This is a genomic window from Odoribacter sp. (genome assembly GCF_985060555.1).
In genome coordinates, this window is sequence record NZ_CFKYFN010000002.1 from 1 (window position 1) to 102,143 (window position 102,143).

Here is a 102,143-nt window from a genome sequence, read left to right on the forward strand (position 1 = left end):
ACCAAACTCTCCAAATGAAGAAGCATTATTATAAAAGAAATCATATTTATCTTTGCCTTGATTTACATAAAGGATATATCCGCAAACCCAAGGACCACAAGCACCACCTCTTCTATAAAAATGCTTTCTGTCATCATACTTATCAATCCATTTTAAACTTTTATCGGTACGACTAAAGATTCTTCTAAATAATCGTCCAAAAAGTTTACTTTCATTATTAAGTTCTTCATCGCTTGTCTCTAAGAGTTCTTGCTCATAAGCACTATATACCGTACAAGGTTGATCTTTTCCTTATCGTTCAATTCTTTAGCAAAAGAGAGAGCCTCCACGAAAGAGAGGTTTCTTCATAAAAAAGGAGCCATACTCTTTAGAATACGACTCCTTCGATATCATGCATTTGGCTACTCTTTGTTCCTTATGGTTTCATTGTGCATTAATATGTATATACAATATAATTGACCGAATGTACGCTTAGACAAACGCAAATCATCTGCGTTCTCAGTATCTAATGTATGTAAGCCTTGGTTATCTTCTATTATATGCTCCATGAAGCGTCGTTTTGCAATTTCCCACTTAAGGAATAGACCATCGTCCAGAGAGGGGGGCAACCCCAACTTCTTTTCAATGTCAAAAAAGTCAATATCAACATAGATACTATCGTTTTCTCTTATACGTTCTTGAAAACTGTGATTGTCCATAGCTATTGCTCTCTTCCTATTGTCTATTGACATATGAGGATAATGCAGAGTTATGCTATCGCCTTTTTGTAAGGAGTATAAATCGAAGTCATACCTGTCATCTAACCAATAGAACTCCACTTCATTCTTACGTAAGTTGTATCCGACGATTACAGATGTTGCAATGTATTCCTTCTCGTATTTCTTTTGTATCTCCGTCGATAAACCAACATTTACAATGTCTATCACCTTGCAAACGACTGAGGAGTCGTTCTCAAGCAACACCTGAGATTTTGCTCTCGGAGTTACAAAACACAAAAACAGCAAGAAGAGCACTATGCTTGCTCTATTCTCCTTCGACTGGTGTTTCATCCTCTAAAACTTGTAATCCTGCCTTCTGAAACCACTTCTGAATTTGGTCTAAGAATCATATAAGCTTTCATCGTCATATCTCTTGTCACAAATCCCCATTTTATTCGCCCAGTAACAGTTATGTCACATCTGTTACTGTAAAAATAAAATGTAGAGGTCGAGTTAGGAGTCCAAGTACATGATGGATTAGAGTGAACTTTTGTACTAACTACATCCAACTCTTTTCTATTATACCAGACAATCATCTCCGTTGTTGATGTCGCGACGTGGGAACTGTGTTGCCCTCGAAGTACATATGTGAGCTTTACCCCACTCGCCCGTGTTGAAGAACTGGACTGTTGTGAAACTTAAGATAGATCTGTCAAATTAATTGTTTCCCCTCCTGTCTTCACAAATTCAAAGAATTCCTTGGTCTTTTCGTAATCTTCCGACAGAAGAAATTTATCAACCTCTTCTTGAGAAACTCCCTCAATCTGCGTCCAACCATATTGAGCACAAAGTTGTTTCATCTTTTGCAAGTGCTCTATCTTGCTTGATGGCATGTCCATTTCATTGCTACAAGAACTGATGGCAAATAGTGCGAACATACATACTGTCATGCATGCGAGATAAATGTAATTTCGTTTCATAATAACAAGTTTTTTAACGTCAATGCTTTTAGACTGAGAAGCTGAGTGATTATATGCTTACCTCCTTTCCTTAAAATCACAGATTGCTTCGATAATAAGTGTACGCTATGTTTCTTTTCTCTGTAGTAGACTGACGTGTTATTCTTTTCATCTGCAAAGTTAGTTAGTAACAGACAAAGCCTGCAATACCTAAATGTTGGTATTTTTTACATCCAATATAATAACACTTCAGTGGCTTAACTTTCCCGATTACTGCCTCCAGCGATATCCAACAGTTCGGAAGTAATCCCTTGTTGTCTCAATTTATTATACTCCAGCTGCAACTTACCTAATAATTTCACGGCATTATCATTAGCCATCTGCATCGCCAGAATACGGGCAGCCTGTTCGGAAGTTTTATTTTCCATCAACAGATCGTACATCAAAGCATGCATCATCAGGGGATACAACATGGTTAATATTTGTTCACATCCGGGTTCATAAATATACCAGGTACCGAGCCGATCTGTGGTTTCTATTTTTTCTTCCGGTTCTACAATAACCGGCAAAAAAGAACGTAACCGCACGATTTGTACGCCCATACTTTTATAATGTGCATAAACAACTCCTACCTGGTCGTATTTTCCTTTCAAAAAATCTTCCATCAGTTCATCGGCCAATTCCCGGGTAGCCGCCATATAGTCTTTCTTTTCAAAAGCTTCGGGATGTCGGGCCAGGCGAATGCCCTTTATCCGTTTCACCTCAGCCAGTATTTTTTTTCCGACCGGAAAAACGGTAATTTCCCGGATACCCCGTTTCTGATAAGCCTGTACTTCCTCCACCAATTTTTTATATAAATTGATATTGAAAGCTCCGCACAATCCATCGTCGGAAGCAAAAATAACAATAGCCACCTTCTTTACCTGGCGCTTCACTGTCAATGGCGACTGAAACTCACAACCGGATTTTTCAATATGGGCATATATTTCCCATAACTTCCGGCGATAAGGCTCGGCCTGAAGTAACTTGTTCTCGGCCTTTCTCAACCGGGCAGAAGAAATCATCTTCATTGCTCCGGTAATTTTCTGAGAGGAATGGACAGAATTGATCCTTCCTTTCAGTTCACGCATCGTTGCCATTCTTCTCTTTTTTACTTATCTACAAATTCTTCGGTTTGTTCGGTTTGTTTCACGGGTGCAGCAAATTTATCGGCTACTTCCTTAGCCACTTCCTCCAACAAAGCAGCGACGACTTCGTCCAGACGTCCCACCTTCAATTCATCCAACACTTCTTTCCGGTAACGTACCCGAAGAATATCGAGAAAATATTTCTCAAAATCGCCGACATGTTTTAAAGGTACCCGTTGTAACAAACCCTGGGTTCCGCAATAAATAATAGCAATCTCTTCTTCTACAGGCATCGGGGCATATTGAGGTTGCACCAATAGACGGGCATTTTTTTGTCCTTTATCGATCACCATCTGAGTGACCGGATCCAAATCTCCTCCGAATTTGGAGAACGACTCGAGTTCCCGGTATTGAGCCTGATCGATTTTTAAGGTTCCGGCAATCTTTTTCATCGCTTTCACCTGAGCATTTCCTCCTACCCGCGATACTGAAACGCCTACATTGATTGCCGGCCGGACTCCTTCGTTAAACAGAGAAGTTTCGAGGAATATCTGGCCATCCGTGATAGAGATGACATTCGTCGGAATATATGCCGACACATCGCCGGCCTGAGTCTCGATAATCGGTAAAGCGGTCAGTGATCCTCCGCCTTTGATCACCGGTTTCAACGGTTCGGGCAAGTCGTTCATCGCCGAAGCCACCTCATCGTTGGATATAATCTTGGCTGCCCGCTCAAGCAAACGGGAGTGCAAATAAAAGATATCCCCCGGATAAGCCTCTCTACCCGAAGGTCTGCGCAAAATCAAAGAAATTTCCCGATAAGCAACAGCCTGCTTCGACAAATCATCGTATACGACCAGCGCATGCCTCCCGCTATCCCGGAAATATTCTCCGATCGTCGCTCCGGCAAAAGGTGCATAATAACGCATGGCAGCCGAATCGGACGCATTGGCAGCCAATACTACCGTGTAGTCCATCGCTCCGTGAGTTTTCAATACGTTGACCAAGGCTGCCACAGAAGAAGCTTTCTGACCGACAGCGACATAAATACAATAAACCGGTTTACCCTGCCGGTAATTTTCACGTTGATTCAATATGGTATCGATAGCGATAGCCGTTTTTCCGGTTTGCCGGTCACCGATAATCAGTTCCCGTTGTCCCCTACCGATAGGTACCATCGAATCCACCGCTTTAATCCCTGTCTGCAAAGGTTCTTTAACAGGCTGCCGATAAATTACCCCGGGAGCCTTTCTTTCCAAAGGCAGCTCCAACAGATCGCCGGTAATCGGCCCTGCCCCGTCGATGGGTTCTCCCAGTGTATCGATTACCCGTCCCAACAATCCTTCTCCCACATGAATAGAAGCAATATGCCCGGTGCGTTTAGCCGTAAAATTCTCTTTCACACGATCTCCCAAATTCAAAAGCACGACTCCCACCTGATCTTCTTCGAGGTTCATGGCAACTCCCCTTACCCCATTTTCAAATTCGATCAGTTCGCCGGAAGTTACATTATCCAGCCCGAATACATTGGCTACGCCATCTCCCACCTCCAATACGGTTCCAATTTCTTCAAATTCAGCTTTCAAATCAACGTTATCCAGTTGTTGCTGAAGAATATCTGATGTTTCACTTGGTTTTATCATAATCTAATCATTTATACTTATCCTCTCCTATTTCAATTGCTTTGCGATTTTTTTCAACTCTCCGCCTACTGAATAATCGAGCTGCATGGAATTTACCCGGAGTACAAAGCCCCCGATAATAGCCGGATCTACCTTTTCGACAAATTCGATCTGTCTGGAAGTCCGGTCCGTCACCAGTTTTTTTATCCGGTCCAGCGTCTCCTGCTTCAAAGCAACCGCCGTGATAATCTTTATTCGTCCGATCTGGTACACCTTCCGGTATAACTTCTGGTACATCAGACAAATAGAGCGGATATACATCTCGCGGTGATTTTTTATCAGCAAACGGATTCCCCGCAGATACAACGTTCCGGGTTCGATCCCGATAGCGATCGTCAACAATTGTTCTTTATCCCGGGGAGACAATATCGGATTCAGTAATGCCTTATGTAAATCGGGATGGGAAATATAATTTTGTTCGAAGGTCTTCATTTTTTGATATACCTCTTCCGCAGCATTATATTTCTGTGCTACTTTCAGCATAGCCAAAGCGTATCTCCGTGCTATTAAACCTTCATCCATATCATTACAGTTTCTGAGCTGATTCCAGCTCATCCAACATTCGATCCACCAATTCTACCTGAGCAGTATCTTTCGACAAATCTTTTCTCAATACTTTCTCCGCGATCTCGAGTGACAAACGGCTCACCTGTCGCCTCATTTGTTTTTCGGCCTCCCGTTTAGCCTGTTCCATAGAAGCTTTTGCCTCTTCCATCATCTTCCGGACTTCATCGGCAGCTTCTTTTTTTGCGTTCTCGATCATCTCCCGTTTCATCCGTTCGGTTTCCTGTAAAGCAGCCAATTGTTTTCTATGGGCTTCGGCCAGCATCTCTTCCACTTTTGTTTCCACTTCGTCCAGCCGTTGTTTTGCCTCGCGGGTAAATTTCACCCCACTATCGATAAAATCCGCTCTTTGTTCTATACTTCGGATAATCACGGGCCAGGCATATTTAGCCAGGATAGCCAGAATGATCAGAAAGACCACCAGCATCCAGAATACCAACCCGATCTCCGGTTTAAAGAGTCCCATAAACGATTATATAAACAAAGCCAACAAACATACAATGATAGCAAACAAAGCGACACCTTCAATCAAAGCAGCGATCACGATCATATTCGTACGAATATTCCCGGTCTGCTCGGGTTGGCGGGCAATAGCGTCCATGGCATTCGCCCCGATCTTCCCAATACCTATACCTGCACCGATAGCAGCTAACCCTGCGCCGATGGCAGCACCGACTTTTGCCAGACTCATTCCGGCAGCGACCTGTAATAAAATCATACTTAACATAGCTTTTCAATTTTAAAATTATTCTATTTTATATTATTTTACTTTTTTTATTTTTCATGCCGAGCCCCGGTTTCCGCAGGTCTTGCCAAAGAAATAAAAATGGCAGACAACAACATAAATACATAAGCCTGTATGAAGCAAATCAACAAATCGATAAATCCCATAAATACAGCAAACACAACGGCAATCACGGTCGAAGTCCCCATAATCACAGGTCCCATCGCTGCAAAAATGAAAATCAGGGAAATCAGAACCAAAGTAATCAAATGTCCACCGAGCATATTGGCAAACAACCGGATCATCAAGGCAATCGGTTTGGTAAACACACCGAAAATCTCGATGACAGGCATCATCGGAACCGGACATTTCAACCAGGTCGGCACTTCGGGCCAAAAAATATCTTTCCAATATCCCTTACGTCCTGAAAAGTTGACTACGACAAAAGTACACACAGCCAACACTAAAGTGACAGACATATTTCCGGCCAGATTGGCACCTCCCGGAAAAATAACAATCAAGCCCATCAAATTCATCAAGAGAATAAAGAAAAATAAGGTCAGCAAATACGGTCCGAAACGCCGGGCATCTTTCCCTAAAATCGGTACAATCAACTCCTCATACAACATACCGACTCCAAATTCCATCATTCCTTTTACACGCCGCGGCGCTTCATACGGTTTCTTCTTATACCACCGGACCAATGGAAAGACGAGCCAACAAAGCAGTAAAGCACATATAAATAAGGCCAGTACATTTTTAGTGACCGAAAAATCCCAGGGCCGGTAAATATGGCCGGAAGCATTCCGGGCAATCACTTTTCCCTCGTATTCTCCCTCACCGGCAATATAAAAACCTTCATATTCCTGTCCGCCGGCTAATTTCGCAGAACTGAACACATGCCATGCTCCTTCTTCATCCCTGACAATCACGGGTAACGGGATATGCAAATTCCAGACATTCCATCCGTATTCATCTCCCAGATGTTCGAATATCGACTTTTGGGGATTGAATGATTCTGCTGCTGTTTCGTCTGCCTTTACCCATTGACCGGCCAGCAGGAATAGACTCAGTCCTAACAGATACCTGATTAATTTCATATTTTACTTCGTTTCAGAAATTACAAGTGTTACCGGCTAATTAATACAAACGACAATCCGATTATCCAATACTTCGACAACTCCCGAATCGATCGTCAGTTGCTTTTCTCCTCCTCCTGTATCATAAACCACATTTCCATGCGTGAGTGTGGAAATCAGGGGGGCATGTTGTTCCAAGATAGTAAAAGTTCCCAGGGAACCGGGTAAAGTCACCCGTTGTACATTCCCTTTAAACAACACTTTTTCTGCAGATATTATTTCCAGTCTCATAGTTATACAAATTACAAATTTCCAACCTAACAAGTCTCCAGTTCTTCGCTTTCTTCCCGCCTATAACCTGCCCATAACCTTTAGCCTTTTAGCTTTTTACCTTTTACTTTGCCGCCTCTTTCATCATCTTCTTTCCTTTTTCGATCACATCCTCGATGGTTCCGGCATTCATAAAGGCCTGCTCGGGATATTCGTCCATTTCTCCGCTGAGAATCATTTTAAAACCCCGGATCGTTTCTTCGAGGGGGACCATAACTCCCTGCAATCCGGTAAATTGTTCTGCCACATGAAACGGTTGTGAAAGATAACGCTGAGCACGCCGGGCACGGTTTACCACCAATTTATCACTATCCGAAAGTTCATCCACACCGAGAATTGCAATAATATCCTGCAATTCCTGATAATGCTGCAGCAATTCGATGACCTGCTGGGCCGTATTATAATGTTCCTCCCCGACAATATTCGGATCGAGGATACGGGAAGAAGATTCCAGCGGATCTACTGCAGGATAAATACCCAGCTCGGTAATCTTCCGGCTCAGTACGGTTGTCGCATCCAGGAAATTGAAAGTCGTTGCCGGTGCGGGATCCGTCAAGTCGTCGGCAGGCACATAAATAGCCTGTACCGAAGTGATAGAACCATATTTAGTAGAAGCGATCCGCTCCTGTAACTTTCCCATCTCAGAAGCCAGTGTCGGCTGATATCCAACAGCCGAAGGCATACGTCCCAACAAAGCCGACACTTCCGAACCCGCCTGAGTAAACCGGAAAATATTATCGATAAAAAACAGGATTTCCTTTCCTCCTTCGTTAGAATCCCGGAAAGACTCGGCTACTGTCAGTCCCGACAAGGCCACCCGTAAACGTGCTCCGGGGGGCTCGTTCATCTGTCCGAACACCAGGGTAGCTTGTGACTGACTCACCTGTTCCATATCCACGCTTTTCACGTCCCATTTCCCTTCATTCATCTCTTCCTGAAAACGTTCACCGTATTTCACTACTCCCGATTCGATCATTTCCCTCAGCAAATCGTTTCCTTCACGAGTCCGTTCACCGACTCCGGCAAACACGGAATATCCATTATGCCCTTTGGCAATGTTATTGATCAATTCCATGATCAGCACCGTTTTCCCGACTCCGGCCCCACCGAACAAACCGATTTTTCCTCCTTTGGAATAGGGAGCCAATAAATCGATCACTTTGATACCGGTCAGCAAAAGCTCCTGAGTCGTCGTTAAATCTTCGAATCTCGGCGGTTCCCGATGAATAGACAACGTACCGGTATAATCCAGTTTTCCCAATTTATCGATGGCATCTCCGGTGACATTCAATAACCGTCCCTTGATTTGTTTTCCCACCGGCATCGTCAGTGTACGTCCCAAATCCCAGGCTTTCATGCCCCTGCGCAACCCATCGGTCGTATCCATCGCAACACAACGGACAGTATCTTCTCCGATATGCTGTTCAACCTCGATAATCAATTTTTCGCCATTATCCCGTTCTATCCGTAAGGCTTCATAAATAGGAGGCAAATCCTCTCCGTCCTTTTCAAAAATGACATCCACAACAGGTCCGATCACCTGTGTTACATATCCAAACTTCTCTGCCATAATATTGATTTTCATTAATTATTTAACAATTTCCGAATCAGCCTTACCTCCCCTGTTTATCCACTTGCGTGCATATCCCTTTTTGTCACCGATTCTCAGAACGAACTACACATACTTCACCTTCCCCTGATTTGTGTAGAACCAGGTTTTTCCTCTTTTAACGAGAATGCTAAATGATAAGTTTCCCTAAAAAGTACAAAAGAAAACTCTTGTCGTGCCAGACAGATAACATCCTCATCCATTCGGAGGCATACCACATCTGCAAACGCATAGGCACATGAATTTTCTGGACACCGTGCAGAATTTTATAAGATAAAATATTCCAGCTTTGATCACTCCCGGCCGATAAATCGATTTGAGTAGCCGGATTCAAAACCTTCAGATACAGAAAATACGGAATGTAGTTGGTTTTTAAATCTGAAGACGGAACTTCTACCAGGACAGACTCATTCACAATCCCTTCTTCGACAGTATAGTCTGTCAAGCTTTCTTCCCTGTCGATTGCCGACCCCTTTGTCCACAAAAGAAGAAACAATACCCCATATATCAGTAGAAACTTCATCGCTTTCAAAAATAAACTATTTTTTCATCACTAACAACTAATAACAAAAATAATGCCACAAAAAAAACGGAATGTCCCTTCTTAGTTGCCCAACTTCCATTATCTTTGTATTGGAATTAACTTGGACACAGAATGTTAAAACAGTCCCAGAGATTAAACCATTAATTATTTATAAAAATCGTATCTTTGAAGCGAAATTTGAGTGATATAAATTATGAGATTTGACGAAGTAAATTTAGACGAGAACGTACTGCAGGGAATAGAAGCTATGAACTTTCAGGAGATGACTCCAGTGCAAGAACAGACCATTCCGGTCATATTAGAGGGGAAAGATATCATCGGATGCGCTCAGACCGGAACCGGTAAAACGGCAGCTTACACCTTACCTCTACTCAGCCGTTTAGTCGCAGAGGGTAACCCCGACAATCATATCCGCGCAGTCATCATGGTACCTACCCGGGAATTGGCCCAACAGATCGACATGCAATTCGAAGGTTTTTCTTATTTTCTCCCCATTTCGACGACCGTAGTCTACGGCGGAGGAGACGGAGCCGGCTGGGACCAGCAAAAGAAGGGTTTATTAATGGGAGCGGATGTGGTGATCGCCACTCCGGGACGTTTATTATCACACATCGCCAATAGCGGTATCGATCTTTCACAGGTCAGCTACTTCATTCTGGACGAAGCCGACCGGATGCTGGACATGGGTTTTTTCGACGATATCATGCAAATAGTCAAACAGATGCCGACAAAACGTCAAACAATTCTGTTTTCAGCAACTTTACCACCGAAAATCCGGCAGTTAGCCAAACAGATACTGAAAGATCCGGCAGAGATCAATATCGCCATTTCCAAACCGAACGAAGCGATTATCCAATCGGCTTATATCTGTTATGAGACGCAGAAAATGGCTATCATCCAGGAGCTATTCAGTAAACCCAACCGCAAAAAAACCATTATCTTCTCTTCTTCCAAACAAAAGGTAAAAGATCTGGCCTATTCTTTAAAGCGCATGAAACTCAATGTTGCAGCCATGCATTCCGATCTGGAACAGGAACAACGGGAAGCGGTGATGCTCGACTTTAAAAACGGAAAGACCGACATTTTAGTCGCAACCGATATTGTTGCCCGGGGCATCGATATCGACGACATCGGTCTGGTCATCAACTACGACGTTCCCCACGATCCGGAAGATTATATCCATCGCATCGGCCGTACAGCCCGGGCGAATGCAGATGGTGTAGCCATTACTTTTGTCTGCGAACCGGAACAGGGTAAATTTCATAAAATCGAAGAATTTATAGAAAAAGACATCTATAAAATTCCGTTACCACCGACTGTAGGTCCTGGCCCTGTCTATAACCCACAGGCATTCGAGCGCCGTCCGAGAGGAAAATTCAAAAACAATCGCCCGGGAAGGAAACGTCCTTATACCCGGAAGAAGAATTTCAATAAACCGGAAAATTAAAGAGAAAAGGAACGCTGATTGGCGCAACTTCGGTTCCGAAAACAAAATATAAATGGTGAACTTCAGCTCCGCCAATCAGTATCAGACAAGCCTCCCGATCATTCCGAATTCATGCCCGAACCTGGAGAAAAATTCCTCTGTCAACGGGCTCCGATAAAGGTAACTTTCATTTTAATCGGATCGGTCCCGGGAGTCAAAGGTGCGGACACATCGATCAGCAAATTGGCTTTTTTATCTTTTACCGTCCCGCTCACTGTTATATCGGCCTGAAGAACGCCATTCATAATCGGCACCTGAGATGCGCTACCGTTCACTTCTCCTTTATCGTTCACAGCAACATTTTTTATCTCCAGATCCCCCACAGGGACCGTGCCGAATTTAAAATCTTTCAGCTCGAGATTTATCCTATCTTTTCCTGCATCGACAATGGTAATCTTTTGTCCGGTCAGTGGTTCACCGATCGGAGTCCCTGCCTCATCCGTCACCGTAATCGTTCCCGTATAGGTTCCTGCCACCGCTTCTTTCTTATCATCGTCGTCATCACTACAAGCTGTCATCCCTAAAAAGAATACAGCCATCATCAAAAAACAGAGTTTCTTTTTCATCATTTTCTTACCGTTTAATCCTAATTATTATCTAATCTTAATCATACGGTCAATAATAAAAAAGGTTGTTTCTCGTCTAAACCGAACCTTGAAAGTTAAACAAAAAACTTTTAGGATTGAGTTATTATAAAGTACACCTATGAGAAAAAGTTCCAACTAGTGATAAACGTGAAGATCGATATGCCGATAGATTGATTATTAATTAAAAATCAAATTGCATTTAAAGGAAAAGAGCCCGGTACAATACCGGGCTTTATATCAAAATAAATAATTTTTTCTGAACAACTTTTGGGGTGTACTTCAAAACCCCCGTTCTCTTATTCCAGATTTACACAAATCGGGAAAATATTCCTATTCAGCATTAATAATTTCAATGTCATCCACAATCAACTCACTTCCGGGAGCTCCTGCAAATTCTGCACCATTTTTACTGGAAGAGCAAATGATTGAAAATTTATACTTTTTAGCCGGATCATAGGCTTTCAGATAATTCAGACTAACTTCAAAGGGAGTAAAAGCCGATTTTTCAGCACCATCTGTAAACATACCAATTGCCACAATATTAGTTGTAGCCGGATCGTATAGAGTCACACCGTCCAACCACTCAGTGGTATAGTCGTTCACTTCATATAATACCGCCGTAATGGCACAACTATCTGTCATTTCAGGAACCGGAACTCCCGTAACGACAGTAGACCAGCCGGAACCGGACACTTCGGTTTTATAATAGGTTTCCCCGGCTTTGTATTTATAGTATCCTTTTACAGTTTGTGGTTGGTTATAATAAGGTACCCCAAAATGAGTACTCTTCAATGTATTACCCATATCGACCACAAACTCACCCAAAAACAAAGAGGCTGCTGTTACCTTGGGCACAACGGTTAACATATACATACCCTTACTGTCATTTGAAACAAGTCTTGCTCCCTTACCACTACGTCCATCTGCCTCCCCAACTCCGACAGCATCCATCGGACAAGCCGACAAGAGTCCTTTCAAAAGCACCAAAGCTGAATTGCTAGTCGCCCATCCGGCAGGATCGTAATAATCCAAATCACTAGGAACTATATTTCCTTCATCATCCGTTGCTTCGGCACTATGGAAAACCCAGGATTCAAAATCATAGTAGGACATGGTCTGAACGATTGAAACGGTATATACTTGCTGCGTACCATCTTCTGCAATAACGGTATAAGTTACTTTACCTGAAAAATCCTGAGCCACACCACTAGCTGGCATAACAGTAGCCTTTTCTGAAACAGCTATTGTAGGAATCAAAGTTTTCAATGTCTCCGTTCCGGTCGTGTCAGCTACCATAAAAGTAATATCAGTACCATTAATCTGCGGTTGTATAATCACAGCAGAATTACCCCCCATTCCTTCGGCAAACGTAAAGGCAGTAATGTCAGCTGCAGTACTTTCCCCTCCGGTCAGTCGATTACCTGCGAAAGTAACCTTAACTGTTTGATTCAAGGGAGCAGGAACAGCTACTTCTATATTTAGAATCATTTTGTCATTCTTTACTTCACCGACAACTTTCACATTACATTTTCCTAAGTTTTTATCGGTTAAATCCAGTTCTTGTTCTCCGGTAAAAGAATACGAATCCCCGTTTTCAATAACCACAGCTTCGTCAATTGCAATGGTACCAAAATCCAAGCCAATAACACTCAGATTCTTCAACTCCATCTTTATGGTTTCATCATTTACCTTATAAAGGTATACCTTCTGAGGAAAATTCTTTGCAATTTCTACACCGTCAGATGTACCGTCACTATACATCATAATATCCAAGGTTCCCTTGTAAGACCCTGCAATCTTTTCCTCTATCGGAAGCGAATTATCGTCATCCTTGCAAGCAACAAAACCTAGCGAAAACAACGCTACAAACAAAAATAAAATCAGTTTTTTCATAATCAATTTTTCATTTTTTTTTAATATTCCGAAGCTAACGACTAATAAATACGGACGTTTTAATCGTCGTTTATTTTTCCCTTTTTTTACATGAGTATAGTTAATAGCAAAAATCGTGCAAAATTAATAAAATATGTGTGTTAAATAATAAAATTAACATTTCAAATACGTAAATGGTTAATATTCAAATTACATCAATTTCAGAGATAGAATTACAAATTATTTGATTTTATCACTAGCTTTCGTATCAGTGTATCTAGTCACTTTTTTCTTTCAGTTCATCTTTTACAAATTTAAACGTCCGTTTATCTTCTTCTCTAATTATCAGAAAATAATATTAATAAAAACAGATGATGAAAAAGAATTTAGTATTTCTCTTAATGGCGTTTTTAACGCTGAATTTTGTAGCTTGTAGCGACGATGACGATGACGACAACGACCCCGTCACAATCGAAGGGCGAGGATTCAACATCGATCAGACTTTCAATGTAACAAACAAAGACAATACAGCAGAAGTTATAGTAAATATTGCAACAGAGAAAGGAATCGAAAATCTGATCGTTAAAATAGAATCGCCGGTATTGACAGAAGATGTTCTAAATGCAGTAAACCTACCGAAAGAATTCGATTTGGCCAATCCGGCTTCCGAGGAACTAGCCCAAACCTTGATCGGATTTGGTTTGCTATCGAAAGATAAAAAAATAAAAGGCAGTACTGAAACTACTTTCGATGTCTCTCAGTTCATGCCGTTATTAGGAGGATTCGAAAATCCGGGACCTCATAAATTCATATTAACTGTTAAAGACAGCGCCGGGAACAACTTATCGAAGACTTTAACCGTTTATTTTCCTAATCTGAAGAAATAAACACAAACAGTAAATTAAATTGTATGAAAAAATTATTTTTATTCACCCTGATTTGTTCGTTGGGGTTTTTCACAGCTTGCAGTGACGACGATGATAACGACACTCCGACCCCGACTCCTCCAGAGGTCAATCTGGCTAAAGAAATCGAAGGGCTATACAATGCTGACTTATTTTTAACTTATGAATCTGCCCAAGATACCTCCGATCAAACCATTAACTTTTTCCCACAAGGTAAAGATTATGTCAAATTAAAAACCAGTAATATCAATTACAAGATTGGCAAAAATATGATCGGTTCTATTGAAATCGATTCTATTCCTGTAGCCAATAGTTTCAGCAAAGCAGCAGATCATAATATCTACTTTAAAATTACCAATAAAAAGGTTACTTTAAGTAAGTTAGGAGAAATGACCGCCAATGGAAACGGAAGTATCGGAGGAGGAGCCATCCAGTTCCAGTTGAAACTCCAAAATACCGATCTGACCGTCGACCTGAATTTCAAAGGCCGGCAAACGATGAACGATCAGCCGGAAATCCTGAAGATGATCTTCGATAACGATATGGTCTTGTCCCAGCCGGAAATCAAATACGAAAATTATAAATATGAAATCGTATTTTACGTCAAACCGGATGCCGACCTTTCAAAACTACAATTGACTCCTATTATCGAACTCTCTAAAGGCGCTATCGTGAAACCTGTTTCGGGAGAAGTAGTCGATTTTTCGAAAGCCATCGATCAAGGAGACGATACGGAATTTGTCTATTTCAATGTCGTATCGGAAAATTATCAGAAAACCCGTCAATATCGGGCAAGATTTAAAATAGGTCAATCCGTTCCCAAAGCAACGTTTGAAAATTGGGTTTCCGAAGGCAATGATTTTTATAAACCGGAAGGCCAATGGGCCACTTCAAATAAAGGGATATCTTTAATCAAGATATTCCCCGGATTATACGATGGCGGAGCGATTGTTGCCCCGGTAACAGAAGGCCAAAGCGGGAAAGCAGCCAAGATCTCGACTGCCTATACAACAGGTAAAGAAAGTATACTTGGTTTTCCCCCTATTCCGGTAATTACTTCCGGTTCTTTATTCTTAGGTGACTTTGAGGTCGATACCAAAAATACGTTGAATAGTACCCAATTCGGTATTCCTTATTTTCAGAAACCGATCAGGGTTAAAGGATATTATAAATACAAACCCGGAGAAAAGTACTATTATTGTAAAGACCCGAAAAATAATTCCAACAAAGCCGAATTAGACCCGGAAAAAACCGACCAAGGCGCTTTGAGTGCTGTTTTATACGAAGTAGATAATTACACAGAATTCCTCAATGGTGAAACCATTTTCAATTCAGATAAAATAGTCGCTATTGCTCAGCTGATCACCGGCCAGCAAGATAGTTTCAAGGAATTTGATTTAACCCTGGACTACAAACAGCAGTATAATCCTGCCAAAAAATATCGTTTTGCGGTTATTTTCTCCTCGAGTAAAGATGGAGACAAGTTCTGCGGAGCAGGAGGAAGCGAGTTGATCGTCGACGAAGTTGAAATTATCAACGAATAATTTAATGATATTATCCCCAAAAGTTTATTGTAAAACTTTTGGGGATTCGTATTTCTTTCAGTCAAGCCCCCCGGTATTAAAAAATAGAATTATTAATATCCGTCGTAAACCGCTCCAAAGTTTCCATACCGATAAGTGAATTTCCATGCCGGTTCAATTCGGGACTCCACACCGTAATGGCTAAATTACCCGGAATATAGGCAGCCACTCCTCCCCCGACTCCACTTTTCCCAGGTAGTCCTGCCCGAAAAGCAAAATCTCCCGATTCGTCGTAGAAACCACAAGTCAACATTAAGGCCCCCAGACGTTTGGATTGACTGACCGTCAGAATTTTTTCCTGATTAAAAGGATTCACTCCATGGTTTGCTAAAAATAAAAAAGCTCTGGTCAGCTCCTTGCAATTCATAGCAATGGCGCATTGATGACAATATACATCCACCACATCTTCCACATCATTTTCCATATTGCCGAAGCTTTTCATCAGATAGCCCAAAGCCATGTTCCGGTCCGCATGTTCACGTTCCGAGCGGGCAATGTGTTTATCATAGTAGATATCGTCATTGCCACATATACCTCTGACAAATTGGAGAATAGCATCTTTAGGCTGTTCATAAAGACTCATCAGACGATCGGTGACCACCAGAGCCCCGGCATTGATAAAAGGATTACGCGGAATACCATGTTCATATTCCAACTGTACAAGCGAATTAAAAGGGTTCCCCGAAGGCTCACGTCCGACGAACTTCCAGATACGATCACCCAAATGACGGGTTACCATGGCTAATGCGAATACTTTAGAGATACTCTGAATAGAAAAACGAATATCCGCATCTCCTACCTGAAAAGAATGTCCGTCCAATGTCTCGATAGCTATTCCATATCGTTTCGGCTCTACTTCCGCTAAAGCCGGTATATAATCCGCCACCTTTCCTTTTCCCCAATAGGCTTTCAATTCCTGGTGTATTTTTTCAATGACAATCCCGTAATCCATAAGTATTTTTTTTAGGCGCACAAAGATACACCAAAAACATTTAAAACGTTTTCATAAGTAAAAAAATGATTCTTCATATAAAAAATTGTCCTGAAAGTTTCTACCTCGAACTTTCAGGACAATTCTTTGCTTATCGAGCCTATTCGGATAGGACTAAACCAAGGTAGTACTTTCTTTTTGAGGAGCTTCTTCTTTCAGAAATTCACCGGCCTCATTGAAATAAACGGTCAATGTGGAATCTCCTTTTTCTATAATCAGTTTATAACTGTTATCAGAACCTTTTGCTGCCTCTTTGGTCGTATAACCTTCGTATTTTGCCGTTACTGCAGCAGCCACTTTTTCAGGTACTTCAGCTACCTCTATCTTCGTATAAGTCACTTTTTCCTGAGCCAATAGCATCGGAGCTTCTTCTTTCACCACGGTATCCTTTTTCACCACAGTATCCTGTACATTTACAGGAGCGATCACCAGACTTTCAGCAGATGCCGGAATAGCAAATACACATACAACCAATGCTACAAATGCGCTTTTTACTAAATTTTTCATAACATTCAAATTTAATTGTTAATAATTATGTTGTCGAACTCTTATTTCTAACCGCGTTCGTAAAACAATATGAAAAACTTATGCCGAAAATTTCGCAGCAAAAGGGAGCGTAAAACAAATCATTATTAATCAATTACTTAAAAATCATAAAACAGAATAGTTATACTCTATTTACATTTATTATATGGAAAATCCCCCTATTCGTTCTACAGATTTGGGTAAAATCTCCACACCCAAAAACAATTGTCACCGGGATACCGACAAAAAAGCGGTCACCTTTCCGGATAACCACTTTTTCCTGTAGATTTAATAAAATCTAATCTATTGTTTTGGGCAGTTATATACATATTTACACTTATAAACGTACAGTCAGGGTAACATATATAAACACTTCTATTTATATTCTAAAACATCCCAAATAGGTGACAAAAAACAGAAGAAAATTTACCAAACAGGGTGAAGACAGGCAATACAAACGTTACATCTCCTATTCATAGCCTATTCACTCCTTATTCCCGACGTTGTTGTATAGGAGGTGAATCGGAGATGAATAAGGGTTAATCCCTATCCTGAGAGGTTCCAGACCTGCAAATCACCTGCAATAGGTGGCATGAATAGTGGCCGCCCCGACAAGCCGAATAGTCAGAAAAGACAGCAAAAAACAAGAAATAGAATTTTTGAAATCTTCAAAATAGCGTTTTCCGGCCTCCCTCATGGTTTTAAGTGCCGCTTTATTCACCGCCCCGAAAAGACAGGCTTCCAAAGAAGCCGATGATAACTACGGAATAAAATGCCCGTCGCTTCTTCGTCGCCTTTCGCCAATAAACGGATAATATTTTTTTTCCTGTTCTTCTGCCATCGGTCCGTTTATTCTACCTCCAACCGTCTGTCTTTCGGATATTTCACCTTATAGCGCAGGATAAGATCGCGCTGTTCGCCGGGTTGCAAGATCAGCGGCCAGGTAACGATACCGGTATCGCCGTCCACTTTGCCACCGCTCACCTCTTCGGCAGTCACGGTAATACTGCTGTTGGCGGAGACGGGCAACTGATCGTAAAGAGTCAGATCAACCGCCTGCGGACGATTATTCCGAACGGATATTTTCCAACCTATCGTCTGTGTCTGCATAGCTCCCATCAGTTTCCGCGAGGTATATTCATGCTCTTTCGTGCGCTGTACGGCAATCTGCCGGTCGCGTCCGAGAGAAAACGAAAGCGTATCCCCGGCCGTATTCACATCGAGCACCGATTTGCCGATGAACGTGCCTTCGAAATAGATGTTAGCTTCTCCCTCCAACAGGTTAAGCTTACTCCAATCGGTAACCTGTGCCATCAGAAAGGCATCTTTATCGATTTTCGGAGTACACCGGTAGACATAAGAGACCGGCAGTTCATAGCGGCCTATCTCTGCCACAATAGGCTTATTGTCCGATAAAACCGTATAGGGCATCTTAATCCCGAACTCATAACCTGTCGGTTGCCGGGTTTGTTCTACTTCAATCGGTATGCTCCCCGCCTCTTCTTCGGCAACTACCTCTTCCACAGGCGCGGTAGACATAAGAGCCAAAGTGTTTTTCCGGGCTTTCCGGGGAGAGCCATGACCGGCAACCACCACTTCCTCCAAACTTTGCGTATCGGGATCCAAGACAACATGCAACGTATTGCTACGCACATCAACCGTCCGCGAAGTATAGCCGATATACGCAAATTCCAACCGGTGTTGTCCCTCGGGCATCGTCAACGAATAACGGCCGTCGACATCCGTAGCGCAACCGATAGTAGTACCCGGAATTTTAACCGTAGCTCCGATCAAGGGTTCATGGGTAGTGGCATCCGAAACAATACCCGATACGTTATTTCCATTCATTTCATCGCGATAGACCGGTGCCGCCCATCCATAATTCAGCCGATAAGGCAACAGCCGGGGAGCCACATTCCCCGTTGAGGGACTGGAGGAAGAGAGCGACAAAGCGACATTTTTCCATGCTTCGCCCGTATGTTGAAAGATATTCGCTTTATAAGTAATGGAAAGTGGTTCGGTCAGACTCTCCGAACGAATGTCGTAGGAAGGAAACCAACCGGCATTTTTAACATAATAGCTCAAGGTAAAGGTTACGGTACAGGCAGCCGGAGCATGAATACCCACCAGGATTTCCCCGGTACGTTTCAAGTCCTTCCCTTTCACCTGGGCCAATTCCCGGGACACCTGCCGATGCCGCCCGGACAGTTCTTCCAGCTGCCCGCCAATAGTCAATTCTTCGGCAGTGAGCGCTTTCATCCGTTCGGTGAAATAAGCGGTCGCTTCCCGGACAGTCGCCATAGTCAACGCATTGCTTTTACCACCTATCGTACAATTGTTTTTCAATACCTCCTGCCCCGCCTTCACGACAGCAAGAGCCGCTTTCCGTTCTTCCTGTTGTTTTTCTATTTTTTTCAAAGTCTGCTGCAACTGCTCCTGCTTACGCCCTACCGCCACACTGTCCAGGAAATTATATTGCAGATTCACATTCGTGATCGTCAGTTTTCCCTTCGCACTCACCTGCATACTCCGGGCATCGAGATAAGGTGAAAGACCGGTAAACAGTAAAGCCGAATTGCCAGCCGGGATGTCCACCCGTTTAGTACGGGTTACCTGTGCTCCGTCGATAAACAGCATGACTTTCTCTGCCACCGTTTCCACTTTGCGCTGCGCCGTCGACACCGTGGTCACTATACACAGACAAAGAACCAGCCCTACATAATTCCTGAACTTTTCCATAATCCCAATTAAAATAAGGTATCTATAATTCCTCTGACCTTTGTTTCAGTATACAAATATAGTGAAAGGTGAGAGCAAAAACAACAAACTGGTTTGATTGATTTTACCGAACCGAAAACAACAGGAGCCATGATAATACAAAACGGCCGCCGGAACCCCGGCAGCCGTTTCTTTATCATCGGATAATATTTTTACTTCCTGGCCAGTTGAAGCAAAATTTCCATGACCTGGATAGCGCTCTTCGATACTTTCGTACCGGGTCCGAATACGGCAATTGCACCAGCATCGAACAGGAATTGATAATCCTGGTGAGGAATTACACCACCCACATATACGAGGATATCTTCCCGGCCTAATTTTTTCAATTCGGCGATAACGGCTGGTACCAGCGTTTTGTGTCCGGCAGCCAGAGAAGAAACACCAACGACATGCACATCGTTTTCAACAGCTTGTTTAGCCGTTTCTTCCGGTGTCTGGAACAAAGGTCCCATATCGACATCGAAGCCCATATCGGCATAACCGGTGGCAACCACTTTGGCTCCCCGGTCGTGACCGTCCTGGCCCATTTTAGCGATCATGATACGTGGACGACGTCCGGTCAGTTCGGCAAACTCATCGGTCATTGCCTTTGCTTTCTCGAAGTCGGCATCTTCGCCGGCAACACTTGAATATACTCCACTCACGGTTCTGATAACAGCTTTATAACGTCCGACAACTTTTTCACATGCATAGGAGATTTCTCCCAGAGAAGCGCGTTTCTTAGCAGCATCTACAGCCAATTCCAGCAAATTACCTTCGCCGGTTTCGACACATTTGGTGATAGCGTCCAGAGCAGCGTCTACTTCAGCCTGATTACGTTCGGCTTTCAGTTTTTTCAGACGGGCGATCTGAGCTTCACGTACGCTGGTATTATCGATCTCGAGGATATCGATCGGATCTTCTTTTTCCAGACGATATTTATTTACACCCACGATAGTCTGTTCGCCACTATCGATACGAGCCTGTGTACGGGCAGCAGCTTCTTCGATACGGAGTTTCGGAATACCCGATTCGATAGCAGCAGCCATACCACCCAGTTTTTCAATTTCCTGGATATGTGCCCAGGCTTTGTGTACCAATTCGTTGGTCAGGTTTTCTACATAGTAAGAACCGGCCCATGGGTCGACTGCCTTACAAATGGTAGATTCTTCCTGGATATAAATCTGAGTATTACGGGCAATACGGGCGGAAAAGTCGGTCGGCAATGCAATAGCCTCATCCAATGCATTGGTATGCAATGACTGTGTATGTCCCAGAGCAGCTCCCATAGCCTCGATACAGGTACGTCCTACGTTATTGAACGGATCCTGTTCGGTCAGTGACCAACCGGAAGTCTGGGAGTGTGTACGCAAAGCTAGGGATTTCGGATTTTTCGGATTGAATTGTTTAACAATCTTAGCCCACAACAGACGACCGGCACGCATTTTAGCAATTTCCATAAAATGGTTGGTACCGATAGCCCAGAAGAAGGACAGACGCGGAGCGAAAGCATCGATATCCATTCCGGCGTTTACTCCGGCACGCAGATATTCCAAACCGTCGGCCAGGGTATATGCCAACTCGATATCGGCGGTAGCACCTGCTTCCTGCATGTGATAACCGGAAATAGAGATAGAGTTGAACTTCGGCATATTCTTGGACGTATATTCGAAGATATCGGCGATGATCTTCATCGAGAATTTCGGCGGGTAAATATAGGTATTACGCACCATAAATTCTTTCAGGATATCGTTCTGAATGGTTCCGGACAGCTGCTCCAGGGTAGCTCCTTGTTCCAATCCGGCAACAATATAGAAAGCCAGCACCGGAAGCACGGCCCCGTTCATGGTCATAGATACGGACATCTTATCCAAAGGAATCTGGTCGAACAGAATCTTCATGTCCAGGATAGAATCGACAGCCACACCGGCTTTCCCGACATCACCGATCACACGCGGGTGGTCGGAGTCGTATCCACGGTGAGTAGCCAGGTCGAACGCTACAGACAAACCTTTCTGTCCGGCAGCCAGATTGCGGCGATAGAAAGCATTCGATTCTTCAGCGGTAGAGAATCCGGCATACTGACGGATCGTCCAGGGACGCAAAGGATACATGGCAGAATACGGTCCACGCAAATAAGGAGGAATACCGGCAACATAATCCAAATGTTCCATACCTTTCAAATCATCGGCAGTATATACCGGTTTCACCGGAATCAACTCAGGGGTCGTCCAGTTTTTAGCGATGTGGTTGGCTTTTTCCCATTCAGCGGCGCTCATGGAAGCCTTTTCAGACGCTTTAATATTTATATCTTTAAAATTCGGTTTCATGTTTCAATAGTTAAAAAGTTACAGAGTTACCCGTTACTTTATTTAATACCTAATTTTACCTGGTAGCCTTTCAGTTCTTCCAGTACATTGTTCTTCACGTGGATATAGTTCATCAATCCTTTGGCTTCCAGTTCCGGACGGCTTTCAGGATTACCGGCAACCACAACAATAGCCTTGTCTTTCAGTTTTTCGAAAGCTTCGGGTGCAAATCCGGCATATTCATCGTCGGAGCTACACAGCACAACGATAGCGGCTTTATTGTCCAGACACGCCTGAACCCCTTCATCGACCGTCTTGAAGCCATTGTTATCTTTTACTTCAAATCCGGCACAAGCGAAGAAGTTACATGCAAACTGAGCCCGTGCTTTACGCATAGCCAGATTACCCATCGGAAACATATAGACAACCGGACGACCGTTTTTAGCCGAGAAAGCATCGGTTTTCAGGCGCATCGCCTCGAATGCAGCCGGTCCGCGGTAAGGTTTCAGGGTTTCGATTTCAGCGCCTTCGGCAGTTTCGTCTTCGGGTTCGAAGATGCAGGCACACAGCTGACGATCGATCTTTTCGTTGAAGTTAGGGAACTGGTTAACACCCACAAAGTTTTCTTTACGCTGAGCGATAGCCAGGTCACGAGCCTGGGCGGTAGCTTTCACAGCAGCCTGAACAAATCCTTTCTTCAATGCTTCGATATACCCTCCCTGCTCCTGAGTTTCCAGGAATAATTTCCAGGCAGCTTCAGCAATATTCTGGGTCAGTTCCTCGATATAATATGAACCGCCGGCAACATCGACGATCTTGGCAAAGTGCGACTCTTCTTTCAGCAACAACTGCTGGTTGCGGGCAACACGTTCCGCCACGTCGGAGGGATGACATTCGAAGGTATCGTCGAACGGATGAACGGTGAACGAATCGACACCGCCCAATACGGCCGACATCGTTTCGGTCTGAGTACGCAGCATATTTACGTTCGGATCGTATACGGTTTTATTCCACTCAGAAGTTTCTGCATGGATATTCATCTTACATTTGCAATCGCAAGACGGATTGTAGGCTTTCACGATGTGAGCCCACAAGTAACGGGCAGCCCGCAATTTAGCGATCTCCATGAAATACTTGGAACCGGTAGCGAAGTGGAAACGGATTTTCGGAGCCACTTCATCGATCTTCATTCCTGCATCCGTCAGTTTGTCCAGATATTCAACACCGGCAGCCAGTGAGAATCCCAACTCCTGAACGATAGAAGATCCTGAGTTATTGAAAACATATCCACCTACTTCAATGGTCTTGAAGTTTTTGTAGGCAGCCATTTTTTCAAGATTTACTTTTACGTTTTCGAAAGGTTTGTCGCAACAGTTCTTTCCTTTCCGGGTGAGAGCGGTCAACGGATCGACATTGATTCCCCCCTGTATTTTTTCAGGTGCAATACCTCTTTCTTCCACAACAGCCTTAAATGCATCCAGGATACTTCCTTTTTTACATCCGGCGACAAAGTTGATTTCCACACATTCCAGGCAGATGTCTTTCAGGAGGACTTCCATATCTGCTTTGGTAAATTCCTGGCATCCATTCAGTACAAAACCCAGTGAGTTGACACCGCGATTCAATACATCCAATGCTTTTTTATTTGCTTCAGCCAGATCTTCCACAACGATATCCTGACGTACATACCAATCGTTGTTATCTTTTTTGTTACCTCTCACAAACGGGAATTCGCCGGGTAGACAATCCAGATTTTTCAGATCCTGCATATTCTCCAACCGGTACATCGGCTGAACATTAAAACCCTCATTGGTTCTCCATACAAGCTTTTTATTGAAATCGGCCCCTTTCAGGTCGACAGTGACTTTGTCGATCCACTCTTGCATTGTGTTCGGCGCAAACTCACTGAAAAGCTTACAATTTTCTTTTTCTGCCATAATTTATATATTTAACTGTAACTGTTTGTTTGAAAAAACGAACAAATTTAACCCTTTCAAAGGATTAAAAAAATTATTTAGTGCCTTTTTTCCGTATTTAGAACGTTTGTACCCCCGTCACTTTTATCCTTCCTCATTCAGGCGCCGATAAATACGTACGGTTCCGGCTTCTTCCGGATTACCGTTATCCCATATCTTTATCCGCAATTCATTTTGATCTACCGATTGCCATTCCCCGATCCCCAATTCATTTTGCCGGGTATCCAACTCTTCGCAAATCAGCTTATCGCCTTCTTTTTTCATCCGGAAACGTGTAACTCCACACCACAACTCATTTCCAAGCGTATCTTTCACGGAATAAAAACACAGGTTATAAATTCCGGCAGTCACCTCCATCTCATAATACAGCTGATTCGCTTCGTATCTCCACCGACCAACGAAAGGAGCCGCCACCCCGGGGAAATCACTGCAGATAGAAAACCATTATCCAACTGGCTTTGGATAATGGTTTTATTGAAAATCCAGAAAGTAAACTAAAACCGTCCGGTCTAACCGGATGCTCTATGCTGTAGAAGAACGACGGTAGCTTTCGGGGGAACTACCCGAAACACGACTGAAATATTTGGAAAAAAGTGATTGTTCATTAAACCCTAATTCGTAGGCTATTTCCTTAATGGCCATTGGTGAATTACGCAACAGAATCTGTGCTTCGAGCACAATGTATTCCTCTATCCACCGTGCGGCACTGCGTCCGCTCACCAGTCGGATTACAGTAGTAAGATGGCGGGGTGTCAGTGAAAGTTCGCCGGCATAAAATGATACGCGCCGTTGCTTACGGTAATGGGTGTGTAGCAAATCGAGGAAATCATAAAAGATCTTCTCACTGTGCGACGCGGGAGTGGCAGTGTCTTCCAGCCGCCGACAGATATTACGTACTTGACAGAACATACCCAGGATGAGCGGATAAAGAGTATCTGCGGAATCTCTCAAACCAGGAGCATCGGCGCAAAGACATAGGAGCTCGTAGAAGCGAGTCAACCGCCCGTGCTCATCATCATTGACGGCAATGAAAGCATCACGTATCGCAATCTTTCCCAAGGTACGTTCTGCTAAAACAAGCTGCCTCCAAAAAGATTTGGAAAGCAACAGCCCCACACATCGGAAGCCGGGGCTACGACTTACAATACGACAGGCACAGGGGGCGATGAAACACAACAGGTGTTCACGGTTGAAGCGATAGGACTGTAAGTTGATATCCAATTGCATTTCTCCATCCAGACACAAAAAAAGACAGGGTATGTCTATCTTTACCGGATTATCGTGTGTGCCGAAAAGGTCATTTTCGCGCCAAATCACGAAAGGAGTCACCTCTTTACCCAACTGCAAACGTTGAAGTAATTTATCGAATGTAAATATAGGCTGAATCATACAAATAAACATGCAAATAGGGTCAATAAACTATTTAATCCTCAATAATCGTACGAATATACAAATGAAATACAGAAAAGCACATTTACAAGCGTGAAAAATCTCCGTTACTTTGTATCGAAATCAAATCAGATGACAATGAACAAAAAGTTATTGACTATGGCGCTCTCACTGACGGTTATTCCGTCAGTTCTTTTGGCGCAGAAATCGGCTACGGAACACACTATCCGTGCCAACGAAGCTGTAAAGACGGAACTGAATTTCAACGACCGTCAGGATTATGAAGATGCCAACCGGGGCTTTATCGCAAGTATCGATGGAAACGCTGTACTGGACAAAGAAGGCAAAGTTTCTTATTCTGTGGAAGAATGGGATTTTCTGAAGAGCAATACTCCTCAGACAGCCAACCCGAGTCTGTGGAGACAGTCGCAACTCAACCGCATAAACGGACTGTTTGAAGTGATACCCGACAAACTTTACCAGGTGAGAGGATTCGACATAGCCAACATGACTTTCATCCGTTCTGACAATGGTTGGATTATCATTGACGTGACGACTACAGATGCCGCTGCCAAGGCGGGCTATGACCTCATTAAGAAGCATGTGGCAGACCTACCTGTACAAGGCGTAATTTTCACCCACCCTCATGGCGACCATTACGGAGGTATCGCTGCGGTGAAGGAGGCTTCATCTAAAAAGGATTTCGACATCATCGCTCCCAAAGGCTTCATGGCCTCGGCACAAAACGAAAACGTGCTGGCCGGAGTGGCTATGACCCGCCGTGCCACTTATATGTATGGTTTGCAATTGCAACCGGGTGAAAAAGGTACATTGGGTTGTGGTCTGGGACAGCGTATGTCAACGGGTAGCAAAGGTATCGCCCGCCCTACCATTGAAATAGCAAACACCGGAGAGAAACATACCATTGACGGCGTGGAGATGGAGTTTGTCTATGTACTTGACACAGAAGCTCCCGTGGAAATCATGATTTGGCTTCCGCAATTGAAAGCCTTCTGTACGGCAGAAGATATGACGCACAACATGCATAATCTGCAAACGTTGCGTGGTGCGAAAGTGCGCAACGGACTGCTGTGGAGTAAGGCGGTGGATACGGCTATCGAACGTTACGGAGACCAGGTGGAGGTGTCATTCTCCACCCATCACTGGCCCACTTGGGGCAATGAACGCATCGTGAACTACTGGGAAGCTCAACGTGATATGTATCGCTATCTGCACGACCAGACCCTGCATTTGGCTAACCGTGGGCTGACTCCTGATGAAATTGCCGAAGAGATGAAACTCCCCGCTTCGCTGGCATCGCAGTTCAACTGCCGTGGCTACTACGGTACGCTGAGCCACAACGTCAAGGCGCAGTATGACCTTTACTTCGGCTGGTTCGATGGCAATCCGGCACATCTTAACCCGCTGCCCCCTTCGGAATTGGGTGCCAAGTATGTAGAAGCTATAGGTGGTGCAGATAAAGTGCTCGAAGTGGCCAAGGCCTCGTATGCCAAAGGTGAATACCGCTGGGTAGCTACGCTACTGGATAATCTCGTTTTTGCCGAACCCGAAAACAAAGAAGCACGCCAGTTGTTGGCCGACACATATTCCCAATTAGGCTATCAGGCGGAAAGCGGTCCGTGGCGTAACTTCTACTTGACTGGGGCTCAAGATTTATTCAAGAAGAATGTGCCTTACACATCAAAACTCATCAATGACGGTGTATTGTCCCAGATGGATATGGGCACTTTGCTCGACTACTGCGCAATCCAGTTGAACGGGGAGAAAGCTGGCGGAAAGGAAGCTGTTATCAACATTAACTTCACAGATACGAAAGAGAAGGTGATGCTGATGCTCAATAATGGGGTGTTGAATCACCGCCTTGGCAGCCAGGATAAAAAAGCTGACCTGACCATGGAGATTGCGAAAATGGATTTCGTCAAACTGTTCTTCGGCAGAACGGATTTACAAACTTTGCATAAGACGAACAAGGTGAAAACTACCGGAGACACCAAAGCTATAGATATTATCCGTAGTGCCTGCGAACCGGCAGATCCTAACTTCAACATTGTGTTGCCGTAAACAGGAACAATATATTGATTTTTAACATGGCGGGTACATAGATGTGTATCCGCCTTTTTCGTATCATCGCATGTGACTAAGTTTGCATCAGCAGACATAGCAAATTTGTTCTCCTGTCTCCTCCCTCAAAATGATCAAAAGCCACTAATAGAAGGATCTGGTACAAAACTATGTACTTCTTTCGATTTCAAACACTTTGCATTATTTTCTCCAAAGCCATCTGTATGTGAGCGAGTTTTCGTATATTTGTTCTCTAATTGATGATTATAACTGAAGATAAAGTTCCTGCCGTCGATTGAATTTATTATTGGGTCGGTGAGAATGGGGAATACGATTTTATTTATACTAAGCTAAACGAACAAATTCGTTTGTTTTTCGTTTTGCTATCGAACTGTGTTTTATTATGGTCGAGATAAAAAAAGGGCATCTGTTGAAAGCTGTACTCTTCGATATGGACGGCGTATTATTCGATTCGATGAAGAATCATACGTTAGCTTGGTATAGAGCTTTGTCTTCCCGGGAGATCCCTTGTGAAAGAGATGAATTTTATCAATATGAGGGAGCTACAGCCGAATGGACAATTAATTTGATTTTTGAACGGACCTATCACCGGCAAGCGACTAAGCAGGAGATTGAAGAACTATATACCTTAAAAAGTAAATATTTTAATGAGCTGCCCGAGGCCGGGCCTATGCCAGGTGCCAAAGAGGTTTTGAAGATTGTCCGGGAGCACGGTTTATTGCCCGTTGTCGTTACCGGTTCCGGTCAACAATCGTTGTTGAAACGGTTGACCGAAGAATATGCCGGTTTTGTCGATGCTTCGACTTTGGTGACCGCTTTCGATGTCGAGCATGGTAAACCCCATCCGGAACCTTACCTGAAAGGCCTGCAAAAAGCACATGCTATGCCCGACGAAGCTTTCATTATAGAAAATGCCCCTTTGGGGGTAAAAGCCGGTGTAGCGGCTGGAGTTTTCACTATCGCCGTAAATACAGGGCCTATTCCTGAAAAACAATTGCAAGAGGCCGGAGCTGACTTGATCTATCCGGATATGTCGGCTTTACAAAAGTATTTGCCGCAACTATTGGCCGGACATCATAACCGGGCCTGAATTTTCCGGATTGCTAATCTATCGTATATCCAGAGAAATAGGTTTGAACAAAACCCATTGCCAATATAACCACCCATATCCCGGAAGGATTGCATTTCTCCCAGAATAAATGAGTTAATTCTTGACCCGATAGCTGGAATTGCCGGGCTACTTCTTCAAAATAAGCATTGTTCGAAAGCTGATCCGATAGTTGTAAGCCCTTCTCTGCTACTAGTTTCCGCGCCATAACTACTTTATCCGACATTTGCTGATAGACGCCTCCGGAAATAATACCGGCAAACACCTTTCCTAGAAACACTGGTATAAAAGAAGGTGTTTATATACATGTTTACCTTAAACGCAGATATATTTTTTCTTTCTATTCCGATTTCGGGTTTTATACCGTCAGACCGGGTCGTCTGGAACGGTCCGCTAAGGCTTTCCTTCTCTGACCGGCGGAACTCCTCACTCCGTTCGTCAGTGATAGAAAAAGCCAGTGTAAAGGCATGGGGACTGAACGTTACTTACGGCTTCAAGAAACCAAAGAAAAATCGGGCTTTGTCCATGCCTTTTCAAAGTTATAAATTATCGAATTATTAATTAATGTACAAATGTACGACTGAATAATTCTACTATAAATCGGGACATTGCTGCAAAATGGATTGCATAATGACAGCTGCAGCCTCGGCATCGGCCAGGGCATGGTGATGATTTTTCAGATCATATCCGCAAAAGGAGGAAACGGTATGCAACTGATAATTTTCCAGTCCTTTAAATAATTTCCGGGAAAGGCGGTAGGTACAGTAAAAGGAGTAACCGGGATAATCCATTTCGTAAAGCCGAAAGACAGCTTTCAGGCATCCCTCGTCGAACATGCTATTGTGAGCCACCAAAGGTATCCCTTCAATCATCGGAGCAATTTCCCGCCATACCGTAGGAAAAGCCAGAGCTTCCTCGGTATCCTCCCGACTCAAACCGTGAATAGCTGTATTACGCCGGGAATAAAAATTCGGTGCAGGATGAATCAGACTGTAAAACCGGTCTTCGATCACCCCCCGGTTCATCACGACGATCCCCACCGAACAAACACTGGTCTGCTGCCAATTGGCTGTCTCGAAATCTATTGCAGCAAATTTCTCCATTTTTACTTCAGCATTTATTTAGACAAAAATACATCATTAAAGCTTAAGATTTTCAAAACCCAGGCAACTGCATGACTACTGTGGGTATCAGTAACAGAAAACCCAGGACGACAAACAACAGGAGGATTTTGGCAAACCATTTTACCCACACCTCATAGGGAATGCGGGCGATTCCCAAAGCACCGATCAATACGGCGGAGGTGGGCGTGATCATATTGGTAAAGCCATCACCGAACTGGAAAGCCATCACTGTAGCCTGCCGGGAAATACCGATGACATCCGAGAAGGGAGCCATAATCGGCATCGTCAAAGCAGCTTTGGCCGATCCCGAAGGGATAATGATATTGATCAGCGTCTGAATTACATACATCGCACCAACCGAAGCCACTCTTCCGGCCTCGTTCATCAGGGAAGCCAAGGCATGTAATATAGGATCGATAATACGCCCGTCCTGCAAAATCTGGATGATACCTCCGGCCAGTCCGACCACAATAGCCGCCGATAAGATATCTTTGGCTCCTTCGAGAAACAATTTGATGATGCTGTCGGTATCTTTGCCCGCAGCATACCCCGTCAACACTCCCATCGCCAGAAAAATCGCCGAAATTTCGGGCAGATACCAACCATGCCCCATCACTCCGATCACCAGAAAAATGACCGTAAAAGCCAGGATAGAAAGGATAAAAAAATGGAAAGATTTCCGTAGCCCCAACCATCCGAACAAAGCGAACAAAACCGTACCGACCGGTACAGCATAAAAAGTGACCGAAGCATTCCCCAAACTAAAAGTAGTAACCGGATAAACGACAGCAAAAATAATCAGAGACACGAGAATCAATCCATACACGATATAAGAAGCCACCGGGATCGTATAAGCAACCTCTTCGCCACTTTCGGTACGGCGATTCCGCCAATATTCGTCGGCCCGATACATCGGGGAAAGGGTCGGATTGCGTTTCACCCGGGCCGCATAGATCAACACACAGGCAACTAAAATCACGGTGAGCAAAAACCAGCAAAACAAGCGGTATTCAAAACCGGAAAACAAAGGTAAACCGGAAAGTCCCTGAGCGATACCGATGGTAAACGGATTCAGGATCGCTCCGGCAAATCCCACGTGGGCCGCAACATAGACCATACACAATCCGGTAATCGAATCATACCCCATCGAAATAGCCAAAGGTACAATGATAATCACAAAAGCCAGCGTTTCTTCGCTCATACCGAAAACAGCCCCGAACATACTGAACAAGAAGATAATCATAGCGATCACCAGATTGTTCACCCCGATCCGCTTCATAAAACGATGCCGTTCCAATCCCTGCGTAAAACGCAAAAAAGAAAAAATCCCGACATCGATCGCCCGGCTATTGTTCATAATCTGAAAAGCCCCGCCGATAATCAGTAAAAAGGCTATGATTCCGGCCTGCTTCTCAAATCCTTGCAACAAAGCGGAAAATACCTGCCAGGTCTGTGGAACCGATTCCACCGCATGATAAGAATTATCGACAATCACCGACCGGGTCGTTCCGTTGACCTCGACGGTATGGCGACTATACTCTCCCGCCGGAATAATCCAGGACAAGACGGCACAAAGCAGAATAATCGAAAAAATAATCGTATAAGTATGAGGAATCTTTTTCAGCATAGCACATTAAATAATTAAACTTTTACGACACGCATACGGTGAGGGAACAAAGGTATATATATTTTTTTATTGATCTATGTTTTATTCTACACATCGCGGGAAAAATCGGTTAGACGATTAACAATCCGGGGAACAGTTTTTGTCGTACAACAAATTATTGCGAAATTTGCAATTCCAGAGACATCCTGGGCATAGGCACTTTCGTCCGACAAAAAACGAGTTAGAAATGTATACAGCAATCAGAAAAATCATTGAAGCAGCCTGGGAGAACCGGGAATTATTGAAGAAAGAAGAGACCCGGTCGGCTATCGATCAGGTAATCGGGTTACTGGACAAAGGGAAATTGCGCACGGCTACTCCAACCGACGAAGGTTGGCAAGTGAACGAATGGGTAAAAAAAGCGGTTATCTTATATTTTCCAACCCAACCCATGTCGACCATGACCACGGGACCATTCGAGTATCACGATAAGATCCGGCTCAAACAAGATTATGCAGAATTAGGAGTACGGGTAGTTCCTCCGGCTGCCGCCCGCTATGGAGCCTATGTCGCCCCGGGAGTGGTGATGATGCCTTCCTATGTCAATATCGGTGCTTATGTCGATTCGGGAACGATGGTAGACACCTGGGCGACTGTCGGTTCGTGTGCCCAGATCGGGAAAAATGTACATCTCAGCGGAGGAGTCGGAATCGGAGGAGTATTGGAACCGGTACAAGCTGCACCGGTCATTATCGAGGACAACTGCTTCATCGGTTCGCGTTGTATTATTGTGGAAGGTGCCCATCTGGAAGAAGAAGTCGTGCTGGGTGCGAATACGGTAATCACCGCCTCGACCAGGATCATCGACGTCACGGGAAATGAACCGATAGAATACCAGGGTTATGTGCCGGCCCGGTCCGTCGTGATCCCCGGTTCCCGAAAAAAACAATTTCCTGCCGGCGAATACGAAGTGCCTTGTGCGCTGATCATCGGAAAAAGAAAAGCATCTACCGACCTGAAAACCTCGTTGAACAGTGCATTACGGGAATTCGACGTGCCGGTATAAGAGATATAAAACAGATTCAGATTATTAAGATTAGAAATATATGGAGAAAATTAAAGCAGCCGTTATCGGATACGGCAATATCGGGAGATATGTAATAGAAGCTCTTCAAGTTGCTCCCGATTTCGAGATCGTGGGTGTTGTGCGCCGGAATGCCGCCGATGTACCGGCAGAATTGGACAAATACAAAGTAGTAAGCCATCTGCAGGATTTGGAAGGGGTTCAGGTAGCTATTTTATGTAACCCGACCCGCAGCGTGGAACACTATGCAACCGAAGCCCTCCGGCTAGGTATCAATACGGTAGACAGTTTCGACATACACACTCAAACCGTCGATTTACACCGCACTTTGGGAGAAGTGGCCCGCAAACACCATGCAGTGTCCATTATGTCGGCCGGCTGGGACCCGGGGACGGATTCCGTAATACGCGCATTATTGGAAGCCTGTGCACCCAAGGGGTTGACTTATACCAACTTCGGTCCGGGCATGAGTATGGGACATACAGTAGCCGTTAAAGCAATCGAAGGAGTAAAGGCCGCCCTGTCTATGACTATCCCCACGGGAACCGGGATTCATCGCAGAATGGTATATATCGAACTTCAGGAAGGATATCCCTTCGGTGAAGTTGCACAAAAGATCAAAAACGATCCCTATTTCGCCCATGACGAAACCCACGTGATGCAGGTGGAAAACGTAGACACATTGCTCGACATGGGGCACGGCGTGAACCTCACCCGGAAAGGGGTATCCGGTAAAACGCAAAACCAGTTGTTTGAATTCAACATGCACATCAACAACCCGGCCCTGACGGCACAAATCATGGTATCGGCCGCCCGTGCCACCATACGCCAGCAACCGGGCTGCTACTCTCTCATCGAAATTCCAATGATCGATATGCTTTACGGCGACCGGGAAGAACTTATCAGGCATCTAGTATAAAAAGATGCCTGATACCTTTCCCCGGAATATTTGGCAATGAATCGGAATCTAAATCCGCAAAGACAATCAAGGCAGATGCTCGAGTCTGCTTTTCAGCAGGTCACCCGATGAAGGACGGGCTGTTTTATAATCCAGCAATGTCCCGTCTTTTCCATAGAGCAGGAAATGGGGAATGCCTTTGACATTCATCATATCGGCGAAAGCCTCGTCGCGGACGAGCCATTGATTTCCGTGCATATGGAGCTGTTCCATTTGCTTTTCCCAGTTTTCGCGTTTGGTATCCAAAGAAATGCTGACAAATACAATGTCCCGACGGTTCAAATCCTTTTCCAATTTCTGGAGGTGGGGGACTTCCGCCACACAGGGAGCGCACCACGATGCCCAAAGATCAATGTAGATATATTTGCCGGCAAATTCAGTGAGACGATGCTCCTGACCGTTCTTATCTTCAAATACAGCGTCGGGCAAGGGAGCACCGGGAGAGGCATAACGTTTGTCGCGAAATTTCCGGATAAGTTGTTCCTTATCGGGTCGGTCACTGCAAAGTTTGTCGAGGCGTGCCAGATGCTCCCCGGAATAAGGATGCCGGCGGATATAGTCTTCGATGATTCTCCGGGTGATGTTTTCCCGGATGGAAGAAATGCGGAACCGCTCTTGCAGGAGACGGATTTGGTCTTCGGGTTCCGGGGCGTTTTGTTGCAAGTATTCGCTGATATAGAGGTCACTGCCGTATAACAGTTTCCAATAAGGCACATCCAGGGCCTGGGAGATGACAGGCAAAGCGGAGGCGAGCGCTGCAGGTATGCTGTCGCGGAACAATCCGTGGGCAAGATTCAGACATTCGATGTTTGCCCAGGCGGAAAGGTAACCGGCAGTCGTTGAATCGAGCCGCTCCCGTTCGGTAATACGTTGGACTTCGCATGGAAACCGGGCGAGGCGGGAAGCGAGTTCCGTTCCGGCAGGCGGATTGCTCCAAAGGGTTCGGCTTTGGTTGAGCGACCATTCCCGGAAGGCCTGCAATGCCCGGTTGTCCGGATCTGTAGCACCGATGGACGTCTGGCCGCCGGTAAGATGGAAATCAAGGTCTACGGAGGCATTGGCTTGCAGGGCGACAGGAGTCACGAATTGCCAGCGCTCTTCCCCGGTGACAGCTACGCCGAAGAGATTACAAAAAACCACCTCCCGAAAAGGAATAGTTGTGGAAAAATACCCGGCACTATCCACCTTAACATAGAGTAGTGTGTCCTCCATCTGAATACCGAGCATATCGACAACGGTATTGCTGTCCATATAGAGAGTGCCGCAAAGAGTATACTCCTGTTTGTTCCGACAAGCAAAACAAAGCAGGATGAAGAGATAAATGAATGTCTTTTTCATGGATATTGTTTCAAAAAGAGGAGAACGCGCCGAAAGACTTTTCCTCTCAAGGCACATTCTCCAGTTCGCAATAAGAAAATAATTACCGGGGTTTATAAACTACTTTCAAGGGCTTGTATGCCACGTTCAAATAGGGAGAATCTCCTTCGTTTTTACCGGTGTTGCAATTCAACAGATAAAACGAACCGTTCAAACCACTTGCCTGAGGTTGATAGACGCCAACATAAAGCTGCTGGTTATCCGGACTGACGGCAAGACTGGTAATTTCAGCCCCTTCCAAGTCATCCAACGTGCGCCAAGGTTCGGTCGGGAACGAAGTGGCGGTATTGTAATACCAACGATAGATTTTATTGCCGGAAGCATAAAACAAACATTGGTAGGTCGTGTTGGAAACATAAGGGCTTTCCGAAGTGAGTGCCGGAGTACCGTTAATGACCACTTGATTATCGGATAGTCCGAAACTTTGTTGGGTGTAATCGCTATTCCATATTGTCCAGGTATATGCAATAGAGGTTTTCATAAAGACACCGTCTTTGCAAGTAATCATGGTAAAATAATTTCCATCCCGCTCATAAAGCGCTATCGGAGAATGACCTCTGAAATCCAATCCTTGGTCGGCAGCCGAATATTCATAGTAATAATTGTAGAAATCGACAATAGTCTCTTTTTCCATATCCCAAAAGATAATCGCATCCTGATAACCTAACCCTTTTGCCAAAACCACATTTTTATCGTAGGTAGACGCCATTTGCCGGCCATAATTTACAATCAATCCTTCCAATGTGGCCATTTTATATATTTTACGGCTTTCCGATATAACAGGCGACGCCGCACCCGTTCCATCCACGACAAGCAATCGCTCCGGAATGAAATCCGGATTGCCGTCGGTAATGATATTCTCCACGTTCAGCATTTTACTGTTCAAGGCATATACGGAAGGCTTATCCTTAAAACTGATAAAAAGTTGTTTGTCCCGTTGTCTGAAGTCGGTGGGCTGGCGTGGAAATTCCACGCCCGGATTATTCACCGCCAAGCAATTGGTCGTGAAAAAACGCTTTTTCCCTTCGGCAATTTCCCTGTCGCTCAATTCCCGCATAATGGAAAGCAAAGGTTCACCTTCGGAGTTGTCACTCAGGATAGCGATACCTTTTTCGTAGGCGGAATTGATGTTCAGGGTAAATTCGTAAAAACTGCTGCCGTGCTCGTTGCTGATTTTCAACCGTGCCGGGAACGCCCCCAATTCATTACCCGTAAAACGAAGTGCGGAGGAGTCGGAATAAAATTTGTAATTCACCTCCCATTCATACGTAAGGGGCAATTGCCGTTCGCTTTGGCTGACCAACCCTTCAGTAGGAATAAGCAATTCCTCGTTTTGGTCGATGTTGTAGACTTTCTGCATTTTCAGCGTATCGATACTGATTTCTGAAATGCGCACCGTATCCACAGTCGTTTCATCTTCGAAACAGCCGGCAAACAACGGCAAGCAAAGGATAAAGAACAGATATTTCAATGTTTTCATGATATTTTTCTTTTTCGGTTATTATACATTGGGCTTCGGAAAGGTGGTCACACCCAATTCCGGATGTGCCTGAAAGTATTCATACATAGGGCCGCATACGTATTTCTGAAGAGCATAGTTAAAATCCCAGTCCCAACCTCCGAAATCCTGTTCTCCCCAACCGGTATTGTATTTTTGATCCAAATTCTCTCCGTATCTTTCCACCAGCGCTCTATAGGTTGCCGGCAACGTCTCTTCCAACCGGTGGAAAAAATCCATGAAAGTGACATACACCACCGGATTCCAGGGCCCCATATTACTTTCCGACCAGCCAAAACTTCCGTTCCACGTCGTCCAGTTCGGTTTGCTGACAACATTATTGAAAGTGATGATGGCTTCGCAACTGATTTCTTTCTCGGTTTGTGCCGTGGGATTGAAATAATCGTTCGGCAACAGGCGGAACGCTACCGTCCATTCGGTGTCTCCGAGGGCAGAGCGTTTGAGGGTAACAGGCACTACGGCATTAACGGAATCTTTCTCCAGGGTGAGTTGTTCCGGCACCGTATAATGCAAAGGCGATTCGGCATTGGTGCGTTTATCTACTACCTCGATTTTAAAGTTACGGGCCACCTCTTTCACAGATGCCCCGATAATGCGTACCGGAAGCTCAACCACATGCTCTGTGGTACTCAACGGAGTCACACCGAAAGAGTAGTTAACGGAGTCCTGGGTGAAATAGATGTCGATAACCGAGTCATCGAAAGTCGGATAATCCGTTTCATGGCAAGAGGCTATACACAAGCCGATGAATAGAAATAATATCGTATGTTTCATGGTTTTCTGTTTTATTGTTTAACATCATAGACTTCGTTTCGATAGTTGAATTCCTCCTCGGGGACAGGTACCGTATAGATACTATTGGCGGCCGGGAGAATCTCGCCCGTGATAGCCTGAATGTCGAGGTTAAGACGCTTCATATTGAAAAAAGTCTGTCCTTCACCGACAAATTCCTTGTAGCGTTCTTGTGTGATTTTTTCTATGGTCAGCGATTCGGCGGGTATGCGGTCATCCAATGCCACAAGCCCGCGGCTTTCCAATACGGCATTAAAATAATCGGCGGCTTTCGGATCATTTTTGCGCAAGAGACATTCGGCAGCGATGTAATACATCTCCGGCAACCGGATCAGGTTAACACCCGGAATCTGTCCAGCCGGACGATTATTGCCGGTACTCAGTTGATAAGGGTCTGTCAGTTTGACAAACCGGAGGTTATTGCTGATGGTCTGGAACCAGGCCGCCCAACGATAATCGTTTTCTCCGCCTCCCTGCTGATACACGGTGGCGATACCGTTCCACGGGTTGAGACTTTTGAAAGAAACAGCGTCATACAAATCTTCTTTCGTACGGGTGTAAAAACTCTCTTTGGCATACAACCCGAAAATGGTTTCTTTTTGCGAAAGAGCACCGATAACATCCCCTGCGATTTCAGTTTTTTCCACTAATTCCAAACCGCCTTCACGGATGACTTTATCGGCATAATAGAAAGCACTGTCGATATTCCCCTGAGTGAGGTATACACGGGCCAGCGTGGCACGCGCTGCCTGAAGATTAAAGTGGATGGACTGGTCCAGAAAGAAACCGTCTTCCGGGGAAGCCGCCTCATAAAGTTTTTCGTTGTCCAACAATTTCTCAGCCGCACGCAGGTCTGCAATAATGCGCTCGTACACTTTTGTTTTGGGCAGTATATCCGACGGTTTCAGAGAGAATGCCGTATTATAAACGATACCGCGGGTCTTGGCGTCGGTTGCCTGGTCGGCATAGAGACGCAGAAGGTCGAAATGCATATAGGCACGAAGTCCTAAGGCCTCCCCTTTATAGATGTCGTAAAATTCAAGGGTCTCGGGAGATTGGTTTTCCAGATTAACCAAAATATTGTTGGCATACGAGATATTCTGATACATGGTGCTCCAAATATCGGAAAACACCTTGGTAACTTCCGGATTCTCCTTGTATTTGAAGGCAGACAGGTCCGTAATGTCACTGTTGCCCGGACAATTGAAATACTGTGCCAGCACATCCATGACATAATAAGTCATATAAGCGCCATAAGCTTTGTCATTGCGCATGGAAGCATAAACCCCGTAAAGGGCGTTTTCAAAACCTTTGCGTTCAGAGAGGAGGTCTTTGCCGACTATCTCTCCTTTGGGGTGTACATCGAGAAAATTGTCGCACGAGGTAGCCAACACCATGAGGCCAAGCCCGCAAATCATATTTTTTATATTGAGTTTCATGATTCTGAAATTAGAAAGTGGTACTTAAGGTAAATTCAAATCCGTTGCCGTAGAGATAATCGAGCCCCCGTTCGACTTTCACGTTCGAAAAGCGCAGGATATCCGACAGATTAACGCCCAAGCGCAGATTTCGGAGCATCATCTTCTGACAGATACGTTGCGGAAATTCGTATCCAAGATTCACGGAAGTGATGGTGAGCACGTTTTCTTTTTCCACAAAACGGTCGGTCTGCTGTGGAACGCTGTGTTCGGTGATATTGCGATACAGGGCAATATCGCCGACCTCCTTCCAACGGCTGTCAAATGCACGGCGATCCACATTAGTCCGCCCTGTAGTCCCTTCCACACGGCTGGCCCGGGTCACATTATAAAGATAACCGCCGCATTTGAAAGAGCCCATAATATAAAGACTGAAACCTTTATAGAAAACATTGGTATAGACATTGCCGTAAAAACGGGGGTCGGTATCGCCGACAACCACTTTATCGTCCGCCGAGTAGGTGAAAGTGCGGGTACCGTCCAATTTGATGAACACCTCGCGTCCGGTAGCCGGGTCGATACCTGCCGACCGCACGACTTTCAGGGCGGAAGTCGATTCGCCCTCTTCATACTGTGCCAGCGGAGCAGGAGTCTGACGGGTTGGAGCCACGTCATTGTTCAGTTCATTCTGACGTTTCAAGGCATTACTGATTTTCAGGATACGGTTTTTATTGGTGGAACCGTTCATCCCCAATTGCCACCATACGTCATTCCGCTGAATGATAAACCCGTCGACAGAAAATTCGAAGCCTTTGTTTTCCATCTCCCCGATGTTTTGTTTACCACTGACCACCCCGGTAGACGGAGCGATACTGGCATCCAGCACTAAGTCTTTCGTCCTTTTGAGATAAAAATCGAGGGTGGCGTTCAACCTGCGATCGAAAAGGCTGATATCTGCACCGATATTGTAGGAAAATTCCCGCTCCCATTTCAAATCATCGTTACCGATGGTTTGCGGAATGGCGCCGATACCATGCAAATATTCCAAGGTGTTTTCGTATTTGTACATGGTGATAGACTGGAAAGGCTCGAAATTGACTTTACCCGTATACCCCACGCTACCACGTATTTTCAACAAATTCAACTTCTCGAATTTCAGGAAATTTTCATTGTGCAGGTTCCAACCGAGCCCCCCAGACCAAAATTGCCCATACCGTTGGTTGCTTCCAAATTTAGAGGAACCGGAAAGACGGTATACAAAATCGGCATAGTAGCGATTGTTATACATATAGTTAGCATTGGCAAAGAAGCCGACTTCCGTACTGAGGTCCTGATTCCCGGAAGGTTTGTTCTTGCTGTCTGTCGGATACCCGGTGGCATGACCTATGAAGTTCAAAGCATCGTCATAGAATCCAGCGGCTTTCAGAGAGGAGTTCTCACTTCTGTTCTTGCGGATTTCCGCTCCGATAATCATACTGATTAAACTGTTGTTTTCCGTCAGCTTATTGAAAGCGCCGTTGATATTCCCCGCCCAGTCCACCGAGCGGCTGTTGCTGATTTCCAAGCGTCCTTTTTTGGTGATATCCGTCTCATCTTTGAATGCTTTGGAATCGGGCGATATGTATTTTTCTCCGTTGCCTTCAGAAACGGCGATATTGAAGTTACCGGTAATGCGGAACAAATCATTGATATCCCAGCGTATGTCTGTTGTATTGGTAATGCTTTTGTTGCTATTCAATGTGAAATTACCCAATTTGGCGTCTATCATCGGATTCCAGTTGTCCCACGAGAGGTTTCTGTTGGGATTGCCGTATTCATCGTATATCCGGTCATAAGGATTTTGGTCGATCCAGTTGCGGAAGCTGCCATAGGGGGTATCTTTCGTGTCCGTTTCGTTGTAGTTGGTACGATTGGAGAAAGTCAGTTGGTTGGGCAAGTGGTATTCCAATTTGAACCCGAGAGCATACCGGCGGCGATAGTCGTCTTTCATGACTCCTTGCGTATTGTTGAAACGTCCGGACAGTTCGTAACGGATGTTGGACGCTCCTCCGTAGATGCGCAAGGAATGGTCATGGGAGAATGCCGTGCGGGCAGGCTGTGAAAGCCAGTCGCTGTCTACTCCACGGGCTACTTCTTTGTATCGTTCGTTGTATAGCTGATCGAGACGATATTGTTCTTTATCCATATCCACACTGCCCCAACGGTCCTGTTCTGGGGTATAAAGTCCGGAAAGTTTTTCATATTCCAGTTTTTCCCGGGCATTCAAGAGATCGTAATCTTTCAGGTAAGGGAATTGGACGTTACCGGTAAGGTTGTAATTGACCCGGATATTTCCCTCTGCCAGTTTTTTACGCTCGATGACGATGACACCATTGGCGGCGCGGCTTCCGTATAAAGCAGTTGCGGAGGCATCTTTAAGTACGGTGATGTTCTCGATTTCGTTCATGTCGAGGTCATATAATTCTTCCATACTGATTTCCACCCCGTCCAGCATAATGGTGGGTTGGTTCACAACACGCGTGCCGGAAGAGAAAGAACTCATACCACGTAATAAAAGTTCAGGCACGCGATTGGGATTAGAACCGAGATCACTACGCTCCACTAAGTTCAATCCCGGAGTCAGAGCGCTGATAGCTGCAATGATATTGGTATTTGAAACCGATTTCAATTGGTCGTTGGTGATGGTTTTTACTGCACCGGTGTAACTGTTTTTGGATTTGGTGAAATAGCCGTTCACCACAACTTCGTCCATCTCAGCGACTTCCTCTTCCAGGCGTACGGTCATCTCTTTATCGGTCTGGACGGGAAGCGTGACGGACTTATAACCGACGAAAGTGAAGGTCAGTTCCCGAATATCTTCCGGCAAATTCACAGTGAACAACCCATCGGCATCGGTAGCAGCACCCGTTACGGCACCGCCTCCGTCCATGGCAACAACAGTAACCCCCGGCATAGGTTGTCCGGTTTTGGCGTCGATAACATGCCCCCGTACTTTCACTACTTGCGGCACCTGAGGTGCGGCTGCAAGTGCTTTGATAATGATGGTGTTGTTTTGAATTTCATAGTCCAGCGCGTTCCCTTGCAGACAAGCCCGCATAACTTCGTGAATATCGTCACTATCAATACGAAGACTTACCATACGATTGTTTTTCACCAGCTCATTACTGTAAAGAATGTTGAAACCGCTTTGCTGTTGTATCAGCTTTAATACTTCGGTCAACTGTTTGTCCTTCAGGTTCAGCGACACTTTCGTCTGCTGTGCCTTACTCGGGATAGCCGAAGTGTTCAACACCAAGGCCAAGCTAAAGAATAACAATAGCTTCATGGTTAATCGGATTTTTTTCATAATTCAAAATGTTTAGTATTAATTCGCACACTATTTTTTAGACACTATCACCGTGTCATCGCTAATAGTAAAGGAAATATCGTAGGCTTTCTCTATCATGCGGAGAAGGGTAGAGATCTGGTCGAAACGTCCTACATTTCCGGTAAAGCGATAGCCGGCAACCTGAGGATCCCGGAAGAATATTTTCACATCATACCAACGTCCGAGTTGTTTTAATATTTCTTCCAATGTCTCGTTTTCAAAGACAAAACGCCCGTGTATCCATCCTAAAGAAACTTGCGGGTCGACCGTATGAATCCGCATCCGGCCATCGTGGGTAGTATAAATACATTGTTCATCGGGACGCAACAGCGCAGTATGCGCCGATTCACGCTCCTTTATTTGTACAGAACCGGAAACAAGAGTAGTGAATATAGCCTGATCATCGGTGTATGCTTTGATATTGAATTTAGTGCCTAATACCTGGACTTCCATTCCCCCGGTCATTACGATAAAAGGTTTCAGAGAATCGAAAGCTACTTCAAAATAGGCTTCTCCTTCTAAATGAACAACTCTCTTTTCGCCCGCAAAGACCAACGGAAAATGCAACTTTGTGTTGGAATTCAGATAAACGCGACTTCCGTCTTCAAGAACGAGCTTGTATTCCCCACCCCTCGGCACGACAAGGGTCTGATACTCTTCCGTGGCAACCGAAGCCGGTTGACCGGATTTGATGGTCAGGGTGTTGTCTTTGTTATCCAATCTGACGTCAGAATCTTGTTGTGGAGAGAAGTTCCGTTCATCTTCCAGATTTACCGTTTCTCCGGATGCAAAAACCAAAAATGCCCTGGCTGAACCCGGAAGCGGTTCCGTCTGCCAAACCATGGGGATAGAAACAGAAGGAGACTGTTTCCAATACAGGTAAACGGCAGTGCTGATCATAGCTAATAACAAAACAGCAGCAGCATAACGGATTATGTTCCGGAAATAAGATCTCTTTCTTAAATACAGCCGTTTTTCCAGGCATTCCCAAGTCCGCTCCGGATGTAACTGTCCATACAGATTTTTCTTGTCATCCAAATTTCTTCGGGATAACGAAAGATACAACACGCGATTTGCCTCTATTGTTAACCAACGGTCCAACTCCTCTTGCTCGGCTTCCGTCAATTGCCCTTTCAGGCTTTTTATTATCAGTTGTGAGATGTAAAATGGGTATTTCGAATATTTCATTTTCTTTCCGCTTTTTATGTAATACAACTAAGCGGATATGGTGGGTGAAAAAATGAAAAAAAATTGTTTAGAAAACTTCATTTCTGAAGCAAAAAGAGCAGGCAGGTGATTTCGTAAATGTAGTCTTTGAGCGTTCTGTAGGCTATTTTTTTCTGAGTTTTTACGGTATTGACAGAAATATTCAGTTCTTTGGCAATCTCATCATTGTTTTTGCCTTGTATGGCAAGAATGAAAATTCGTTTACATTTGGGCGGAAGATTTTCCTGGGTTTTAAGCAATATCCGCTCCACTTCTTCCTCTATAATGAAATATTCGAATAAAGTTTTGTCTTCTAAATCGTGCAAACTCTGCTCGTAACGTAACCTGATTTTTTGATGTTTTATATAATTCAAGACAGTATTGCGGGTCACGGAATAAAGGAAAGATTTAATGTGTATAACTGATTCCATTTCTTCCCGATGATTCCAAAGTGCACAAAAGGCTTCCTGCACAATATCTTCTGAAGCATCCAGATTATTTAAAAACCGGTTGGTAAAAAGGCACAACGAATGATACAGACCATCGAAAACGGTCTTGAAAATCAAGCTATCTCCTTGCCTGAAACGTTCCATATCCAATGTCACACCTTCCACCGAACAACTTTTTAAGAAAAACAGTGTAAATATATATTTTCCTCCGGATACCCACCAACTATTCCACAACTAAACTGAAAAATAATCCCTTCATAGCCGAAAAACAAACGAAAAACTTCGTATTTTCGCCCTTTGAAATCTATATTATATGAACGATAAACTCAAAGAGGAAATCCGGAAAACGCTGGGAATCCTGAAAAACGGAGGTGTAATTCTTTATCCGACCGATACGATCTGGGGATTGGGTTGTGACGCCACTAATCCGGAAGCTGTCAAACGGATTTATGACATCAAAAAACGGGCCGACAACAAATCGATGCTTGTATTGTTGGACGATGCAGGGAAAATAGCTTCCTATGCCGACGTCCCGGATATAGCCCTCGATTTGATCGAAGTGGCCGACAAACCGACAACTATCATCTATCCGGGTGCTAAACGTCTGGCACCCAATCTGATCGCAGAAGACGGTACGATCGGTATCCGGATTACGCGGGAAGAATTTACCCGATCTTTAATTTTCCGTTATAATAAACCCATCGTTTCGACTTCGGCCAATATCAGCGGCGAACCCTCCCCTCATTTTTTCGGGGAAATCAGTGAGGAGATCAAAAATGCAGTAGACTATATCGTAGATTATCGCCGCAACGATCATAAACCGGCAGCTCCCTCGAGTATTATCAAACTGGGAATGGGCGGGGAGATTCAAATTATCCGGAAATAATCTTTAGCTCTTGACTTTAAACATTCGACTTTAATTATGGCTTTGATTTTAAATATAGATACCTCTACTTCTGTCTGCTCGGTAGCCTTAGCCCGGGACGGAAAAATGATTGCCTTGAAAGAAAATAACGAGGGATTGAACCACTCGGTTTTATTAGGCACTTACATCGACGAAATCCTAAAAGACAATCACATGGATGCCCATTGTCTGGATGCCGTTGCGATCAGTATGGGCCCGGGATCGTATACCGGATTACGCATCGGAGTATCTATGGCGAAAGGAGTATGTTTCGGAGCAGGTAAACCTCTGATCGCCGTACCGACCTTACAAGCACTGGCCTTATCGGTATCGGAACGGATACGGGAAGAAGCGCTGTATTGCCCGATGATCGACGCCCGCCGGATGGAAGTCTATACCGCTTTTTTCGACCGTAACAACCAACAGGTCATCGATACCAAAGCAGAAATCGTCGACGAAAATTCGTTTGCCGATTTATTGGCCGGACATAAAATTTATTTTTTCGGAAATGGCAGCGACAAAGTCAGGATGCTCCTTACCGCTCCTAATGCTCATTTTATGGGGCAAGTAGAAACCTCTGCCCGGCACATGATCCCCCTTGCAGAGGAGCTGTTCGGCCGGCAAGAATTTGTCGATGTCGCCTACTTCGAACCGTTTTATCTCAAAGATTTTATTGCCACGACTCCGAAGAAAAAAGTGATTTGATCCAATTTTCGCCGGCATATCGGGTTTTGAATTTTTCGATTATATTTTTTATAAAAATATAGGAAATCATCTGTTAAAAGTTAACTTTGCAAATTCGATTTACGATATACCGTAAATTGCAATTTTAATTTTCAAAAAACAGAATGATGAAAACAAAACTTTTTACCCTGGTATTTGCAGTCCTTGTTTTAGGGGCTTGTAAAAAAGAGATTAAGCTGGATGTTAAACAAATCCATCTGACCGACACGACCGGACAATGGGACATCAAAATCGACCGTCCTGCCTTCTCGACTACAGATGCTGAAACTGAAAAAAGCTGTGTCAAATTCAACGACGAGGTCAACGGGCTGATCAACGGTATTCATGCAGCCTTTATCGAACAAGCTAAAGAGAACATTGCCTGTTTAAATTCTGCAGGTTTCAAGCAAGCAGCTCCCTACGAACTGATCATTGAAGATTCGGTGTTCCTGGCAGACCAAAATTACATCAGTGTCCGGGTATTATCGTACGAAATGCTGGGAGGAGCCCATGGGATGACCGATTTTTATGCTATAAATTACGATGTGAAGACACAGAAATTCTTAACCAATAAAGATATCCTCAACCTGGACAAAGCAGCAGATATCAATGCCCTTTTAAAGGCTAATCTGAAAGATCCGGACAAATGCTTCACTTTCGAAGCTCCGACAGTGGATAATGTCACCTGCATCAACCTTACCCTCCACACGGTCGATTTTACTTATGCCCAATATATCCTCGGTCCTTACTCTTGTGGCCACACCATCATTTCCATTCCCAAAGAAAAGATGAAGGATATGCTGGTGATCAAATAATGGTCCGACCGGTTGAAACGGATAAAACGGTAATAACAATAATAACCGTTTTATCCGTTATTATCTAAAGTCGATTATCTTCTTCCAGCACCTTAATGTCAGTTTTTCGCCGATAACAATTTTTTCAACAATAATTCTGTTCTGGGATCGGACGGACGCCAGCAGTTGTGTGCCATCATCTTACCGTCAGGGCCGATCAACATGAAACGGGGGATTCCGGTTACGCCATATTTCCGGATGAACGAACTCTTAAATCCCTCCGGAGCAATCAAAGTTACTCCCTGAATCCGATGTTCTGCCAGGTATAGTTTCCACTTCTCTTTCTCCGTCCACCGATCCATGGAGAGAGAAACAAAAACGATCTTTTCACCCCTGTATTGTTGCTCCAATTTCTGCATATAGGGCATCTCTTGTTTACAGGGTCCACACCAGGTCGCCCAGATATCCAGATATATATACTTTCCCCGGAAAGTTTCCGAACTCACTTTTACCCCGTCCTGGTCCTCGAAAATAAAGGCACATCCTTCACCATTCAAGGTGTCGTTCTTTATTTGTTCGCCGGCTTTGCTGCAAATTTCCTGAAAGAGGATTTTTCCTTTCCTGCTTTTTATCCAGGGAGCACAACACTCCAATGTCTCCGACAGACAGAGCAATTCCCGGTTATCTACCCGCCTGCTCAACTCCCTCAATAGATACTCCTCACCAATAGAACGGTTGGGAATACATTTCGCTTTTTTCAGTAAATAGTCCGAAAGAGTAAACCGAAAACGTCCTTCTTCCTCCTGTGCCAACAGATAATTATAAATCCACACCCGCCCTTCAGAAGTTTTAAAAAAAGCCGTATCCCGGAAGGGCATCCTTCCGATAGCCCGCAATAACGTACGGGGACGCTGCCAATGCTCATAACGCATTACATTATAAGTCGCCACAATGGCTTCCCAATACATTCGGCGAAGCCGACTTTTCCATTCCCGGATAAAATCAGGTTCCTCTCCTCCCCATTGTTCCACATCCCGGATACCTTGCCGGAAAATTTCCTTCAACTTACCGATATTAGCCGGCAATCCGAATTTTCCACTATTATCCGACATGTTGAAAATAGAATACACTTTTCCATCGTTGAGGAAATAACTACACATCATCGTCTCGAACATCATCTGAGGTCGAGGGTGTTCGGGGACTTCATAGAATATATTTTCGTAGGTCCGGTTTATCCCGGCCCTGGAAATATCTATTCCCAGTAAATCCCGATCGGTCAGGGCAAATAAAGTTTTTTGTGCGGTATACTTATTCTGTTCTTCATCAAACACCTGATGACTGGCGATAAAAGACAACTTCTGTGCTTTCCCTTTCAGATTTTGCCCATTCACAGCAAAAAGAATATTACTCAGTTTTCCCTGTTCGCTATACAAATCGATATCGGTCTGTTGTCCATCGTCCTTCAAGACATACCCCCCCCGGGAATAAGGAGTACCTACGATCAATTCAGCCTCCTGGTAAACAGTATATCCGCTATTCATATTCGTAACTGCCAATACCAGCGTATAATTCTGATTGGGTTCCCAATTTACGAGAGTATCCAATACCTTATCCAGAGTGAGTGTATCCCCTAACCTTCTCTGAGCAGAAATCGTCCACAGATACTCGAAACGGGCGTCCGGATCGGTAGAACAGACTTCAGGGCGAACAACCAGCCGATCGTTCATAAAATAACGCAAGTACTCCTTTTCTACTCCGGAAACCGTAATCTGTTCTCCGACTGTATAACTATAATTGCCCTTATCTTCAAAACAAGACATCAACAGCAACCCCACGATTGCCAATAAAATATATTTTTTCATAGTGTTACTTTTTATTCCGGGAATCCCGTAATTTCACGATTATCATCATCCAATAAAATATTTCCTTGCCGGTTGTATTCCAAAAGGTATTCATTCAATTTGTCCCTCCAATACATATCCGATCCCGGCTCGTCATTTAAAGCAGTAAGAAACTCGTCATCCCATTTTTTACCGGTCTGTTCAATCATCCACATGTGTTTATTGATGCTATAAGGTCCCAGAACAACACTTTCCAGATATCCTCCCCATCCGGCAGGTTTTAGTAAATCTTTTGAAAAAACCACCGTCCGGTGCAATTCAGTTTTCACCCCGGTCTTAAAGAAGTCATTTTCTACAATTTCCAATCGTAAATAATAAGTAGTCCGTTCAGCCAGTTTATTCCGGAAAATGACTACCGGTACTCTGGCTTTAACGCTGCCAGCCTCAACCGAATAATTCATCTCGTCAAAAACTTATACTGTTCGCCGGCCACAGCATTATTTTGCCCTTCGATCTGTCCTTGTACCACTTTAAAACTACGCGGGTCGGAAGAAGTATATCCTGTCGTGATCACTTCAAACCAGACTGTGTCTTCCGTCACCTGTTCCGGCTGAAAATAAAACGAATAACGTTGCAGTGTATCTTTTGTTTCCGAGAATTGTATATAAGCTTCACCGGAATACATTTTATAATCGTTCGAATTACATGCAGCCCAACATCCTGCCAGTAATCCCGATATCAGAAACCTTTTCATTTTTTTCATCTTCATTGCTTACTTTTTATTTTTCACTCAATTCCGTTTCAGGTAAAGGCAAAACATAATTTACCTCCAAGTCAGAAGGAGCCCAAAGCCATTGATTTTTAGGCAAATTCAGACGTTTATGCAGAAAAAAAGTAACGCCTTCCCCATAAAATTCTTTCCGGTATTCTGCAATAATAGCCGCTTTCCGCAGCGCAGCATCCGAAGGTAAATCTGCAGTAACCAGATTCCGGGCAGACAAAAACTCCTTCCACAAACGCTGCGCCTCGGTTTCCGGTCCCGCCTCTATGGCTATTAAATACATTTCACTCAATCGCAAAAGCGGAATAACCTTATCCTCTTCTTTCTCCGAAGTAGCCTCCGTCACCTGGTATTTATTGCATACATAATAACTCGCTTTATTCGCCATCACCAACAAATTCCAAAGATTCATTTCCCGGATATCCGAACCGGTATTTCCATACAATTCTTTCTTTACCGTTGTTTCCTTGGTTCCTTTATAGAGGCCATCTCCACTGAACAATTCGGTATATTTATCTTGTAAATCAAACCGATAAAGTGAAAACACCTGTTCACAAGGTAGGGTAAAACGGCCTTCACTAAAATCACCGGCTGTCCCCAAACGGAATCTTGGATTCCCGTCTTCATCCTTAGCCGTAATCACCGCCTGTGCAGCTTCATAAGCCTTCTGAGTATCGCCGAACCACAGATAAGCGCGGGCTTGAAGGGCTTTTACCGCATAATAGTTCATCCGGATCGTCCGGTATTTAAAATAATCTTCCTCAATTTCGGATTGTTTCTCCAAATGTTGTTTCAATAACCCTTCCGCATTTTCCAAATCGGCTATTAACCGGGCTTTATAGCCGTCGAAATTCACATGCCGGTGTAATTCTTTAGTCACTGTTTCCACATAGGGAAGTATCGGAACTGAAGTCGCCTCTGCCGGTACCGGTCCGAAAAGCCGTAGAATATCCAGATGGCACATCGCGCGTAAAGCCAGGCATTCTCCCTTTACGGCTTCATACGCTCCCGGATCAAAGATCGCTTGCCGAAGATCGACATACTCCAAAATGGCATTTACAGCCAAGATCACCTTATATTGTTGTTCGTACAAGGCATCGATCATCGTCACTGCCTGAGCGTCGGAATAACGGTGGAGGGTCAATGCTTCCTCACCGCTACCCTTTTCAGGATCCCAAAAATCAACCAGATATTCGATCTTACTCATCGTAAGATATTCACCATAACTTTTATCGCTCATCATTTCGATATAAGCACCGGTCAGGGCATCCCGGAAGCCATTCTGAGTTTCAAACAGCTGCTCTGTCGGCTTTTCTGTCCGAGGAGATACAGACAACCAATCGCTACATCCGGATACAATCAGGAGTAGTACCCATCCTATCGCATATATAATCTTATTTTTCATCATATCTCATTTTAAAAAGTTGCACTCAATGAAAAGGAAAATTGCCGTGAAAAAGGATAAGCTGTTCCCCTTTCCCTCTTTACCGACGAAATATAAAAAAGATCGGAGGTACTGACATTCAGTGTCAGATTCTCCATACCCACTATTTTTTTCAAACGGGGGGAATCGAAAAGATATTGTAAGGTCACACTCTGGCAGTTAAACACCCGCTCATTTTCGACAAAACGGGAAGTTTTAGAAGTTTTATCTTTGAGGTGCAAACCTTTAAAAGCGGCAATATCTCCGGCTTTCTGCCAACGTCCCTTATATACCCGGGCATCTACATTCTCCCGGAAATCGGTATTTTCAACTTTCTCGATCAAGGTCGAATTATAAAGCTGGCCGCCGAAACGATAGCCGAAAGAAAGATTCGCAGAGAATCCCTTATAGCGGAACATCGTACTCAGATTTCCCTGATATTTCGGTTCAGCTACTCCGCAAGCAGTCAGATCCCTGGAATCCCAGGTAAAGGTCGGTTCACCGAAACGATCCAGATACAACTCCCTACCGGTACTCGGATCAATACCCAAGGAGCGTACCACCCAAATCGTATTAGTAGAATATCCTGTTTTATACAACATATTGGGATTAGCCCCCTGATCGGCTTCCAAATCCTTTTGTGCATCCTGCAACGCTTCGGAAACTTCCAATATTTTATTTTCGTTGTGTATCAAACCACCGGTCACCGACCAGCTCAGTTCCCGGTCTGAATTACGGACCACAAACACCGTCGCTTTCAGTTCGTAACCCCGGTTCCGCATTTTACCGATATTTTCGATATAAGAAGTAAATCCGTTCGCCATCGGGATATCTACCGAGGATACCAAATCTTTCGTCGTCTCTATATAAAAATCGCCTGCCAAAGAAATACGGTTGTCTATTAATTTCATTTCGCCACCTACATTATAATTCATCTTTTGCTGCCATTGCAAATCTTCATTTCCCAGTCCTATCATCGTCGCCCCCATCCAATTATAATAGCGTCGGTCAGTGATATAGCGATAGGTCGACAAAGCCTGGTAGGAATCAAAATTCTGAGAACCGGTAATTCCGACCGAAGCCCTTAATTTCAAAAAATTCACAATCGGATTTCCCTGTAAGAACTTCTCCTGATGCAGGTTCCAACCGATACCCGTCGACCAGAAAGGAGCGAAACGCCGGGAAGTACCGAATTGCGAAGCCCCGTCAGTACGCCCCGAAAGATCGATATAATACCGGTTATCGTAGGTATAATTCACACTAGCCGTCATACCGATTGCCCGGGTCAGGCTTTCAGAACCAGCTGGTTTTACTCCCGAGGCATATTGCAAACCCATCGGCAAAAAATCGAAATCTTCATTATTGAAACCCTCTACCAGAATATCGTATCCTGTGATCTTATTTTGACGAATATTATAATCCAATCCGGCATACAACATATGTCGTTCTTTAAAAGTAACCGAATAACTCAGATTCAAACCAGCATCGTAAGAAAATTCCTTACCCGGAATATAGCGGTAGCTTCCTTTCCGGAATACATCGGCAGAAGAATAATCGGCAAAATCAGTATGATCGGCAGGTTTAAAAACATTCCGCTCCGTATGTTTCTGTTCTATGCCTATTCGGCCCCGTAACAACAGATCCGGAATGATCTGCCATTCGATAGAAAAATTATTGACAACATCGGTATATTCACTTCGGTCGTAGGTATTCAGCAAAGCATTATACAACGGATTCTGATGCTGGCGGATATAACTTTTGATCAGTTTACCCGAGTCATCGTATATCCGGTAGTAGGGATTCATTTTTACATAATCGTTAAAACTACCATAAGGCGATTCTTCGCTTTTATTAAACCCCAACATCAGGCTATTGGTAAATTTCAGGGTTTTATAATAATAGCTCAGATTCAAAGTGCCGTTCAACGTACGGCGGGACGATTTTTTCATTACCCCCTGGACATCATTATACTGGATCGAAGCAGCATAACGAAAGGTTTTGTCTCCTCCCTCCAAACGCAAGTTATGCCGATGACCGACACCTACCCGTAAAGGCTGGGACAGCCAATCCGTATTTACCCCGGAATTGATATCATTCAGAATTTTATTATAGGTCGCCAAATCTGTCAGGTTCGTCTCGCTCCACAAACCGGCTTTTTTCTCTATCTCTAATTTCTGACAGGCATTTAACACATCATAAGAATTCAGGTCGGGCACTTCCAGATTTAAATCTCCCCGATAGGTAACGCGCAATTTTCCCATCGCCGGAGCTTTTGTCGTAATGACAATCACCCCATTGGCTCCCCTCGACCCATAAATCGCTGTAGCCGAAGCATCTTTGAGCAATGTGATCGCCTCAACCTCGTTTTCATTGATATCCAACAACTTTTCCAGGCTCGTCTCAAACCCATCCAATACCACCAACGGCGTATTCATACTCACCCTTGTTTCGTCTTTCAACTGGTCAACGTTCGGTAAACTCGAATTCCCACGGATCTGTATTTCCGGTAACCGATTGGGATTAGAACCGAATTCATTGTTTTCGACAATATTAAACGAAGGGTCGATATTCCGTAAGGAAGTCAACAAGTTACGATTACCGAACTGCTTAAGTTCTTCTCCCGTCACTACGGTTGCCGCACCGGTATAACTCGACTTCGCTTTCCGAAAAATACCGGTAACGACCACTTCGTCCATTTCCACCTTTTCTTCTTCGAGTTTCACCCGTAAGAATTCCTGATTCCCGAGGACGACCTCCAAAGGTTTCATACCCACAAAAGAAAACTGTAAAACTGCTTCTCCCTCAGGAAGACTGAGCTGAAAGGCACCTTCGGTATCGGTTACTCCGCCCAAAGTCGTCCCTTTGATCCGGACAGTCACTCCCGGCAAGATGTTTCCCTGTACATCCGTCACCACACCTTTTATCTCCCGAATAGCCGACTGAAGCGGTGAAGCCGTTTTTTCCCGGTCTTTAATAACCACCACATCGTCCATTACCGTAAAAGTAAGGGGGGTGTGTTTCAACAACCGGTCCAAAATCGTTTTAAAATCTTCTTGTTTAGCTTGTAACGATAAACCGGTAATCTTTTCGATTTTATCCTGACTATAAAAAAATTGTAATCCGGTCTGTTTTTCCAATTCTTTAATCACCTGTTCCAAAGAGGTTTCTTTCACATTCAGAGTGACCCGGTGTGTCTGGGCTTGTACCCCAAAAAACAGGAAGACATTCAGTAGAAATACCAACAAAAATTTTTTTCGTCGTTCCCAGGAAAGCCCCGGTTTGTAATACCATTTTTTTTTTCATAACTTTGATTTGTTTAATTATCCAATAATTTTTCAGTGTGATACGGCAATTGCTGCTACAATTGTCGTATCGTTTTATTTCGGATTTACAGTAATAGTTCTGTCTTTCACAATAAAGGTAACATCCCCGCCGGTTTCTATAAATTGCAGGAATTCTTCTACCCGTTCATATTTTTTCAGTTGACCTGAAAAGCGTAATTTTTTTAAAGCTTCTCCATTGAAAAAAACTTCCACATCATAGTTACGTCCGACCGTCTTCATCATTTCTTCCAGGGATTCTTTGTTAAAGAAGTAAATGCCGTCCTTCCAGCTTATAAATTCTTTAGGATTCACTTGCAATAATTCCGGTTTCTCCCCCCGACGTCCGGCCCTGACCTGTTCTCCGGGTTTCATAACTATTTCCCCCTGTTTCAAATTCTTGCCGGTATAGCTGACAGCTCCTTTCACCAAGGTAGTCACAACCCGTTCTTCATCTTCATAATCCCGGATATTGAACTCTGTACCCAAGACCCGGATCTCCCCGGATGAACCGGAAACAATGAAAGGATGTGCTGTATCTCTTTCAACAGCGAAATAAGCCTCTCCCGATAAAAACACCCGCCGTTGCGAACCGTTGAAACGAACCGGATATTTCAGCTTCGAACCGGCATTCAGCCAAACCCGGGTACCGTCGCCCAAGACCAGCGAATACTCACCTCCACGCGGGACGGTCAATTCATTGTACAGGACTTGTGGTTTTGCTGTCTGTGATTGGGAAGAATAAACCAATTGTCCGTCGTGGTACTGAATCCGGGTACCGTCTTTTTCAGCTATAGGAGCCACTTCTTCTCCCAAATTTATTTTTTCTCCATTGGCCAGGGTCACCACCGCTTTCGGTTTTACAATTCCGATCTCTTCCGACAAGGGTATCGAAGCGGGTTGCCACCAAACGAATAGTCCGACCCCTCCACCGACCAACAACGGAATCAGCAACGAGGCCACCCATCTCCAGCGAAGGCGGCCGATAGACCGTTTTCCGGCCGTCATGCTCCAAAATCGCCGGTAAGCTTTATCCGTCTCAAAAATATCCGGTTCTTCCAATGCATTCTTTATCCACTCCCGGTCCTCAAATTCCCGGGCATACTTGTCCAACCCTGTCGTTTCTTTCATATGCCTGTATTCCTCGAGCTCCGAATCTTTCATCCGCCCCAACCAATATTCGAATATCAGATCGACAACCCTACCGATATCATATCCACGACGCTTCATGCTTTTTCAGATTTTTGTTATTTTTATATATTAAATCCGAAAAAGAAAAAAAGTATAACAGAAAAATGATTTTTTTTTGAAAAAATAGCTTGTACTCCCCACGCTGCTCTCTTTCGGCTATTGTTCAGAGAGCCATGCCTCGATTTTTTCTGCCGAGGCATCCTTGAGTATTACCCGTTTCCCGCTATCGAGCAGGTAGAGGGTGGGCATTGCCTTGAGATCATATACCTGTTCACGGGTAAGCCGTTTTCCCTCGTCATAACCATCGATCCAACGGGCGGGAAAGATCGCTTTTTCCCAGGCCGGCGTTTTACCCTCCACACACACGGATAGCAGGCATAACCGTCCGGCCTTCATAAATTCATTCATAACCGGTAAGGAGAGAAGCGCCTCCTTCACACGTTGACAGTCCGTGCAATCGGGATCATTGAAATAAAGCACAACATAATCGGCTTTTATACCCGAAAGCCGGTTCATGGCACCGTCGCGGGTCCGGTAGGTAAAATCGGCAGCCACATCACCCGGACGATTTTTCAGGGCCATTTCCAAGAGGTAACGGGGACGTTCTTTATCCCAATCATCCAAGCCGGGATTCCCGAGCAGTGAACGCAGTACCAGGATATGCAGCTCCTCGTTGTACATAGGCGAGTTGGGTTCGTAAAGATACTTGTCCGCCAAGGATATGAAATGGTACAACATCTCTTTTTTCACCATAGCACGCCGGAAAAGCGTGTCGACGGCAACCTGTACTTTTGCCGTGTAGGGAAGAATACTGATAAAATCGACAAATGCCTGTTCCGTGATTTCAGGCCGGGAAATTAAGGTGGTGTCAGCAAAATTGAAATAATCCCAGTAATGCACGGCCAGATAAGCAGCCCGTTCTGCGGGATCCGTCAGAAGAACAGGTACCTCGGGTAACCGAAACTCCTCCGTCGTTCGTTGCGCCTGAGCGAAGGACATAAGCCCGATACAGAAGATACACGCCCAAAGGGTTAGATTCAGAATTTTCATGTCGCTTGGTATTATGATTTATGAAAAACTCCGGACGCTTCCACGTTCGGAGTTTCCGATTGTATCATTCAAAATATCAGTTACCGGTAGCCGCTTGAAGTTCAATATCCGGCTTTGCGAACAGCTCAGCCAAATTATCGTAGATTTTGTGATAAACGTTTCCGGCAGTATCCTCGTAATGCAACTCGATTTTGTCGGAATACCAGTTGAACTCGTACTCCCTACGCAGGCGCAATTCATATCGGCCGTCAGCCGTAACGGTAACCGAACCGATACGACTGTTGTTGCCGACACGCTCGAAAGAGACGAACGCACCGACAGGCACATCCTTTACACCGTCAGCGGCTGCATAACGGAGCGTTCCCGTAATCGACCGGTTGGTTACCCGGAAAGTCTTACTATAATACACTACTTGTTTCTCGTTGGAGGAAATCGTGATGTCGCCCGCACTTACAATGCTATTTGTGATAAACGGCAAGGTTTTACGCTCTCCGTTTTGGTTTACTGAAATAGTCGTTGTATTGTCTATGTTTTCGATTGCATTTGTACCATAGTTACGTTCGGCCTCCCTGTCAGCCTCCACTGTATAAATGAAACGTCCCGGAACCGCAGGATCGGCCTTTAGTTTCGTTCCATTCAATTTGTTTGCCGCCAAGCGGTTTTCATCAATCTTCAGCATGGGCGCATCGATATAAATTTCGAACTCATTGCCGAACGGATCTACCGAGTTTCCGTCCGATCCGCAAAAACTGGTCACGTCAATGGCAATATCCACCTCCTGTTCGGGTTGATAAGTCCATACCAAAGGGGTTACCACTTCAGGAATATCTGCCGCTGAAGCGGACCTATCCGGTTCGTCATCTTTCCCTTTCCAATCCTCACCGGCATATTTTACACGTGCCCCGAAACGGAACGGATTGTAATTGGCCAGCTCAAACGTAACGCTTCGGTATGAATTACCGGCATATATACCCATATCACCGGCATCTGCCGCCAGTACCGCCTCATTACCGGGTTGGTTCGAGGCAATCCTGACCACTTCCGCGCTTTTTGCCCGGTTCGTGTACATATAAATCGAATATTTGCCGGTTTCCGTCGGACTGCCGGGCTTTATCGGTTTGAACATCAACATACGACCGCCTGCCGGATTGTTCTTTCTCCACCACGTATCTGCCTCGTCAGTATAGAAATTACAGTCAAACGACACAATATCGGCTTCCGACGGATCTTTATAATCCGACAAATACTGTGAATATAGCAAGAACTCATCTTTCTCTCCGGCATTGAACGGTGTTCCTCTTTGGTCATCTTCCACTTCATCGCCTTGTTTCTGCATGAGTTGCAGATCAAACTGCACCTTAGCATTGACCTTCTGCGGCACCAGGCGGTATAACACATACTCGTCATCTGCATATCCATCCGGATTTTGGGTAGGATCGGCGCTATACGCTTTCAGTCCCGTTACCGTGATGGACTTACGGGTGTCAGAGAACGTAAATTCCCGAGTCATGGTTTCGAAGTGTTCGGCCTCAATATAGAGCGTCCCTTTATATCCGGCAGCCTGTGACAGGATATTCTCGAAATAAACCCGTTGCACACCGGCCTGTTCGACCGTATATAGAAATTTATAGTCCGGTTCCGTTTTGATGTCTCCACTACTGTACCACTCCTTGTCGCCATTACGGACCACGGGCAATGCCATACCTGCCTCGTAACGTATATCCAATTCGTTGGCCGATAGGTACACTTTCATCGGGAACAGCTCGTCAGGACATGTTTCGGGAATGGTAAACATCACCGTTACGTGCGAACGGTCTTCGGTTGGATTATTCTCGTTTATTTTTCCGTACACCTGCGTGCCTACCCATGAAGGAGTGAACGCCTGTCTCTTCACTGTGATCACTTTAATTTTGCGTTGCAGACGTCCTTTCTTTACAAGCAATGTACCTTCCAGCTTCTCGTTATTTCCCAAAGGAAGCAGAGAGATGACGATACTGCCCTTACCAATCCCGTCTTCAATCTCAAAACTATTGTCTATATTTTGTCTAGCCACGAGGTTATCTATCCACGAGACATCTGCCTTATCGTCTTTTGTTATCGTCGTTCCGTTTTTACCTTTAACAGTATAAGAAAGTGTGTAGTTTCCGGTTCCGCCCGTAGCGTCTCCATCTATCACATAGCCGGTCTTTTCAACCGTGAGAATGTAATTCTGATCCTCTACCTCGTTCACCTCGTCGGAAATGGAGATCCAGACGTTGTTCGTGGCCGCTGCTGTCAATGCAGCGGCGAAGTTTTCCTGTCCAAAAGAAAGGGCTCCCTTGATATTCAACTTGTAATGATGGTTACGGCGTATGAGAATCTGATCGCCTTTTTCGTCAATCAGCATCACCCGATAATATTTTTCCGTGGACTCACCCGGAACATGTCCGCGAATGATGATACTGACAGGATCATCTGCGCTGTTTTCACTTTCGAAGATATACTGTTTCGTGGCCGTGGTCACATCCGTGATGTCGCTCATCCTGGCATCATTCTGCGGAAGTGTGACAAACGGATCGTCTTCGCCCGGCCACTCGAAATCGAATCCCTTTTCCGGGTGATAGGGAGCTACCGTACCAAAGGCATTCGTGTTATAGGCTACAAAACCCGTCACCTCTATCCACCCGTTGATCGGATTGTCGATGGAAACCTGCGCATGGTTGCGGATCATCTTTATCGTATTTCCCTTGTCGGCCATTTGAGCATCGATCTTACTATCGTTATCCGGATCGCAGGTAAAACGTGCCCAATAGATCATACGCCCCGACGAGCCCTCCAGCAGAGCCATAACCTCGGCCTCCGATTTGTTACGAAATTTATCCTCCTTGAATTCCGACATATTCTGATTGGCGAGAAAATGTACGGTTCGGGTATTTTCAGGCACTTCGGCCTCGAAATTTCCTGTTAAGCCGGCTCCATTCCCGGTAGGGGTAACTTTGGCCTCGACGGTCGTGGTAAAAAGACCGTAACTGTCGAAACAGAACAGTGTCATGTCCTGTACACCACCTCCGTCGGGATCGACCGAACGGGTTACCACCTCCTGCATAGCCGGAATATCGGCACTGAACCGAAGGGCCACGTAACCTTCATGTGCCGTGGGCATCGAGTCCGGCAGGTCATCTTGCCGGCAAGAGACCAGTAGCACAGCCAAAGTTATTGCCGTATGTATTACTCTTTTTATCATAGTCTTATCCTTTATCTGTTCTTCGTACTAATTACCGGTCTATTTGCCATTGTAAACGTCGCGGACACAACGAACACCGGTTCCATTCATATTGTTTTTAGAATTGGATACCCTGCCGCTTGCACTATAATAATATGCAGCATTTAACAGATAATCTATAGCATCTGCATCTGCATTTTCTGTTCCTTGAAAATCCATGATAATCTTCAATTCGGCCTCGGTTGGCAAACGCCAATCGTCATACACCGTTCCATCCTCTGCAACCTCCACATAATTAGCACAATGCTCCCGTGCAACCCTCAAACTATTGTCGCTGTCATCCAATGTCAAATTTCCAGCCCCCAACATAAAGCCACCTAATGAAGATGCAATCATAAAAGATGGGGAGACCAGTTGAGCATTATCTTTTCCGGGATCTGTAACCATCAGTCCGGGATTACTTTCGTCTTCAATCAATCGAGGACGTCCCACTGTATATTTATTCGATGTTGCTGTTAATCGAATATGGTACAAACGTCCATTGTATTCTCCTGTGCTGCTTGTCTCTCTCTGCTCCCTACTATTCCAATAATAGTGCAGAATGGTTGATTTTCCGTTCGTTACACTGGAAACAAACTTAGATCGGAAAAAACCGCTGGATGTATTAGTTTCACCCCACCAACCACTTCTTTCTGATGCTTCGTAATCATATTGTCCGTTCCAGCTGGATATATTTCCCGTGGCAAGGCTGATTCCGTATATACGGTCTCCCATATACTCATACGTGGTAGGCCGGGCGTTATTTGTTTTAAAATCGTCACGATAAGAATACCAACTCTGTATGTTTATGATGTACTCCAACGGGTACTGGATAATTTCGACCTCACGTTCTACCTGATCATCATTAAAGACTTTCACTTTGATATAGCGGATCGTGTTGTTGGTCGGTACCGGGCTATGAATGCCGATATTTCCTGTTACATCAGGCTCGGGGGTTATGGTGATTTGCCTGAGAGTCTGAGCATCTACAGAACGTTGCACTCCGAACTTGTCGTAATAATAAGCGCTTACAACTTCAGCATGTACTTCCGATGACGATGCAAATCGCAGTGTAGTATTGTCATCCGCCATATTATGCATCTCTATCTCGTTTTCATTCAGCGTCAGGTAGACCGGACGATCATCCTCACCGCCAACCAGAATCGTTTGTTCATTCCAGTCCTGCACGGAATAAGTCATATCAGTCAATTCAACCGGTTTTGACGGGTCGTTGGCTCCGGGAGCATTCACACTGACTACCACCTCGTAGCAGGTATTACGTTCCAGTGCTTTCTTTTCGCTGACAGGGATCTGGTACCAGTTGCTCTCACGAAGCTGTGCATCGTCTCCATCCCCCTCATACTTCATGGGAATATTCACAACCAGACGTACTTCCTTTTCAAGCGCACTTTCGTTTATCCACGTATGAGCATAGGTATAGGCGGTCACGGTAATTAAATCCGCAGTCCAGTTGAAATAGCTGCCGGAGGACTTATCGGTATCTGTCAGATCAGCCGTACCGTTTACATCCGCTATTACCGATGTTGTATAAGGCATGTTGCGCAAATAATATCCTGCATTATGGGCTTCCTTACTGTCATCGAACGTTACTCTGTCACCCTTCTGTATCCTGACGACAATCTTGGCTGCCGCACGGCGTAAGGTAACCTGCAGTTCCGTATTGTCCGTAGCCGTTCCGTAGTTTAGAGTTACCGTTTCGGGGGCATTGGGTTCATCGGTTCCAGCATAAGCCACACCGTCCATCAGAAAAGTCCGCGGGGCACCGCTCACCTGCGATAATCCTGTCATGTGGATATTCCGGTCGCTCTGCGTCATGGCCTTGAGTCTATTCAGATCGAAATCTTTGGCATCGAATATTTCCGCCAGAGCTGTGCTGTTGGCAATCAGGTATACCCAATACTTTGTGTCTTTATTGAAACTGCTCCTCTTAGCTGTTAAGGTGATCTTACCGTTACCGGTTTCACTGCCCTCCACCCGCTCGTGCCATTTCCAATCTCCGTTCTCTTCGAAAATCACAACGTCGATATGGTTGACGGCCATTTCCACTCCGGGTTCATTGCCGGCACGGCTCACAGGCAATGTCTCCGACGATAGATTAAGAATGATGCTATTACCGTTCTTTTCCATGCTTCTGCCCGAAATATCGTCGTCTTTTTCACAGGCGGTAAGAAACAGTACCGCCATGCCACAAACAATAATATGATATACTAGCTGTTTCATCGCTCGTTAGTTATTTATGGGTACTTCGATCTGTTTTATCACAATTGCCTCGGGAATGTTACTCCCCTGCCATTTCAAGGAAGCGCTCTGCCCGTTAATTAATAACAATGAACTACCTGTCTGATCCCACGCCGGCGTGTAAGAGATAGCCAGACTTACCGTTTTGTCCACATTTGTGGACTTCAATGCCTTGATCTTGATTTGGTAGGGGTCAGAGGAAGCCACATAATTTCCCGGATCGACAAGCACTCCTTTTTGATAAACCGTTATCTCAAAATCTCCAGCTGTGGCATCAAGCAATGTGGGAACCCATATCTGTTTATCAGGCCCGAATATCGAGAATGTGAAAGAGTAACTGCCCTCCTCAGAAGTAGCATCGTTATTGTACCAAATAGTCGGTTGGCTGTATTGTCCATCTTCCGGTACCGAGCTTCCGTCAGCAGGTGTTATCGGATTGTCGTAACTCGGATAATCAAAAGTGATATTGTAATTCTCCTTATTCCAGTCGGCCACCTTATATTCGACGGTTATCTTACCATCGTTGTGCATCAGGCAACAGACCGTATAATATTTATTCCTTTCGATAGGAGGCATATATACAAAACCGCTTCGGGCGTTTCCATCGAATTCATAGTCTACCCGAAGAACATTACCGTCGTTATCCCCCTTAACGTCCCATGAGGTACTACCCCAAGGGTTTTCGAAAAGATAGAAAGATTCGTTCAGAACAGGTGTATAGTTCGCCGGGTTTTCCTTATCGGTTTGCGAGGCATTCTCAGCTAAAGTTTTCGTTACCTCTTCTTCGACAACTTCGAGGCTGATATCACCTGTAATACCTGTTATCGCTTTCAGTGTTTCATCAGTTTGCGGCATCAGGTAATTGCGTGTCCTTGTTCCGGATGCCAGTACGGTCAATCCGGTAACACGCAGACTGCTATTCTCTCCGACAGGCTTGGCTGCGAATACGCCGAGCTTACCTATCGGGCGTTTCAGTTCAAACGTAAGGTCCTGCCGAAGCAACGTGTGCCCTGCATGTCCGGGATCGGCCGGGGTCTTATCCGACAACTGCGTCAAGTCGATTGTTTCCGTCTGTTTGCAAAACATCGGCAAACCTTTCGACGTATTCAGCTTCGTGAATGTAAAATGGTTCAACTGGGTTTCCGTTGTGTTTTCCGTCAATAAGACAGAAGAACCCGGTGTTTCCATGGCCGCTTCGTTGGCCACGACATAGAAGTCCACCTTCTGTGTCATGGTGGAATACATGGTCAGGTGCATCAGGAACGAGGGATTGTTCACGTCCAGTCCGTCTTTCGTGTAGAAGTGTCCGGCCGGTTGTCCATCAACAAAAGCGTATACGCGCAACGAGTGCAGAACAGTCTCGTTGTTTGTGGGAATACCGTCGGTCTCCTCTACGGCCCGGGTGCCTATGTTCAGTTGCACCAACGCATCACCCTTTTCAGAGGGGACTGTATATTTTTCTTTGATACAGCCGGAGAGCAGAGAAGCACAACAGCCGAATAAGAACACCGCATAAAGTATCTTTCTCATGTTTCACATATTTTAAGGGTCTTAAAATTCAGGTTTCACTTGCTCAACATACCATTCGGGAACGGTGACCTTTATCGCGCCCGCCTTGAATTCGATCCGGATCGGAATCAGCACCTCTTGTTTAGAACAATCGATCATAGGGTTAGCAGCCAAAAAATCAGCCAGGTTGATCTCCGCCAGCAACTCTTCCCCGGAAGCCTGACGCAGACAGACGTTCACGTCCCTGTGATTCATGTGCCGCATTATGTTGGCACGAGCCGTCAGCAATTTTTTGCCGGACTCATATGTAGTTTCAAGCAAATAATCCGTAGCCTCTCCGCATGCCCGGTTCTCGAAATCGGTACAAGGCGAGACACCACATATCTCAAGTACAGGCAATGAACCTGCACGTTTTCCCACAGCGGGAATCCCAACCACTTCTACGAACAAATCGTAGTGGGAGCTGGCAAATTCTATCGTTTTGGTCTGATCATCCTCTTCCCTGCCGGTAAAAGGCAGCACGGTATAGGACGTTGAAGCGTGATAAAGAGAGTCGTTGCCGGAAACCTGTTTACCGGCAAAATAATCCCCGTCAGCAAATACTATTTTGTTAAAGTCACAAGTGGTGAGGCCCTCCACTCTCGTGTGATGGGTGTTTCCCACGCAGACGATCCTGTAATCCCCGGCTTTGAGCGGGGGAAGCAAAGCCGTACGGCTTGCTAACTCATCGTCGGATAAAGTATGCGAATTGACGCATTTATTCTCTGCATCGAAAACATACATTTCCACCCGGCAGATCTTGTCGGGGAATATCTCCGTCGTACCATCTCCCTTATAGCTGAGTGTCAATCTGTTGATGCTAAAACAGTCATCTATGTCTTCATCGATACAAGAAGTTAACGCACCTCCTAACAACGCCAGACAGAAAACAATACTCGTCAATTTCATAAATCTTATTTTTATTTCATCAAGGAGAAAAAAGAGGGGGAAGACGGGATACACCCGCCATTCCGCACCCTTTAATAATTATTAGAATTCAGGAGAAACAGGAACGACAGTCCAGTCTGCCACATCCACATTTAACTCCACGCAACGCTCAGGTTCGTCGAAATCACCATCCGTGAACGAGTAGAGCACCCGGTAGATCTTTCCTGATGTAAAGGCAGAAGCATTGGTAAACTGTCCGCGTAAATAGAGAGGCACCTCTGAATTACTGTTCACACCGCGCAGGGCGAGCAACAACTCAGGATTCTTAGCAGCATCCGTCACGTGTGCTAAACCGTAAGTGATGATTCCGGCGGCATCTTCTCCATCTTCAGCAGGATCGGTAATATCCGTACCATCTACGAATTTTTTCCCGCCGACAGCCAATTCTAAATTCAATTCATCGGCCCACGGTGCGGAACGATCTTCGATCCAACCCCATACTTCCGTATGATCGATAGTTTCAAATACTTTAGTATCCTCCACAGGAAGTTTAGACACGAAATCAGACTGTGTATAGTAATTGTTCAATGCTATTTTCTGTAACTTGACAGAGGTATACTTGGGAACATCTCCCTCTTGGGTATACTGGAATCCATAGATTTCGAAACGCGATACACGTGGCTCCAGGGTTACGTTCGCCGTGTAAACATTGTCATGAATTTCGCTCCCGTCAAGTTTTTTTTCTTCAAGCTCATCTTCACCATAAAGAGGATAGGTCGGGTGACCGCTTCCATTGTCATTCGGTATATGATCAACACGGGCTGCAATTGTAGAGTACTCCACGTCACCGATATTCCCCACGACAACGACTTTCGAGGTGGCAGCGGGCAGAAAATGATAGGTAATATCTTTTCCGTTCTCACCTATTTCAGCCCACTCAGAATCTGTTTTACTGAAATAGACCTGTTGATCCTGATTCTCATACTGAGGAACGGTTTGCAGGTTGCCGGCAGCATCCACAAAGAACACCTTGAAATTTTCCAACGCAACCTGGGAACCACCTTTCATTGCATCACCCGTAGCACGTGACTTCACAGTCTTTTGGATATTAGGCAGTTTGATCGTCACACTTTTGGGCATAGTATCCGTTTTCACACCATCTTCATGCTCGTCCTTACTGCAAGAAACAAGTCCCATTGTAGCCACTAAGGCCATCAATACTAAATTTTTCACTTTCATAAATACAAAAATTAATGGTTTTATTGAAAATTATAATTGTTCTATTACTCCTTGCACTTGTGTCAGGTTATGCCGGGCCTCTTCCACCCCTGCTTCGGCGGCACGACGGAAAGCGTCTTCCGCTTTATAAGGCTCTCCGGCCCCGGCATAGGCAACTCCCAGGGTGTTGAGAAGCGTGGAATCGCTGAAGGTAACCTTCGAATATTCTAACAATTGCACAGCCTTGTCATACTCCTTCTTTGCCATAGCCTCTAATGCCAGGTCGTTCAAGACGGCCGGTGCATCGGGGAAGTAACGGGCAGCCACCTGCATAACTTTCCCGTATCCGGGTGATCCCTTCTCATAAGAAGCGGCCACTTTATACATCTCCGTCAAGCTCAGCAAATCGGGACGTTCGTCCACCATGCGCCGGGCCTCGTCGAGATTGAAGTTGCGAACATTGTATTCTATTTTATATTCATTACGCCGTAAAAGAGGATATATCTCGTTGAGCAGGCGATGATAGATGTCGGCAGGTACTAATTCCTGCAACTGTTTTTCACAGACATCACGGTCTCCTGTACATTCATCGATAATGCGCACGACCTCTCCACGTTTCAGAAGCCCTGGAAACTTGTCCAGCACGAGACGGAAACCTTCCCAATCCTCACCTTTCCAATCGACGTGTATCATGGCAGGGTCGAACTTGTCATGGCGGCAAATATAGTCGGCCAACGCTTTGGCACGATTCTCCGACAGTTTGAGGTTGTGAGCCACAGTACCCTCCGGAGAAGCGTAACCGGTAATAAAAATACCCGTGATGGAAACATCCTCGTTATCCTCGACTAGCTGAATCGAATGGGACACGGTATCCAATTCAGAACGATTATCCTTATATCCGGGAAGGATCCTGTAACTATCCTGACGAAACTGGAGACGCGCCGTACGGGTTTCAGCCCGGACTTTCACCGGTTCCGGTTCGGGCACAATCGTACAAATTCTGTAATCAGGGATGAAAGCGGGAAGAATATTCCCGGGCAGGACCTGTTCCGCTTTACCTTCCGAACAGTTTACACACCCATACACCTGCTCACGCAGTTCGATCCGCCCATCGAGCATCCAGTGTTCGTAAGGGACTGTCGCCAGATACTCGTACCCCTGATCTTTACCGTTACGGCGACGGATGACAACCTGTGCATTCTCGTCGTGATAAGGGGGAATATCTACACTTTCCAGACGCTGAGCCCGAAGATACATTTTGTTGCGGGCTTTACCGTCTATGACGATCGGTGGGAAAGCCGCTTCACGGTTTCCATCCTTGGATAGCAATATGGGAGTCAAGGCTATCGTATGCTGTGTCTTGATTTTAAGTTCACTCAAATCAACCAGCATGGTCAGTTGTACTTCTCTGCCTTTCTTGACAACTCCCCGGTTCTGTATCCCGATTTCGGCAAGGTAACTGATCTCGTTTTCAGCATGTATCACCTCCGGACAACATGCCAGTAACGCTAAGAATATGATATATAAATGTTTCATCTTTTTCCGGTATTACTTAATAATGTAGATAAGAGATATTCCCGCTTTCGTCGGGCCGAAATAATGCTTCTTCTGGTTACCCTTGAAACGACCGCAAGTCTTGCACTCGTACTTGTCGTACTTCGTGTAAATGTATCCGGCACCGATATTCGCTTCCAGATTCCAGCGTTTACCTAAAATCCACGTATAACCATAAGAAATACCGATCCCGGTGGCCCACCCCTCATAACGATGCTCTTGGGTAGACTTATTTTGGAAGGGAATCCGCACACCGCTGATATTGTATTCTGCAAACCCGGTATGAATACCGAAAAAATGTCCGTTGAAACGTTCGCACAACCAGTACCGGAATTCCGGCATCACCATCCAATGCTTGATCTTCTTATTATCGTCTTTATTAAGGGTCCACGGATTATACCCCCCCACCAGATCGAGGGTTGTACGCTTGCCCAGCCCGAATTCAAACCCGATGTTGGGTGTTGAAGTGGCCCAATAAAGAAGATTGGTTTTAACCGCAATATCCTGCGCGCAGACAAGGTTTCCACACCACCACACGACAAGAAAAATTCCGAGGATTAATCTTTTCATATTTTCATTTTATCGTTATACCATTCGTTACCGGCCAAGCCGGTATGTATATTCACTCCACTTTATTTTCTTTAATATCGGTAAAACACAAAATGTAATGTTGCCCCTGGCTGTATGTGTGTGTATGTATGTGTATGTATTTCTCTGTTTAAATACAGAAGAATAGAAAAGGTAATTCAGGGGCAAACATTACATATTTTATCTGATATTTATACAATAGGACCAATAAAAAGGAACATTTTTATTGGTTGAAATTCGAAAAAAAGGAGGTCTTTATGATGAAGAGTTGACTTACTGAATATCAAATAATTGAACTAAAAATAAAAAAGCCGATCTTATAAATAAGATGGCTTTATGTATCAAAAAAAATAAGGTTCGTTTTCTATAGATAAAACTATAACTTTCTTTTCATTAATATTATAATTACATTACAAATATAAATACTTTTTGGAATATGCAAAAATATAAATACAATTAATTTCATAATAGGTTCGTAAATCTGTTATAAATTACTATGTTTTAATATATTATTTCATATAAAAAATATATGTTGTAATTGTAATTTTATCAGAAATTGATTTTAGTCTTTTTCATTATTTCGGTTGTAAAAACTTTTGAATTCGTATCTCATAACGGTTGAAAAATACGTTGACCACTGACTGGCAGAAGTGACCGGGTCCCCACACACGAATACCGGAGACGGACAAGTACTAAAAAATTCTACTCTTCCCGGCGCTAATCAGCCGATAGACCACATAAACCGATAGGATTTATCCCCCCTGAAGCAGAACCCTCCGGCAATAAAATCTCTACCCTTCGTTCCTTTGAATTTTCCTGTATTTTTTATCGGAAAAAGAAAATAAACAACAAAGAAGTATATTGTCCCAATTGCTCCCGAAGAAATTTATAAGCCCTGTATTTTTGTTGTTTGACCGTATGTATCGTTATATTCAGGTCACAGGCAATCTCTTCTCCACTCTTCCCTTCAAGGCTCATCAGCATAATTTTTTTTCTTTCTTCGGGCAAGCGGTCGATCAATTCCCTCAATTTCCGGAATAACTCTTCCCGCACCACACTATAAAAATTTTCTTCCGACATTTCCCCTTCTTCTTCAAACCAGTGTTTTAGCCTTTCTTCTTCCACATTACGGTCACGCAAATATTTTAAAGCATTATTCCACACTGCACGGTATAAATAAACCGTCAAAGCTTTCCCATTCTCAAAGCGAACCGAACTATTCCACAAATTCACCAGGGTATTCTGAACAATATCGGGAACAACTTGTTCATCTGCCAAAATCCGGGAACTATAATGACAAAGGGGAGCATAAAACGACTTGAAAAGTACTTTCCAGGCCTTTTCATCTTTTTGGTTTATTCCTTGAATCAATTCTTTCGTTTCTGGCAACATGATCCCAAGCTTTCGACAGCCGAAAATAGAAAATATATTTAAGAACAAAAAATAAGAAAGAAAAAACGCTGACCGGCAAAATTTCAATTCCGCCAATCAGCATACTGTTAATCGTAAAAAGTCAAAAGTCGGCCCCCCATCGGTCATCGATAGGAGAACAAGCCTTCATTGCTTTCATCTTCGGCATTCGCGGCTATCCAGACTTTAAAATCACCGGGTTCCGGTCCGTATTCCATTTTTAAATTATACATAGAAATTGTTTCGGGGGTAATCAGAAACTCAACGTTCCGGGTCTCCCCGGCCTTTAATGCCAACTTCTGATAAGTAGAATAGACATAAAATTCATACCTAAAAATCCATTCCCGCCGATTCAGTAAATCGATACCGAAACTGATACGGAAACTCAAATCTTCGATTACCTCCCAAGTGAGATGTGCATTTCCCGTCACCCGGTCATCCCGGATATTCTTATTCAGGTAAGCGATCGTAGCCAACGGATTCCCGGTAGAAGAATTCTGAGAATCCGAGAAATCTCCTTCTTTATCGTAAGATTTAATAGTAAAGCTCAAACGGTAAGCCTGTCCGACTACCACCGGGGTTGCCATTACTTTTTTATCTAAAAGCAGCTGACATATTATGTCCGATCGTTATTTTTTCTCAGAGGTGATATTCATTATGCGCCCGCAACGTGAGCCGACGATATCCATTCTGTTTGATCACTTCTTTTTACTGGAAGAAACCGACACTCAAATTATAACTTACATTTTCAGCACCTCCACTCAAGCCAATCTGGTAATTCCTGACGGAATCAAGCCTGAAAATCTCGTCAAACCAATCAGTGCCTTTTTCTAGTAATTCGAGATGTGGATACGCAGGTTCTTCTCCCATAGCACCTTTGGCCAGAACCATGACTTCCGATAATGGCACCGATAGTTTCTTCCTTAACAACCACCGCAGCTCCGATAACGGATTCCCGGTCTTTTTTCTGTCACTTATCCCGTCACCGAAATTCTGTCCTGTCCGAAGAGTACTTCCGATAATAACAAAAGTGTACCGATCAAAAACAAGCCTCTTCCCTTCATATGTCTTAAATTTATCAGTAGTAATATAAATGAGTTACTCTCCCCCTTATTTCATCCGATTGCGATTTTCTTCAGCCTGTCGTTTGTTAGGGTTACAACTTTCCTTATATTTGCATATTTACATCCAATTTACGGTTTTATGCGTTTATGGAAATGGTTAAAATTGGGGTTTGACCAGACTTTTTCGGGAGCCTGGTGGAAACAATTACTCTGGCTTACCAGTGTGATCGTATTTTTCTTCGCGGGGATGTATATCCTGCGTCCCCAGGTCGGTATCTCCCCCCAGACGGAAAATGTCTTCACTTCTCCGGCAGAACAAGAAACCCAAAAACTGAATTTTTGGGATTTGGTAGAACTTTTTATCGATCCGGGAGGATTCGCCAATCAAAAAGAGGTCAACCGTCCTTATGCCTTATTGGTCGTACTGGCAGGCATGTTGTTACTTACGGGTATTTTAATTTCGGTATTTTCGAATATGCTGGAACGCCGGGTGGAACGTTTCCGCAAAGGCGACAGCCATTATGCTTTTTCCAATCACATCATTATATTGGGTATCGACGATATGGTGCCTTATCTGATCCAGCAACTCCGACGAAATGCCGAGTATAAAAAATGCGATATCGTCGTATTGACCGTCGAAGATACCGAACAGGTGCGACTGAAATTCCATGCCGAACTGAACCGGAAAGAAGAAAGGAGACTGGTCATCCTGCACGGACGGCGGGACTCGAAAGAAGAATTAAAAAAAGCCAGGGTTCATAAAGCGGAAAAATTGTTTATCTTAGGAGAAGCGAATGAATACGACCGGGATTCTTTAAATATCGACTGTGTTAAACGTGTGGCAGAAATCTGCGAACAAACCAAACGTAAAAAACCACTCTGTTGTCATGTTTTATTCGAATATCAGGGTACTTTTTCGGTATTTCAGGTTTCGGATATCAGTCAGCAAATCAAACAATACATCGAATTTACTCCTTTCAATTTCTATGAGATCTGGGCTAGACGGGTTTTGGTAAAATGCAGTGCGGAAAGTAACGGCACGATTCATTATTTCCCTCTGGACCGGGGAGGAATTAGCGAAAACTCGGAAAATTACGTTCATCTGGTCATTATCGGTATGACCCGTATGGGTATAGCCCTGGCAATCGAAGCGGCCCATATCGCCCATTTCCCGAACTTCAAAACTCACCGGAAAAAAACGCGGATCACCTTTATCGACCGGGAAGCCAGACGGGAAATGGATTTCTTCATGGGACGTTACCGTCATTTGTTCGACTTATCGGAAGCCCGGTTTATGGATTGTGAACAAGACAAGACATTTCATCCCTGCCCCAGAACTTCGACAGCCGATTTTATCGATTTGGAATGGGATTTTATCCAGGGAAGGGCCGAATCCGAACCTGTCCAAACCTTATTAGGGCAATGGAGCGGTGAAAAAGATAAACTATTGACCATTGCCATCTGTTTTAATTTTCCGCATACCAGTCTTGCCCTCGGTCTTTATCTCCCGGATGCCGTCTATGCCCACCAGGTTCCGGTATTGATCCGCCAGGAAACCTCGGACACGATTCTACAAATCGTCAATTCTTCTATAAAATATCAGGCTTTACGGCCATTTGGAATGGTCAACCGCTGTTACGACCTGACAATGGAGGATTTATATCTGCCGAAATGTATCAATTATGTCTACGACTATTTTTACCAGCATACTGTCAATCCCCCGGATCTCCCTTCCGAAAAAGAATTGACAGAAAAATGGAATAAGCTACGGGTAGTGAAACAATGGTCGAATATTTACAATGCCAGCTCTATAGCCACTAAGCTCCGCTCGATCGGAATCGCCTTACCTATGAAAGATAGAATGCGAGAACTCACTCCACATGAAATCGCTATCCTGGCAGAAGTAGAACACAACCGCTGGAATGTCGAGGAATTGTTAATGGGTTACCGGACTGTGACTCCCGAAGAAGAAAAAGAAATTGAAAAAAATATCGAATTGAAAAACGTATACAAGGAAAAACGTACTGCCCACTATGACATCCGGCCTTATGAAGATTTACGGTCGGATGAAAACGGTCGTTGTGCCAATGTCTACGACATCAGCATCACTTCGGCAATTCCTTTAATCCTCAACCATATACATACGCAAACCGATCAAGTGGAGGACTGATCATTTATTTTAGATTTTGTTTGTAAATTATCTGTTTATTAATTATACTTGTAAAAAAAAAAACAAAATCATGAAATACTTTTCGTTCCTTGTTTATCTAGTAGCCTTTATCGCTTGTCATGACGATCACCATACAGAACCGGAATTACCACAAGGCCAGTGGACCGAATCGCATCCATTCAAGGGAATTCCACGTACAGGAGGGGTCAGTTTTACTATCGGAGACGTCGCTTATGTCGGCCTGGGGCGTACTTTACCTACAGCTACCGAGGCATTAAAAGATTTTTGGATGTACAAAGATACGACCTGGACCCGTATTGCCGACTTTCCGGGGACAGAACGTTACGGAGCGGTTGCTTTTGTGCTCGGCAATATCGCCTATGTAGGTACAGGTTATACTCCATCCACCAAAAATCGAGCAGATGAATTTCATCATGATTTCTATGCCTATGACCCATCGACCGGTAAATGGAGCGACACTCCGGTGACTTATTTACCTCCCGATGCCCAGGGCGAAAGTAATGCCCGTAAAGATGCCATTGCTTTTTCGTTAAACAATAAAGCTTACGTAGGTACAGGCATTTCACCTAAAAACCATGCTTTGAAAGATTTATATTGTTTCGACGGTTCGACCTGGACAGAACTTTACTTTCCCGGTGAAGCCCGATACGGAGCTTCGGTTTTTGTCATAGACGATAAAGCGGTAATCTGCCTGGGTACAAGCGGGGCGAATAAAACGTCCTATTTAGCCGATGTAAATATTTTCGACGGCATAACCCAGGAATGGTATGCTCCCCGCCCCCTGGTAAATCTGAAATCCCATCAGGACGACGAAGAATACGACCAGATTCCGCGGGCTTATGCCATAGCTTTCACTTCGGACAAAACGGACGGACAAACCAAAGGATATATCACGACAGGGATGGGCCCGTATCTTCATACCTGTTGGGAATACGATATTCAAAAAGATCATTGGAGGAAAGTCAGCGATCTCCCTGCTCCTATGACAAAGCGGATGTATGCTGTCGGCTTTTCCTTAAACGGTAAGGGATATATCACTACCGGAGGATTGAATTCAAACACTCCTATCCCCGCCGATATGTGGAGTTTTACCCCATAAACCGAAAACCGGGAAAGTTTCCGGTTCCTGATACCGGTCATCGATGAGCTAATTTAAATGGATTCACCGACGCCTGACTCTGCCGGAGTGTATATTTTGCTTTCATAGCGTGTACACTTTATGACCATACCAGCAATAAAAATTTTAAAACAACAAAAATCCCGAATTGATCCAAGTTTTTGTTTCAAATTTTCGTGTAACAATCGTGTAACATTTACGGAAATAACGGCAAAAAAGTTTGATTTTTTGCACTAGAAAAGGGGTCAAAATCGATTGATTATTGCCCCCTTTTAGTTTTAAGTTGCTGATTTTCAGTGGAGCCAATTGCGGGACTCGAACCCGCGACCTACGCATTACGAATGCGTTGCTCTACCAGCTGAGCTAAATTGGCATTTACGGGTGCAAAAGTAACAATTTTTTGAGATATCAAAACGATTCAGGAGAAAAAATCTACCTCACCGGATATAAAGTTTACCGGATTTTGGCCATGTTTGCAAAAAAAACTACGTTTGTAGCCGTTCAAAGACTAATTATGGCATCCGAAAAAAAATTTTCTTTCAAAGCCCGTTTGCATAGTTTCAAATATGCTTTTCGTGGTGTGTTTCTTTTATTTCATTACGAACACAATGCGTGGATACATTTGATTGCAATTGTTTGTGCTGTCATGGCAGGCATCATTTTACCCCTGACTTCTTTGGAATGGGTAGTAATCCTTTTTGCTATCGGTAGTGTGCTTGCTGCCGAAGCCATAAACACGGCGATTGAAAAACTAGCCGATTTCATTTCCCCGTCGCATCAGGTCCTTATCGGTAAAGCAAAAGACCTCGCAGCAGCAGTACTGATCCTGTCCACCTGTGCATTTATCATCGGAGGTATTATCTTTATTCCTAAAATAATCCATTTCTAAGTTTTATTCCTCATGCAAACAAAATTTATTCTGCCTTGCCTGTTAAGTACTCTTTTTTTCTTAAACTCTTTTTCGCCCTCGGCTCAGAATCGTAAAACCATCGAAACGACGACCGATATTCTCATGTTCATCACACCGGTAGCAGGATTTGCCGGTTCACTGGCTATCGGAGATTATCAGGGTACCAAACAAATTATCTTTTCGGGAGCGATGAATATGGCCATGACCTATGCCCTGAAATATGTGATCAGGAAAGAACGGCCGGACCATAGCGATCATCATGCTTTTCCTTCTTCCCATACCTCCGTCTCTTTTCAGGGAGCCTCCTTTATACAAAGACGCTACGGATGGAAATTCGGCTTACCGGCTTATTTACTCTCCGCCTACGTCGGTTGGGGACGGACGTATGCCAAAAAACACGATTGGTGGGATATCATCGGAGGAGCAGCCATCGGAACAGCCAGCAGCTATATCTTCACCCGTCCGTTTGCCCGAAAACATCATTTCACTTTCTCGCCGGCAATTTTAGATGGACAACACCCCGGTTTTTATATCTCCATCCAGCTTTAAACCGGTTTCTTAGTTTCTTTATTTAGAACCATTAAGAATTATTTATTACCTTTGTTTTCTCTTTAGTGAAAGAAGCATGCAAAAAGTAAAAAAGCATACCGGCATACGAATTTTTTTCTTAGTCCTGTTCTGGGGCTATTTTGCCGACATTACCTTTTTTACTCATAGTCATATTATCCACGGAGTTACTATCGTCCATTCGCATTTTTCCTGTCCGATCCCGGCAAACAAAGATACCCAATCCTCTCGACCCGATCATTCGGCTAATGCATTAACCCTGATCGCTCATGCGCAAGTGTGGCATAGTCTGGTCCAAACTTCCCCGGAAATTCCAGCCATGACATGTACCCGGCATATCACTTATTATACAGAAACCGCCGTCATTCCGGAACAGATTTCCATTCCTCACTTTCACCTCAGAGGCCCTCCTGTAAAAACGTTATGATTTTAACGGCAGTTTGCCGAAGAGGTATATAATCGATTACTGAAAAGGGGAACTTTGTCTCTGTATATACACCTTCATCTACAGGAACGAAGTTAAGGCGGGTATATATTATGTACTATTTAGCAAACCTATAAATGAGTTTCATCGTTCTAAACGGATACTCCTTTTGCCACAATGACCAAGGAATGTAGTCATTACAAATTCTTATACTATTAAACTTTGTAAATCTTCTATCATCATGCGTTTATTATTTTTATTTCTGATCTTACTCGGATCAGTTCATCATTCTATAGCAGATCATTTTACAGATAAAAAAACTAAAACCGATGCCAACCTCACAGGCCATGTCATCAATAAAAATACCGGAGAACACATTCCCTTCTTCACTGTCAGTCTGAAAGGTACTACACTTGGAACGGCAACCGACGAAACCGGTCACTATTTTCTGAAAAACCTGCCTGTCGGTTCCTATACCATCCGGGTAAACGGGGTAGGTTATCGATCGGCAGAAAAACAAATCGTTCTCCGGCAAGGAGAAACCCGCGAACTTAATTTCGAAGTAGAAGAAGATATTATCCAGTTGGAAACCGTAGTAATATCGGCCAATAAAAATGAAACAAACCGGATGGAAGCGCCGGTAGTTGTCCATGTGATGACTCCGAAACTATTCGAAAATACCAACTCGGTATGTCTGGCCCAGGGCCTCAGTTTTCAACCTGGCCTTAGGGTGGAAACCAATTGTCAGAACTGCGGTTTTCAACAAGTCCGCATAAATGGTCTGGACGGTCCTTATACCCAACTTCTCTTAGACGGCAAAGCCCTATTCAGTTCACTGAATGGTGTATACGGCATTGAACAGATTCCAGCCGGAATGATTGAACGAGTCGAAGTTATGCGCGGCGGAGGATCTGCCCTTTATGGTGCCAATGCCATCGGCGGTACAGTGAATATCATCACCAAAGAGCCTCTGAACAACCTGTTTATGATCAGTCATAACCTGATAGCTATCGGAAATTCGGCATATGACAATACGACCTCGCTGAATGCCTCTCTGATCAACGGTCAACGGAATGCAGGTCTCTATATTTTCGGTACCTCACGCCACCGGCAGCATTATGATCATGATGGGGATCATTTTTCAGAAATCGGGGAACTCAAGCTTACCACTTTGGGATTCCGCAGTTATTACAAACCTTCTTCTCAAACAAAACTGACCTTAGAATATCACAATATCCAAGAATTCCGGCGTGGAGGAAATCTGTTCAGCCTACCTCCCCACGAAACCGACATCACCGAACAGGCCGATCATGATATCAATGGTGGTGGAGTGGATTTCAGTTTTTTTTCTAAAGATTATACCCACAAGTTTAGCCTATATTCCTCCGTCCAACACACTGACCGACAATCCTATTACGGAGCAGGTAAAGATCCCAATGCCTACGGCAAGACGAAAGACCTGACTGCTATTGCAGGGATTCAATACTCATACAATTTCAACCATCTTCTTTTTATGCCGGCAATATTGACAGCCGGCAGCGAATATTCCTATAACAAACTCGTCGATAAAATGCTGGGTTATCACCGTACCATCGACCAAAAGGTCGACGTCTACAGCTTTTTTCTCCAAAATGAATGGAAAACAGAGCAATTCAGTTTCCTATTGGGAGGCCGACTGGACAAAAACAGTTTCATCGATTATATCATTTTCAGTCCTCGTATCAACCTACGCTACAATCCCTTGAAAGACATCAGCCTCAGAGTCAGTTATTCGGCCGGTTTCCGGGCCCCCCAAACCTATGCTGAAGACCTACACGTAACTGCTGTCGGAGGAGAAGTGTCGCTGATCCAGTCGGATCCGAATCTGAAAACCGAAAAGTCGGGAAGTTATAGCGTCTCAGCCGACATTTATCATTCTTTCGGACGAGTACAAACCAATCTGTTGATTGAAGCATATTATACCAAATTGAAGCATATTTTTGTAGTCAGCCCTATCGGTTACGACGAAGAAGGCAACAAAATACTCGAACGCCGTAATGGTTCGGGTGCCAAAGTAAAAGGTATCAATCTCGAAGGAAAAATTATCCCTCACCGGGATGTACAAATCCAATTGGGGATATCTCTCCAGCAGAATAAATACAATCGTCCTCAATCCTGGAGTGACGATCCGGATACAAAGAAAACCCGTGAAATGTTACGTTCTCCCAACCGGTATGGCTATTTCACGTTTTTTACTTCTCCTTTCAAAAAATTCGGTATATCCGCTTCAGGCACTTATACAGGAAGTATGTATGTTCCTCACATGGCCGGATATATCGAAAAAGACAAACTGGAAAAAAGCGGAGATTTCTTCGATACCAACATTAAATTGAATTACGATTTTACCATTAGCGGAAATTATATTCTTCAACTCAATTGTGGTATCCAGAACATTTTTCAAAGCTACCAAAAAGATTTCGATCGGGGAGAATTTCGGGATGCCGGATACATTTACGGACCGGGCCTTCCCCGTAGCTGGTTCGCCGGCATTAAACTCAGCCTGAATTAACCGGATCGGGTGATTTCTAACCACCGCCCGGAATTTCCTTCCCTACCACCCGGAATACCTGCTGTAAAATATGGCCTTCTTCATCCATCAACGTCAAGGTATGGCGACCTTCTTTCAGCCATACTTCTTGCTGATGGATGGAGTGGGTTACACCCAAAAACTGCTCGTCGACATACCAATAAATCCGCACTTTAACCGATCGATGCACGGCTTCGAGAACCACACGTCCGGGTTTCCCTCCGAAATCCCTGGGAATAAAAACCCGGGTTCCCCGTTGGGGATAAATCATTTCCATCATCTCTTCCCCCTGAGGGTGACAATCCGGACGATAAGGCGGTAATCTGCGATATCCGGTATGAGTCCGGCAATAGTACCATTCCTGCACCGGTGGAAGCACAAACCAGGGCTGTATCCTGATCCGGTGCACCGGCTCACAATCCGAAGTCACCTGCCATTTTCCGGTAGCATCGAGATTTACCAAGCGGTGGTAAGGACACACCTGTGTCCTGCTTCCGGCAGCACAAACCCGGATGGTATCGGTCTCCTCACAATAAGCCGAAGCCCGGTAACCGCTCCGATGACATACGACCACCTCTTTCATCTCCTCGGCCGGTTCGTAGAAATGCCGGTTCACAGGCAAAAGACCAGCGACCTCAAAGAGTACCGGAGCCGCAGCTCTCACCCCAACCAAACCCGGACGTCCTTCCCCGTCGGCATTCCCTACCCAAACGCCGATCACATACTCGGGATTCACTCCCACCGCCCAAGCATCCCGGAAACCAAAACTAGTTCCCGTTTTCCAGGCCAGATTCATCGCCGAGACAAAATTTTTCCACCCCGATTCCATTTCCGGCCGTTCCACCTCCTCCAAAGCTTTCATGGTCTGCCAGATCGCCGAAGCTTTCAATACACTCCGATCCGCACTAATATTTTTCTCTTCCTCATCTTGTCCTTCCGCTCCGCTATACTCCTCCCAAACCTTCAAACGGGAATATTCCCCGTCAAAATATTGTCCGTCTCTGTCATTATAATGATTCAATACAGCACTCATTCCTCCATACAAATTACAAATATCCCAAAGTGACGTTTCGGCACCACCCAAAATCAGACTCAGTCCATAATGATCGGCGTCGCGGTTTAAAGAACGAATACCCAATTGTTTCAGATCATCGTAAAAACGGGCATATGAATAATCTTTGAGTAAGCGTACAAAAGGAATATTCAAGGATTGAGCCAAAGCCTGCCTGGCCGGTACGACGCCCTTAAAATCACGGTTAAAATTCGAAGGAGAATAGCTTCCGAAACGGGAAGGGATATCGGGCACTAAGGTCCCGGGTAAAATAAACCCACTCTGTAACATGCAAGCATATAAAGCCGGTTTGAGAATACTTCCCGAACTCCGAACGGCCTGAACAATATCCACGTCATTTCCCCGGCTACCCTTCCGGGGAGCACTATTCCCGACATAGGCCCTGACTTCTCCGGTCGGGACATGAGCCACCAACACAGCCATGTTATAGATATAATTCTGGCTCAGTAAAGCAGTATGCCGTTCTACGATCTCATTGATCTTTTTCTGCAAGCGTCCGTCGATATATGTCGGGCACACTTTTCCTTTTTTTTCCCGATAAGCCTTAGCCAACAGATGGGGTGCCACAGTAGGGATATCGAACTTTTTTTCCGGCAAGGGCTCAGCCAAGGCCAGGTGGTACGAATCTTCGGACATCACCCCTTCCCGGTATAATTTGGCCAACAACCCGTCTCTTTTTTGTTTCAGTAAAGTATTGTTCTTTCCGGGATAAAGCAATGCCGGTGCATTAGGTAACACCGCCAGTAAAGCAGCTTCGGCCCAGCTCAGCTGTTCGGGCCGGCGGTTAAAATATTTCAGCGCAGCCGCCCGTATGCCGACTACATTCCCCCCAAAAGGAGCGTGTGAAGCATACATCTCCAAAATCTGTTTTTTAGAATAACTCTGCTCCATCCGTAGTGTCAGGAAAATCTCCCTTATCTTTTCAGGAACGGTACGGGGCGGATTTCCCAAAGCCAAACGCACCACCTGCATCGAAAGCGTACTTCCCCCACTGACCACATGCCCGGCCTGTATATTCTGCACTAATGCCCGGCACAAAGCCCACCAATTCACCCCCTGATGGGCTAAAAAATACCGGTCTTCGAAAACCAAAACAGAAATAACATAGCGGGGAGGCAAATCCTGAACCTCTTCAAAACGCATCTGCCCATCATCCGCCACCTTCATACCCATAACCTGCCCTTCCCGGTCGAACAACACCGTAGCATAAGGGTCCTGAAACAAGGGGACCGGCAGTATAGACCACCAAAAAAGAAAGAGAATAATAAAAAGCATTACGGCAATCAAAACAGATCGCCGGGAAATATTGCTCCATTTTACAACTGTGTTCATTCGTCCCTGCTTTTGCCTCCTAAAATACACACAATTCTAAAAATCCGAATCACTCGATTGCTAAATTTATCCTATAATTTTTGGCTTCTACCGACAAAGCGGAAGTTTTCTGCATCACTTCTCCATCCTGATTCTTCGCCAGGACAGTGTAACTCAACTTTCCCGAAACCGGCAATGTAAAATAACGATACCCCGTATCCTCCGCACCGGTAATAGTCACCGAACGCCCGCTTTCCGACACGATAGCCACAGAAATCTCTGTAAATTCACGGGCAAACGACTCGTCACAGCTCATGGCTACTCCCACATTGATCTGAGGTGCAGTCAAAGAAAGGGTAGTAATATCCCCTTCGATCACTTCAAAGGGTTCACTTTCGACACTATACACCGGATGCCCCGGCTCATCATTACCCGCTTCTGTTTGGTCAGGGGTAAAAGCTTTTACCGTATAATTCTCACCAACCGGCAAAGTTATCCGTTTAGAAAAGTCTGTTCCAGGAGCATAGTCCTGACCTTCTAACAAAACACCATTCTGTCGGATCTGAACCTGCAGACCTGCATCCACGGCACGGGACAGGGGAATAGTTTCTCCACCAACACTAAAGTGAATACTTTCTAATAATATAGAACCATAATTCACTCTCTGACTCTCAGATTTTTCACAAGAAGCACCCAAAATAACAGAAAAAAATATAATAATAATATGTATTTTCATCCCAACAAACTATTTATTATAATTCAATACAAAAGAATCCAACCAAAACTGCGAACCTTTCAAATAATAGTTGGAATAGAATGATCCACTACCCTCTTTACTAAATTTATCCTCCAAATGATCCCGGTCTTCTTTCGTTCCGGCTTTAAAAATCAATCTGACATGTGATATGGGTAACTGAACAAATTGCTCATTATAAACGACATCTAAATTTTGGGTTATGTAGTCAGATTGAGTATTATTCGACTTTATTTCCGCTCTACCTATAACAGTCTCCAAACCGTCTGTAATGTTAATTAACTGAATACTAATCAAATATTCATCGTCACCATAAGGAGAAGCTTTATACACAAAAGTCATGGAAGTCGGTCTGACATAAGCACTTTTGGCGTATATCGAATCTTGTCCGGAATCATACTCTCCGACACATACTATTCCTGAAGAAATATTTTTAATAACGCTTCCGCTTTTATTTCCAAAACTACAAGAATTACCCTGCCCCCACCCAATAGTCATCATATGGGCGACCGTACTACCGTTATCAGTTATCGGTAAAGTACTGGATTTTGAAACATAGAAAGCATTTACACCATTTGAATGACAAGTCAACGGATTTCTCGTTCCAATCCATCCCCCATTAAAAGTATATAAAGGGTTTCCGCTTTTAGGATAACTGGTTTCATATCCTTCATCCAAATTTGAATTGGGGATAGCCAAAGCTTCATATGTACGAAAACTCGTCACTTTCCCCGGTACCTGTCCCCGGTATTTAGGCCTTACATAATAAGTGCTCCCTGGTGTCAATTCATCCTTCCGCAAATCAGCAGCTAAAGTAGTCCAATTGGTTCCGTCCGTACTAAATTCATAGGTGATATCACTAAATTTAGTAAAATCTCCGGTTTTCACACTATCAGCCACCAAAGGATTTGCTGTAAATTCTTTGGTCCAGATATTTCCCGGATATACGCCAATAGAAAATACAGGCTTAATCGTCTTAACGGTATAATCCACTTTATCACTCCAACGTTCGTTGGCTTTTATCCTTACCTGAAACTGATTGTCAGCATCTAAACCTCCATCTTTTGTCAACAAGGAAGAAGTCATTTCCGTGAAATCAATTTTTCCCATAGTAGCAACTTGATCTAAAGTCGGCAGAACAATAGCAGCATTTTGCAAAGCTTGCCGATCTTCCTCTGTTATTGTCGACAAAAGATAAGTCTTATTTAAAGCGGAAAGATTAGGATCGGCAAAATTCAAGGTTATCTCGACATCTTGTACCGGCCGAACGGCAGCATAGCTAATAACGGCAGTTTTAGCCTCTTCAGTTTCGGTATAAGTCAGGAGATTATTTTCATCGAATCCTTCTGCGGTGATTTTCGGTTTCGGTAGCCACTCCTGTGGCAAAGTTTCATTTACTGTAATTGTTTCTACAGCAGCTTCCACCTCTATATCTAAGATGATCCCTGTCAAATTCGACGTATCGAATTTCAATTTATAATGATACCTTTTCCCTACTTCTACCGGCATCACATTAGCAAATTTCCGGGCATAAGGTAAACCATTCTCGATCCAGGTACCTTTTAAATAAAATTCCACCTCACTACCGGCTTTTATGTATGGATGTTCGCTACTCCCCGGATTCCATTTCAGAGTTTCGCCCCCTACAACCAGCTCGATATAATAATTCTTCAACATTTTATCGAGTTTATCTGCATTTAAAAACTCAAAAGAAGCAACAGCATTCCCTACCCGACACTGTAATACGACCTCCTGTTCTGTTCCGGACTCTACTATGACAGTTTCCTTTTCTGAAACATAATAAGGCGCATCCATAGCCAGCAGAGGGTTATCTCCATAAGATACCTGTATGGTATGTTCGCCACTTCTGAACAATTGTGATCTTGCATTAAAATCGGCACAAGTACCTCCGAATACCAAGCGGTTATCCTCCAGGCGAATCATTTCTACCTGAAACCGATCGGTCAATTCAGGACTCAAAGCATCAGGCAGAGCTTTACTTATGACCCGGTCCGTTATAGACAGGCGGATCCGGCCCTGTCCTCCGACCTCCGTTCCCTTGTCCTGGCAAGCTACTTGACCAAGCCAGACACAACATAAGAGTATATAATAGACTTTACGCATAATCATTCGTATAATAGTTCAAACTCATCTACATACAACTCACTTCCCGTCCCAACGGAACCGGAAACTTTAGACCCCTTAAAATCACCGCCATAACGACTGGAAGTTGCTACAATCGTCATCTTTGCAGGTTTTGCTTTTTTATTGCTATAAGCAATATCAAAACTAAATTCGGTATATTGGGTGACCGTCTCGCTCCCTACAAATTCCCCATAACCGATCAGATTATCACTTGCATCCCAAACTTTCACGTAAATATGGCACTGATCATTTTTTAAATCGGCAGGAGAACCGACATAATCCACGGGCATAGATCTGTATTTATACCATCCTTTCAAACCTGTCGGACGGGCTCCTGTGAAAGGACGTCCAAAAGAAACGCTGGCAGAAGGCTTTGTCATATTGGTCTTATAAGTACCGACAAACAAGTTTCCCGCAGCCGTTCCGACCAAATTAACTCCTCCTAAAGTAATCATACGAACCGCCCTCCCACTTACAGCATCGTCGGAAGGAGCTGAATTAGCCTCGAATCCTCCGGCCAATCCAGAAGTAACTCCCTCATTACCGGTTGCCCAGTAAGCCTGAGGATCCTCGTAATTATCGGCTACCGGATTCGGATACCAGTTCTTTCCATCCTGAGTCCAGGTATCAAAATTCAGATTAGGTACCTCTATTATTTTCTCTGTCGTAAAAGTCGCCTCATCACTGGTCTGTCCCTCAGCTACGATCCGCCAGAAATAAGTAGTTCCATCCTCTAAACCCGTCAATTCGGCCTTAAAGGCGGTACTACTCGTCTTTGTTATTGCTTCTGAAGCCAAAGTTGTCCATGTACTCTCACTCTCTTTTTTGTATTCAATCTCCGGATCGACACCTTGTTTGATTCCACCGGAAACGGTAGCATGTCTTGCCCATACGTCCGCTTCTCCGGGTGTCCCTATCGAAGCGGTTTGCACCACATCTACAATCCATTCTTCAAAATATTTACCAAGACGGCAAACAATAAACTTCTGAGGCCGGAAAAAATTCGTCACAGTCTGAGGTGACGGAACTACGGTTGCTTTACTTCCTCCCAATTCCATGGAATCGATTTGAATCTCATCCAATTTTTGCTCCTCGGTAACATAAATCAATACCGTTTTATTCGATTCATCGACAATAGCCTCTCCCACCTGATTTTTTACCTTAATAGCCCGGTGGATCACTTGTTTTACCTGAATCGTCCAATAATATTCCTGATAGGTTTGTAACAAGATTTTAGCAGGTTTTCCTAAACGCATACAAGTATTTGCAGCTGAAGGCAGAGCCTCAAGGGAATCGAACCCCCAACGGGGAAACTTGACGAACTTCACACAAGCGGCAGAATCAGGAGTCATCATTGCTTTGTCTGAAATTTTCAATTTCAGCACTTTCAGGCTATCGACATCCACATTACCGTCGACTGTGATATTGACTATATTTTTCGCTACATCGATTTCCGTCTCTCCCGTCTGCCCCTCTACCGTCATTTCCAGAATATTTCCGGGGATATAAGGATAAGGAACATCGTTCTTTATACACGAAGCCAATGTTAATAAGCAAATACAACCATACAATATCCTGACATTCATTTCTCCTACAAATAAAAGGTCATCCCAATATTAATCGAAAACAAGTCTATCTTAAAATTCCCCGAACTTTTATTATAATGTCCGGTTTCTACCTGATTACGAGTCTGCTGTATCCATTTAAAATCAAATCCCATCACTCCGACAGAAACTTCAACTGCTGCAAAGTTTGTAACGAAAGCAGCCAAACCGGGAGCAATACCGATCTGCAAATTATGGGTAGTCTGATAAGAACCAGTCTTATCATTTCCTTTACCGGAAGTATCTTTCCCCTGTCCATACCCATAAGACAAACGTGCTTCGTTAAAAAAACCGAATACTTTACTTTTCCCCAACCCCATATAAGTCCTCAGGAACCCTGAAACCATAAAACTATGGTCCCAAAAATTCTGGTCGGCTACATTAAAATTCAGATCGTCTCCCAAATCCAGATCCAGGTTATCCAGATTGATGTATGAACGGGCATACGCCAAACGTAATCCCGCTGCCACGTTATCTGCAAAAAAGTATCCGCCAAACGGACTGATTTTAAATGTATAACCGTCACCATTCAAATCTTTCAATACCAACAATTTAAAATCAGTACTTCGAAGTTCCGTATAAGAGAGCGTGGTGCCCACTAACCAGGCTCCTTTCGGTACAAAGAGCCCAGTCTGTATCTCACGGTCAAATTTTAATTGTGCCTGAGCAGCGGTCGCCAAGCAAACAAAGAACACAAAAACAAATATATATCCCTTCATCTATTTGTAATATGTCAATTCGAACTCGTCAACCCAAAGCGTACTACCGGCCCCCACACGCCCGACAACTTTCGAGCCTGAAAAATCACCACCATAACGGCTGGAAGTAGCAACAATCGTCATCTTCGCAGGTTTAGCCGTTTCATCGGAATATTTCACATCGATCTCAAAACGAGTATAAGTAGTCACTTCTTCTTTACCGACAAATTCTCCGAATCCGATTTCATTATCATCGGCATCCCACAGCCGGATATAGATATTACATTCGTCCATCGGCAATTCTTCCGCAGGCGGAACAGACCCTTCATTCGTTTCATGCGGTTCATATTTATAATAACCGGATAATTTTACAGGGCGTGCACCGGTATAGGGACGACCGAAAGAAACGCTGGCAGCAGGATTTGTCATATTTGTTTTATAAGTACCGATAAACAAATTTCCTGCAGCCGACGTCACTAAAGTAACACCGGTAATCGTACTCATTTTCGCAGCATATCCTCGATATGCCTCATCCCCTTCTACCCTTACAGTAATCGGATCACGACTACCGGCAAGGAACGAAGTCACACCGGAATTTCCACTAGCCCAATAGGAATCGGCAGCATCAGCATTCGCATACCAGTTCTTTCCACTTTGCGTCCAAGTATCAAAATTCAAATTCGGTACTTCCTGAAAATCCTCTGTCGTAAATACACTCATAGCTCCAACTTTCGCCCCGCATGCTATACGGTAATGGTAAGTCGTGCCGAAATCAAGTTGAGCCGTCTTTGCCGAATACACCCCATTGTCCCCTAACGTAGCAGCAACAGTAACCCACTCAGTCCCATCAGCTTTTTTATATTGGAATTCGATTGGGTCGGTCTCACTGCTTAAATCGGAAGTCCCATAAATATAAGCAAACTGCCCCCACGCATTCGCCTCTCCGGTATGCAAAGCCGGATCAGCATCGGATGTCAAAGGCACGACAATCGAAACGATATAATTGTGAGTCGTCTGATCGACCGTAATATTAAAATCACCTGTACCTTCATTCGTAACATCATATTTAATGCTGTAATGATATTGTGCCTGTACATCTGTGATAGACTTGCCGAGCGTAAACGATTTGTTGTCGGTATTGGTCAAACTCAATGTCGCAATAAGATCCGCAGCCGGAAAATAAGCAGACCGGCTTTCATCCTGAACAAATTCTACACTACCGTATTGGTTTTTGACTTCACAGGAATATGCCTTAAAATTTTCCTTAAAATTATCGGAATATTTTACAGACACCATACATTGAGCTAATTTGCAACTTACCTCAACCGGTTTGACTACATCCTTTTCCACTTTTACGTCTGTCTGACCGGCATAATAAGCCTTTCCTTCAAAACCGACAGCATGCACATCTTTATCGGCAGAATAAGCTTTCACAACATAAGTCCCTGTCGGTAAAAGCAGGCTTTCTCCCTTTAAAGAAGTCCAGTCATCCACATGCCTTATCACCTCCCCGTCCCGTATCAGATCAAGTGCTATTTTTTCAGTCGTTTCACCGGTTGCTTTACTTGTCGGAATCACAGTCTTATTCAACTCCACCGACGAAAACTGCAAATATCCGAATCCTTCCTTTAAACTATCCTGACAGGCCCCAAGGAAAAATGACAATAAAAAAATTGAATAATATCTTTTCATTTTCTACTCCAAATTTGATGCAACAACCGTTAAAGTACCGCTCACCGGTTCACTGACTCCATCTTCTACGGTTAACGTAAAAGTATTCGTACTCGGAGCATATAAATTCAACAATACCATAAAATCCGTCACATCGAACAGATAAGAAGTCTTTCCTTTTATCGGATCGTCAGGATCTATCAAACCGATTCCATTCCCACTCTCTAAAGAATTACTCAAAACATCAAATAATTTTCCTGGATTGGCAATATCGAATTCCTCAGCTAATCCGAAGCCTCCCAATGTTGCCATAAACTTCTCATTATCGGAATCGATTTTTACCAATAATTTAGTAATTCCCTTAGGTGCAGAAATATTGACCAATACCTTTTGTCCCTCCGATAAGGGTAAATTATAAGTTTCACCTAAACCGGTCACTGTAATTTGGTCTTTCCCGGGATCATCCGGATCAGGTACATCCGGATCAGGCGTAGAACCACCATCACCGTTAAATACGATATTTTCTGTTGGAATCTCGATCGTCAATCCCGTTTCATTCATCGTCAGATCGACCGAGATATTCAATTCGATCTGAGTTGTAGGATCTACCGAAGGTTTATTGCCGGCATCAATATTTACCGTAAATTCATCTCCTGATACCAGATTACTATTTCCTTCTGCATCAGCAGGTTTAGTTACAGTATAATTTTGAGCAATCTGAGTGTTTGCCGTTGTCGTAGCTTTCACTGTCAGCTGTACACTATTCTTCTTCTCCGGTACTTTAAAAAAGAAAGTTTTCCCTAACTGTTCTTTTTCAAACACTTTGACTCCTGCCTCTCCATTAGTCACTGTAATTGCATAATCATCCTGAAATTGTTTTTTAAAATTATCTGTAAACCCTACTGTAACTGCAATATTTTGCAATTTACAGATCGTATTTACTTTCGTGGTTTTTCCCGCCAGGATTTCGAATTCTGTTTCACCTCTAAACCAAGGCCTTTCAGAAGCATTCACATTACTACCATCATAGTTATAGGCAACTACTTTATATTTCCCAGTAACCAATTTTACCTGTCCTTGAGTCAACAGATCGGCATAACTATCATAGTGATGTTCTGTTGTTCCTGATATCATATTAATAATTTCGACCGGATACAAAGTCGCATCCACATCTTTTGAATCAAAAGCAGCCTTTGTCGTTTGATTCTGACCGTTAGAAACCACATCCAGAGTAAACCAACCTTCTTCCTGCTGATCTTCTTTCGAGGGTAATTTTTTAAGTTCGTCCCGCATCTCACAAGCCATAAAGCCCAAAGCCAGCAGGCCCAATATTATATAATTATTCGTTTTCATCATTTTTTCTTCATTAATTTCCTACTTCTGTGTCTTCTCCAGGTAAAAATTCATCCGGTATTTCAATAGGGTATTCCTGAATAGTAACGGAATCATCGATCGTAACGGTAATACCATCAATTTTACCCCCCTCGACGTCAATCATTTTCGGTTTAATCGTAATTGTCAGAAAATCGCGCGGTTTAATCGATACCACTTGTTCCCCAAAATTTTCAGGACTTACAGTCACCCCTTGTTTATCCTTCAAATCGAAAGTCAAGGTCAAAGTTTCACCGGCAGCATCCGCTTTGAAAAAAGCATCTTTATCCACATCTTCTTTTGCCATTACAAAAGGAACCGACAAATGCCTCGTACTCAAATTTACCTTACAATCTGAATAAAACTCGAAGAAATTATCCTCGAATTTAATATTTACTTTCACATTGGCAGGTACACAAGTAAACTTCACCTCCCGGTTATCCCCTTTCACTAAATTAAAGGTTTGTGATCCCTCTACATAAAGTTTATCATATCCGGCAGCCACATTCTCACCGTAATACGCCCGGATAGAATAATTTCCCGGTTCCAATTTTTTAGCCAACTCCATATCTCCATATTTCACCGTCTCAAAAATAGTACCGTCTTTAGAAAGCTCCACCGTATAATTATCTACATTCTGATAGGCTAAAACATCAATTGCCTTCGTCTTTACAAAAGAAGGATCAGCCAAAAGACAGAGACTCACTTCTGCCGTCCCCTCTCCGGAAAAATCACTTTCCGAATGGCAAGCAGCCAATAGGATAATCCCTAACATACAAACAAATAGTTTTCTCATAAATTCAATATTAGTCTATATTTTATACCAGATATTCTTCAATATCAAGAACATTATTTAATTTTAAACGTATTCCAAAGTATAATAGTTTTAGATGTTGGGATAGAATTATCTCCTATATATACATACAAAAAAAAATAACAAAAATTATGCCGAAGTCTGATCAAAGTTTAAAATATACAAAAAAAATCGCATTATTATATAAATAAAAAAACAGTCTGAAAGATTTTCAGACTGTAAAGTTTTCAGATATCCGGATCAATAATGGGCCAAACAATACCAATAAAGTCCGGCAACCGCATCTTCCAATAAATCGAGCACCAGCTCGAATCCTTGGGGACCTTCATAATAAGGGTCGGGAATTTCGGAATATGAAGTGGATTTCCGGCAAAAATCAGTCATTTTAAAGATTTTCGCTCTTTCTTCCTCATTTATTGCTGCACGTTTTAAAGCCTCGATATTCTGGTCATCCATACCGATGATCATATCGAACTCTGCAAAATCGGCAGTCGGATAAAAAGTACGGGCACGACTATCCAGGACATATCCCCGGCGGCTTGCGTGCCGGCGCATCCGCTCATCAGGAAGAGCTCCGGCATGTCCGCTATAAAGTCCGGCCGAATCGATCAAGAACTCTTTTTCTTTGCCCTCTTTCTTTATCCATGCCTTCATGATTGCTTCCGCACCCGGAGAACGGCAAATATTCCCCAGACATACAAACAATATCTTCTTCATTTAACTAAACAACGAATCGACAAATTCCTCCCGGTTGAATACCTGCAAATCTTCGATTTTCTCACCGATACCGATATATTTCACAGGGATCTTGAACTGGTCGGATATACCGATAACCACACCTCCTTTGGCGGTTCCATCGAGTTTTGTAATAGCCAAAGCGTTCACTTCCGTCGCCAGTGTAAACTGCTTGGCCTGTTCGTAAGCATTTTGTCCGGTGGAGCCATCCAATACCAACAACACTTCATTCGGAGCCTCCGGCAAGACCTTTTTCATTACGTTTTTGATCTTTGTCAGCTCATTCATCAAGTTTATTTTATTATGCAACCGTCCGGCGGTGTCGATAATCACGACATCAGCTCCGTCGGCCTTGGCTTTACTTAACGTATCGTAAGCAACAGAAGCGGGATCGGCACCCATTGCCTGTTTTACAATCGGCACTCCGACCCGGTCTGCCCAGATCACCAATTGATCGACAGCAGCAGCACGAAAAGTATCGGCAGCTCCCAATACCACTTTTTTACCGGCTTCTTTAAATTTATAGGCCAACTTTCCGATCGTAGTCGTTTTCCCCACTCCATTCACTCCCACCACCATGATCACATAGGGCACACCGTTTTCAGGTAATTCGAACGAAGCGGCATCGTTAACAGTATTCTCTTTCAACAAAGCGACGATCTCCTCTTTCAACACCCGGTTCAATTCATCGACACCCATATATTTGTCGCGTTGTACACGCTCCTCGATACGTTCGATAATCCTGACCGTAGTCTCGACACCTACATCCGAGGTGATCAAAACCTCTTCCAGATTATCCAACACCTCGTCATCTACTTTAGATTTGCCGACCACCACTCTGGCCAGCTTTTTAAAAACACTTTCTTTGGTCTTTTCTAACCCCTTATTCAGGTTCTCTTTTTTAGTCTTTCCGAATAATCCGAATAATGCCATTTCAATAAAATATGATAAAAATTTCAAAGCCCTAAAGTACAAATAATTTTAATATCAATATGATAACGTTTCATTAATTATTAAAACAAGCGTATAAATTAGTCCAAAAGCATACTGGCGATGAATCAGATCCAAGCTCCCTACAACCGAATAAACCAACACGATATATTCAACGAGAAAATGTCATCCCAACCCAAACAAGAAGAAAGAAAAAAACGAGATCCATTTTATTGAATCCCGTTTCCTATTTTTCCATCCGGTCGGATAAATTCAGACATTTTCCCTATCGGGCATTTTTATCTTGCTTTGTAAGCGATATCTTTGACGATACCGAATCCGGTATACGTCTCGCCGAACTGCGTTAAATCTCCGGCAAATTCAGGGACATCATAGAAGCGTAAAATTCCTTCGCTACCGGCTTCCGCATCGGAATTAACGGAGCCTACCGCCAAACGATACTGACAATCAATGGCAACATCGGGATAATGAATACTATGTCCTAAGCCTAATCGCGGCAGCTTATTGAATTTAAGCATAGATACGCTGTTTTCGCCAGGCAGAATAAGAACCCGCCGGGCCGAACGAGTGGACATATCGTATAAATACACTTCATTGCCGCTATTATATATCAGGAACGGCAGAGTGGGGTGGAATGCGAAACAGGTTGCGTTCGCCAATCCCGGCGCTTTGGCAGCATCTATATCCATGTAGGTGCTCTGCACAGGCGAATCCTGATATTGTCCTGCTGTGATGCCATATATACTATATTGTCCCGCAGCATCTTTCAGCAAAGCGAACACCAGATTGCCGCCTCCCTGTCTCGTACCTGCCATGTAAACCATGTCCTTTCCCGTGTTCCAGTCGAAAAGTTTGGAACCGGTCTCGGGCTCTTTGGGATCGAATAAATACTTTGTTCCGTTAGGAATCGCAGCATATTGCAAAAAGTATTTAAACCTCCGGTTCGTCTTATCGTACAGGATTCCGTTGTAACCGTTTGACCATCCGACACCGATAAAGGGAGCCATTTTGTAGTTAGGTTCCCCGAACGGCTCGTCTACGTTAATTTTCACATCATATAAAGCCGAACTACTGCTCATTTTTTGATAAACATCTCCATCTGCGGTAATGACTATATAGCTGTAATTATTTTCCTCTCTCACAATAAAGTCATCTATGGAGCGTGCAAATACCGTACTTCTCGGGTCATTAAAATTACGGTTGAAATTGCCGTTATAAGACCATATACAAAAACTATTATCTTCCGTATATAAATTTAAATAAGGAGAATTAGCTGTGTACAGCATATTACTCTCCAAAAGGATCTGACAAGCGCCATGTGATTCCGGTAAAAAGTCCAGCAGATTTCTCGAAACAGCAATCCGGTCACCAACCTCACCGATCATATCTATTCTGACTTTACGTTCGCTGCCTTCCTCACATAATACGACCCACCCTTTGGTCGTGGAGGTCACCACGCTCAGTTTGAATTCAGCAGAAGTGACAATATTGGTCCGCAAATCCTTCACCTTGAACCAGACAGTATAATTACCGGGATCTATTTCTGCCAGAATATTCAGATCTTTCACCCTACTGGAATCCAACAGCCTTGGTTCCAGGAAATCACCTCCTACCGGTCTATCGTAATAATAAGAAAATTCATAATTGGGATCATCGGCGTTAATCACCCCATCAAATTTCGAGGTCACGGCCGGTGACAATACCAGATTTTCCGATTTATACAATGCAGACATCAGCTCTTCCGGAATGCCGGTAATGGTCAGTTCGTCAATCTCCCTGTAATCGTAATTTCCCTTATCATCGTAACAAGAGAACAGACCGAGGACGAGACATAACAGTAATATAACATTGTGTTTCATTATTCTTTCTTTTTTTATTCGTATGCACTATAATCAACTAAATAATCTGAGCCCAATTGCATCAATGAACCGTCGAGTTCCCGTACCGGATTACCTTCATCAGCCCTTTTTTGCAATTCCATACGTGTGAGCACACATACCGACGGAGACACGTAATAGAAATTTTTCTGTGAGAACTGGGAATACGTCCATCCCATAACGGATAGTATAAAATTTAATTTAGTATGGGAATACTCACCCCAATTTGTTTTATAAAAATCCCAACTAAACGGTTTTGCAAATACCAAAGAATAGCGAATGGTAATCCGTTGCACGTCGATGGTGTCATTACCTACTATGCGTTTCTTGATGTATGCCTTAAAGTACTGGTTTTCTTCCAGTCCTAAGGTGATGTAACGCACAATTCCGTCTTGCAGTTCTTCTGTTTTTTTGACGTTAACCGTTACATAAGCCAATGCTTCGCCTTTAGGCATAATAAATTCTTCGGGTAGGGTGAAATCTTTCCCTTCTTCAACGGTTCCCCCTATCGTTTTAACGACAAAAGGACGATCCTCTTCCGAAACGTTCCCGAACAATCGAACAGGAATTCTCACCTGTGCATATTCTCCCACCACGGAGGCCAAGGAGTTATCGCGAGTGGTATCGCTATAATTGTAAATAACCGAAGCCCCCTCACGGATAGTACTTGTATAATAAGCAAAATAAATTCCCGAAGTGCTATCCGACTCTCCTTCATAGTAGATCGCTTCGTTTTCCCCACAGCCAGCGAGCAGCAAGGAATAACCAATGATAATAAATAATAGTTTTTTCATGATACTCTAATTTCTATATTTGATTTCACTATCCGGCAAATTCGGAACATACTTAGCATTACTCATTGTGATGTTGGTATTGGAGGAACCCGATTGAATTTTTGCAGTGTTTGTACGCTTATAGTAGAACCATAACTGTCCTTCACACAGAAACTCTTTGGAGTATTCTTTGGCCAATTCGCCCTCTAATCCTGTCGTCACCTGCACCTGATTACCCCTTCTCAGACGGTGTGCGTTCAGGTAATCGTATTGTGTCTGCTCTTCCGTGGCACATTCAGCAGCAATCAGATACATCTCGCTCACGCGAATCAACGGCATCAGCTTACCGTATACCAGGTCGGTGTCTGCAATTTTACGCAACCGCACATTCATCAGCAGATTCGTTTCTCCTATGCCATTGGAAGCTTCCCACCAATTATACCGATAGTCACTCAACGCATCATCGCCGAACAGGTTCTGTACTCGCTGAGCCGCCGGTATCAGTTTATTGGAAGAACTCGCATTAGAGGAGTTGAAATAGGTGTTGTACAAATCTTCCTTGTTTTCATTCAACAGAGAGAACAACACTTCCGATGAAAACGAACGGTCCGGATTGGAGTAGTCGGTAGCTGCAGCCCGTGTTACCGCCGGATATAAAGTTTCCGCTTCCGGATTTTCTATAATCATTTTAGCATATTTCAATGCCTCTGTCTTGTTGCCGGCCCAAAGATAAACCCTGGCTTTCAAAGCCACCACTGCATAATAATTGAGCCTTAATCCGCGAAAACGGTAAGTGTTCCCATCATTATCATGGTCATCATCATTGACAGCCATCAGCATCCCTTCACTCACTGCCGGATCCCAATTTTTCAAGATACTTTCCGCTTCTGCCAAATCCGTCAGTACTTTTTCGATCACCTCGTTGCCTGTCAGCATACCGGGAGCGGACACGGAAATCGTTTCTTTGTAAGGGATAGCTTTTGAATCAAGCTGGGTGGGTAGCGGCCCGAACATCCTCAACAAATCGAAATGCAGAAATCCTCTCAATGCCAAAGCTTCCGCTCTGATTAAATTATATTGTTTGTCATTCAATACTTCACCATGACGCACTTCGGCATTTTCCAAAATATTATTACATTCAAGGATCTGCTTATATGCTTCGTTCCAATAGCTCTCCAACCGGAGTTTTACCTGCTCTTGTGTAAAGGCGTACTGCGACAGATTGTAAAACGTTTCCTGATTTTGCGATACATTATAACGTTGTGCCATGACCTCCACGCCTTGTACAGTCAGGAAACCACCATAAAGATTGGAACTGAGCAATTCGGTATATACCCCGTTCAATGCCCCCCAGAATCCACTGACCTGAGAAAATACCCGGTCTTCTGCAATACGGTCCGACGGTTGGATGTCTAACCAGTTGTTGCAGGCCGTACACATCAGCAGTCCGACGACAATACTACTTGTTTGTTTGAATATATGTTTCATGATAATTCGATTAATGGTTAAAATGATGCGGAAACGGATAATGAGAAAGACCTCGCGAACGGATATTCCGTACCCCGTTCCGTCTTAATGGAGGAGATTTTGAATACATCGTTCATGTAAGCATTCACTCGCAAAGCCTTTAATCCGAACTTTGCTATCGCAGCCGAATCGAACTCATAGCCCACCCGGAAAGATTCCAGGGTCAAGGTATTGTCGTCCTCCACAAAACGAGACGACATCTGTGTCGAACCGGTCAGGTTGATGGCTTTGTATTTAGCACGGTCTCCCGGATTCTTCCAACGGTCATAAAAAGCCCGTTTATCCTGATTATTGTTCAATCCGGCAGAAGTGATATTTTCCACTTTGTTGAACAACGAACTGTTAAACATCTGTCCGCCGCACCGGTATCTGAAATCGAAATTTACGCTGAATCCCTTATAAGTAAACGAACTACCGAAAACGCCCTCTATTTTCGGACGATCTGTTCCCACTTTCACCTCATCCGAAAAACTGAAATCGTATGTATACGAACCGTCTTTCTTGATGAAAATCTCCTGTCCCGTAGCGGGATCGATACCGGCAGAACGTACGGCCCACAAATCATCGGGACTGGCTCCATCATAATAACGCTTCAGATTAGTGTTTTGCCCCTCCTCGTTGAATTTGTCCAAAGAATTGCCGATGTTGTCATATTTAGACTTCTGTGTACGGAAGTTATACCGCAACGACCAAATGATTCTTTCGCTCGGACGATAGATGGGAGACACCGTCACCGAACCGTTAAAGCCATTCGAACGCTGTTCGCCGATATTGGTCAATACAGTAGTTACACCGACAGAAGCAGGCACGCTGATGGATGCCAGTACCGGATCGGTATTTTTGTCGTAATAATCCAATGTGAAGGACACCCTATTCTGAAGTAGCGTCACATCCACTCCGATATTCCTGTCCAGAGTCACCTGCCATTTCAGATCAGGGTTACCCAAAGCGTACAGGTTGATGGCCTGCTCGAAATAGTTCCGCTGGCGGTTGTTGAAATTGTACGTCGTGATGCTTTGATAGGATGCAAAACTTTGGTTTCCCGGATTACCGATAGAGGCCCGGATTTTGAGCATCTGAAACAGATCGGTATGATCGGCAATGAAAGATTCGTTGTGCAGGTTCCACGCCAAACCGAATGACCAGGTGTTCATATAACGATGGTTGCTCCCGAACACGGAAGAACCGTTCATACGCCAGGTCACATCCATCAAGTATTTGCTATTGTAGGCATAACCTCCGTTGAAATACACGCTCATCGACCGCGACTGGGAGTCGCCGTAAGAGGCCTTGCCGTTCTCCGGATAACTGTTGGCGAATGCAGGCGTATCGTACGCACCTTTGGGAAAACCAATAACCGAATATCCGTTTCTTTCTGACTGTGAATTAGAGAAACTGGCACCACCCACCACATTCAACCGGTGTCTTTCGGCGAATATCGTTCCGTAAATAGCGGAAAATTCTCCATCATAGTTAAAACTTTTGGTATTGGAATAGGTCAAAGATCCTTTCTTCAGTTCCTCGGTATCTTCAAACCGCGTATCCTCCGGCGAAATGAAGTCATCCGTCTCCGAGGTGGTTCTGGTTATCCCTATCCGCCCCCTCAATTTCAAAGATTGAAACGGATTATATTCAACCGCAAAATTATCCGTAATACCTAACGACCGCTTAAGCGAACGGCTGTTCAGGCTGGCATTCCACAGGGGATTAGGAGCTTCTATGTAATCTTCCACATACTCCAGCCATTTTTCCACCTGGCCATCCACCCGTTTTTCATAATAGGGATTGGCGGCAGCATAAGTAGAGAAATTTACCACGGGATCTCCTGAATTGGAAAGATTCACCGTCAGTTTATTGCTGAATTGCAGTTTTCCTTTACGATACAACAAGTCCAGATTACCACTGAACAGATTTTTCTTCGAATCCTTCATCACACCGGTCACGCCATTATAACTTAAACCAAAACCGTAACGCATGTGTTCATCCCCACCCTCTGCATATAGGTTGTGACGGTGGTTGAAACCCATCTGCAACGGTTCCGATAACCAGTAAGTATCCACCCCACGCGCAACTGAACGCAGGTGGTCGTTATGCAGTTGCTGGAGTTGCTCTCCTCCTGCGAAAGTCCCTCCCCAGGCACTGACTTTGTAACGGCCAGCGTATTCCTCAAACGCCACTTTTTCTTGGGCATTCATCAGGTTATAACTGGAAAGATCCGGCAATTGAAAATTGAAATTACCCGAATAGGTTACCCGCAATTTTCCCTGAGCCGGCGTTTTCGTTTCAACCACAACTACGCCGTTCGCAGCTTTGGAACCGTAAATCGCCGTTGAAGCGGCATCTTTCAGAATGGTAATAGAAGCTACCCGGTCCATGTCTAAATCTATAATCGTCTGAAGGGTAGTTTCGAAACCATCTAAAATGAACAGCGGTTGGTTGGGATCGGCTTCCAATTCCTCTTTCATCCCGATGATGCTTGTTTTGCCCCGGATTTCGATGTCAGGCAACCGGTTGGGGTCTGAGCCCCATTCATTACTCTCGACAATCGCAAATGCAGGATCAAGACTTTTCAAACTTTGCAGAATGTTTTGGTTTCCCACTTCTTTCAATTTTTCAGCCGTAAACGTAGAAGCAGATCCAGTGAAATCGCTCCTTTTTCTTTCATAAATACCTGTCACAACCACTTCATCCATGGCTGCCACTTCCTCCTCCATGACCACGTTTATCGTATCTTTGCCCGTATACACCACTTCGCGGGTTTTCATCCCGATGAAAGAAAACAGTAAAGACAGATTTTTAATCTCCGGTATATTTAACCGGTATCGTCCCTCCTGGTCCGTTGCCGTACCTAAGTTCGATCCCTTTACAATTACCGTTACCCCCGGAAGAGGCACTTTATTCTTATCAGTCACCTGACCGACAATATTCAAGACATTCTTTTTTTCTTCCGGAACTACTTTCAACACAATGAATTCATCCATAATCTCGTAAGTCAATCGAGTCCCTGTTAAAATTTTATCCAATACGGTTCTCAAATCCGACTCTATAAATCCAGCCTCGACAGTCCTGTGCTTATCCAGTTCATTATTACTATATACCACCGTTAAACCGGTCTGTTTCTTGATCTGATTAAACAATTCCCAATAAGTTACAGTTCCTGCCCCGATAGTAATTTTAGCCTGAGCCCCTACATCCGCGACTGCCAGATGCATACTAACCAATAATAAAAACACGCTTAACTTGATAAGCTTTAAAAATCTTCGTAGCCCAAAATTACGTACAAAGAGCCACCTCATTCGCTTTTTTTTCATACCTTTGTAAATAAGTTAATATTAGTTAACGAACTCCTATCTCGGATCGTGCGTCACCACTATCCGGGATTTTTTATTTGTTGTCACATGAGTCTATTTCTTCGAAGAAACTGTCACTCTGTTTTCTTTCAAACTAAATGTCACATCGGTTGTTTTAGAAATCATATCCAGCACATAATCCAATGTCCTATACTTCGTCATAGCACCAGAGAAACGCAATTTTTTGACTGCTTCATCACTAAAAACAAACGTCACTCCATACCAACGGGACAACTTCACAGTCAACTCCTCCAAAGACATGTCTTCAAAGTTAAATCGTCCCGCCTTCCAATCCACTATCGCCGCCACATCGCCTTTCCGGACAATCGTTTCTCCACTTTCCCGATTTAAAGTCGCAATCTCCCCGGGAACAAGTACATAAACTTTATCCTTTACATCAAAACTCACCTTTCCCCGTAATAAAGCGACCTCTGTTTGTCGGTCTTCCCGATAAGCCGACACGTTGAATGCCGTTCCCAATACGTGTACTTTTGTTTCTCCCGCCAACACGTAAAACGGTTTCCGCGAATCAGAAGTCACCTCGAAATAGGCTTCTCCCTTTAATTTTACTTCACGGATATCCTCGCCGAACCGATTCGGGAATTCCAATTCCGAATCCGAATTTATCCAGACTTTCGTACCGTCGCTCAATATGACGAAATACTCTCCTTTTTCAGGTACGATAACCGAACTTTTCCCTATTTCTTCTTCTGCTCCTTCTCTATCTTCAAACCGCAAGCCACCCGTTGAATCCTGAATTACCTTAACTCCAAAGACATCCGCTACCTGGCGACTTTCTCCCTCCTTCAATTCAATCGGTTCCCCCGCATTCATCACCAGAATGGCCTTCGGCGAACCGGACTCTATCTTTACTACTTCCGCAACCGGAATAAACTTTTCTGTCGGCGCCTGTCGGATTTGCCATGCAAAAAATACTCCTATCAAAACGATAATTATAGCCACTATACGCATCCCCCACAAATACAACCGTTCCTTACGATTCACAAGGGCCGGAGTAATACGTTCCCACACCCGTTCCTGTGTCCGGTCTAACCGCCGCCATTTTCCCGCAGCCGATACCCGCATTTCCGTTTGAAGTATCTTTCGGAACTGCCTGAGGTGTTCCGGCGAAGCCTCTAACCACTTTATCAGTGCAACCCGATCTTCTCCGGAAAGATCTCCCCGCACATATCGGTCAGCCCACTCATCTGTTTCATTCCATGTTTCCATAATTCACTATCTTTTATATATAGAAAACAAAAAAGAAAATCGGGTGAATCAAAAAAAATTTTTTTTCACAGAAAATAACTGAAACCCGGTTTACATGGTATTCGACTCACATAACCGATTCATACAAAATCGCCCCGCCGCTAATCCTACCACTGGAATTTGGAATAAAGATGTATATAAATACCCAAATAAATTTGTAATTTTGTCTGCGATGTGGCGATCAAAGATGGAAAAAACGAAAAATAGAGCAGGAAAAAAGGAAAGATTCGAGCATATTTATAAAGAATACTCGAAACCGATGTACCTGTATGCTCTTAGTTTTTTGGTCTCGGAGGAAGAAGCGGAGGATGCGATTCAGGAAGTGTTTATCAATTTCTGGAAAGACGATACATACCAGAAAATCCAGAATGAGGTAACGAAGACTTACCTGTTCCGATCGGTAAAAAATAACTGTCTGAACCGGCTGAAAAAGAAAGATGTGTTGCGAGACCGCTTAGATTTGTTCCGGGAGGATGTCGCAGAGGAGGAAATGATGATGTGGAATGACACGTTGATCCAAGAAGTGGGGACTGCAATAGAGGAAATGCCTGAACAGACCCGGGAGATTATTCAGAGCGTATTTTTTCGGGAGATGAAATATCAGGAGGTTGCAGACTATCTGGGTATATCTATAAATACAGTGAAGACGTTGTTAAAGAACGGTATGCGGCACCTTCGGGAACGCTTTGCCGAGCGAGTGGATCTATTCCTTATTATTGTTTTAATAAAAAAAGTAGGTATACAAAGGAAGGAAAAGGAAAGCTTTATTGAATGAGAAGCCAGCCTACCCTATCGGAGTAGATATAGCCATTTTGACCGAAAAAAACAGGCGATTTTTAGTTTTTCGATCGAATGAAAAAACAAGAAAGGTGTGAGAAAAATAGGAGGAACAAAAAAGAATTTGCACTTGTGCTTTCATTTAGTCGTAACACACTGATTTTTCAGATTACATTTTATAATACAAGGGGTGTACGTTCCCAAAAGTCAACATAATTAGTCAAAAGTATTTAGCGGCAGACTAAGTCCGGCCTCCGGTACGACCGGTCAAACGTTTCTGACCTTGAGGCTCTTCGAGATATTCGGCCTTAAAAATCTGAACACATAAGACAAAGATAGAAAGCAACAAAGGTCCGAAAATAATCCCCATAAAACCAAATAAGGATAAGCCGATAACCACCCCGAAAATGGTAATCAAAGGATGTGTATCCGCCATTTTCCGCTGCAAAACCGAACGGATCAGATTATCGACATTCGCTACGATTACAATACAATAGACCGATAAACCCAAAGCCGTCCACCAATGTCCGGTAGCTCCGATGTACAGAGCCAACGGAATCCATACGATAGCCACGCCGATCACCGGGATAACCGTAGCGAAACAGGACACGACTCCCCACAGAATCACTTCAGGTGCACCGAAAATATAATACCCCAACATGGCAATTCCCCCTTGAATGATGGCTAATAAAGGTACTCCGATAGCATTGGATTTTACCACCATATGAAATTCGTGCAGTACATCCCGCTTATTCCTCTGGTTAAAAGGTAAAATATCGATAATATAGTCCTCCATTTTCCGTCCGCCCACCAACATAAAATATAACACCAATATCAATACCAATACGTTGATAATAAAGTTACTGATACTCCCCATCAAGATTTGGCCGACTTTAGGCAGTACCGATAATAAAGCACCGATATTCCCTTTACTCAAAACATCGTATCCGGTCTTTTCCTGAACAAGCTTAGAAACATGCCCGATGGGCTCCATCAAACTTTTAGGATCGAGATTGATCGCCTGCAATTTACTGATTAAAAGCCAGACGACCAGAGATATCGGAATCAGAAAAATCAGAATAGTCTCGATTAACATGAGGGTAGCCATCAGGCTTTTTTTCATATGTTTCTTTTCTATCAGATAGAGCATCTGATTGCGAAGCAGAATATAGATGGTCGCTGCCCCCAGCAGTCCGCCTAAAAAAGGAGTAGCCTTGAAAAAGATCACCACTCCCATCACCAGGATAATGGTAATGAGGGAATACTTCCAATACTGTTCTTTTGTACTCATCTTCCACTTTTCTCTTGGTCCCATTCGAGAATAGTCGGACTTTGAATATTTACTCCGAATTTCCGGGCTTTCATCAAGATCCGGCGTGCCAGCTCTTCTTTTTTATCTTCAGGAGCATACCTGAAATAGGCTTCAGCTGCCCGGACATGCGGCGCATCGGGCATTGGAAATTCGCGGGTTTCGGGAATACCGAAATCTTCGTCTTTCAATTCGCATCGTTCTTCTGTGTTCAGTTTATCGGCAATCTGTCCTTTCATAGCAAACTTTTTTCAATTACAGAGGTTCTAAGGTTGCAAGACACACAGGTATTCAGAAAATAAACCTGACCGTTGCAACTTTCAAATTGTACGTTCGATGAGTTTAGAAAGTTATCGAATTGCAGGAACCTGCGAGCACTTTTTTTACCGTCGCAGATGTACCCCATCACAATTGAGAAGCTGAAGGATTTCACCGATCAGGAAGATCGTGATCCGACACTTATCAAGCACGAAGAGAGGCCGATCGTTTTCTGATTTTACCGGAAAATATCGTCAGCGCAGCTTGTTACGGTTAATTAGTTCATAAAGTCCATCGACTTTATAAACATTTACTAATGAATCAGCTGTTTTTCCTATTTAAAAACATGAAGTACAAAAATATGAATTATTCTCATTTTTAAACTATATAGACTTTATAACCAGGGCAACCGCACCAAAATTTCTATTAAAATATGTTTTGTGGCATAAATCATTAAAATATTTCAAAAAAAGTTGTGTAATTGGGGAATAAAGGTAA

The 102,143-nt window shown here is 44.0% G+C and carries 80 protein-coding genes and 1 tRNA gene; 17 read left to right on the top strand and 64 right to left on the bottom strand.

Features of this window, described 5'->3' with window-relative positions:
- Positions 1-401: 401 nt before the first annotated feature.
- The 11 genes from AC5RDS_RS00025 to AC5RDS_RS00075 all read right to left on the bottom strand — a co-directional run bounded on the left by AC5RDS_RS00025 (position 402) and on the right by AC5RDS_RS00075 (position 9,295).
- Complete coding sequence (locus AC5RDS_RS00025) at positions 402-1,049, bottom strand: hypothetical protein (protein WP_195328780.1); 648 nt, start codon at positions 1,047-1,049, stop codon at positions 402-404.
- A 347-nt stretch (positions 1,050-1,396) separates the two neighbouring features.
- Positions 1,397-1,678 carry a hypothetical protein gene (locus tag AC5RDS_RS00030; protein WP_022161457.1) on the bottom strand — a complete coding sequence of 94 codons (282 nt, stop codon included), beginning with the start codon at positions 1,676-1,678 and terminating at the stop codon, positions 1,397-1,399.
- A 236-nt stretch (positions 1,679-1,914) separates the two neighbouring features.
- The gene (atpG, locus tag AC5RDS_RS00035) at positions 1,915-2,796 is read right to left on the bottom strand and encodes an ATP synthase F1 subunit gamma (protein ID WP_013611734.1); all 882 of its coding nucleotides are present in this window, start codon (positions 2,794-2,796) and stop codon (positions 1,915-1,917) included.
- Positions 2,797-2,807: 11 nt separating this feature from the next.
- Positions 2,808-4,427 carry a F0F1 ATP synthase subunit alpha gene (gene atpA / locus AC5RDS_RS00040; protein ID WP_022161459.1) on the bottom strand — a complete coding sequence of 540 codons (1,620 nt, stop codon included), beginning with the start codon at positions 4,425-4,427 and terminating at the stop codon, positions 2,808-2,810.
- 27 nt (positions 4,428-4,454) lie between these two features.
- On the bottom strand, positions 4,455-4,988 hold the full coding sequence (locus tag AC5RDS_RS00045; protein WP_013611736.1) for a F0F1 ATP synthase subunit delta: 534 nt from the start codon (positions 4,986-4,988) through the stop codon (positions 4,455-4,457).
- Positions 4,989-4,992: 4 nt separating this feature from the next.
- Positions 4,993-5,496, bottom strand: coding sequence for a F0F1 ATP synthase subunit B (atpF, locus tag AC5RDS_RS00050; RefSeq protein ID WP_013611737.1), 504 nt, complete (start codon positions 5,494-5,496; stop codon positions 4,993-4,995).
- A 6-nt stretch (positions 5,497-5,502) separates the two neighbouring features.
- Positions 5,503-5,757, bottom strand: a complete 255-nt coding sequence (gene atpE, locus AC5RDS_RS00055; protein ID WP_013611738.1) for an ATP synthase F0 subunit C — start codon at positions 5,755-5,757, stop codon at positions 5,503-5,505.
- 47 nt (positions 5,758-5,804) lie between these two features.
- Entirely contained in the window at positions 5,805-6,854 is a 1,050-nt protein-coding gene (gene atpB / locus AC5RDS_RS00060; protein WP_013611739.1) for a F0F1 ATP synthase subunit A, read from the bottom strand.
- Between the two features lie 36 nt (positions 6,855-6,890).
- Positions 6,891-7,124, bottom strand: a complete 234-nt coding sequence (locus tag AC5RDS_RS00065; protein WP_013611740.1) for a F0F1 ATP synthase subunit delta/epsilon — start codon at positions 7,122-7,124, stop codon at positions 6,891-6,893.
- Between the two features lie 103 nt (positions 7,125-7,227).
- A complete protein-coding gene (gene atpD, locus AC5RDS_RS00070; RefSeq protein WP_118103587.1) occupies positions 7,228-8,733 on the bottom strand; it encodes a F0F1 ATP synthase subunit beta in 1,506 nt (501 codons plus the stop codon).
- 169 nt (positions 8,734-8,902) lie between these two features.
- Positions 8,903-9,295, bottom strand: a complete 393-nt coding sequence (locus tag AC5RDS_RS00075; protein WP_013611742.1) for a hypothetical protein — start codon at positions 9,293-9,295, stop codon at positions 8,903-8,905.
- A 214-nt stretch (positions 9,296-9,509) separates the two neighbouring features.
- On the opposite strand from AC5RDS_RS00075, the gene AC5RDS_RS00080 reads away from it, so the two are divergent.
- On the top strand, positions 9,510-10,763 hold the full coding sequence (locus AC5RDS_RS00080; protein WP_013611743.1) for a DEAD/DEAH box helicase: 1,254 nt from the start codon (positions 9,510-9,512) through the stop codon (positions 10,761-10,763).
- Positions 10,764-10,903: 140 nt separating this feature from the next.
- On the opposite strand, the gene AC5RDS_RS00085 is transcribed toward AC5RDS_RS00080, so the two are convergent.
- Positions 10,904-11,371: a calycin-like domain-containing protein gene (locus tag AC5RDS_RS00085; RefSeq protein WP_118103585.1), complete on the bottom strand. Its 468-nt coding sequence runs from the start codon at positions 11,369-11,371 to the stop codon at positions 10,904-10,906.
- Between the two features lie 348 nt (positions 11,372-11,719).
- Entirely contained in the window at positions 11,720-13,282 is a 1,563-nt protein-coding gene (locus AC5RDS_RS00090) for a PCMD domain-containing protein (RefSeq protein WP_046402558.1), read from the bottom strand.
- A 353-nt stretch (positions 13,283-13,635) separates the two neighbouring features.
- On the opposite strand from AC5RDS_RS00090, the gene AC5RDS_RS00095 reads away from it, so the two are divergent.
- Together AC5RDS_RS00095 and AC5RDS_RS00100 are read left to right on the top strand one after the other, a co-directional pair.
- The gene (locus tag AC5RDS_RS00095) at positions 13,636-14,148 is read left to right on the top strand and encodes a hypothetical protein (protein ID WP_140398528.1); all 513 of its coding nucleotides are present in this window, start codon (positions 13,636-13,638) and stop codon (positions 14,146-14,148) included.
- 23 nt (positions 14,149-14,171) lie between these two features.
- Entirely contained in the window at positions 14,172-15,710 is a 1,539-nt protein-coding gene (locus AC5RDS_RS00100) for a PCMD domain-containing protein (protein WP_494222165.1), read from the top strand.
- A gap of 76 nt (positions 15,711-15,786) precedes the next feature.
- On the opposite strand, the gene AC5RDS_RS00105 is transcribed toward AC5RDS_RS00100, so the two are convergent.
- The 7 genes from AC5RDS_RS00105 to AC5RDS_RS00135 form a co-directional block, all read right to left on the bottom strand.
- A complete protein-coding gene (locus tag AC5RDS_RS00105) occupies positions 15,787-16,701 on the bottom strand; it encodes a glutaminase (RefSeq protein WP_013611747.1) in 915 nt (304 codons plus the stop codon).
- A gap of 153 nt (positions 16,702-16,854) precedes the next feature.
- On the bottom strand, positions 16,855-17,247 hold the full coding sequence (locus AC5RDS_RS00110) for a hypothetical protein (protein ID WP_013611748.1): 393 nt from the start codon (positions 17,245-17,247) through the stop codon (positions 16,855-16,857).
- 867 nt (positions 17,248-18,114) lie between these two features.
- A complete protein-coding gene (locus AC5RDS_RS00115) occupies positions 18,115-20,004 on the bottom strand; it encodes a DUF4139 domain-containing protein (RefSeq protein WP_118404538.1) in 1,890 nt (629 codons plus the stop codon).
- 191 nt (positions 20,005-20,195) lie between these two features.
- Positions 20,196-22,352: a methylmalonyl-CoA mutase gene (gene scpA / locus AC5RDS_RS00120; RefSeq protein ID WP_046451178.1), complete on the bottom strand. Its 2,157-nt coding sequence runs from the start codon at positions 22,350-22,352 to the stop codon at positions 20,196-20,198.
- A 38-nt stretch (positions 22,353-22,390) separates the two neighbouring features.
- Positions 22,391-24,268: a methylmalonyl-CoA mutase family protein gene (locus AC5RDS_RS00125; RefSeq protein ID WP_087381801.1), complete on the bottom strand. Its 1,878-nt coding sequence runs from the start codon at positions 24,266-24,268 to the stop codon at positions 22,391-22,393.
- A 123-nt stretch (positions 24,269-24,391) separates the two neighbouring features.
- Complete coding sequence (locus AC5RDS_RS00130; protein ID WP_118944668.1) at positions 24,392-24,721, bottom strand: hypothetical protein; 330 nt, start codon at positions 24,719-24,721, stop codon at positions 24,392-24,394.
- Between the two features lie 108 nt (positions 24,722-24,829).
- Positions 24,830-25,696: an AraC family transcriptional regulator gene (locus tag AC5RDS_RS00135; protein WP_013611776.1), complete on the bottom strand. Its 867-nt coding sequence runs from the start codon at positions 25,694-25,696 to the stop codon at positions 24,830-24,832.
- Positions 25,697-25,855: 159 nt separating this feature from the next.
- On the opposite strand from AC5RDS_RS00135, the gene AC5RDS_RS00140 reads away from it, so the two are divergent.
- Positions 25,856-27,778 (top strand): alkyl/aryl-sulfatase, encoded by a 1,923-nt coding sequence (locus AC5RDS_RS00140; protein WP_013611777.1) that lies wholly within the window; start codon positions 25,856-25,858, stop codon positions 27,776-27,778.
- 403 nt (positions 27,779-28,181) lie between these two features.
- Positions 28,182-28,889 (top strand): inorganic diphosphatase, encoded by a 708-nt coding sequence (locus AC5RDS_RS00145; RefSeq protein ID WP_368323673.1) that lies wholly within the window; start codon positions 28,182-28,184, stop codon positions 28,887-28,889.
- Between the two features lie 13 nt (positions 28,890-28,902).
- On the opposite strand, the gene AC5RDS_RS00150 is transcribed toward AC5RDS_RS00145, so the two are convergent.
- The 3 genes from AC5RDS_RS00150 to AC5RDS_RS00160 form a co-directional block, all read right to left on the bottom strand.
- Entirely contained in the window at positions 28,903-29,187 is a 285-nt protein-coding gene (locus AC5RDS_RS00150; RefSeq protein WP_118113252.1) for a hypothetical protein, read from the bottom strand.
- A gap of 313 nt (positions 29,188-29,500) precedes the next feature.
- Positions 29,501-30,010, bottom strand: coding sequence for a 3'-5' exonuclease (locus tag AC5RDS_RS00155; protein WP_013611780.1), 510 nt, complete (start codon positions 30,008-30,010; stop codon positions 29,501-29,503).
- Between the two features lie 52 nt (positions 30,011-30,062).
- Complete coding sequence (locus AC5RDS_RS00160; protein ID WP_013611781.1) at positions 30,063-31,658, bottom strand: YfcC family protein; 1,596 nt, start codon at positions 31,656-31,658, stop codon at positions 30,063-30,065.
- A 226-nt stretch (positions 31,659-31,884) separates the two neighbouring features.
- On the opposite strand from AC5RDS_RS00160, the gene AC5RDS_RS00165 reads away from it, so the two are divergent.
- Positions 31,885-32,703, top strand: a complete 819-nt coding sequence (locus AC5RDS_RS00165; protein WP_013611782.1) for a 2,3,4,5-tetrahydropyridine-2,6-dicarboxylate N-succinyltransferase — start codon at positions 31,885-31,887, stop codon at positions 32,701-32,703.
- Between the two features lie 40 nt (positions 32,704-32,743).
- Positions 32,744-33,640, top strand: a complete 897-nt coding sequence (locus tag AC5RDS_RS00170; protein ID WP_013611783.1) for a diaminopimelate dehydrogenase — start codon at positions 32,744-32,746, stop codon at positions 33,638-33,640.
- A gap of 66 nt (positions 33,641-33,706) precedes the next feature.
- Here AC5RDS_RS00170 and AC5RDS_RS00175 read toward each other — a convergent pair whose 3' ends face one another.
- The 7 genes from AC5RDS_RS00175 to AC5RDS_RS00205 all read right to left on the bottom strand — a co-directional run bounded on the left by AC5RDS_RS00175 (position 33,707) and on the right by AC5RDS_RS00205 (position 43,972).
- A complete protein-coding gene (locus AC5RDS_RS00175; RefSeq protein ID WP_013611784.1) occupies positions 33,707-35,017 on the bottom strand; it encodes a TlpA family protein disulfide reductase in 1,311 nt (436 codons plus the stop codon).
- An 82-nt stretch (positions 35,018-35,099) separates the two neighbouring features.
- A complete protein-coding gene (locus tag AC5RDS_RS00180; protein ID WP_013611785.1) occupies positions 35,100-36,536 on the bottom strand; it encodes a hypothetical protein in 1,437 nt (478 codons plus the stop codon).
- 21 nt (positions 36,537-36,557) lie between these two features.
- A complete protein-coding gene (locus AC5RDS_RS00185) occupies positions 36,558-37,349 on the bottom strand; it encodes a DUF4843 domain-containing protein (protein WP_013611786.1) in 792 nt (263 codons plus the stop codon).
- An 11-nt stretch (positions 37,350-37,360) separates the two neighbouring features.
- Positions 37,361-38,806, bottom strand: coding sequence for a RagB/SusD family nutrient uptake outer membrane protein (locus tag AC5RDS_RS00190; protein ID WP_013611787.1), 1,446 nt, complete (start codon positions 38,804-38,806; stop codon positions 37,361-37,363).
- 10 nt (positions 38,807-38,816) lie between these two features.
- Positions 38,817-42,131, bottom strand: coding sequence for a SusC/RagA family TonB-linked outer membrane protein (locus AC5RDS_RS00195; RefSeq protein ID WP_118122036.1), 3,315 nt, complete (start codon positions 42,129-42,131; stop codon positions 38,817-38,819).
- Positions 42,132-42,161: 30 nt separating this feature from the next.
- Positions 42,162-43,340 (bottom strand): FecR family protein, encoded by a 1,179-nt coding sequence (locus tag AC5RDS_RS00200; protein WP_118103572.1) that lies wholly within the window; start codon positions 43,338-43,340, stop codon positions 42,162-42,164.
- Between the two features lie 77 nt (positions 43,341-43,417).
- A complete protein-coding gene (locus AC5RDS_RS00205) occupies positions 43,418-43,972 on the bottom strand; it encodes an RNA polymerase sigma-70 factor (RefSeq protein WP_013611790.1) in 555 nt (184 codons plus the stop codon).
- 148 nt (positions 43,973-44,120) lie between these two features.
- Here AC5RDS_RS00205 and AC5RDS_RS00210 point away from each other — a divergent pair, with 148 nt between their 5' ends.
- The 3 genes from AC5RDS_RS00210 to AC5RDS_RS00220 all read left to right on the top strand — a co-directional run bounded on the left by AC5RDS_RS00210 (position 44,121) and on the right by AC5RDS_RS00220 (position 46,249).
- Positions 44,121-44,693 (top strand): L-threonylcarbamoyladenylate synthase, encoded by a 573-nt coding sequence (locus AC5RDS_RS00210; protein ID WP_013611791.1) that lies wholly within the window; start codon positions 44,121-44,123, stop codon positions 44,691-44,693.
- A gap of 36 nt (positions 44,694-44,729) precedes the next feature.
- Positions 44,730-45,416, top strand: a complete 687-nt coding sequence (tsaB, locus tag AC5RDS_RS00215) for a tRNA (adenosine(37)-N6)-threonylcarbamoyltransferase complex dimerization subunit type 1 TsaB (protein ID WP_013611792.1) — start codon at positions 44,730-44,732, stop codon at positions 45,414-45,416.
- Between the two features lie 146 nt (positions 45,417-45,562).
- Entirely contained in the window at positions 45,563-46,249 is a 687-nt protein-coding gene (locus tag AC5RDS_RS00220; protein WP_013611793.1) for a PdaC/SigV domain-containing protein, read from the top strand.
- A 98-nt stretch (positions 46,250-46,347) separates the two neighbouring features.
- Here AC5RDS_RS00220 and AC5RDS_RS00225 read toward each other — a convergent pair whose 3' ends face one another.
- From AC5RDS_RS00225 to AC5RDS_RS00300, 16 genes are all read right to left on the bottom strand, one after another.
- Complete coding sequence (locus AC5RDS_RS00225; RefSeq protein WP_013611794.1) at positions 46,348-48,090, bottom strand: PKD-like family lipoprotein; 1,743 nt, start codon at positions 48,088-48,090, stop codon at positions 46,348-46,350.
- An 11-nt stretch (positions 48,091-48,101) separates the two neighbouring features.
- Complete coding sequence (locus tag AC5RDS_RS00230) at positions 48,102-48,530, bottom strand: DUF4843 domain-containing protein (RefSeq protein WP_041556558.1); 429 nt, start codon at positions 48,528-48,530, stop codon at positions 48,102-48,104.
- Positions 48,527-48,832 carry a DUF4843 domain-containing protein gene (locus AC5RDS_RS00235; RefSeq protein ID WP_147348218.1) on the bottom strand — a complete coding sequence of 102 codons (306 nt, stop codon included), beginning with the start codon at positions 48,830-48,832 and terminating at the stop codon, positions 48,527-48,529. Before AC5RDS_RS00235 ends, AC5RDS_RS00230 begins: the two co-directional genes overlap by 4 nt.
- Before the next feature lie 16 nt (positions 48,833-48,848).
- Positions 48,849-50,255, bottom strand: coding sequence for a RagB/SusD family nutrient uptake outer membrane protein (locus AC5RDS_RS00240; RefSeq protein WP_013611795.1), 1,407 nt, complete (start codon positions 50,253-50,255; stop codon positions 48,849-48,851).
- Between the two features lie 11 nt (positions 50,256-50,266).
- Complete coding sequence (locus AC5RDS_RS00245) at positions 50,267-53,518, bottom strand: SusC/RagA family TonB-linked outer membrane protein (RefSeq protein WP_494222166.1); 3,252 nt, start codon at positions 53,516-53,518, stop codon at positions 50,267-50,269.
- A gap of 132 nt (positions 53,519-53,650) precedes the next feature.
- Positions 53,651-54,823, bottom strand: a complete 1,173-nt coding sequence (locus tag AC5RDS_RS00250) for a FecR family protein (protein WP_013611797.1) — start codon at positions 54,821-54,823, stop codon at positions 53,651-53,653.
- A gap of 117 nt (positions 54,824-54,940) precedes the next feature.
- On the bottom strand, positions 54,941-55,834 hold the full coding sequence (locus AC5RDS_RS00255) for a DUF5106 domain-containing protein (RefSeq protein ID WP_013611798.1): 894 nt from the start codon (positions 55,832-55,834) through the stop codon (positions 54,941-54,943).
- 76 nt (positions 55,835-55,910) lie between these two features.
- On the bottom strand, positions 55,911-59,057 hold the full coding sequence (locus AC5RDS_RS00260; protein WP_013611799.1) for a FimE-like fimbrial tip protein: 3,147 nt from the start codon (positions 59,055-59,057) through the stop codon (positions 55,911-55,913).
- 39 nt (positions 59,058-59,096) lie between these two features.
- Complete coding sequence (gene fimD / locus AC5RDS_RS00265) at positions 59,097-61,316, bottom strand: fimbrial tip adhesin FimD (RefSeq protein WP_118103558.1); 2,220 nt, start codon at positions 61,314-61,316, stop codon at positions 59,097-59,099.
- A 6-nt stretch (positions 61,317-61,322) separates the two neighbouring features.
- A complete protein-coding gene (locus tag AC5RDS_RS00270) occupies positions 61,323-62,864 on the bottom strand; it encodes a hypothetical protein (protein WP_013611801.1) in 1,542 nt (513 codons plus the stop codon).
- Between the two features lie 21 nt (positions 62,865-62,885).
- Positions 62,886-63,791, bottom strand: a complete 906-nt coding sequence (locus tag AC5RDS_RS00275) for a FimB/Mfa2 family fimbrial subunit (RefSeq protein ID WP_013611802.1) — start codon at positions 63,789-63,791, stop codon at positions 62,886-62,888.
- A gap of 81 nt (positions 63,792-63,872) precedes the next feature.
- The gene (locus tag AC5RDS_RS00280) at positions 63,873-65,009 is read right to left on the bottom strand and encodes a hypothetical protein (RefSeq protein WP_172721192.1); all 1,137 of its coding nucleotides are present in this window, start codon (positions 65,007-65,009) and stop codon (positions 63,873-63,875) included.
- A gap of 30 nt (positions 65,010-65,039) precedes the next feature.
- Positions 65,040-66,524, bottom strand: a complete 1,485-nt coding sequence (locus AC5RDS_RS00285; protein WP_046402518.1) for a DUF3868 domain-containing protein — start codon at positions 66,522-66,524, stop codon at positions 65,040-65,042.
- Between the two features lie 12 nt (positions 66,525-66,536).
- Positions 66,537-67,112, bottom strand: a complete 576-nt coding sequence (locus AC5RDS_RS00290) for a DUF3575 domain-containing protein (RefSeq protein WP_013611805.1) — start codon at positions 67,110-67,112, stop codon at positions 66,537-66,539.
- Between the two features lie 843 nt (positions 67,113-67,955).
- A complete protein-coding gene (locus tag AC5RDS_RS00295) occupies positions 67,956-68,522 on the bottom strand; it encodes an RNA polymerase sigma factor (RefSeq protein ID WP_022159858.1) in 567 nt (188 codons plus the stop codon).
- Positions 68,523-68,665: 143 nt separating this feature from the next.
- A complete protein-coding gene (locus tag AC5RDS_RS00300) occupies positions 68,666-69,127 on the bottom strand; it encodes a fibronectin type III-like domain-contianing protein (protein ID WP_041556562.1) in 462 nt (153 codons plus the stop codon).
- Between the two features lie 616 nt (positions 69,128-69,743).
- Between AC5RDS_RS00300 and AC5RDS_RS00305 the strand changes: the two genes are divergently transcribed.
- Both AC5RDS_RS00305 and AC5RDS_RS00310 read left to right on the top strand, forming a co-directional pair.
- Positions 69,744-71,774, top strand: a complete 2,031-nt coding sequence (locus AC5RDS_RS00305) for a TrkA-related ion transporter (RefSeq protein ID WP_288562057.1) — start codon at positions 69,744-69,746, stop codon at positions 71,772-71,774.
- A gap of 70 nt (positions 71,775-71,844) precedes the next feature.
- On the top strand, positions 71,845-72,894 hold the full coding sequence (locus AC5RDS_RS00310) for a Kelch repeat-containing protein (RefSeq protein ID WP_195328792.1): 1,050 nt from the start codon (positions 71,845-71,847) through the stop codon (positions 72,892-72,894).
- A 315-nt stretch (positions 72,895-73,209) separates the two neighbouring features.
- On the opposite strand, the gene AC5RDS_RS00315 is transcribed toward AC5RDS_RS00310, so the two are convergent.
- Positions 73,210-73,285: transfer RNA gene (locus tag AC5RDS_RS00315), tRNA-Thr, on the bottom strand.
- 141 nt (positions 73,286-73,426) lie between these two features.
- Here AC5RDS_RS00315 and AC5RDS_RS00320 point away from each other — a divergent pair.
- The 4 genes from AC5RDS_RS00320 to AC5RDS_RS00335 all read left to right on the top strand — a co-directional run bounded on the left by AC5RDS_RS00320 (position 73,427) and on the right by AC5RDS_RS00335 (position 77,361).
- Complete coding sequence (locus AC5RDS_RS00320) at positions 73,427-73,801, top strand: diacylglycerol kinase family protein (RefSeq protein ID WP_175315369.1); 375 nt, start codon at positions 73,427-73,429, stop codon at positions 73,799-73,801.
- A 12-nt stretch (positions 73,802-73,813) separates the two neighbouring features.
- Positions 73,814-74,371, top strand: a complete 558-nt coding sequence (locus AC5RDS_RS00325; RefSeq protein WP_175315370.1) for a phosphatase PAP2 family protein — start codon at positions 73,814-73,816, stop codon at positions 74,369-74,371.
- A gap of 76 nt (positions 74,372-74,447) precedes the next feature.
- Positions 74,448-74,816, top strand: a complete 369-nt coding sequence (locus AC5RDS_RS00330) for a DUF8478 family putative metalloprotein (protein ID WP_175315371.1) — start codon at positions 74,448-74,450, stop codon at positions 74,814-74,816.
- A gap of 238 nt (positions 74,817-75,054) precedes the next feature.
- Complete coding sequence (locus AC5RDS_RS00335) at positions 75,055-77,361, top strand: TonB-dependent receptor (protein WP_175315372.1); 2,307 nt, start codon at positions 75,055-75,057, stop codon at positions 77,359-77,361.
- Between the two features lie 16 nt (positions 77,362-77,377).
- Here the strand turns inward: AC5RDS_RS00335 and pbpC are convergent, their stop codons facing one another.
- The 15 genes from pbpC to AC5RDS_RS00410 form a co-directional block, all read right to left on the bottom strand.
- On the bottom strand, positions 77,378-79,783 hold the full coding sequence (gene pbpC, locus AC5RDS_RS00340) for a penicillin-binding protein 1C (RefSeq protein ID WP_013611811.1): 2,406 nt from the start codon (positions 79,781-79,783) through the stop codon (positions 77,378-77,380).
- Positions 79,784-79,832: 49 nt separating this feature from the next.
- On the bottom strand, positions 79,833-80,498 hold the full coding sequence (locus tag AC5RDS_RS00345) for a DUF4493 domain-containing protein (RefSeq protein WP_013611812.1): 666 nt from the start codon (positions 80,496-80,498) through the stop codon (positions 79,833-79,835).
- Positions 80,499-80,507: 9 nt separating this feature from the next.
- Complete coding sequence (locus AC5RDS_RS00350) at positions 80,508-82,640, bottom strand: DUF4493 domain-containing protein (RefSeq protein ID WP_229091381.1); 2,133 nt, start codon at positions 82,638-82,640, stop codon at positions 80,508-80,510.
- Positions 82,641-82,642: 2 nt separating this feature from the next.
- Positions 82,643-84,247 carry a PCMD domain-containing protein gene (locus AC5RDS_RS00355; protein ID WP_013611814.1) on the bottom strand — a complete coding sequence of 535 codons (1,605 nt, stop codon included), beginning with the start codon at positions 84,245-84,247 and terminating at the stop codon, positions 82,643-82,645.
- Positions 84,248-84,252: 5 nt separating this feature from the next.
- Positions 84,253-84,984 (bottom strand): hypothetical protein, encoded by a 732-nt coding sequence (locus AC5RDS_RS00360; RefSeq protein ID WP_013611815.1) that lies wholly within the window; start codon positions 84,982-84,984, stop codon positions 84,253-84,255.
- A complete protein-coding gene (locus tag AC5RDS_RS00365; RefSeq protein ID WP_118103542.1) occupies positions 84,985-86,655 on the bottom strand; it encodes a DUF4493 domain-containing protein in 1,671 nt (556 codons plus the stop codon).
- A 3-nt stretch (positions 86,656-86,658) separates the two neighbouring features.
- Positions 86,659-87,990 carry a DUF4493 domain-containing protein gene (locus tag AC5RDS_RS00370; RefSeq protein ID WP_494222167.1) on the bottom strand — a complete coding sequence of 444 codons (1,332 nt, stop codon included), beginning with the start codon at positions 87,988-87,990 and terminating at the stop codon, positions 86,659-86,661.
- 10 nt (positions 87,991-88,000) lie between these two features.
- The gene (locus tag AC5RDS_RS00375) at positions 88,001-88,801 is read right to left on the bottom strand and encodes a DUF4493 domain-containing protein (protein ID WP_013611818.1); all 801 of its coding nucleotides are present in this window, start codon (positions 88,799-88,801) and stop codon (positions 88,001-88,003) included.
- 258 nt (positions 88,802-89,059) lie between these two features.
- On the bottom strand, positions 89,060-89,536 hold the full coding sequence (locus AC5RDS_RS00380; RefSeq protein WP_013611819.1) for a low molecular weight protein-tyrosine-phosphatase: 477 nt from the start codon (positions 89,534-89,536) through the stop codon (positions 89,060-89,062).
- Complete coding sequence (gene ftsY, locus AC5RDS_RS00385; protein ID WP_041556566.1) at positions 89,537-90,487, bottom strand: signal recognition particle-docking protein FtsY; 951 nt, start codon at positions 90,485-90,487, stop codon at positions 89,537-89,539.
- Positions 90,488-90,783: 296 nt separating this feature from the next.
- A complete protein-coding gene (locus AC5RDS_RS00390) occupies positions 90,784-92,364 on the bottom strand; it encodes a PKD-like family lipoprotein (RefSeq protein ID WP_013611821.1) in 1,581 nt (526 codons plus the stop codon).
- Between the two features lie 14 nt (positions 92,365-92,378).
- Positions 92,379-93,176 (bottom strand): DUF4843 domain-containing protein, encoded by a 798-nt coding sequence (locus AC5RDS_RS00395; RefSeq protein WP_195457895.1) that lies wholly within the window; start codon positions 93,174-93,176, stop codon positions 92,379-92,381.
- Between the two features lie 6 nt (positions 93,177-93,182).
- Entirely contained in the window at positions 93,183-94,643 is a 1,461-nt protein-coding gene (locus tag AC5RDS_RS00400) for a RagB/SusD family nutrient uptake outer membrane protein (protein WP_013611823.1), read from the bottom strand.
- Positions 94,644-94,660: 17 nt separating this feature from the next.
- A complete protein-coding gene (locus AC5RDS_RS00405; protein ID WP_228026168.1) occupies positions 94,661-97,894 on the bottom strand; it encodes a SusC/RagA family TonB-linked outer membrane protein in 3,234 nt (1,077 codons plus the stop codon).
- A gap of 192 nt (positions 97,895-98,086) precedes the next feature.
- A complete protein-coding gene (locus tag AC5RDS_RS00410; protein WP_013611825.1) occupies positions 98,087-99,262 on the bottom strand; it encodes a FecR domain-containing protein in 1,176 nt (391 codons plus the stop codon).
- Positions 99,263-99,488: 226 nt separating this feature from the next.
- Here AC5RDS_RS00410 and AC5RDS_RS00415 point away from each other — a divergent pair, with 226 nt between their 5' ends.
- Positions 99,489-100,076 carry an RNA polymerase sigma factor gene (locus AC5RDS_RS00415; RefSeq protein WP_229041831.1) on the top strand — a complete coding sequence of 196 codons (588 nt, stop codon included), beginning with the start codon at positions 99,489-99,491 and terminating at the stop codon, positions 100,074-100,076.
- Positions 100,077-100,319: 243 nt separating this feature from the next.
- Here the strand turns inward: AC5RDS_RS00415 and AC5RDS_RS00420 are convergent, their stop codons facing one another.
- Together AC5RDS_RS00420 and AC5RDS_RS00425 are read right to left on the bottom strand one after the other, a co-directional pair.
- Positions 100,320-101,369: an AI-2E family transporter gene (locus AC5RDS_RS00420; protein WP_013611828.1), complete on the bottom strand. Its 1,050-nt coding sequence runs from the start codon at positions 101,367-101,369 to the stop codon at positions 100,320-100,322.
- Complete coding sequence (locus tag AC5RDS_RS00425) at positions 101,366-101,626, bottom strand: DUF6582 domain-containing protein (protein ID WP_013611829.1); 261 nt, start codon at positions 101,624-101,626, stop codon at positions 101,366-101,368. Before AC5RDS_RS00425 ends, AC5RDS_RS00420 begins: the two co-directional genes overlap by 4 nt.
- Between the last annotated feature and the right edge of the window lie 517 nt (positions 101,627-102,143).

Bases quoted from the DNA above. Each gene is read 5' to 3' on its own strand.
- fimD (WP_118103558.1), bottom strand. From the start codon at position 61,316: ATGAAACAGCTAGTATATCATATTATTGTTTGTGGCATGGCGGTACTG.
- AC5RDS_RS00240 (WP_013611795.1), bottom strand. From the start codon at position 50,255: ATGAAAAATAAGATTATATATGCGATAGGATGGGTACTACTCCTGATT.
- atpF (WP_013611737.1), bottom strand. From the start codon at position 5,496: ATGGGACTCTTTAAACCGGAGATCGGGTTGGTATTCTGGATGCTGGTG.
- AC5RDS_RS00380 (WP_013611819.1), bottom strand. From the start codon at position 89,536: ATGAAGAAGATATTGTTTGTATGTCTGGGGAATATTTGCCGTTCTCCG.
- AC5RDS_RS00320 (WP_175315369.1), top strand. From the start codon at position 73,427: ATGGCATCCGAAAAAAAATTTTCTTTCAAAGCCCGTTTGCATAGTTTC.
- AC5RDS_RS00200 (WP_118103572.1), bottom strand. From the start codon at position 43,340: ATGAAATATTCGAAATACCCATTTTACATCTCACAACTGATAATAAAA.
- AC5RDS_RS00190 (WP_013611787.1), bottom strand. From the start codon at position 38,806: ATGAAACTCAATATAAAAAATATGATTTGCGGGCTTGGCCTCATGGTG.
- AC5RDS_RS00420 (WP_013611828.1), bottom strand. From the start codon at position 101,369: ATGAGTACAAAAGAACAGTATTGGAAGTATTCCCTCATTACCATTATC.
- AC5RDS_RS00155 (WP_013611780.1), bottom strand. From the start codon at position 30,010: ATGGAGAAATTTGCTGCAATAGATTTCGAGACAGCCAATTGGCAGCAG.
- AC5RDS_RS00275 (WP_013611802.1), bottom strand. From the start codon at position 63,791: ATGAAATTGACGAGTATTGTTTTCTGTCTGGCGTTGTTAGGAGGTGCG.
- AC5RDS_RS00305 (WP_288562057.1), top strand. From the start codon at position 69,744: ATGCGTTTATGGAAATGGTTAAAATTGGGGTTTGACCAGACTTTTTCG.
- AC5RDS_RS00105 (WP_013611747.1), bottom strand. From the start codon at position 16,701: ATGGATTACGGGATTGTCATTGAAAAAATACACCAGGAATTGAAAGCC.
- AC5RDS_RS00390 (WP_013611821.1), bottom strand. From the start codon at position 92,364: ATGAAACACAATGTTATATTACTGTTATGTCTCGTCCTCGGTCTGTTC.
- AC5RDS_RS00310 (WP_195328792.1), top strand. From the start codon at position 71,845: ATGAAATACTTTTCGTTCCTTGTTTATCTAGTAGCCTTTATCGCTTGT.
- AC5RDS_RS00270 (WP_013611801.1), bottom strand. From the start codon at position 62,864: ATGAGAAAGATACTTTATGCGGTGTTCTTATTCGGCTGTTGTGCTTCT.
- AC5RDS_RS00355 (WP_013611814.1), bottom strand. From the start codon at position 84,247: ATGAATGTCAGGATATTGTATGGTTGTATTTGCTTATTAACATTGGCT.
- AC5RDS_RS00180 (WP_013611785.1), bottom strand. From the start codon at position 36,536: ATGAAAACATTGAAATATCTGTTCTTTATCCTTTGCTTGCCGTTGTTT.
- AC5RDS_RS00175 (WP_013611784.1), bottom strand. From the start codon at position 35,017: ATGAAAAAGACATTCATTTATCTCTTCATCCTGCTTTGTTTTGCTTGT.
- scpA (WP_046451178.1), bottom strand. From the start codon at position 22,352: ATGAAACCGAATTTTAAAGATATAAATATTAAAGCGTCTGAAAAGGCT.
- AC5RDS_RS00095 (WP_140398528.1), top strand. From the start codon at position 13,636: ATGAAAAAGAATTTAGTATTTCTCTTAATGGCGTTTTTAACGCTGAAT.
- AC5RDS_RS00030 (WP_022161457.1), bottom strand. From the start codon at position 1,678: ATGAAACGAAATTACATTTATCTCGCATGCATGACAGTATGTATGTTC.
- AC5RDS_RS00225 (WP_013611794.1), bottom strand. From the start codon at position 48,090: ATGAAAAAATATATTTTATTGGCAATCGTGGGGTTGCTGTTGATGTCT.
- AC5RDS_RS00395 (WP_195457895.1), bottom strand. From the start codon at position 93,176: ATGAAAAAACTATTATTTATTATCATTGGTTATTCCTTGCTGCTCGCT.
- AC5RDS_RS00210 (WP_013611791.1), top strand. From the start codon at position 44,121: ATGAACGATAAACTCAAAGAGGAAATCCGGAAAACGCTGGGAATCCTG.
- atpA (WP_022161459.1), bottom strand. From the start codon at position 4,427: ATGATAAAACCAAGTGAAACATCAGATATTCTTCAGCAACAACTGGAT.
- AC5RDS_RS00300 (WP_041556562.1), bottom strand. From the start codon at position 69,127: ATGGCAACCCCGGTGGTAGTCGGACAGGCTTACCGTTTGAGCTTTACT.
- AC5RDS_RS00160 (WP_013611781.1), bottom strand. From the start codon at position 31,658: ATGCTGAAAAAGATTCCTCATACTTATACGATTATTTTTTCGATTATT.
- pbpC (WP_013611811.1), bottom strand. From the start codon at position 79,783: ATGAACACAGTTGTAAAATGGAGCAATATTTCCCGGCGATCTGTTTTG.
- AC5RDS_RS00285 (WP_046402518.1), bottom strand. From the start codon at position 66,524: ATGAAACATTTATATATCATATTCTTAGCGTTACTGGCATGTTGTCCG.
- AC5RDS_RS00280 (WP_172721192.1), bottom strand. From the start codon at position 65,009: ATGAAAGTGAAAAATTTAGTATTGATGGCCTTAGTGGCTACAATGGGA.
- AC5RDS_RS00350 (WP_229091381.1), bottom strand. From the start codon at position 82,640: ATGCGTAAAGTCTATTATATACTCTTATGTTGTGTCTGGCTTGGTCAA.
- AC5RDS_RS00400 (WP_013611823.1), bottom strand. From the start codon at position 94,643: ATGAAACATATATTCAAACAAACAAGTAGTATTGTCGTCGGACTGCTG.
- atpG (WP_013611734.1), bottom strand. From the start codon at position 2,796: ATGGCAACGATGCGTGAACTGAAAGGAAGGATCAATTCTGTCCATTCC.
- AC5RDS_RS00405 (WP_228026168.1), bottom strand. From the start codon at position 97,894: ATGCATCTGGCAGTCGCGGATGTAGGGGCTCAGGCTAAAATTACTATC.
- AC5RDS_RS00090 (WP_046402558.1), bottom strand. From the start codon at position 13,282: ATGAAAAAACTGATTTTATTTTTGTTTGTAGCGTTGTTTTCGCTAGGT.
- tsaB (WP_013611792.1), top strand. From the start codon at position 44,730: ATGGCTTTGATTTTAAATATAGATACCTCTACTTCTGTCTGCTCGGTA.
- AC5RDS_RS00075 (WP_013611742.1), bottom strand. From the start codon at position 9,295: ATGAAGTTTCTACTGATATATGGGGTATTGTTTCTTCTTTTGTGGACA.
- AC5RDS_RS00345 (WP_013611812.1), bottom strand. From the start codon at position 80,498: ATGAAAATACATATTATTATTATATTTTTTTCTGTTATTTTGGGTGCT.
- AC5RDS_RS00410 (WP_013611825.1), bottom strand. From the start codon at position 99,262: ATGGAAACATGGAATGAAACAGATGAGTGGGCTGACCGATATGTGCGG.
- AC5RDS_RS00110 (WP_013611748.1), bottom strand. From the start codon at position 17,247: ATGAAAAATTTAGTAAAAAGCGCATTTGTAGCATTGGTTGTATGTGTA.
- AC5RDS_RS00370 (WP_494222167.1), bottom strand. From the start codon at position 87,990: ATGATGAAAACGAATAATTATATAATATTGGGCCTGCTGGCTTTGGGC.
- AC5RDS_RS00115 (WP_118404538.1), bottom strand. From the start codon at position 20,004: ATGGAAAAGTTCAGGAATTATGTAGGGCTGGTTCTTTGTCTGTGTATA.
- AC5RDS_RS00080 (WP_013611743.1), top strand. From the start codon at position 9,510: ATGAGATTTGACGAAGTAAATTTAGACGAGAACGTACTGCAGGGAATA.
- AC5RDS_RS00195 (WP_118122036.1), bottom strand. From the start codon at position 42,131: ATGAAAAAAATCCGATTAACCATGAAGCTATTGTTATTCTTTAGCTTG.
- AC5RDS_RS00145 (WP_368323673.1), top strand. From the start codon at position 28,182: ATGGTCGAGATAAAAAAAGGGCATCTGTTGAAAGCTGTACTCTTCGAT.
- AC5RDS_RS00260 (WP_013611799.1), bottom strand. From the start codon at position 59,057: ATGATAAAAAGAGTAATACATACGGCAATAACTTTGGCTGTGCTACTG.
- AC5RDS_RS00170 (WP_013611783.1), top strand. From the start codon at position 32,744: ATGGAGAAAATTAAAGCAGCCGTTATCGGATACGGCAATATCGGGAGA.
- ftsY (WP_041556566.1), bottom strand. From the start codon at position 90,487: ATGGCATTATTCGGATTATTCGGAAAGACTAAAAAAGAGAACCTGAAT.
- AC5RDS_RS00185 (WP_013611786.1), bottom strand. From the start codon at position 37,349: ATGAAACATACGATATTATTTCTATTCATCGGCTTGTGTATAGCCTCT.
- atpD (WP_118103587.1), bottom strand. From the start codon at position 8,733: ATGGCAGAGAAGTTTGGATATGTAACACAGGTGATCGGACCTGTTGTG.
- AC5RDS_RS00255 (WP_013611798.1), bottom strand. From the start codon at position 55,834: ATGAAAATTCTGAATCTAACCCTTTGGGCGTGTATCTTCTGTATCGGG.
- AC5RDS_RS00250 (WP_013611797.1), bottom strand. From the start codon at position 54,823: ATGAAGCGTCGTGGATATGATATCGGTAGGGTTGTCGATCTGATATTC.
- AC5RDS_RS00295 (WP_022159858.1), bottom strand. From the start codon at position 68,522: ATGTTGCCAGAAACGAAAGAATTGATTCAAGGAATAAACCAAAAAGAT.
- AC5RDS_RS00325 (WP_175315370.1), top strand. From the start codon at position 73,814: ATGCAAACAAAATTTATTCTGCCTTGCCTGTTAAGTACTCTTTTTTTC.
- AC5RDS_RS00290 (WP_013611805.1), bottom strand. From the start codon at position 67,112: ATGAAAAGATTAATCCTCGGAATTTTTCTTGTCGTGTGGTGGTGTGGA.
- AC5RDS_RS00135 (WP_013611776.1), bottom strand. From the start codon at position 25,696: ATGATTCAGCCTATATTTACATTCGATAAATTACTTCAACGTTTGCAG.
- AC5RDS_RS00140 (WP_013611777.1), top strand. From the start codon at position 25,856: ATGGCGCTCTCACTGACGGTTATTCCGTCAGTTCTTTTGGCGCAGAAA.
- AC5RDS_RS00025 (WP_195328780.1), bottom strand. From the start codon at position 1,049: ATGAAACACCAGTCGAAGGAGAATAGAGCAAGCATAGTGCTCTTCTTG.
- AC5RDS_RS00085 (WP_118103585.1), bottom strand. From the start codon at position 11,371: ATGATGAAAAAGAAACTCTGTTTTTTGATGATGGCTGTATTCTTTTTA.
- AC5RDS_RS00230 (WP_041556558.1), bottom strand. From the start codon at position 48,530: ATGAATTATTCGGTTGAGGCTGGCAGCGTTAAAGCCAGAGTACCGGTA.
- AC5RDS_RS00365 (WP_118103542.1), bottom strand. From the start codon at position 86,655: ATGAAAAGATATTATTCAATTTTTTTATTGTCATTTTTCCTTGGGGCC.
- AC5RDS_RS00065 (WP_013611740.1), bottom strand. From the start codon at position 7,124: ATGAGACTGGAAATAATATCTGCAGAAAAAGTGTTGTTTAAAGGGAAT.
- AC5RDS_RS00220 (WP_013611793.1), top strand. From the start codon at position 45,563: ATGAAAACAAAACTTTTTACCCTGGTATTTGCAGTCCTTGTTTTAGGG.
- AC5RDS_RS00425 (WP_013611829.1), bottom strand. From the start codon at position 101,626: ATGAAAGGACAGATTGCCGATAAACTGAACACAGAAGAACGATGCGAA.
- AC5RDS_RS00045 (WP_013611736.1), bottom strand. From the start codon at position 4,988: ATGGATGAAGGTTTAATAGCACGGAGATACGCTTTGGCTATGCTGAAA.
- AC5RDS_RS00165 (WP_013611782.1), top strand. From the start codon at position 31,885: ATGTATACAGCAATCAGAAAAATCATTGAAGCAGCCTGGGAGAACCGG.
- AC5RDS_RS00100 (WP_494222165.1), top strand. From the start codon at position 14,172: ATGAAAAAATTATTTTTATTCACCCTGATTTGTTCGTTGGGGTTTTTC.
- atpB (WP_013611739.1), bottom strand. From the start codon at position 6,854: ATGAAATTAATCAGGTATCTGTTAGGACTGAGTCTATTCCTGCTGGCC.
- AC5RDS_RS00375 (WP_013611818.1), bottom strand. From the start codon at position 88,801: ATGAGAAAACTATTTGTTTGTATGTTAGGGATTATCCTATTGGCTGCT.
- AC5RDS_RS00235 (WP_147348218.1), bottom strand. From the start codon at position 48,832: ATGAAAAAAATGAAAAGGTTTCTGATATCGGGATTACTGGCAGGATGT.
- AC5RDS_RS00415 (WP_229041831.1), top strand. From the start codon at position 99,489: ATGGAAAAAACGAAAAATAGAGCAGGAAAAAAGGAAAGATTCGAGCAT.
- AC5RDS_RS00125 (WP_087381801.1), bottom strand. From the start codon at position 24,268: ATGGCAGAAAAAGAAAATTGTAAGCTTTTCAGTGAGTTTGCGCCGAAC.
- atpE (WP_013611738.1), bottom strand. From the start codon at position 5,757: ATGTTAAGTATGATTTTATTACAGGTCGCTGCCGGAATGAGTCTGGCA.
- AC5RDS_RS00330 (WP_175315371.1), top strand. From the start codon at position 74,448: ATGCAAAAAGTAAAAAAGCATACCGGCATACGAATTTTTTTCTTAGTC.
- AC5RDS_RS00335 (WP_175315372.1), top strand. From the start codon at position 75,055: ATGCGTTTATTATTTTTATTTCTGATCTTACTCGGATCAGTTCATCAT.
- AC5RDS_RS00360 (WP_013611815.1), bottom strand. From the start codon at position 84,984: ATGAAGGGATATATATTTGTTTTTGTGTTCTTTGTTTGCTTGGCGACC.